This is a genomic window from Bordetella genomosp. 13 (assembly GCF_007679965.1).
Taxonomy (GTDB): Bacteria; Pseudomonadota; Gammaproteobacteria; order Burkholderiales; family Burkholderiaceae_B; genus Bordetella.
Window position 1 is genome coordinate 55,814 of record NZ_VEHL01000010.1, and the last position, 113,815, is coordinate 169,628.

Here is a 113,815-nt window from a genome sequence, read left to right on the forward strand (position 1 = left end):
ACCCCGCGGCTGCCCGCGGTGGCGTAGTTCCAGTTCTCCATGTCGTCCTGCTCGGTCATGCCGGCGGGACCGGAATAGCGCATGTAGTAGGTGCGCAGGAAGTCCTTGACCTCTTGCGGCGCGTTGGCGTCCACCAGGAAGAAGCGCCAGGCCTCGGTGGCCTCGGGACCGTGCGGATGCCACACGCACAGGCTGCGCGGCTGCTTGCCGTGGAACGACAGGTTCGGATAGATGGTGCCCACGAACGGCACCAGCCGGCTGCGCTGCTCGCCCAGACGGCGCTTGCGCTCCTCGTGGCAATGGCGGAAATATTCGGCCACGATGGGATTGTTCTGGAACGTGTCCACGAACGGCGCGTTCTCGGGCACGATGGCGCTGTGCACGCCGTGGCCGGCCGGGAAGTTCACCCACAGGTGCTGGGCGTATTCCAGTTCGTTGTCGCGCCGGCCCTTCACGCCGACCTCGGCGCTGGGGCCGATGCCGATCAGGTCGACCGAGCGGTGGCTGACGTTGTGATAGGTGTCGCCCAGGAAGTTCTCGGCCGCGAATTTCCAGTTGCACGGGATGATCCACTTGTGCACGCCCACCAGCACTTCCGAGCCGCCCTCGCTGCCGTCGCGGTGGTCCAGCGCCAGGTCCAGGTGCGTACTGGCGTCGCCCAGGTAGGTCAGGAAATCGGGCGCGTCCTTGTCCCAGGTGGCCCACACCGTCCCCTTGTAAAGCGCCATCTTCGGCACTTCGATCAGCGACCAATTCTCCTTTTCCAGGCAGCCCTCGTAGATGGCCTTGTACTGCGGCACGCCGAACAGCTTGCCCTCGGTCGTGTAGCTCCAGCTGTGGTACGGGCAGGTGAACAGCTGCGTGTTGCCGTGGTCGTACTGGCACACCTTCATGCCGCGGTGGCGGCACGAGTTCAGGAAGACGTGTACCTGCTTTTTCTTGTCGCGCGTCAGGATCACGGACTCGGCGCCCATGCGCGAGCTGTAGTAGTCGCCCGGGTTCGGGATCTGGCTTTCATGGCCGACGAACAGCCATGCGCGGGTGAACACCTTTTCCAGCTCTTCCTGGAAGATGTCCTTGTCCGAGAAGATCTCGCGGCTGATGACGCCGCTTTTCAGGTCGACCATGCGGTCGTAGGGGGAGCTATTCACGTTTCAGTCCTGCTGGCGGAAAGGGTTCAGTTGAAGCGCTCGCAGAGCATGTCCTGGCGGGACAGTCCAGCGGCGTGGGCGGCCTGGCGGCCCGCCTCGACCATGGCCGGCGGCCCGCACAGGTAGACCCGCGTGCGCGGATCGGCATTCAGCGAGGCGATGAGATCGGTGGCATAGCCCTGGTGGCAGTCGCCCTGGGGCTCGGCCTCGGCGGCCAGGCGCACCTGCAGCTCGGGCCACGCCGCGCGCAACGCGCCCAGCTGTTCCAGCGCGAACAGGTGCGCGCCGCTGCGCACGCCCACCAGCAGCGTCGTGGGGATGGCGCGCGCGCCGGGGTTTTCGGCCAGCGCGGCCAGCATGGACAGGAAAGGCGCCAGGCCCGTGCCGCCCGCCACGAACAGCCGCGGCCGGTCTTCGTCGCGCAGGAAGAAGCTGCCGTGGGGCTCGCTCACCTCGACCGCGCTGCCCACGGCCGCGGCGCCGCCCAGCCACGAGGAAAAGCGCCCGCCCTCGACCAGGCGGATGTAGAACGTCAGCCGCCGCTGGCCGGACAGCCCCGCCATGGAATACGAGCGCCACTGTTCCTCGCCCTCGGGCCGGATGCGCACGTACTGGCCCGGCTGGAACTCGACCGCCTGGTCCAGTTCGACGTCCAGCCTCATGGTCTCGCGCGCCACCTGTTGCAGGGCGATCACGCGGCCGGACACCGGAGGTGAGTCTTCGGCGCAGGCCTCGGACAGGTCGTAGGCCAGCTCGACCACGCAGGGCCCCGCGACGCGGCTGACGCAGGCCAGGATGGCGCCGGCCTCGCGGTCGCCGTCGGGCAGCACGGCGCGGTCGTACTTGCCCAGCTCGACCTCGCCGGACACCAGTTGCGCCACGCAGGTGCCGCATTGCCCATTGCCGCAGTCGGTCAGCAGGCCCAGGCCGGCGTCGGCCGCCGCCTGCACGATGCTCTGGCCGCATTGCGCCGGGACGCGGCGCGAGGCGCCGTCCGAGAACAACAGGGTGATGGGCACGCTGCTCATGTCGGTTCCTTTCATTGATCCACTTTGATGTTTGCCGTGCGGGCCACGTCGGTCCATTTGGCGATGTCGTCGGCGATGCGCCGCCCGAGCGCCGCGCCGTCGACGTCGCCCACCTCCATGCCCAGCGGCCGGTACCTGGCCACGGTGTCGGGGTCCGCCAGGATGTCCTTCAGCGCGGACTGCAGCACGGCCACCACGTCGTCGGGCGTGCCGCGCGGCACCACCAGCCCCGTCCATACCGGCACGTCGTAGCCCGGCACGCCGGACTCGGCGATGGTGGGCACCTGCGGCAGCACGCTGGAGCGCTGCGTGGTGGTGACGGCCAGCGGCTTGAGCTTGCCGGCGTTGATCTGCGCGATGACGCCCGCCACGTCGACGAAGCCCACGTCGACCTCATTGCCCAGCAGCGCCGCCACCAGTGGGCCGGTGCCGCGATAGCTGACCTGGACCAGGCGCGTGTCCGCCTGGCGGGCGTAGTACTCGGCGGCCAGCTGGAACGTGGACGAGCCCACGCCGTGGGTCAGCGCCCCATCGGGATTGCGGCGGGCCAGCGTCTTCAGGTCGGCCAGCGTGTCGCCCTTGAAGGCGGCGTTGCCCACGACCACCAGCGGGAACGACCCCAGCAGCGCGACCGGCTTGAAGTCTTTCGTCGGGTCGTAGCCGAGCTTGCCGTAGATGGCCGGGTTGATGGTCAGCGCGCCGCTGGAGGCCACGAAGATCGTGTAGCCATCGGGCGCGGCGCGGGACACGTAGTCGGCCGCGATGATGGAGTTGGCGCCGGCCCGGTTCTCGACCACGAAGGGCTGCTTCAGCCGGGCCTGCAGCTTGGCCGCGATGAGGCGCGCCAGGATGTCGTTGGTGCCGCCCGGCGCGAACCCCACCACCACGCTGACCGGGCGTTCGGGATAGCCGGCGGCGTGCGCGGCGGGCGCAACGGCGGCGGCGGTGAGCGCGGCAAGCGCCGCACAGGCGATGAAAGCCTTCATGTCTGGTCTCTCTCCACTTTTCGTTGTTGTCCGTCTTGCGGACTGTATTCTCATTATACGTACAACGAAATGGCGCGCAAGATGGCGGGGCCACCGTTACAAAGCGGCCGGGCAGGCGTGCGCCGGCGGACGCCGGGGTAGACTCTGCGGGCAAACCAGGAGATCGAATTTGGACGAGAAGGCGCCCGGGCGGGCGGAGACGGACGAAAAAGCAGACAAGGGATCGGACAGCGTGCGCGCCGTCAGCCGGGCGCTGGACATCATGCTGGCCTTCTCGCGCCTGGACGCGGAGCTGACCGCCAGCGAGTTGCTGCAGCGCGTCGGCCTGAGCCGCCCGACCCTCTATCGCCTGCTGTACACCCTGGAAGCCAAGGGCTTCATCTCGTCGTCCGGCGATCCGCAGCGGTTCCGGCTGGGGCCGGCGGTGGCGCGGCTGTCGCACGTGTGGACCGAGACGCTGGACGTGTCGGCCATCGCCGAACCCATCATGCGCGAGCTGTGGAACGAGACGCAGGAGACCGTCGCCGTGTTCGTCGAGCGGTCCGACATGCGCCTGTGCCTGGCCGAGATGCCCAGTCCGCAGCCGCTGAACTTCAAGCGCGGCGTCGGCTACCAGGAGCGCATCGCGGTGGGCGCCACGGGCCGCGCCATCCTGGCCTTCAAGCCCGATGCAGAGGCCAACCTGGACGCCTACCTGCGCGGCTCGGGCCTGGATCGCGCGCAGTTCCTGCAGGGCCTGGAAGAGACGCGCCGCAACGGTTATGCCGTCAGCCGCAACGAGCTGATCAGCGGCGCCGTGGCCGTGGCCGCGCCGTTCTTCAGCGGCAAGGGCGTGGCCGGCTCGATCGGTGTGTTCGGACCCGCCGCCCGCCTGGACGACGCGGCCGTCAAGCGGCTGGGCCCGCGCGTGATCCTCGGCGCGCAGGCGCTGTCGCGCGCCCTGGGCGTGACGGTGGGCTGATCGGCGTAGCGCTTGCCGGCAGCGCGGCCGGCGCTGCGTCGGGCCGACGCGCCATCATCCGCTGCGCGGCGAACGACATGCGTCGGCAGCGGCGCGCTACCGCCCTCGCCGCGGCAGCGCCGGCAGCAGCTCCGCGAAGGCCTGGGCCGCCGGCGACAGCGGCCGGCTTTCCTTGGACACGACCGCCAGCGCGCGCGGCACGACGGGACGGATCAGGCGCCGCCCCACCACGTCCGGATAATGCGTCCACGCCAGAACCGAATGCGGGATGACGGCCACGCCCAGGCGGCTGGCCGCCATGGCCAGCGCGGTGGTCAGCAGCGAGACCTCATGCGCCACGCGCAGTTCGACGTCGGCCGCGATCCGTGCGCGGTCGATGGCGCGCCGCACGCCGTAGCCGGCCTGCACCAGGATCACCGGCCAGTCGGCCAGCTGCTTCCAGGTCATGGAGCGCGTGTCGGGGAAATCGGCCGAGGTCGCCACGGCGCACAAGGTGTCGTCCAGGAACACCCGCTGCGTCAGGCCCGGCACCGGTCCTTCCAGCGTGCCGATGCCGAAGTCGACCTGCTCGCCCAGCACGCGTTCGGCGAACTCGCCGGGCGCGCAATCGGCCACCGAGACGCTGACTTCGGGATGCCGTTCAAGGAATTGGCGGATCAATGCGGGCAGGAGCGTCTGCGCCACGGTCGACGTGGCTGCGATGCGGATGCGTCCGCGCCGCACCTGGGCGATGTCGGCCATGCGATCGCCCAGGGCAGCCAGGTCGGCCAGCGCGCGCTCCGCATACAGGATGGCCTCGGTGGCGGCGCCGGTACGGCGCAGCGACCGGGTCGTGCGGTCGAACAGCCGCACGCCCAGCTTCTCTTCCAGCTCGCGCAGCAGCACGGTCACGGCCGGCTGCGTCAGCGCCAGCACTTCCGCCGCGGCGGACAGGCTGCCGGTGTGATAGACCGCCACGAACGCGCGCAACTGGCGGATCGACGGCGTGTTCTTCAACGAGGGCGAGGTCGGTTGCGTCATGGTGCGGGCATCGTAGCGCAGGACCCTGCCCCGCGCGCGGACCGCCCGCCGCAGCCGAACCCTCAGTTGTCCATCTGGATGCCTTCGGCCTTGCTCAGGTCGCCCCACTTCTTCATGTCGTCGCGCACGATCTCGGCGAATTTCTCCGCCGAGGTGGGCGACAGCTCCACGCCCGTGGCCTCGGCATAGGCCTTCATCTCGGGCGCGTTCATCATCTCGGCCACGATCTTGTTCAGCTCGGCGATCTTCTCGGGCGGCACGCCCTTGGGCGCGAACAGGCCGTACCAGTTGTTGGCGTACACGTTGGGCACGCCCAACTCGTCGAACGTGGGCACGTCCGGCAGCACGGGGGAGCGCTTGGGCGCGGCGATGGCCAGCGCGCGCGCCTTGCCGGCCTTGATCTGCGGCATCAGGCCCGAGACGTCGCCGATGAAGCCCGCCACCTGTCCGCCGATGGTGTCGGTGATGGCCGGCGCTGCGCCCTTGTACGGCACGTGCAGGATCTGGTTGGCGCCCGCGGATTTCTTCAGCTGCACGATGGCCATGTGCGGCATGCTCCCCACGCCCGACGACGCCATCGACAGGCCGTCGCTCTTGGCCTTGGCCACGAAGTCCTTGGCGCTCTTGAACGGGCTGTTCTCGCCCACGATCAGCACCTCGGGGACCGACACCAGCAGCGAGATCGGCGCGAAGTCCTTGATGGGATCGTAGATCAGCTTGGGATACAGGCCGGGATTGATCGAGATGGCGCCCACCGAGCTCAGGAACAGCGTCTGCCCGTCCGGACGCGCGCGGCCCACGTAGGTGGCCGCGATGGCGCCGTTGCCGCCGGGCTTGTTCTCGACCAGCACGGGGTGCTTCAGCGCCTTCTCCAACTGCTGCGCCACCACGCGGGCCAGCGAATCCGCGGGTCCTCCCGCGGGGAACGCCACCACCAGGCTGGTCGGGGCCTGCGCGTGCGCGCTGGCCAGGCCCGCCACGCTCAAGAGCCCCGCGGCCAGGCATTTCAGGATTCGGTTATGCATGGTTCTTCTCCTCTGTGTACTTATTGATGGGATGCGCATGCGCATCAAAGGGGCGTCGCCCCTTGGGTGTTGACGAAAAGCGAATAGATCGACGTGCAGGACGCCATGAACAGCCGGTTGCGGTGCTTGCCGCCGAAGGCCAGGTTGGCGCAGCGCTCGGGCAGCGCGATGCGGCCCAGCAGCTCGCCCCGAGGCGAGAACACGCGCACGCCGTCCAGCTCGGGCGTGCCCATGCCCCAGCCGCACCACAGGTTGCCCTCGACATCGACGCGAAAGCCGTCCGGCGTGCCCTCGCCCGCATCCAGCAGCACGCGCGGCTGGCCCAGCGTGCGGCCATCGGCGGACACGTCGCACACCACGATGTTGCGCGGGCGCGAACGCGATTCGATGACGTACAGCATGGACTCGTCCGGCGAGAACGCCAGGCCGTTGGGCCCGTTGATGGCGTCGCATACCTTGGTCACTTCGCCGCTGTCGGGGCAGATGCGGTAGACGGCGGCGGGCAGTTCCTGCACCGCCTTTTCGCCCTGGTAGTAGCCGATGATGCCGAACGGCGGATCGGTGAACCAGATCGAGCCGTCGGACTTCACCACCACGTCGTTGGGCGAATTCAGGCGCTTGCCGTCGTAGCGGTCGGCCAAGACGGTGATGCGTCCGTCGTGCTCGGTGCGCGTCACGCGGCGGCCCAGGTGTTCGCAGGTGACCAGCCGGCCCTGGCGGTCGCGCGTGTTGCCGTTGGCGTTGTTCGACGCATGGCGCCACACGTGGCTCTGGCCGCTGACCTCGTCCCAGCGCATGATGCGGTCGTTGGGCACGTCGCTCCACAGCAGATAGCGGCCGTCGCCGAACCACACCGGGCCCTCGGCCCAGCGGCAGCCGCCGGCCAGGCGTTCCACGGCCGCCAGGGGCAGCACCAGTTTCTCGAAGCGCGGATCCAGCGCGATCACCGCGGCATCGGGATAGCGCACGGGCGCGGCGCCCGCGCCGGGATCAGTCGCAGCGTGCACTCATGCCTCCGTCGACGATGATTTCCGTGGCCGTGATGAAGCGCGCTTCGTCCGACGCCAGGAACAGTGCGGCATTGGCCGTGTCCATGCCGTCGCCCATGAAGGGCAGCGGGATGCGCGACTGGCGCTGCGCCAGCAGGGCCTCGACGTCGCCGCCGGCGCGCTGGCCGGCCAGCCGCACCTCGACCATGGGCGTGTGCATCTGGCCAGGGATCACCGTGTTGCAGCGGATGTTCTTCTTCGCGTATTCCAGCGCCACCACGCGCGACAGCTGGATCACGCCGGCCTTGGCGCTCGCATAGCCCACCTGCGCCGAGCCCGTCCAGCGGATGCCCGAGGTGGATGCGATGTTGACGATGGCCCCGCCCCCCTGCGCCTCCATGAAGGGCAGCACGTAGCGGCAGCCCAGGTAGGCGCTCTTCAGGTTGAAGTCGATCTGCTGGTCCCAGGCGCTCTCGTCCAGGCCCACCGGGCCGCCCTTGCGCGAGCCGCCCACGTTGTTGACCAGGATGTCGACCGTGCCCCACGCGTCCGCGCAGGCCTGCACCAATTCGCTGACCGCGTCGGCCGACGTGACGTCGGCCTGCCACGTGCGGATCTCGCCGCCCGCCTCGCGCACGCGCGCCACGGTCTCGTCCATGGCGGCGGGATTCATGTCCACCGCGAAGATTTTCGCCCCCTCCTGCGCGAAGCGGTAGGCGATGGCGCGGCCATTGCCCCAGCCCGGCCCCACGCTGCCCGCGCCGGTGACGATCGCCACCTTGCCCTGCAAACGACCCGTCATGATGTGTTCCTCCTGGTGATGCCTGTGGCCGGCGCCTTCGTGGCGCCGGATGTCTCGCGTCAATGCCCGAGTTCAACGTCCGAACGTCACCGTGCTGCCGTCGTCCGGCTGCACGTCGAACACGTTGATCGTCATCGAGATCAGCGTGTAGTAGCCCGCGATGCCCACCAGGTCGACCACGCGCTCCCGGCCCAGCACCCGCACGGCCTCCTGGTACAGCGCGTCGGGCACCTGGCGGGTCTCCAGCAGCGCGCGCACGAAGCGGTAGACCACCGACTCGTCGTCGCGGGCAAATTCCGGCGCGTCGCCCAGGCGGATCCGCTCGGCCACCTGCGCGTCCAGGCCGGCCTTGATCGCGATGGGATGGTGCGCCCACCACTCGAACGACGAGCGCCACCAGGCCGCCATGGTCAGGATGGCCAGCTCGGACAGGCGCGGCTCCAGGCTGGAGTCGTAGCGGCAGTACTGGCCCAGCGACTGCGCGTGCTCGGCCAGGCCGGGGCGATGCAGCCAGATGGCCAGGGGCCCGCGCACGCGGCCGCGCGGGCCGCTGGCGATGGCGTCGTGCACGCGGCGCTGGTGGTCGGACATCTGCGCCACGTCGGGCGGGTTCAGGCGAGGCATGGATCGGTCTCCTTCATGTTCTTTGTAATGGGCATCCGCGCGGCGCGCGGCGTGCCTTACTGCGCGAATCGGTACAGCGTGTGCGGGTTCTCCACCAGGATGCGCCGGCGCAGCGCGGCGTCGGGACACAGGCGCAGAAAGGTGTTGAGCAGTTCGCCGTCGTCCGGCATCTCGCCCGCCACGTTGGGATGCGGCCAGTCGGTGCCCCACAGCAGTTGCCCGGGCATGGCGTCCCGCAATGCGGACACCAGGGCCTCGCCGTCGCCGAACGGCCGGCGGGCCAGGCTGGACACGCGGTCCAGCCCCGAGATCTTCACCCACGCGCCGGGGTGGTCCCGCAAGCCCAGCAAGGCCTGGAACGCCTCGCTGCCCACGCCCTGCCCGGCCGCCACGCGGCCCATGTGGTCGATCACGAACGGCACGCCCAGGGCCTTCAGCCTGGGCAGCAAACTGGACAGCGAGGCCTGGTCGGAATGCACGCACAGGTGCCAGCCCAGCGGCGCGATGCGCGGCGCCATGGCGGCCAGCTCGTCCCAGCCGCCATTGGCCAGGTGGGCGACGAAGTTGTAGCGCACGCCGCGCACGCCGCGACGGTCCAGTTCGGCCAGGCGTTCGTCGGTGACGTCGGACGGCAGCAGCGCCACGGCGCGGTACTGGCCCCGGCCCTGATCCAGCGCGTCCAGCGTGGGCGCCAGGTCGTAGCCATGGCAGCCTGGATGCACGACCACGCCGCGCGTGAATCCCAGTTGCCGATGCAGGCGAAGCACCTGTTCGAACGGCGCGTCCGGCGGCGTGTAGGGCCGGTCCTCGGCGTACGGAAACCGGTCGGCCGGCCCGAACACGTGGAAATGGGTGTCGCAGGCGCCCGCCGGCAGCGCGTGGCTGGGTGGCGTGATGGTGGCAAGCGGCGGCGCGCAATCGGGCATGGACGTCATCGAAGTGTTTGCGGATCCATGCATCATCCGGGAGGCCGCCTCGTCGCGGCAAGGGTGCAAACGTGACTTCTGATATAGAAAAAACGTATACCATGACGACCATGGATCTCAAGCAAATCCGCTATTTCATTCTGGCCTGCGAAATGCGCAGCCTGTCGCGCGCCGCCGACGTACTGGGCCTGTCGCAGCCGTCGCTCAGCCGGCAGATCCAGCTGCTGGAGACCGAGCTGCGCCACCACCTGCTGGTGCGCACCGGGCGCGGCGTCGAGCCCACGCCGGCCGGTCTGCGCTTCCTCGCCCATGCCAAGGCGCTGGACGCGCTGGCCCTGCACGCCAAGGACGACATGCGCGCCTATGCCTCGACCACCCAGGACAAGGTGCGGCTGGGCATGCCGCACCGCGTGGCGCGCCGGCTGGCGCCGCACATCGTGCAGACTTTCCGCCGACTGCATCCCGAGGCCGCGCTGACGCTGGCCGAGGGCCTGAGTTCCGAGATGAACGAGTGGCTGGTGAAGGACCGCGTCGACGTCGCCCTGCTGTACGATCCGCCTGCGTCGACACTGGTGCGCTTCGAATCGGTCTATCGCGAAGATCTGGTGCTGGCCTACAGCCGCACGTGCCGGCCGCTGCCGCCGCCGCGCGTGCGCGCGCGCGACCTGCACCGCTATCCGCTGGTGCTGCCCAGCGCGCCCAACACGATCCGCGCGCTGGTCGACAGGACCTGCCGCGACCTGGACGTGACGCTGGACGTCGTGGCGGAGGTGGACGTGGTGCACACCATCCTGCAGACCATGGCGCAGGACACCCTCTACACCATCCTGCCGCGCTCGGCGCTGCACGACATGCCGGGGCAGAATCACCTGGCGTACTCGGAAATCGCCGAGCCCGTGATCATGAACAACCTGACGCTGGCGCTGCCGGTGCGCGAGCCCCTGCCGCCGCTGGTGGGCGCCGCCGCGGCCATCATCCGCGGACTGGACATGGCGCGGCTGTTCGCCTGAGCCTCGGGCGAAAGCCGCCGCCAAGCGGGCGCGCAACGACGCGGCCTTCCGCCCGGCGCCAGATACGTGCGGCCCGGCCGGCGCGCCGGCCGGGCGGCGATGACCCTCAGTTCACCGTGATGCCCGCCGCCTCGATCAGCGCCGCGAAGCGCGGCACGTCCCTGGCGATCAGGGCCTGGAAGGCGGCGGCCCCGCGTTCCTTGCCGCGGGGCGCGGCCGCGGCCAGACCCTGCAGCGAGGCGGTCACGTCCGGGTCGCTCAACGCGGCATCGAGCGCCTGTTCCAGCCGAGCCACCACCGGGGCGGGCGTGCCCGCCGGCGCCGCGATGCCGTTCCATACGCTCAGGTCGAACTGCGGCACGCCCGCCTCCGCGAAGGTCGGCACGTCCGGCAGCTGCGGCAGGCGCTCGTCCGTGGCCACCGCCAGCGCCGTCACGCGGCCGGACTTGTGCAGCGGAATCATCGTCACGGTCTGGTCGATCACCGCGTCCACCGTGCCCGCCATCAGGTCCGCGATCGCCGGGCCGGAGCCGCGGTACGGCACCGGCGTGCCCTGCGTCTTCGTCACGAACAGGAAGTTGGCCGCGGCGATGTGGCTGGTCGATCCCGAGCCCGCGTTGCCGAAGTTCAGCGCATTGGGCCTGGCCCGCAGCGTGTCCAGCATGTGCTTCACGCTGTCGATGCCGCTGGCCTTGCTGGCGGCCAGCACCATGGGCACCGTGGCCACCAGGCCCACGCCCACCATGTCCCGGCGCGGATCGAACTTCGACTTGGGATACAGCGACGGCGCGATGGCCAGCGACCCCATGTTGCCGAAGGTGATGGTGTAGCCGTCGGGCGCGGCGCGCACCACGCGCTGGTTGCCGATCATGGTGCCGCCGCCGCCCAGGTTCTCGACCACGATGGTCTGGCCCAGCTGCCTGCCCATGGCGTTGGCCACGATGCGCGCCAGTCCGTCGGTCGAGCCGCCGGGCGCATACGGGACGATCATCGAGATGGGCCGCGACGGATAGTCGCCGGCCCTCGCGGAACCCGCCGCCAGTGTGGCGGCCAGCGCGGCGGCCAGCGCGGCGGCCAGCGCCGCCGAGGATAGTGATGTCATGCCTGTCTCCCGGACGCGGGCAAAGCCGCGCCCCTCGGCCCCGTGAGGCCGATCTCTGTTCTTGTCGATGGAATGGCGCCGGCCCGTGGGCCGGCGTGCGCGTCAGTCCCGCCGCCCGCCGTGGGACCGCAGTTCGATGCCGGCCAAGTGCTCCGACAGCCGCGCCACCGCGGTGTGGTCCTGGCCCTTGCCCAGCGACTTGCCGGCCGAGGCCCACATCTCGCGGCACAGGGCCGCGAACGGCGTCGGCGTGCCGGTGTCCTGCGCCATGCCCAGCGCGATGCTCAGGTCCTTCACCATCAGGTCCAGTCCGAAACCGGAATCGAAGGCGCGCGACAGCACGAACTGCTTGAACTTCTTCTGCGTGGAGTTGTTCGTGCCCGTGGACGCGTTGAGCACGTCGACGATCACCTCGGGATCCAGGCCGAACTGCTGGCCGATCAGCATGGCCTCCACACCGATCAGGAAGCCGCCGGCGGACACCAGGTTGTTCAGCGCCTTCATGGCATGCGCGCTGCCCACCGCCCCGGTGTGCAGCACCGAGCTGCCCATGGCCTGCAGCACCGGCCGCACCCGTTCCAGCGTAGCGGCCTCGCCGCCGAACATGATGGCCAGCTCGCCGGTGCGCGCGCGCGGCACGCCGCCCGACACGGGCGCGTCCACGAGCTCGCCGCCAGCCGCCGCCACGGCACGCGCCAGGCGCTGTGTGTGCGCCGGCACGCCGGAACTCATCTCGATGATGACCGTGCCGGGCCTCATGCCGGCCAGCACGCCCTGCGGCCCCTGCAGCACCTGCTCGACGATGGCGCTGGTGGGCAGCATGGTGATCACCACGTCGCTCTGCGCCGCCAGCGCACGCCCGTCGGCCGAGGCTTGCCCGCCGACATCCTTGGCGAAGCGTTCGGCCTGGCCCGGCGAGGCATCGCTGGCCGTGACCGCATGGCCGGCCTGGTGCAGCCGGCTGGCCATCGGCCAACCCATGCTGCCCACGCCGATGAAGCCGATGCGCGTTGGCGTGCCGCGCGGCTCGTCTTGATGGTTGTCCGCGCCGCTCATGCCTTTTCCTTCTTCGGCGGGTCCTTGAACGCGCCCTCTTCCTCCAGCACCGCGTTGGCCACCTTGAAGGCGTCCAGCCCGGCGGGTATGCCGCAATACACCGTGGCGTGCAGCAGGATCTCCTTGATCTCGTCCGCCGTCACGCCGTTGTTCAACGCGCCCTTCACGTGCAGCTTGATCTCCGCCGGGCGGTTCAGCGCGGTCAGCATCGCCAGGTTCAGCATGCTGCGGGTCTTGTGGTCCAGGCCCGGGCGGCCCCACGCATACCCCCAGCACCACTCGGTGGTAATGCGCTGGAAGGCCATCATGAAATCATTGGCGCGCGCCAGCGAGCCGTCCACATACTCGGCGCCCAGCACTTCGCGGCGCAGCTTCAGGCCCTCGTCGAACAGGTCCTGCACGGAGGGTTGCTTGTCTGCCATGGATATCTCCTTCACATCGGTGGATACGCCGGCGCGTGGCGTACGGGCGCGCGGCGCGACGAAGCCGGACTTCGAATCGTCTCGGTTATTTTTATATTGTCAGACAATCTGATTGATAGTCAACCACCTTTGCAGGATACTGGCCTGAGCCTGCCGGGCCGTTCCAAGGGCGAATACCGGCGTGCGCAGCACGAAGGTACGTCCGTGACCCCGCCGGCCCGGCCCTGCTCGCGGGATATAGTTCGGGGTTTGCACGTGCCGCGCCGTACGCTTTGCGCGCCACGCCGATGCCGTACGCCGAGGATTCCATGGCCCAGCCATCCCATTCCGTGTTCGAAAAGCCCAGCACCCTGCGATCCCGGGTCGAGGACTACCTGCGCAACGCGATCATGGAGGGCCGGCTGAAAGGCGGCGACAAGCTGCGCGAGCTGGAGCTGTGCGAGCAGCTGGGCATCAGCCGCCCCACGCTGCGCGAGGCGCTGCGCACGCTGGAAGCCGAGCGCCTCATCACCATCGAGCCGCACCGCGGCCCGACCGTGGCCACGCTGACGGTCAAGGCCGCGCGCGACCTCTATGCCCTGCGCGCGCTGCTGGAAGGCTATGCGGCGCACGAGTTCGCCCGCCTGGCCGGCGATGCGGACATCGAGCGGCTGCGCCAGTCGGTGCAGGCCCTGCACCGCTGCGCCGCCGACGCCGACCAGGCTGCGTTGCTGGCCGCCAAGCGCGAGTTCTACGACGTGCTGCTTTCGGGTTGCGACAACGCGCTGGTGCAGGACATGCTGCCCGGCCTGCTGTCGCGCATCAACCTGCTGCGCGCCACGTCGTTCTCCAGCCCTCGGCGCCTGCCGCAGAGCCTGGCCGAGATCGACCGCCTGTACGCGTGCATCGAACGGCGCGACGCCGAGGGCGCGCAGCAGGCCGCGCGCGACCACATCGCCAATGCCGAACAGGCGGCACTGGACGTGCTGCGCCAGCAGGACGCGTCCCGAGGCTAGCGCGATGGTGGCCGGGTGCCAGGCCACTGACCATGGCGCCTGTCGCGGCCGGTTGCGCGCGGTCGCGGACCGGCTCCGCGCGCTGCGCACGTAGGCAGCGTGCGCAAGACCGCAGCCATTCGCCCGGCTGGCCTGTAGCCTTGCGGCACGGATCGGCGGACCGCGGATGTGAAAGCGCGGCGCCCGGCCCAGCCGGGACGCCGCGCGGGAACGTCAGGGCATCAACGGAAGATGTCGATCATCATGCCGGTGCCGGCGCCGATCATCGCGCCGGCGGAGCCGTCGCCGCCCGAGGCGCGGTCCACACCGCCGCCGATCAGGCCGCCGGCCGCGGTGGCGCAACCGTTCAGGACGACGACCAGGGCGATCGCCGCGAGTCTGTAGGCAGTCTTCTTCATCGTGTTCTCCTTGGAATTACTTGGAGGATTGTTCAACCAGATCGCGCCAGACCACGCCCATCACCGGCGCGCCCAGCTTGTCGGGGTTCGCGTTGTACCAGGTGGTGATGCGTTCCGAGGCCTGCCACAGGTTCATGGTCTGCAGCGTTTCCGTGATCTTCGTGCCCGCGCCGGGCGCCGCGGCGTTGTTGCGCTTCGCGTAGGCGGCCTCGGCCACGATCATGTTGGCCATGCCGATCAGGAAGGCGCGACGCTCTTCCGCGGTGGCGGCCAGCCAGCCCTTGCCATCCACCACGATGGGGCTGCGTGCAGGCTTGCCGGTGGCCGTGGTGACGGGGGCGGTGGGCTGCGTGGCGCTGCCTCCGGTGTTCTCGCCCCGGGTCTGCATCTGGGCGTGCGCCGTTCCCAGCGCCGCGGCCATCAGCAGCGGGATCATCAGGCCTTGAATACGCTTACGCATGGATAGTTCTCCGTCAGAAAGTCCGGCGTGGGCAAGGGCCCTTACCTATGTTGTTCGATGCGGAATCTGGCGAAACCATCTTACCCACGCAGGCGTAAGCAAGGGATGAACGTTAGTAAGCAGGTGCTGCTTAGATTTCCGGCCGATTGCCGTGATGTTTGCGATATTCGGCGGGGGTGACCCCGACGTGCCGGACGAAGGCGCGGCGCAGCGTATCGGCGTTGGCGAAGCCGCAGCGGTCGGCCACCGCCTTGGGCGCCGCGCCGGTCTCCAGAAGGCCGCGCGCGGCCGCAACGCGGGTCATCTCGACCCAGGCCGCGGGCGTCATGCCGACCTCGGCATGGAACAGCCGCGCGAAATGCCGCGGGCTCATGCCCGCATGGCCCGCCAGGTCTCCCACCGACAGCGGCAGGGCCGGATTGGCCGCGACCCAGCGCTGCACTTCCTGCAGCACGCTGCGGCCGACCGGCCGCGCCTGGCCCGTCCGGCTGAACTGCAACTGCCCGCCGGGCCGTTTGAAATACATCACCAGTTGCGAGGCGACGCGCGCGGCGACGTCGCGCTCCAGGTCCTCCTCGACCAATGCCAGCGCGAGGTCCATGCCCGCGGTGACGCCGGCGGCGGTGCGCAGCTTGCCGTCGCGCACGTACAGGGCATCCTGCTCGACCATGACGCCGGGGTAGGCCTGCGCCAGGGCGTCGGCCGCGGCCCAGTGCGTGGTGACGCGCCGCCGCTGCAGCAGGCCCGCGGCGGCCAGCGTGAACGCGCCGGTGCAGATCGAGCCGTAGCGGCGCGAACGCCTGGCCGCCGCGCGCAGCCAGTCCACCAGGGCACTGCCGGGCAGTGCATGCATGGCATGCGGCGCGCCGGCCACCAGCAACGTGTCCACGGCGGGACAGGACTCGTCCACCACGATGTCCGGCAGCAGCCGCACGCCGGACGAACTGCGCAGCGGCCCCGCCTCGCAGGCCGCCACGCGCAGGGCATACACCTGCCGCCCGGCCTCGACGTTGGCCTGCGCGAACACGTCCAGCGGGCCGGAGACGTCCAGCAGCTGCACGCCGGGCAGCGCGAGGATCACGATGTTCCTGGTCATGGCGCGTATGTCGCTCGATCACGCAAAATGGCAGTATATGACGTATCACGTCTATTTGAGCCATCACCGCGCGCATCCAGAATGGAGCCATCCCTTCCCAAACTGGAGCCTTCCATGAGCCTGAACGTCGATGGCATCACCATTCCCGACAGCCAACTGGCCCGCGAGATCACCGAGCTGGTGCGCGATACGGCATCGCCGCTGCTGTTCCACCACTCGAGCCGCGTCTATTACTTCGGCGCGCTGGCCGGCAAGCGCCGCGGGCTGGCGTTCGATCCCGAGCTGCTGTATTGCGGCTGCATGTTCCACGACATGGGCCTGACCCATAAGCACAGCAGCGCGTGCGAGCGCTTCGAAGTGGACGGCGCCAACTGCGCGCGCGACTTCCTGAGTTCGCGCGGCATAGCGCAGCAGGACGTCGACACCGTCTGGACGGCGATCGCACTGCACACCACGCCGGGCATTCCGCAGCACATGCATCCGGTCGTGGCGCTGGTGACGGCCGGCGTCGAGATGGACGTGCTGGGCCTGACCTACCCGGAGTACCCCGCCGCGCAGCGCGAGGCGATCGTCGCGGCGCATCCGCGCGGCAACCGCTTCAAGGAGGACATCATCCAGGCGTTCCACGACGGCATCCGGCACAAGCCCGCGACCACCTTCGGCAACGTGAAGGCGGACGTTCTCGCGGACAAGGACCCGGCCTTCCGGCCGGGCAACTTCTGCCAGGTGATCCGCGGATCGGGCTGGCAGAGCTGAAGCATTGCCGGGCGGCGACGGCGCGGCGTGACGCGGCCGGCGGCACATGGGCGACGCCGCGGGCCGCCGCAAGGCAGCAGGGCTGCGCATACCGGCCAGGACCGCCGCGGGCTGGTCCGGACCGCCGCACGTGACCGCTCAGGCGTTCGCCGCGCCGTCCACCGTCAGGCCCGTGCCGTTGATGGAACCGGCCTGCGGACCCGCCACGAAGGCCACCAGCGCGGCCACGTCGTCGGCCTTGCCATAGCGCTTGAACGCGGTGCGTTCGGCCTGCCGCGAAGCGCGCGGGCCGTCGGCGGGATTCATGTCGGTGTCGGTGGATCCCGGATGCACGATGTTCACCGTGATGCCGCGCGGTCCCAGGTCGCGCGCCAGCCCCTGCGTCCAGCCGATCAGCGCGGATTTGCTCAGCGCGTAGAGGCTCGCGCCGGGATCCGGCACGCGCGTGGCCAGGTTGCTGCCGATGGACACGATGCGGCCGCCCTCCGGCAGGTAGGCCAGCGCCGCCTGCGACGCCACCACCACGGCGCGCACGTTCACGGCCAGCACTTCGTCCACCTCGGCCAGCGTCAACTCCTCGATGGGGCCGCCGCGATAGATGCCGGCATTGTTCACCAGGATGTCCAGCCCACCCAGTTCGGCCGCGGCCTGGTCGACCGCGCGCTTGACCGACGCGGGGTCGGCGGCGCTCATCTGCACGGCGATGGCGCGGCGGCCGTCGCGGCGCAGTTCCGCGGCGAGGTCTTCGGCGGCCTGGCCGGACCGTTCATAGCCGATGGCGACGTCGGCGCCCTCGGCCGCCAGGCGCCGCGCGATGGCGGCGCCGATGCCCCGGCTGGCGCCGGTGACGTAAGCTTTCTTTCCTGCGAGTGACGACATGGCAAACTCCCTTTCTTGAATGATCGATATGGGTTCGGAACAAGGGCTGGCCAGCCACGGAACGAATTATATAATGATCGATAAATAAATGGAGCAATCCAATGGCTGAACGTGGCCGACCCCGTGCTTTCGATCGGCAGCAGGCCCTTGCCCGCGCCATGGAAGTCTTCTGGCAGCGCGGCTATGAAGGCGCCTCGATGGCCGAACTGACCGCTGCCATGGGTATCGCCTCGCCGAGCCTGTACGCGGCCTTCGGATCCAAGGACGGACTGTTCCGCGAGGCCCTGGCCCTGTACGTGTCGGTCGAGGGCGCGGAAATCCAGCAGGAGGTGCAGCGCGCCGCCACCGCGCACGATGCCGTGCAGGCGATGCTGATGGCGTCCGCCCGCGTGTACACCCGTCAGGGCAAGCCGTTCGGCTGCCTGGTGGTGCTGTCGGCCTTGCAGGCCAATGGCGGAAACGAGGCCGTGCGCGACGAGCTGTCGCAGTTGCGCCTGGGCAATGTCGAGCAATTGGCCGGCGTGCTGGCGCGCGGCGTGGATTCGGGGGAGATTCCCCGCAGCGTCGACCTGCAGGCGGTGGCGCGGTTCTATGTCACCGTGCAGCAGGGCATGTCGATCCAGGCGCGCGACGGCGCGCAGCGACCGGCGCTGGAGGCCGTCGCGGGCGCCGCGCTGGCGGCGTGGCCGGCATTGCTCGCGGGCGGCTGAACGAGGCCCGCAGCGCTTGCCGCCGGGCCAACGCGCCCGCACCCATGCATCCGTCCGCCTACGCCCTGCCGATGCCGTGCAGTTCGCGCTGCATCGACATCGCATCCAGGCTGGCCAGGGGCAGCGACAGGAACAGCTCGATGCGGCGCTTGATGATCACGGCCGCGTCCTGGAAGGCGCGCATGCGCACCTCCTCCGATCCTTCCACGGCCACCGGATCCGGCACGCCCCAGTGCGCCGACATGGGCTTGCCGGGCCACACGGGGCACGCCTCGCCCGCCGCGCTGTCGCACACGGTGATGATGAAGTCGATGCGGGGCGCGTCAGCCCGGGGCGCGTCGGCCCGGGGCGCGTCGGCCTGTCCGTACTCGTCCCAGCTCTTGCTGCGGTATTCGGCGGCAGGCATGCGCAGGCGTTCCAGCGTGGCCAGCGCATAGGGATGCACTTCGCCCCTGGGATGGCTGCCTGCCGAATGGGCCACGAAGCGCCCCTTGCCCATGCCATTGAGCAGGCCCTCGGCCAGGATGGAACGGGCGGAGTTGCCCGTGCAGACGAACAGCACGTTGTAGATCTTTTCCGGCATGCGAAACCTCGGCTTCAGATTGTTCGATGACAAGCCCACCGCCGAGCGCAAGGCGACGTCGCAACCGGGCGGCTTGCGACATTGAAGACCCAAATGTTTGCAAATGTGTGGACGTTTGCGCGCAAACAGGCGAAATCCGACCTATTTTGCGACTTCGTCCGGAACAGACTCCTCAGGCCGCCTGGCCGGCCCGCAAGTGCGACAGCGCCTCGTCCAATCCGATCACGTCGGCGTACTTCTGCTGCATGTCGAACAGGTTGGCCTCGTGCGGGATCTCGGCGCGGTCGCCCACGCAGTCGCGCACCACGATGGGCCGCAGTCCGTACGCGGACGCGTCGCAGACGCTGGCGCGCACGCAGCCGCTGGTGGTGCAGCCGGTGACCAGCAGCGTGTCCACCCGCAGTCCCATCAGCCACGATGCCAGCGTGGTGCCGAAGAATGCCGAGCCATGGCGCTTGATCGACACGTATTCGCCCTCGATGGGCGCCACGCGCGGCACGAACTGCGCGTCGGGCGAATCCTCGGTCACGCTCTGCAGCGTGGGCACCTTCATGCCGAAGGTGCCGATGTCCGTTCCGCCAGGCGCGCTGACGAAGCGCACGTGCGCCACCGGGATGCCGGCCTGGCGCGCCGCGTCCAGCAGCAGGCCGGTGGACGCGATGGCGTCGTTGATGTTGAAGCCGCCCAGCTTGTCTTCCCGGGTGTAGCCCATCTGGAAGTCGATGATCAGCATGGCGGTCGAGACGCCGAAACCCAGGGTCTGGCCGAATGCCTGCCGTTGGTAGATGTCGGACATGCAGGTTCCTGTAGAAGGCTTGAAGGGTTCAGCGGCGGACTTCCATGGCGCCGCGCAAGCCATCGCTCAGCATGTTGAAGCACAGGCTGGTGACGAAGATGCACAGGCCCGGCAGCAGCGTGATCAGCGGCTGGCTGTAGATGGCGGAGCGCAGTGTGTTCAGCATCAGGCCCCATTCGGCCTCCGGCGGCCGCGTGCCCAGTCCCAGGAAGGACAGGCCCGAGGCCAGGATCATGGCCACGCTGACCAGGCTGGTGGTGTAGGTGAAGATGGGGCCCGTCACATTGGGCAGCACGTGCGTGCGCATGATCGACAGCGCCCCGGCGCCGCTGGAACGGGCGGCGTCGATGTAGTCATGGTTGCGCACCGCGGTGGTGGTGGTCTCGGCCACGCGGATGATCTGCGGCACGAACACCAGCGTCAGCGACAGCATGGCGTTGAAGATGCCGGGCCCCAGCGCGCCGCTGATGGCCACCGCCAGCAGTACCGACGGAAAGGCATAGAACACGTCCGTCGTGCGCATGATCACCATGTTGACCCAGCCGCCCGCATAGCCGGCGAGGATGCCCAGCGTGCCGCCGACCAGGCAGGCGATCAGCACCGGCACGATGCCCAGGAACCACGACAGCCGGCCGCCGTACAGCAGGCGCGACAACAGGTCCCGGCCCAGTTCGTCCGTGCCCAGCAGGTGTCCGGGCGTGCCCACGGGTTTCAGGCGCATCGCCATGCTGCCCTGGTACGGATCGTGCGGGGCCAGGAGGGGCGCCAGCAGGATGGCCAGCAGGATCAGCCCCAGCACGGTGGCGCACACCATCGAGGTCTTGTCGCGGCGCAGCCGGCGGGCCACGCCGCGCCAGTAGCCCTGCCCGCGCACCGGGGTCTTGGGCGCGGCGGGCGCGGCGCCCAGCGCGGCAGAAGTCATTTCCAGGGTAGTCATGCGCGGCGGATCCTTGGGTCCAGAGTGGTCTGCAGCAGGTCCACCAGCAGGTTCAGCGCCACGAACACGAGCGCCAGAATCAGGATGGTGCCCTGCAGGACCGGAATGTCGCGCTGGAAGATCGCGCGGTTGAGCAACAGGCCGGTGCCCGGCCAGGAAAACACGGTCTCGACCAGGATCGAACCGCCCATCAGGTATCCCAGCTGCAGCGCCATGATGGCGGCCACGGCCGGCGCCGCGTTCTTGGCGACGTGCACCGCGATGCGGCGGCGGCTCAGGCCCTTGCCGCGCAGCGTGGTGGTGAACTCCTGCGCCAGCACGTCCACCACCACGCCGCGCACCGTGCGGGTGATGATGCCCATCGGAATGATGGCCAGCGTCAGCGCCGGCAATGCCATGAAGCGCAGATGCGCCCAGTCCCAGGCCCAGTTGGCCGAGCCGGCGGCGCCCGCGCCCATCGACGGCAGCCACATCAGCTTGACGCTGAACAGCACCACCAGCAGCATGCCCAGCCAGTAATGCGGCACCGACACGCCGCCCGCGGCGAACGCCGACAGCGCCTTGTCCAGCCAGCCGCCGCGCCATACCGCGCAGGCGGTGCCCAGCAAGGTGCCGGCCAGGAAGCCCAGGAACGCCGCCACGACCGACAGGCGCAGCGTGTTGACGAAGGCCTTGGCCAGGTCTTCCGCGACGGGCCGGCCGGTGGCCAGCGAGGTGCCCAGGTCGCCCTGCGCCACGCGGGACAGCCACAGGCCGAACTGGGTGGTCAGCGGCTGGTCCAGGCCATACTGCTTGCGGATCTCCTGCACGACTTCCTGCGGCGCATCCGGCGAGACGATGGCGTTGACGGGATCGCCGGGCGCGATGTGCGCCAGCATGAAGCACACCAGGCCCACGGCCAGCGCAATGGGCAGCGCGTAGAACACGCGGCGCAACAGATACTTCAGCATGGCAGGGCCTCCAGTTCCTTCAGGCGTATGCAGCGGGCCGCGCGGCCGGTCTGCGGGGTGCGCAGCTCGGGCACGGCCAGCAGGCAGTCGGGGACGGCATGCTCGCAGCGCGGGGCGAAGGCGCAACCCGCCGGCAAGGCATCCAGGCGCGGCGGCGCGCCCGGGATGACGGTCAGGCGCTGCCCGCGCAGCCCGGCATGCACCGTGGCGCCCAGCAGCCCTTGCGTGTAGGGATGCAGCGGCGCGCGCAGGATGTCGCGCACGCCGCCCTGCTCCACGATGCGGCCCGCGTACATCACCGCGATGCGGTCGGAAATCTCGCTGGCCACGCCCAGGTCGTGCGTGACGAAGATGATGGCCATGTCCATCTCGCGCTGCAGCTCGCGCAGCAGCAGCAGAATCTGGATCTGCACCGTCGCGTCCAGCGCGGTGGTCGGCTCGTCGGCCAGCAGCAGCCGCGGCCGGCACGCCAGGGCCATGGCGATCATGGCGCGCTGCCGCAGCCCGCCCGACAGCTCGTGCGGAAACGCCGCCAGGCGCCGCGCGGCCGACGGCACCTGCACCAGCTCCAGCAGTTCCAGCGCCCTGGCACGCCCCTCGCGCCAGCTCTTGCCCTCGTGCCGCACCACGCTCTCGGCGATCTGGTCACCGATGGTGAACACCGGATCCATCGCGCTCATGGGCTCCTGGAAGATCATCGATACCACGCCGCCGCGCAAGGCGTTCATCGTGCGTTCGGGCGCCGTGATCACGTCGTGGCCATCCAGACGCAGGGTGCCGCTCATGCGCGTGCTGCGTGCCGGATTCAGCCGCATCAGCGCGCGCAGCGTCACCGACTTGCCCGAGCCCGACTCGCCCAGCAGGCAGAGCGCGTCGCCGGCCGCCAGCGAGAACGTCACGCCATTGACGGCCTGCACGACGCCCTCGGGGCCATGGAAACCGACGTGCAGGTCGCGTACGTCCAGCAGCGGTTCCGTCATGCCGCCCTCGCCAGGAAAGCGGCCGCCTGGCCATGCCCGCTGCTGGCGTCGGCGCGCAGACAGGCCACTTCGTGCAGGGCCTGGCCCGCCCGCAGCAGCGCGGGCTCGCGCGCGGCGCACACCGCCTCGGCATAGCCGCAGCGCGTATGGAAGCGGCAGCCGGAGGGCGGATCGATAGGGTTGGGAGGATCGCCCGACAGCGGCGCGGTGGTGCGCCGCTGGTCCGGATCCATCGACGGGCGGCTGGACAGCAAGGCGCTCGTGTACGGGTGCGCGGGCCGGTCGTAGATCTCCCGCACGGGGCCGATCTCGGCCACTTTGCCCAGGTACATGACCAGCACGCGGTCGGCCAGGTACTGCACCACGTTCAGGTCGTGGCTGATGAACATGTAGGTCAGGCCGTATTGCGCCTTCAGGTCCACCAGCAGGTTCAGCACCTGCGCCTCGACGGACTTGTCCAGCGCGGACACGGGTTCGTCCAGGATGAGCAGGCGCGGCCGCAGGGCCAGCGCCCGGGCGATGTTCACCCGCTGGCGCTGGCCGCCAGACAGTTCGTGCGGGAAGCGGCGCGCATATTGCACTGGCGACAGGCCGACGGCATCCAGCAGCTCGTGCGAGGTCTGCAGGGCGGCGCGGCGGCGCACGCCGTGGACCTGCGGCGCGTACGCGATGGTGTCCTCGATGGTCAGCCGCGGGTTCAGCGAGGCGTAGCTGTCCTGGAACACCATCTGCACCTGGCGGCGGTAGTCCTTCAGCGACAGCCCGCGTATGCCGCCCACGGGCTGGCCGTCGAACACCAGTTCGCCCGCGGTGGGTTGCGTCAGCGCCATGATCAGCCGCGAGGTCGTGGACTTGCCGCAGCCGGACTCTCCGACGATGCCCAGCGTCTCGCCCTTGACCACGTCGAAGCTGACACCGTCGACGGCACGCACGGCACGGCCCGCGCCGGACGGCAGCGGAAAGTGCTTGGAAAGGCCACGCACCGACAGCAAAGGCTGCGCGGGACCGCCCACGTCGGGCAACGGCGCGAGCCCGTCGCGCGGCGGCGGCGTGACGGCGGCCGGCGTCGCATAAACCATCACAGTTCCCCTTGGTTTTATTGAAAATTAGTACGTACAACATTTTGACCGCAACGCAGCAAACCAGGCAATAGCGAAATCCCTATGTGGTGTGAAATTCTTTATTTTTCCCCATTAAAGTGCGGCCTTGCACCAAAACACGCCCTTCGCACCAAGGCTGTGCGACGCAATAAACTCCCGGGATTTTTCGAAAATTCCTTTGCCAAAGTTGTACGCACATATTTATCATGACCGGGCCGGCAACCACCGGTCATCGAAGCCAAAACACTCCTTGGGGAATCCGCATGCCGATCGACAATCGCCGCAGACAAGTCCTGGGCGGCATGGCCGCCGCCGCCTTCGCGCCCGCCCTGCTGCGCTCGCAACTGGCCCACGCGCAGACGCCGTCCGGCACCCTGCGCGTCGGCATGACGGTGTCCGCCGTGCCCAACTCCAACGGCGCGCCCGACCAGGGCGGCGAAGGCCTGCGCTTCATGGGCATCACGCTGTACGACCAGTTGATCGCATGGGACCTCTCCAGCGCGGACAAGCCGGCCGTGCTGCGCCCCTGCCTGGCGCAGGCCTGGCACAACGATCCCGCCAACCGCAAGCGCTGGATCTTCGAGATCCGCCAGGGCGTCAAATTCCACGACGGCCATGAACTGACCGCACAGGACGTGGTGTTCAGCTTCGACCGCGCCTTCAAGCGCGACGCGCCCTGGTTCGACCAGCGCGCCTACAGCCAGATGCTGCCGCAGGTGCCCAACATCGCCGCCTGGGGAGCGACCGATGCCAAGACTTTCTGGATCGAGACCGGCGTGGTCGATGGCGCGCTGCCCTACTCGCTGACCTGGCTGGGCATCGTCCACCAGGGCGCCTGGGAAGCCGCCGGCAAGGACTGGAACGCCTACATGAAGAAGGCAGTGGGTACCGGGCCGTGGAAGCTGCAGGCCTTCGAGCCCGCCGAACACTGCACGATGACGCGCAACGAGGCCTACTGGGACAAAGCCCGCGTTCCGCGCTGCCAGAAACTGGTGCTGATGCCGATCCCCGACGCCAACACGCGCGCCGCGGCGCTGCAGTCGGGCCAGGTCGATTTCATCGAGGCGCCCGCGCCCGACATGGTCGACATGCTCAAGGCCAACGGCTTCCAGATCGTCACCAACATCTATCCGCACAACTGGATGTGGTTCCTGTCGCAGGCGCCCGAATCGCCCTGGCGCGACGAGCGCGTGCGCAAGGCCGCCAACCTCGGCATCGACCGCGCGGGCCTGAAGGCGCTGCTGGGCGGGCTGATGCTGGAAGGCGCGGGCGTGGTGCCGCCGGGCCATCCCTGGTACGGCAAGCCCACGTTCAAGCTGGAACACAACGTGGAAGCCGCGAAACGCCTGATGGCGGAAGCGGGCTATGGACCCGGCAAGCCGCTGCGCACCAAGGTCGCCATCTCCAGCAGCGGATCCGGCCAGATGCAGCCGCTGCCCATGAACGAATTCATCCAGCAGAACCTGCGCGCCATCGGCATCGAGGTGCAGTTCGAAGTGTTCGAATGGCAGGCGCTGATCGAAGCCTGGAAGGCCGGCGCCGGCGCGCCGGCCAGCCGCGGCTGCACGGCCATGAACATTTCGCAGGGCCCCTTCGATCCGTTCCGCGCCTTCGCCCGCATCCTGCAGACCAACATGGCCGCGCCCGCCGGCGTGAACTGGAGCCGCTTCAGCGACCCCGAACTGGACAAGCAGTTCGCCGCCGCGCAGCAGGAAACCGACACCGCCAAGCAGGACGCGCTGCTGGCCGCCATCCATGGCCAGGTGGTCGACCGCGCCCTCTTCCTGTTTGCCGCGCATGACCTGAACCCGCGCGCCCTGGCGCCCAACGTAAAGGGCTTCGTGCAGGCGCAGTCCTGGTTCCAGGACCTGACGCCGATCTCCATCGCCTGAGCCCGCCGCCATGACAGACACATTGGTACGACGCACCCAGGCCTGCCTGGATGCCATCGAACGCGACAACGCCGCGCTCAAGGCGATGATCAGCGTGAACCCCGCCGCGCAGGACGAGGCGCGCGCCGCCGAAGCCGCCGCCGCCCGCGGCCATGGCCCCGCCACGGGCCTGGTCGTCAGCCTGAAGGACAACATCGACACGGCCGGGCTGCGCACGACCATGGGGTCGGCGTTCTACGCGGATCATGTCCCGCAACACGATGCGCCGGTCACCACCCGGCTGCGCGAGTCGGGCTGCGTCATCGTCGGCAAGGCCAATCTGCACGAGTTCGCTTTCGGCGGCACCACGCAGAATCCGCACCACGGCCTGGGCCGCAACCCCTGGAACCGCGACGCGATTCCCGGCGGCTCCAGCGGCGGTTCGGGCTCCTCGGTGGCGGCCGGCATGTGCGAGGTGTCCCTGGGCACCGACACGGGCGGCTCGATCCGCATTCCCGCCGCGCTGAACGGCGTGGTGGGCTTGCGTCCCACCCACGGCGCCGTACCCAACACGGGCTGCTATCCCGTCAGCGCCGCCTACGACACCATCGGGCCGCTGGCCCGCACGGTGGCCGACGTGGCGCGCGTGCACGAGATCATCGCCGGGCACGACGCGGGCGACGATTGCTGCCCGCCGCGGGACACGCGCAGCTGGGTGCAGGCCTATCTGCGCGGCGTGCGCGGCCTGCGCATCGGCGTGCCCGAGGCCTGGTGCTACGCCGACGTCGATCCCGAGGTGCTGCGCCTGGTGCAGGATGCCGTGCACGTGCTGGCCGACCTCGGCGCGGACGTGCGGCGCATCGAACTGCCGGAGGCCCCCGAAGCCCAGCATGCCCTGATGCCCATGGTGCATGCCGACGCGGCCGCCGTGCACGCGGCGCGCCTGGAAAGCGAGCCCGGCCGCTTCGGCGCCGACGTGCTGGGGCGGCTGCAAGTGGGCGCCGCCGTGACCGGTCCGCAATACGGCGCGCATCTGCGCTTCAAGGAACGCTGGCTGCGCAGGGTGGACGACACGTTCCAGGAGGTCGACGTCATCCTCACGCCCACCTGCCCGGTCACCGCGCCGCTGGCGGGCGACTCGCAGCGCATGCTGGAGACCACCCGCGGCCTGACCCGCTTCACCTATGCCTGGTCGCTGGCGGGCACGCCCGCGCTGTCCGTGCCGGTGGGCTTCGCGTCCAACGGCATGCCGGCCGCCATGCAGCTGGTCGCGCCCCGTTGGCACGACGCGCGGGTACTGGGGCTGGGCGCGCGCTACCAGCAGGCGACCGAGCACCACCTGCGCCGCCCAGGCCAGCCCAGCGGAGCTGCCCGGCCGTGAGTGCAATCCTGCAGTCCGAACCCGCCGATGCCGAACAGTATGGCTGGCGGGTTCTTTCGGTGACCACGCTGGGCGTGATGCTGTGCTTCATCAACGCCAGCACGCTCAACGTGGCGCTGCCCATGGTGGCGGACGACCTGAACGCCTCGCCGGTGCAGGCCAGCTGGATCCTGCTGAGCTACATGCTGCTGACCACGGTGCTGATCCTGGTGTTCGGCCGTCTGGCCGACCTGCTGGGCCGCAAGCGCCTGTACCTGGCGGGGCTGGCCGTGCTGGTGGCAGGCAGCGTGGGCTGCGGCCTGTCGCAGAGCGCCGGCATGCTGCTGGCCTTCCGCTGCGTGCAGGCCATCGGCGCCGCGGCGGTCATCACCAACACCACGGCCTTGCTGGCCGATGCCTTTCCCGTGCACAAGCTGGGACTGGGCCTGGGGCTGAACGCCACCATCTCGGCCGCGGCGCAGAGCATGGGGCCCGTCATCGGCGGCGTGCTGGTGGACAGTTTCGGCTGGCGCTCCATCTTCCTGATCAACCTGCCGCTGGGCGCGCTGGCGCTGGCCTGGGCGGGCTACACGCTGCGCCAGACCGCCTTCACGCACAACGAGCGCTTCGACGTGGCTGGCGCCGGCCTGTCCATGGTCGGGGTGGCGGGCCTGGTGTACGCCCTGTCGATGGGAGGACCGAACGGCTGGCTGGACGCGCACGTGCTGGCCGGCGCGGCCATCGGCATCATCGGCATGATGGCGTTCGTATTCAGCCAGCGCCGCCGCGAGCATCCCCTGGTCGACCTGAGCCTGTTCGACGAGCCCATGCGCAGCGCCTCGTATGCGTGCGTGATGCTGATCTCGATGGCGAACGTCTCCACCATCCTGCTGGTGTCGCTGTACCTGCAGGCGGCGCACGGCTACGACGCGGTGTCCGCCGGCCTGGCCGTGGCGCCCACCCCCGTGGGCATGATGCTGGCCTCGCCGGTATCGGGCCGCCTGATCGGCCGCCACTCGCACCTGACGCTATGCCTGTGGGGCCTGGGGTTCGCGGCCGCGGGCGTGCTGATGCTGGCCTGCGTGACGGGCTTGCCGGACCCCTATGTCTGGATGGCGCCCGCGCTGTTCTGCGTGGGCGTCGGCAACGGCCTGTTCCTCACGCCGAACAACAGCGGAATCATGCAGGGCGTGCGCCCCGGCCGGCGCGGCATCGCCAACGGCATCCGCTCGGCTCTGCAGAACACGGGGCTGGTGATCGGCACGGCGCTGGCCTTGAGCATCGCCACCGCGCCCCTGTCCCACGCCAGCCAGAAGGCCGCCTACGCGGGCCGCCTGTCCATGGTGTCGCAGGGCGAGGTGCATGCCTTCACGGGCGGATGCCGCACGGCGTTCGCCGTGCTGTTCCTGCTCTGTTCCACCGCCATCGCCGTTCTCTTGTGGGCGCGCGGCCGCAGCCGCGCCGCCTGACGCAGCATCCCCTACCCGGAGCCTATCCATCATGACCTCTTACCGCAGCGCGACCGAAGCACAACTGGCGCAAGCCCGACAGCACAATCCCGAGCTCTGCATCATGACGCACATCACCGCGGACGAGGCGCTGGCCGCCGCCGACCGCGCCGACCGCGCCACCCAGGCCGGCGACACGCTGGGGCTGCTGCACGGCATGACGATCTCGGTGAAGGACAACATCGATACCGTCGGCCTGGCCACGACCGCGGGCGCGGGCTTCCTGCGCGACAACATGCCGACGGAAGATGCGCCCGTCGTCGCCCGGCTCAAGCGCGCTGGCGCCGTCATCGTCGGCAAGGCCAACATGGCCGAACTGGCTTTCGGCTCGCGCTCGTTCAGCGCGGTGGGCGGCCAGTGCCGCAACCCCTGGGACCCGGCGCGCATTCCCGGCGGCTCCAGCGGCGGTTCGGCGGCCAGCATCGCGGCCGACTTCTGCACGGGCTCGCTGGGCACGGACACGGGCGGCTCGGTGCGCCTGCCGGGCTGCTTCAACGGCGTGTCGGGCCTGCGGCCCACGCACGGCCGCGTGCCCATCCGGGGCGTGGTGCCGGTCAGCGAACAGCACGACTCGGTCGGGCCGCTGGCGCGCCGCGTGACCGATCTGGCGCGCATCTACGCGGTGATCGCGGGCTACGACGATGCCGATCCCAACTCGATCGACCAGCCCGTGGGCAACGTCCTGGCGCACCTGGGCGATGGCATCGCTGGCCGCCGCATCGGCCTGCCGCGTCAGCACTACTTCGAGAACCTGGAAGCCGGCGTGGGCGAAGCCGTCATGGCCGCCGCCAAGGTGCTGGAAGCCGCCGGCGCGGTTCTGGTGGACGTCGACCTGCCCATGGCCGCGCAGACCCACCTGCACCAGACCAACATGGTGTTCTCGGACGTCTGCAACGTGTTCCACGAGCGGCTGACCAAAGAGCCGCAGACCATCACGCGTTCGGTGGTGGACCGCATGAGCACGGGCCTGAAGGTGACGGGCGTGCAGTATGCCGAAGCCAACCGCTTCCGCCGCGAATGGCAGCGCAAACTGAAGCAGGCGTTCGATGGCGTCGACATGCTGCTGTCGCCCACCTCGCCGTTGACCGCGCCCCTGATCGACGACGGCGCCTCGCTGCTGGAGGCCACCAAGGCCGTGACGCGCAACACCTACGCCGGCGCGCTGGCCGCGATTCCCGGCCTGTCGGTGCCTTGCGGCCTGGGCCCCAACGGCATGCCGATCGGCATGCAGCTGGAAGCGGCATGGTGGAACGAAGCCCTGTTGCTGCAGGCCGGCGTTGCCTATCAGGCACGGACGGATTTCCATCTGCTTCGCGCGCCGATGCTGCGCTGAACCCTGGACGGCGGCCGCGGACCGAGGGCTCAGCTCTCGGCGGCCGCGTCCGCGAATTTCGGCTGGCCCGTGCGCCGCAGCTTGATCTCGAACTGGAAGTGCGCGGCGGGATACAGATTCGTCGAAGCCTCGATGACCTTGCCGTCCGCCAGGCGATAGACGCGTTCGACGGACATGACGGTCGAACGCCTTTTCAGGCCGAGCCGGCGCGCCACCGCGTCGGGCACTTCGACCGCGCGCAGCGTCTGGGTCACTTCGTCGACCTGGGCTCCGTAGAGTTCGAGCACCAGTTCGTGGATGGGCCGGGTGTCCTTGCCGATGAGGCGCGCCACCTGCGCGTAATCGGAATGCAGGTAGAACTCGGTCCACGACACCGGATCGGCGGGGTCGTCGTGATAGCGGTAGGCCCGCATGCGCAGCCAGCGCACGCCGGCTGCGCTGTCCAGCCGCCGCGCCTGGGCCTCGTCCAGCGCGACCATCTCGCTTTCCACGATGTCCCAGCGCACCTGCGCGTACTGCGAAAGATCGGCGATGGAGCCGACCTGGTGCACGTACGTCTGGGGATTCTCGTCGGGATGAATGACGGTGGTGCCCGATCCGCGGCGCGAGGCCACGAGGTTCTGCGCGCGCAATTCGCGCAGCGCCGCGCGTACGGTATGGCGGCTGATGTCGAAGCGCTCGCACAGCGCGTTCTCGGTGGGCAGCTGGCTGCCGATGGGGAACTCGCCGCGCAGGATCGCTTCACGCAACACCGCGACCACCCGCTGGTAGAGCGGCAGTCCGGTATCGCCGGGCAATGATTGGGTCGTGGCCGACTGCGTTTTTTTCATACGGACGAGACCTGCTTCCGACGGCGCCGGCAACCATGGCAGGCAAACCACGATTATACGTATCGCGGCCTGCGCGAACGACCCCGCGCGCAACGCGCCGGCCGCCGCGCTACCCCAGCGACAGCCGCCGCGCCAGGTTCACGATCCCGTCCTGCAGCGCCTGGCGGCGCGCCGCGTCCACCGTCGACTTCACCACGCTGACCGCCACGCCCGCCACCGGCCGGCCCTGCGCGTCGCGCACCGCCGCGCCGAGGCACAACAGGCCCTGCGCGGTCTCTTCATCGTCCGTGGCGTAGCCCTGTTCGCGCACCTGGACCAGCGCCTGGGCCACCGCATCCGGGCCGGCCAGGCTATGCGCCGTCAGCGCCTCGAAGCGCAGTGCCGCGATGCGCGCTTCGCATTCGATGTCGCTCAGCAGCGCCAGCATGGCCTTGCCCGAGGCCGTGCATTGCAGCGGGATGCGCACGCCCGGCTTGAAGTTGACCGACAGCGGCTTGCTGCCGGGCCGCGTGGCCACGTACAGCACGTCCACGCCATCGACCACCGACAGCATGGCGGTCTCGCCTTCCAGCGCGGGCTCGCCTTCCACCAGTTGCAGGAAGCGTCCGACGCGTTCGTTCTGCTGGCCGAAGCCGGTGGCCCAGGGCAGCACGCGCGAATCCAGCCGATAGCCGCCGTTGTCCGGGCGGATGGCGCCTTCGGCCACCAGGGTATGGATGAGGCCGTGCGTAGTGCTCTTGGGCAGGTCGAGCAGGCGCGACAGGTCGGCGATGCCCAGCGCACGGCTGCTGCCGGCCAGGGCGTCGAGGATGGCGAACGCGCGCACGACAGCCGGCGCTTTACTCGCGGTATCGGTCATGGTACTTTTGTTCTTGATTATGAACGTCGTTCATTATATTGAACGACAATGAATCGGTCAAGCGGGCTGGCGCGGAAGTCCATGCCGCCGCTTTCCACTCACGGAACATCGAAGGAGCACACCATGCCGCAGGCATACGCGCACCAGGGCACGCTGGGTCACTACATCAACGGCCGCGACGTCGCCGGCCAGGGCGGCCGCACGGCCGACGTCTTCAACCCCGCGCTGGGCAAGGTGGCCCGCCAGGTGGCGCTGGCCAGCACGGCCGACGTGCAAAGCGCGGTGGCCGCCGCCAGCGCCGCCCTGCCCGGCTGGTCGAATACGCCGCCCATCCGGCGCGCGCGCGTGCTGAACCGCTTCCTGGCCCTGATGAACGAGCGCAGCGACGAACTGGCCGCCATCATCACCGCCGAGCATGGCAAGGTGTTCAGCGACGCGCAGGGCGAAGTCATGCGCGGCATCGACGTCATCGAGTTCGCCTGCGGCATTCCGCAACTGCTCAAGGGCGACTACACCGACCAGGTCTCCACCGGCATCGACAACTGGACGATGCGCCAGCCGCTGGGCGTGGTGGCGGGCATCACGCCCTTCAATTTCCCCTGCATGGTGCCGTGCTGGATGTTCCCGGTGGCGCTGGCCTGCGGCAACACTTTCATCCTGAAGCCCAGCGAGCGCGATCCCTCGGCCGGCCTGTTCATGGCCCGCCTGCTGACCGAGGCCGGCCTGCCCGACGGCGTATTCAACGTGGTCAACGGCGACAAGGAAGCCGTGGACGCGCTGCTGCACCATCCCGACGTGGAGGCGCTGAGCTTCGTGGGCTCCACGCCCATCGCGCAGTACATCTACCAGACCGGCGCCGGCAACGGCAAGCGCGTGCAGGCGCTGGGCGGCGCCAAGAACCACATGGTGGTGATGCCCGATGCCGACCTGGACCAGGCCGTCGACGGCCTGATCGGCGCGGCCTACGGCAGCGCGGGCGAGCGCTGCATGGCCATCTCGGTGGCGGTGCTGGTGGGCGAGTCGGCAGACCGCATCCTGCCCAGGCTGGCCGACCGCGCCCGCTCGCTGGTCATCAAGAACGGCATGGAAGCCGACGCCGAAATGGGCCCCATCGTGACCCGCCAGGCGTTGGAGCGCATCGAGGGCTACATCGCCCAGGGGGTGAAGGAAGGCGCCGAGCTGGTGGTGGACGGCCGCGGCCTGAAGGTCCAGGGCCACGAGGAAGGCTTCTTCACCGGCGGCACGCTGTTCGACCGCGTCACGCCCGACATGGTCGTCTACCGCGAAGAGATCTTCGGCCCGGTGCTGTGCTGCGTGCGCGTGCCCGACTTCGCCGAGGCCGTGCGCCTGATCAACGCCCACGCCTTCGGCAACGGCGTGGCCTGCTACACGCGCGACGGCAACGTGGCGCGCGAGTTCGCGCGGCAGATCAAGGTGGGCATGGTGGGCATCAACGTGCCCATCCCCGTGCCCATGGCCTGGCACGGCTTCGGCGGCTGGAAGAAGAGCCTGTTCGGCGACATGCACGCCTATGGCGAGGAAGGCGTGCGCTTCTACACGCGCCAGAAGTCGGTGATGCAGCGCTGGCCGGAAAGCATCGGCAAGGGCGCGGAATTCGCGATGCCGACGGCGAAGTAGGCCTCGCGCACGTTGCCGCCCCCGTGCGGCCGATGCGGCGCCGCGCCTGGACGGCCCATGAGGAGCAATACCGATCCTGCCTCATGGGCCAGTTCCTTCCGTGCTTTTGCGCTGGATTACGGCCTGAGCGTGCGGATCGGACGCCGGGCAAGTTTCGTCTTGAAATCCTGCCGTGTGTCGCAGATGAGATGAATGTAGACCGTCTCCCCCGCGACTTCGTAGATGACGCGATTCTTGACGGCAATGATTTCGAGGAAATGGGCAGCGGGCAACTCGGACGGAGCATGGCCCGCCAGGGGAAACTGTTCGAGATTCAAGATGGCTTTCTTGATCCTGGCGTAGGAATCCAGCCAGACCGCCTGGGAGAAATGCTTTCTGACGCAGCGTCTAATATCGTGCAGGTCGTCGACGGCGGACTGCAGAAAAACGACCTTGTGGCTCATTCGTTGTCTTCCGCATCCAGTGCCTCGATGCGGGCAAAAACATCAGCGGCGGGTACCAGCCGTCCTTCTTCGATTTCTCGGCGGTTATTGGCCAGCAGCTGAAGCAGCGCGAGGGCCTGCTCTTGTTCCTCGTAACTGCGGACATCCATCACGACCAGCTTGGCTTCGCCGTTCTGGGTGATGAGCATCGGTTCACGGCTCTCGGACAGATCCTTCACGATCTCCGCCGCATGGCTCTTGAGATAGCTGATGGGCTTGACCTGGGTCGAGTATTTCATGGCGGCAACCCTTTGGACGCAACAAGACTGATTTTAGTCCAAATTTGATCCGACCTCTATTCAGCCGTTTTCCGGCGATACCGAGGCGCCAGCCTCTTGGGCGTCGAACTATTTCCGCGCCTTGGCCGTCGACACCGTGCGCAGCGCCTCCAGCAGCATCTGCGAAAAATGCGCGCGCGGGTTGTCGCGCGGCATCAGCAGGCCCAGCGTGCGCATGATGGGCGGGTCGCCGAATGGCACGGTGCGGATGGTGGCCGGGAACGCGTTGGCCACGCCGCGGTTGGGCACCACCGACACGCCCAGTCCATTGGCCACCATGGCGATCACGCCTTCCACCGAGTCGATCTCCATCGACGAGGCCACTGGCAGGCCGCGCCGCTCCATCTCGGCGCTGACCATGCGGCCCACGCGGGCCATGCGGTTGAAGCGCACGTAGGGGTTGTTGCGCAGCAGTTCCTGGTCGGTATCGCCCGTGGCATCCTTGTGGGCGATCACCACCATGGGCTCTTCGAAGAAGGCATGGAACTCCAGGTCGCCGCGGCTGATCTCGGGCTCGGTTACCACGGCCGCGTCCAGCTGGCCATGGAACACGGCCATCTCCAGCTCGTGGGTCAGGCCGGTGGTCAGGCGGATCTCGATGCCCTGCCCCTGCTTCTGCAGGTGGCGCAATGCCACCGGCAGCACGCCCGATACCGAGGTGTGCACCGCGCCCAGCTTCAGCACGCCGCTGGCGGCATCGCGCTTCAGGCTGTCGCTCAGGCTTTCCCAGTGCGCGATCAGGTCGCGCGCGCGGTCGATCAGGTTCACGCCGCTGGCCGTCAGCACCGGCGGACGCCGGGTTCGGTCGAACAGCACGATGCCCAGCTCGTCTTCCAGCGCGCGCATCTGCATGCTGACCGCCGACAGCGACAGCCCGATGGCCTTGCCTGCCTCGGCGAAGCTGCCGCGGTCCGCGATGGCCACGAGGGTGTACAGGGTCTTGACGTCCATGGGGCTCCTGGTTCGGCGGCCTTGAAAAGCGCATCGGGGCCGCCCGCGCGGCCGCCGGCGCGTGCGCGGACGATTGTAGACGACCATGCCGTGGCGGTCGGCACGCAGGCGCGCGCATCGACGGACCATGCCGTGCTCGCTGCCCCGGCCCGTCCGGCGGTCCGCCGCCACCGCGGCCCTCAGAGCCCCAGCAGCCTGCGTGCGTTGCCGCCCATCACCTTCTCGCGGCTCTCGGGACGCAGCGGCAGCGTCTCGAACCACTCGCGGTAGCCCTGCACGGGGCAGAACGGGAACGAGCTGGCGTACAGCATGCGGTCGGCCAGGAAGCCGTCGGCCGCCTTCACGTACTCTTCCCAGCCCGGCATGCGCGAGAAGTACATGTCGGGCGACAGATACAGGTTGGGCCGGCGGAACGCGATGTGCAGGATCTCGTTGACCCACGGCCAGCCGCCATGCGCCACCACGACCTTCAGCGACGGGAAGTCGGCCAGCACGCGGTCGGTGCGGATGGGATCGGAGTAGCTCAGGTCCGGCCCGGCCGTGCCGCCCACCATCATGATCACCGGCACCTGGCGGTCCTCGCAGTGCGCATAGATGGGATACAGCCGGCGATCGTCCGCGTACATCGGCACGGGATAGGCGCCGGGCTCGATGTTGACCAGCCTGAAGCCCTGCGCCATCGCCCAGTCCACGGTGTCGCAGGCGCCGCGGCGCGAGGTCGGATCGATGGATGCCGCGCCGATGAAGCGCGGACCATGCTCGCGCATGATGCCCAGCACGTCCTCGTTGGACACGCTGCCCAGCGCGCCCGCGAGCCTGCCCACCACTACGCCGTGCGCCACCCGCGCCCGGTCCATCTCGGCCAGCAGCAGGTCCATCGACTGCTGCTGCGCGGCGGCGGAGGGCTCGAAGCCCACCGTGCGCGTGAAGCCGTCGCGGCGCTCGCCGGCGTTGTACATCAGGGTGTCCAGGAAGCCGCCCACCGGCGGACGCAGCCTGAAATCGATGATCTCCATGCGGTCTCCTCTGTCATGAATGCCGAGCCGTCCAGACGAGCGAGCCGCGATGCAGCGCGCGCCCAGCCGGATGCGGCCCTCGCGCCTGGTGCTACATCACTTCCTTCTTCCGGTCATCCGTCTCGCCGTAGCGGTGCAGCGCGGGCGCCTTCAGCCCGGCGTACAGCGCGTCGATGCCCGCGTTGACCTTCTCCCCGTGCTGCTGGAACAGCGAATTGCCGGCCACGTCGCTCTCGACGATGAAAGGTCCGAAATCCTGCACCTCGAACATCCACATGGCCTGCGCGATGCCCAGCTCGTCCAGCCAGTGCACCTCGCGCACTCGCCGGATGCCGCGTCCCAGCAGCGCGCCGGTGCCGTAGCCCACCGTGGTCAGGTAGACCGCGCCGTGCGGCACCATCACCTTCGCGTAGTCCTCGTGCGGCATGCCGCCCTTGCCGATGACGATGCGCGTGCCGGTCAGTTCCAGCCAGCGGTCCATCCATTTCGAGAAGCGGAAACTGGCCGTGGCGGTGACGGCGCCCACGTTGTAGCCCCCCTTGCCGTCCGGCGCGGCGGCCGGCGAGCAATGGAAGTTGACGTTGCTGATGGCGCGCAGGTCGGCGGGCAGCGGCACGCCGTCGCCCAGCACCTTCTGGTAGACGCCCTCGCGCGCCGTGTAGACCGTGCCGCTCATGTACACCACCGACCCGACTTCCAGGCGGGCGATGTCCTCGTCCGAGGCCGGCAGGTCCAGCCGGAACACCTTCAGATCGTCGCTGTCGTTGCGGTCGGCCATTCGACTGTCTCCCTGCGCAGGTAAGGGGTGAACCATTGCGGATCGGTGCGGTATTCGATGCGTCCGTCCGCATGGATGCGGGCCGTCGCGCGGCGCGACGACAGGCAGAAGGTGTGCATGCTGACCGGCATTCCGCCGGTGTGCGTGTAGCCCACCTCGATGTGGCAGTCCACCACCATGGACGAGCCCACGAAGCCCATGGCGCCCATGCCGATGGAGTTGCCCAGCTTCTTCAGTTCCAGTTCCAGCTCGGCGATGCGCGCATCGGGATTGCGGTCGCCCACCGTGCGCAGGCAAGCGGCCTGCTTGCCCAGCTGCATGCACGTGTCCTTCGAGCCGCCGATGCCCACGCCCAGGATGGCCGGCTGGCACGCCAGGCCGCGCTTGCCGAAGGCGATCAGGCCGTCCAGCACGAAGCGCTTGATGCCGTCGATGCCGTCGCCCGGGAACAGCATGCGGTAGTCGGTGCCGAACAGGCCGCCCTTGTGCACGGTGGTAATGTCGATCCAGTCGGCGTCCGGCTCGAAGGTCCATTCGATCTCGGGCGCGTTGATGCCGACGTTGTTGTTGTGCTCGGTGCGCCACAAAGGGTGCACGCGGTTGGGCCGCAGCGGCACGTCCACGGTGGCGCGCGCGGTGGCCCAGCGCAGCGCGCGCTCCACGCCCACGAAACCGCTTTCCACGCTCGCTTCGTTGCCCACCTTCACGTAGTAGCGCGGCAGGCCGGTGTCGGCGCACATCGGGCGGCGGTCCTTGCCCGCTGCCTCCCAGTTCTCTTCCATGGCATGCAGGACGAACCGGGCCAGCTTGCCGGTCTCGGCCTGGCGCATCTGCCTGATGCCGTTCTCGTAGTCCTCGGGGATGTCGATGGCCGCGCGCGACATGATCTCGTACGCCGCGGCTTCGACCCTGTCGATGCTGATGCTCATCATGGTCTCCTTGTGATCGTTGCGGGGCGCGAGGCCCCGTGGGAGCTCAGGCCACGGCCGCCGCCGGGCTGGGCACCTGCTGCGTATCCGCCTCGTCGTCCAGCAGCGACTGCCCGGGGCTGACGATGTCGAACGACACGGGCACCAGCGCCAGCGCCAGCGAGCCGTCCTCGCGCTGCGCGACCTGCGTGTAGCGGCTGCCCGCCAGGTCGCCGGTCTCGGGAAAGTCCTCGCGGAAGTGGGCTCCGCGGCTGTCCTCGCGCGCCTGCGCCGCCGTGGCGATGACGCGCGAGATCGTGGTCAGGCTGTCCAGGTTCAGCCAGTCGTGCCAGCTGAGATTGAAGCGGCGCTGGCCGTCCCGCACGCCCGCGTCGGCCAGCGCGCGCGCGTGCTCGTCCAGTTCGGCCATGCCGCGCGCGATGCCGTCGCCGGTGCGCAGCACGCCGACCTGGTCCCACATGGTGCGCGACAGGGCGTCGCGCAGATGCAGCGTGGGGCCGGCCGGGCGCGAGAACGGATACTCGGCGCGCGCGATGCCGGCGTCGATGACGCGCTCGTCGGGATCGCGCCACGGCGCGCCGCCGCGTACGAAGGCCGCCATGGAATCGCCCGCGATGCCGCCGAACACCGTGGAGTTGGCCACGCCGTTGCCGCCCAGCCGGTTGGCGCCGTGCACGCCGCCGCAGTCTTCGCCAGCCGCGTACAGGCCCGGCGACGCGGTGGTGCAGTCGACATTGAACTCCACGCCGCCCATCAGGTAGTGCGCAGTGGGCACCACCTCGACGCGGCCGCCGGCCAGGTCGAAGCCGCAGTCGGCGCAGCGCTGCACCATGCCCGGAAAGGTCTTGGCGACCTTGTCCTTGCCCAGGTGGCTCATCTGGATGTAGACCCCTCCCATGGGACTGGTGCGGCCGGCGCGCATCTCGGCGTAGATGCCGCGGCTGACCACGTCGCGCGTGGCCCGCTCGCCGCGCGCGTCGTAGCCCTGCATGAACCGTTCGCCCGCCCCGTTGATCAGGTAGCCGCCCGCGCCGCGCAGGCCTTCTTCCAGCACCGTGCCCGTCATGCGCGTGTCCGGTCCGCCCAGCAGGCCGGTGGGATGGAACTGCACCATCTCCATGTCGCGCAGCTTCAGGCCGTAGCGCAGCGCCATGGCCAGGCCGTCGCAGGTCTTCTCGCCGGACGGCGTGTGGTACAGGTACATGGTGGGTCCGGCGCCCGTGGCCAGCAGCACCGCGCGCGCCTGCACGAAGCGGTAGCCGCCGTCGCGCATGTCGATGAACAGCACGCCCGCGACGCCCGAGCCGTCCGCGGCCGGCACCAGCTCGATGGCGCGGTGCTCTTCCATGCGGCGCACGCCGGCGCCCAGCACCTGCTCCATCAGCCGGTTGATGATCTCGATGCCCGTCAGGTCCGACTTGTGCACCGTGCGGTCGAAGGTCTGGCCCGCGAAGGCCTTCTGGTGCAGCGTGCCGTCGGGATTGCGGTCGAAGAAGCAGCCGATCTCGTTCTCCAGCTCGCGCACCCGCTCCACCGCGCCCACCACCAGCCGCCAGGCCAGGTCCTGGCGGGGCAGCCACTTGCCGCCCGAGATCGTGTCCATGAAATGGCGCTCGATGGAATCGCCCTTGGCCAGCGCCACGTTGTAGCCGCCCTGCACCATGCGGGTACAGCCGCTCTTGCCCATCAGGCCTTTCACGGCGACGGTCACGTCCAGCGTGGGATCGGCCTGGCGCGCGTGCAGCGCCGCGAACAGGCCTGCGCCCCCCGCCCCCAGCACCAGGATGTCGGTCTTCGTGCGTTCGATATGCATGCTCAGAACACTCCCATCAGAAAGGCCGCGCCGACCACCATCGCCAGCCCCGTTCCCCAGCCCACCCAGCCCAGCCGCGCGTCCCGCGGGTGGCGCCAGGGCAGGAATTCCAGTACCAGCAGCCGCGCGCCGAACGCCATGTGCATGGACAGCAGCAGCACCAGGCCCCATTCCGCCACCTTCACCAGCGGCAGGTCGGCGAAGGCCAGGAAGCCGTCCAGGCGTGCCGCGCCCTCCAGTGCCAGCCCCAGAGCCAGGAAGTGCAGCGGCAGGAACACCGCCAGCAGCAGGCCCGACACGCGATGCCCGATGAAAGCCCAATACCCCTTGTGGTTGCGCGCGGCCCTCATGACAGCCACCCGCCCACGGCGACCACGGCGCGCAGGCCCAGTGCCAGCAGTGCCACGCCGAACACCGTGCAAAGCATGCCCGCCGCCTTGCGGCCCAGGCCGGTCCATTCGACCAGGATGTTGCGCACGCCGATGGGCGCGTGCACGGCGGCCGCCACCACGAACAGCGTGTAGAACCCCAGCCAGTACGGATTGCCCTGGGTGCGCTGCAGGATCTCGTCAGCGGACAGTCCGCCGCGCACGGCATACAGGATCAGGCCCAGGTGCACCAGCACGAACGGCCCCATCACCATGGCCGACAGGCGCTGGGCGACGAACAACAGGTTCTCCATGGCTCAATCCCCCCGGAAGAATTCCAGCAGCGCGCGCTTCTTCAGTCCCGCGATGCTGCCCGTCGGGCTCAGGCCCACCGGGCAGTGCGTCATGCAGCTGCCCTGCGTGTGGCAGGAGTTGCAGCCGCCCTGCCCGGTGGCCTGCTTGATCAGGCCGCGGATGTCGGCGTGGCGCTCGTCGTTGACCAGGCTCCAGGCGCGGTTCAGCGCGGCGGGCCCCAGGTAATCGCGGTCCCACTGCACCACGTCGCAGGCCGCGTAGCACACGCCGCAATTGATGCATTCGATGGCCGCGTCGGCCTGCCTGCGCTTGCGGCTTTTGGGATCGATGGCGGCGGGCGGATCGGCGCGCGTGGCCGTGCCGATGAAGCGGCCGCCGGCCTTCAGCCATTTGTCGAAGAACTCGGTCATGTCCACGACCAGGTCCTTGATGCGCGGCATGTTGCGCAAGGGCTCGATCTGGATCACGCCGTCCTCGTGCACGCGGCTGACGTGGCTGCGGCAGGTCCAGCGCGGCTTGCCGTTGACCGTCATCGCACAGGAGCCGCACACGCCCACCCGGCAGGAAAAGCGGTACGACAGGCTGGGCTCGATGCGCCGCTGGATCTCGGTCACCACGTCCAGCACGGTCTGGTTCTCGCGCCACGGCACGTCGTAGGTCACGAACTCGCCCTGCTCCGCACCGCGCCAGATGCGCACTTTCAGCATTTTCCGGGCGAGTTCGCCCCTGCCGGCCGATGCCGGCACTGTGGTTGTCTCCATCTCTACCCTCGATGTGCTGGTGAGGAAACGCGCGGCCGCGCCGCGCGCGTCATGCCTGGTACTACGCTAGTGCGGACCCTTGGCGGCCACGCCGCGGGTGGCGAACGACGGCGCGGGCTGGCCGTCCATCCGCACGTCGATGCAGGCGGGCTTGCCGCTGGCCACGGCCGCGGCCAGCGCCTGGCGCAGGCCGTCCAGGCTGTCCGCATGGCCGCCATGCGCGCCCAGCGCCTGCGCGGCCTGGTCGTAGCGGGCCTGCTCGCTCAGTTGGCAGCCATACAGCCGGTCTGCGCCGTACTCGCGCATCTGGATGACGTGTTCGGCGTTCCAGCGGGCGTCGTTGCCCACCACCGCCACGAAGCGCGCGCCTTCGCGCGCCGCGGTCTCGAATTCCGACAGGTGAAAGCCCACGGTGCCGTCGCCCATCAGCGTGAAGATGGTGGCGTTGGGCCGCGCCAGGCTGGCCGCGACGGCATAGCACAGCGCGCCGCCGATGGCGCCCGACACGCCGTTGATGACGCGCACAGGCGCCTGGCAGAAGGCCTGCGCCCATTGGCCGAACTCGCCGCCGTCGCAGATCAGGATGGGCTCGTCGGCCTGGTCCAGCGCGTCCTGCACGGCGCCGCAGATGGCCTGCGGCAAGGGCCTGTCCGCGTCGGGCGCCCCGCCCGTGCCGGCCGCCAACTGGCGCGCCGCCATCGCGGCGTCCACGCGCGCCAGCCAGTCGCCGCGCGACGGCGGTTCGGCCTGCGCCTGGCACAGCGCCTGCAATGCCGCGTCGGCGTCGGCCTGCGCGTGCTCATGCAGGCGCGCGCCCAGGCCCTTGCGCGCGCGCTCCAGCAGCGCCGCGTCGGGGTCGACCACGACGATGGCCGCTTGGGGGTGGAATGACGGCGCCTTGCCGTGCGCCACCGTGAAGTCCAGCGGCTTGCCCAACAGCACCACCAGGTCGGCATCGGCCAGGCAGCCGGCGAACGTGCCCAGCGAGGGATCGCGCAACCCGCGCGGGCTTTCCATCGGAACGACGGGCACGTGCAGGGCCTCGCGCGCCGTCTTCAACGCGGCCGCGGCGCGGCTGGCGTTCAGCATGGGACCGACCAGCACCAGCGGCCGCCGCGCGCGCGCCAGGCGCTGCGCGATGGTCTGCGCCTGCGGCGCCGGCAGGTCGGTGCGCTGGCGCCGGGGTGCCTCGGGGCACAGCACGTCGCCGTCATCGACGGCTTGCTGCAGCAGGTCGAACGGCAGCGCCACGTGCACCGGCCCGGGCCGGCCCGACAGTGCCAGCTCGATGGCTTCCGTCACGTCGCGATCCAGCGCAGCGGCCTGCGTGGGCCGCAGTGCACGCTTGACCAGCGGACGGGTGATCTCGGTCTGCGCCAGTTCCTGGAAGGCGCCCATGCCGTCGGCCGACAGGGGCGAATCGCCCGACAGCACCAGCACGGGGCTCTCGGCCATGCGCGCCGAATACAGCGGCGACAGGCCGTTGGTGATGCCGGGCGCGGCCGTCAGCAGGGCCACGCCGATCTCGCCGGTGAGCTGCGCCCAGGCATCGGCCATGTGCACCGCCGCGGCTTCGTGGCGCACGTGCACGATGCGGATGCCCGCATCGATACAGGCGTCGTAGATCGGCATGATCTGGTTGCCGGACAGGCTGAAGACGGTCTTGACCCCGGCGCGCGACAGCGCGCGGGTGACCAGGTGTGCTCCTGACATGCGTATGAGGCTCCGACGACGGCACGCGCTGCAGCCGGACTGCGGCGCGCATGGAAATGGACTGCGATGTCCGCAGTTTATTTATTCCTTTATGTTGAATCAAGTTTTATTTGATTCAATTTTCATGATGATATTGCGGACGGCGGCATGGCCGCCCGGGCCGAGAAATAGGCCTTCACCGCATCGGTGAAGCGGTAGCGCGCGTGCTGCCGCCGCTCCAGCAGGCCGACGTGGCGATGCACGTCCACGCCCGGCAGCGGAATCACGCGCAGCGCGCGGTCGCGGTGCCAGGCCACGTTTGCCAGCCGCGGCACGACCGAGATGCCCAGGCCCTGGCGCACCAGTTCGACGATGGCCTCGACCGAGTTCAGCTCCATGCCGACCTGGATGGCGGCGCCGCATTGCCGCACCGCCTCGTCCACCAGATACCCCGTCCAGGTGCCGTGGTCGAAGCGCAGGAACGGCGCGCTGTGCAGCGCCGCCACCGGATCGGCGGGCAAGGCGAAATGCGGCTGGCGCGGCACGATCAGCACCAGCGGCTCGCTGTACAGTGGGGTCCACACCATCATGCTGGGCAGCGCGCGCGGCGGCTGCGTGACCACCGCGGCATCCAGCTCGCCCGCCTCGACGCGCTGCGCGAAATCGCTGGACATGCCGGCGTACAGCCGCACGTCCAGCCGCGGATTGTCGCGCTTGATGCTCCACAGCGCATCCGAGAACGCGCCCATCAGGGCCGATACCAGCGCGCCCATCACCACCGAGCCCGACAGGCCGTCGGACTGGCCCGCGCCGGCCAGGTCCTCGTAGTCGCGCACCAGTTCCTGGATCTGCGGCAGCAGCCGGCGCGCCGAGGGATTGAGCACGGCGGCACGCGCGCTGCGGTCGAACAACTGGCAGCGCAGCTCGGTTTCCAGCGCGCGGATCTGCAGGCCCACGGCGGCAGGCGTCAGGCCGATGTGCTTGCCGGCCGCGGCGAACGAGCCGTGGCGCGCCACGGCAAGAAAGGTCTTGAGGGTACGGATGGACGACATGGCGCGGCTCCTCTTTGGGATGGCCTTGGACCCGTGTCATGGATTGCGCCGGCGCCGCAAGGCGATGGCGGAATTCGTCTCCTGTGCGGGCGCCGTTCGTAAAGTTTTGCTTTCGCTCACGCCGAAAAATACTCGCTTTGCAAAGCGGGTTCAATCACCAATACTTTTTCACGCACGCCGCACCCCATGCGCGGCGGCCCGGCCCACAGGGGCCAGGCGGGCGCCGCGCACCCCGCGCGGCACGGCGACTCCAGCCCGCCACGCATTCACGCTTTCCGCTTTCCCGCTTTCGCGCAGCACACGCAGCCGCACATAGACGCGGCGCGCCTTCAGAACACCAACGGAGACAAGCATGCACCGCACACCAGGCTGTACCCGACCCCATCCCGATTCCCGCGCCGTTCGCGCCCTGCCCCGGCGCGCGCTGCTGCTGCGCGGCCTGGCCGTAGCCATCGCCCTGTCCGGCGCCTGCCTGGCCGCAGGTCCCGCCGTGGCCGCGGGCTGGCCCGACAAGCCGGTGCGCGTGATCGTGCCCTTCACCGCCGGCGGCGCCACCGACAGCATCGCGCGCGCCGTCAGCCAGCGCCTGGGCGCGATCTGGAAACAGAGCGTGGTGGTCGAGAACAAGCCCGGCGCGGGCGGCCTGGTGGGCGCGGAGAGCGTGGCGCGCGCCGAGCCCGACGGCTATACCCTGCTGCTGGCCTCGGGCTCGATGTTCACCGTGAATCCGTTCATCTATTCCAGCCTGCCGTACAGCCTGAAGGACTTCGCGCTGATCAGCAACGTGGCCACCGGCCCGATGGTGGTCGCGGTCAATCCCAAGCTGCCGGTGCATGACCTGCAGGGCCTGGTGGCCTACGTGAAGCAGCGGCCCGGCAAGGTCAATTTCGGATCGGCCGGCGTAGGCACGCAGACCCACATGGCGGCCGAACAACTGGCCGACGTGGCGGGCCTGAACGCCATCCACGTGCCGTACAAGGGCGAAAGCGCGGCCTACGCCGACCTGATGGCCGGCCACATCGACTTCGTGGTGGGCAACATCGCCGCGCTGGCGCCGCTGGTGTCCAGCGGCCGCGTGCGCGGCGTCGCGGTGACGGGCGCCGCGCGCTCGGCCATGCTGCCCGACGTGCCCACGGCCGCCGAGGCCGGCCTGCCCAAGCTGCAATCGCAAGGCTGGTTCGCGCTGATGGCGCCGGCCAGCACGCCCAAGGACGTGCTGGCCACGATCCAGCGCGGCGTGGGCGAGGCGCTGGCCAATGCCGACACGCGCAAGGCCCTGGAAGCGCAAGGCAGCAGCGCCACGCCCAGTTCGCCGCAACAGCTGGCCCAGACCATCAGCGCCGAATCGGTGATGTGGCAAGCCGTGGTCAGCCGCCGCAACCTGAAGGCCAACTAGGCCGCGCCCGGAGAGACCCATGCACAGCCCCGCCTCGACGGCACGGCTGCGGACGGCGCTGCGTGCGCTGACGCTGGCCCTGCCGCTGTCCTGCCCGGCCGCCGCGCTGGCCGACGCCTACCCTTCCCGCCCCATCACCGTGGTGGTCCCCTTCTCGGCCGGCGGCGATGCCGACATGGCCGCGCGCAACCTGTCGGCGCACCTGCGCGGCGTGTACAAGGCGCCGCTGGTGGTCATGAACAAGGGCGGCGCCAATGGCGCCGTCGGCTCGCAGTTCGTGCGCGAGGCGCCCGCCGACGGCTACACGCTGCTGCTGGCGCGCGTGGGTTCGCAGGCCATCCTGCCCGCGCTGCAGTCCAGCCTGAGCTATCGCTGGGACGACTTCACCATCCTGGGCCTGCTGGAACTGAATCCCATGGCCTGCGTGGTGAACGCCAGTTCGCCGTACCGCACGCTGAAGGAGCTGACGGCCGCGATCAAGGCCCGGCCCGGCAAGCTGAACTACAGCACCTCGGGCCCGGCCACCGCGCTGAACCTGGCGGTGCAGACCCTGCTTTCCTCGGAAGGACTGCCGCGCAACGCGGCGGTCGAGATTCCGTACAAGGGCGGCGGGGATGCGACCACCGCCGTGCTGGCCGGCGAGGTCGACTTCACCTGCAACAACGTGATCTCGCTGGTCGGGCCGGTCAAGGGCGGCACGCTGCGCGCGCTGGTGGCGACCTCGCCCGAGCGCCTGAAGGACCTGCCCGACACGCCCACGGCGCGCGAACTGGGCGTGCCGCGGCTGGAGGCCGTCAATGGCTGGAGCGCGCTGTATGGCCCGAAAGGACTGCCCGAGCCTGTGCGCGCCTCGTGGGCCCAGGCCCTGGGCACGCTGCGGCGGACGGCGCCATGGCGCGCGGCGGTCGAGAACATGGGCTCGATCCCGCGCGTGATGCAGGCGGAAGAGACCGGCACGTTCGTGGGCGAGCAGGTGCGGTTCTACGAGGCGCTGGGCAAGACCATCGGGCTGCAGATGCCATAGCCGCGGGCGGCCTGGCCGGCCGCATCCTCCGCCGTATCCCGCGTTCTTCCACGATTGCGCACGGGCGATCCGATCTACAATCACGCGCAAATCAGAAGACCGTGCCGGACCCACGGGCCCCGCCGCCACCGGAGAGGATTGCTTGGCCATTCGCAAAATCGCCTTCGGGCTGTTCAGTCCCGACAACATCCTGGATGCACTGGCGAAGGCCGGCAACGGCGACGAGCTGCAGATCGACGCCGCGCACAAGACGCCCGGGGCCGAACGGCTGACCCTCGCCCGCAGCGTCACGCTGACGCCGCGCCCCGGCATCGGACATCGGCTGCCGCTGGACAATCCCATGACGATCGGGCCGGGTGCCACAGTGACGCTGCGCGGCCTGGCCTTGTCCGGACAGATCATGGTCGCGCCGGGCGCCTCCCTGACCATCGGCGACTGCGAACTCAGGCGCAAGCTGACTGTGCATGTGGGCGCCAAGCTGATGCTGATGAACAGCGACCTCACCGACACCGACAATCCCGCGACGGTCGTCGTGCATGGCGAAGCCGTGATGAAGGACATCACGCTGCGCGATGCCGGAAACCTGGGCTTCGGAGGCGACCAGAGCAGCCTGCTCGTGCAGGACTCCCGGCTGGCCGGCGGCAGGATCGCGGTGCAGAACTACGGCGGTGGCCAGCTGGAGATGCGCAATTGCCAGGTGCGTGCACTGTGCGGCGTGCTGGTGCCCTTCCGCGAGCGCATGACCGCACGGGTACGCCTGCAGGATTGCCATTTCGAAGCCCCCACCGACGGCCCGAAGCGCTCGTGGGACTACAGCGTGTCGTCGGGCTGGACCGGCGCCGTCGTGGCCGAGTCGAGCACCGAACTCGTCATGGAGGACTGCCACGTGTCGTTGGGCGTGCCCGGCGCGTATCTCGCCGGCGCCAAGGCAACGCTGAATCGTTGCGTGTTCGAGGGCGGCGCCAAGCCTGCGGGCACCGGCGACATCGACGGCGTCCATATCGCCCGCGGCACGCAAGCCCGCCTGCAGGGCTGCGTCTTTCGCCATGTGCCCAACCATTCGGTGGTCGCCCGCCAGGACGCCACGGCCACGCTGGAAGACTGCGAGATCAGCGACTCGCAGTCCAATGGCCTGCGCGTGCTGGAGCGCTCGCAGGTCCAGGCCCGCGCCTTGCGCGTGCTGCGCGTCGCGGAGGGAACGGCCGTGAACGTGCGCGGCCAAGCCACCCTGGAGATCACCGACAGCCTTCTGCAGGGCGGTCCGTCATACGGCCTGTCGGCGCGGGACCAGGCCCGCATCACTGCGCGAGGCTGCCGCATCGAAGGCCATGCGCAAGGCCCCTACGACGCCGACCTCCAGGCCACCGTGCTGGTCGACGGCAACCCCGACGTCGTGCGGGACTACCGGCTCGCGGCCGCGCTGGCCGAACTGGACGCCCTGGTCGGCCTGGCCAGCGTGAAGGCCGAGGTGCGCAAGCTGATCGACCTGGTGGCGGCCGAACGGCTGCGCACCGCCAACGGCGGGCAGGCCAACGCCGTCACGCTCAATCTGGTGTTCACCGGAAATCCGGGCACGGGCAAGACCACGGTGGCGCGGCTGGTGGGCAAGATCTTCGCGTCGCTGGGGCTGCTGCAGGGCGGCCAGCTTTGCGAGCACGACCGCTCCACGCTGGTGGCCGAGTACATCGGACAGACCGCGCCCAAGACGCGCGCGGCCATCGACGCCGCACTGGGCGGCGTGCTGTTCATCGACGAAGCCTACACACTGTACAACCCCGACTCTGGCAAGGACTTCGGCATCGAGGCCATCAACACGCTGATGAAGGCCATGGAAGACCAGCGCGGCCAGCTGGCCGTGATCGTGGCCGGCTACACGCGCGAGATGGAAATCTTCTTCGACGCCAACCCCGGCCTGCGATCGCGCTTCACGCGCTACATCGATTTCCCCGACTACAGCGCGGCCGACCTTACCGAGGTGTTCACGCGGCTGTGCCGCTCCAGGCAACTGCGCCTGGGCGACGCCGCGGCGCAACGCGCCGCCCTGGCCTTCGAACAGATGGTGCGCGTCAAGGGCGCGAACTTCGGCAATGCGCGCGATGTGCGCACCTATCTGGACCGTACGCTGGAGCGCCAGGCGCAGCGCCTGGCCACGGCCCAGGGCGCCGACCCCTTCGAACTGACCGAGGAGGACCTGGCGCCGCAGGGCCGCCGCGACGCGGTGGACCTGGGTGCGCAGTTGCGGCGCCTGGACGCCATGACCGGCCTGCGCGAAGTGAAGGACGAGATCCGCAAGCTGGCGGCGCTGGTCAAAGTGCAGGAGCGGCGCCGCGCGCAAGGCGTGCAGGCCGCCCCGGTCTCGCTGCACCTGGTCTTCACGGGCAATCCGGGCACGGGCAAGACCACCGTGGCGCGCCTGGTGGGCGAACTGTATGCAGGAATGGGCCTGCTGGAAAAAGGCCACGTGGTGGAGGTGGCGCGCGCCGACCTGGTGGCGGGCCACGTCGGCCAGACCGCCATGAAGACGCGCGAGAAGGTCGAGCAGGCCTACGGCGGCGTGCTGTTCATCGACGAGGCGTATGCGCTGGCCGAAGGCGGTCCAAACGATTTCGGCCGCGAGGCCATCGACACGCTGCTCAAGGAGATGGAAGACAACCGCAGCCGCCTGGCGGTGATCGTGGCGGGCTACCACGCGCCCATGCAGCGCTTCATCGAGGCCAACCCCGGCCTGTCCTCGCGCTTCACGCGCTATGTGCACTTCGCCGACTACCGCGCCGAGGAACTGGCGGACATCTTCCGCGGCATGGCGGCATCCATGCACTATGCACTGGACGACGCGGCGGCCGCGGCGGTGACCGAGGCCGCCGCCCGCCTGCTGGCCGCCAAGGGCGGGGACCACTTCGGCAACGCCCGCGAGATGCGCAGCCTGTTCGAAGCCGCCATCGAGGCGCAGGCGGTGCGCCTGATGGACGACGAGAGCGCCGACGTGCACGCGCTGGCGGCGCGGGACATCCGCGACGGCGCCGCGCCGCGCTAGCCTGCGCGGGCCCGTGGCCGCGCCGCCGCGACACATGCCGCACGGCGCGGCGGCATCATGGCCGCCACGCCCGCATGAACGTATCCACGCAGTCCTGCACGTGCCGCGCCATGTCGGCGCGCAGCGCCTGGGCCGCCTCGTGGTCGAACAGCATGGTCATCACCATGTCGCCGCGCATCATGGCCAGCAGCATGCGGGCGGCCGCCTGCGGGTCGGGGCAGGACAGCTCGCCCACGCGCACCCCGTCGGCCACGATGCCCGCCACCATCTCGCGCAGCGGCGCGCGCATGTCGGTCTCGATCGCGCGGCCGATCTCGGGAAAGCGCAAGGTGGCGGCGATCACGGCGCGAAAGAACGCGATGTGCTCCGGCGCGGTGTAGCCGCACACGGCGGTGCTGCCGATCTGCAGCAGTTTCTCGCGGGTCGACTTGGCTCCGTCGCGGCCGATGCTGGCCACCGCCTCATGCAGCCGCTGCTTCTCGTCCAGGATCACGGCCAGGAACACCTGTTCCTTGGCCGGATAGTAGGCGTACAGCGTGGCCTTGGACACGTCCGCCTGGGCGGCGATCATGTTCATGGTGGTCCCTTCGAAGCCGTTGGCCAGGAACAGCTCGCGGGCCGCGGCAATGACCTGGCCCTGCTTGCGGCCCGCGCCGCCCGCGTGGTCCGGCGGTGTCATGGCGGAGTCTCCCGTTGCGGCGTCCCCTGCCCCGCGTTGCCCACGGTGCCTACGGGCGGCGGCGCGGCCTGCGCCGACGCGTCGTCCTGCCAGCCGCCGCCCAGCGCCTTGTACACCGCCACCAGGTCGGTGGTGACCTGCAGGTTGGACCGCACCCACGCCTGCCGCGCCTGCTGCGCACGCGTCTGCGCCGACAGCACGTCCAGGAAGCTGCCCAGTCCGCCGCGATAGGCGTCCAGCGCCAGGCCTTGCGCGCGTTCGGCTTCGTTGACGGCGCGCTGCAGCGCCTCGCGCTGCGACTGGTCGCTGCGGTAGGCCACCAGCGCGTTCTCCACGTCACGCAGCGCGTTCAGCACGGTCTGGCGGTAGTTCAGCGCGGCCTCGGCCTGCTGCGCGCGCGCCAACCGCACATTGGCTACCAGCCGCCCGCCCTGGAACAGCGGCAATGACACGCTGGGCCCGACGGACCAGAAACGGCTGGCCCAGCGGCCCAGGTAGTCGGCGTCCGTCGCGCGGCTGCCGAACTGGCCCGACAGCGAGATGTCCGGGAACATCTCGGCGATGGAGGCGCCGATCTGCGCGGTGGCCGCGTGCAGCGTGGCCTCGGCCTGGCGCACGTCCGGACGGCGCCGCGCCAGCGAGGCCGGCAGGCCCACCGGCACCATGGGCGGCACGGCGGGCACCGCGGCCGGCGCGGCCAGTTCCTGGTCGAGCGCGCCGGGCGGCAGCCCCAGCAGCACCGCCAGCCCATTGCGCGCCTGCTGCGCCTGCACCTCGGTGGCGGGCAGTTGCGACTCCAGCTGCGCCACCTGCGCCCCCTGGTTGGCCACGTCGACTTCGCTGGCCAGTCCGGACTGCTGGCGGCTGCGCGTCAGTTCAAGCGTCTGGCGCGCGCTGTCCAGCTGGGCGTCCAGCACCTGGCGCTGCGCCTGCGCGCCGCGCAACTGGGCATAGATCTGCGCCACTTCGGCCTGCAGGCTGACCAGCGCATCGTTGCGGCTTTCCACGGCCTGCTGGGTCTGCGCCTCGCTGGCCTCGGCGGCGCGGCGCACACGCCCGAACAGGTCCAGCTCCCACGAGGCGTCGAAGCCCACCTGGAACAGGCCCGTGGGCCGGTTCAGCGAATCCAGCGCGCCGTCGACCTGGTCGGCGTTGTCCTCGCCCGCCACGTCCCTGATCCTGTCGCCCGCGTGCTGCGATTGCAGGATGCCCTTCAGGCCCAGCAGTTGCCGGTTGTAGCTGGCCGTGGCGCTGATGCTGGGCAGGCCGGCGGCGGCGGTGGCCTGCGCCTGGGCACGGCCCTGCGCGATGCGCAGCACCGCCATGCGCAGCGTCAGGTTGCCGGCCACCGCCCGCTCGATCAGGCTGTCGAGCACCGGATCGCCGAAGCCGCGCCACCAGCGCGGGTCGGGCTCGGATTGCATGGTGACGCGGGATGCAGGCTCTGCCTGCTTTGCGCCCCCCGGATCGGCAGCGGCCCGCGACGGATCGCCCGCCTGCCGCGCGGCCTCGCCATATTGCGCGGGCGTCTGCGGATCGGGCGGCCGGAAGTCCGGGCCCACCGCGCAGCCGGCCAACGACACGGCCAGGACGGCGGCGGCCAGGCCACGCCCGGCCCGGCCTGAAGCGGCAGCGCCATCTCCAGCACGGCCGGTTTCGGCCCGCCAGAACGAAATCGAGCTTGGAAGAGTCATGGTCATCAATGTCCGGGCGCGCCGCCCGCGCTCTTCACGTTGGAGAACAGCAGCGTCAGCGGCACGAAGCAGAACGCCAGGATGGCGCAGTAGGCGAAGATGTCCTGGTACGCCAGGAACGTCGCCTGGTCGACCAGCGTGCGGTACAGCTGCCCAAACGCCGCCTGCGTAGCGTCGCCGGCCACGTGGGCGTAGTCGTGGATCGATCGCGTCATGTCCTGCAGCGTCTGCTGGAAGGAGGAATCGTACGGCGACAGGTGCTCGGACAGGTACGCCTGGCGCACCTGCGTGCGGTCGCGCAGCAGCGCCGACGACATCGCGATGCCCACCGAGCCCGCGATGTTGCGGAACATCGTGAACAGCGCCGTGCCGTCGCCGTTCAGCCGCTGCGGCAGGGTGATGTACGCCAGCGTCGTCACCGGCACGAACAGCAGCCCGATGCCCAGCGACTGCGTGGCGCGCATGGTGGCCAGCGTCCGGTAGTCGATGTTGGGCGCCAGCCCGTGCGAGTACACCATCGACAGGCCCAGCAGCAGGAACCCGAAGGCCACCAGGAAGCGCGTCTGCACGTGCGGCATGATCTTGCTGATGACGGGAATGACGAAGATGATGATGGCCGCGCCCGGCGTCAGCACCAGCCCGGCCCACATCGCGGTATAGCCCAGCTGCTGCTGCGCCAGCTGCGGGATCAGCACCGCACTGCCGTACAGCACCGTGGCGAAGCCGAAGATGCAGGCGCAGGCCAGCGCGAAGTTCTTGTCCTTCAGCGCGCGCAGGTCCACCACGGGACGCTTCGCGTACAGCAGCCAGTAGACCGCGCCCACCAGGCCCACCGCCGTCAGCACCGCCGACACGCGGATCACGTTGGACGACAGCCAGTCCAGGTTCTCGCCCCGGTCCAGCGTCACCTCGAGGCAGCCCAGGCCCAGCGCGATCAGGCCGATGCCGATGTAGTCGATGCGCAGCGAACCGCGCTCGGCCTGCTTCTCCCAGGGCGGATCCTCCAGGAACTGCATCACCGCCAGGGTCGTCATCACGCCAACCGGCACGTTGATCAGGAACACCCAGCGCCACGAGAACGTATCGGTGATCCAGCCGCCCAGCGTCGGCCCGAAGATGGGCGCCACGATGATGGCGACCGCCGACACCGAGAACGCCTTGCCGCGGTCTTCCGGCGGAAAATAGTCGAGCAGGATGGCCTGCTGGTTGGGCTGCAGCCCGCCGCCGAAGAAGCCCTGCAGCAGGCGGAACAGGATCAGCTGCCACAGCTCGGTGGCGATACCGCACAGCAACGAGCACACCGTGAACATCACGATGCACAGCAGGAAGTAGCGCTTGCGTCCCAACAGCCGGCCCAGGAAGGCCGAGATGGGCAGCACGATGCTGTTGGCGACCAGGTAAGAGGTCAACGCCCAGGTCGATTCGTCGTAGCTGGCCGACATGGTGCCGGCGATGTGCGGCAGCGCCACGTTGACGATGGTGGTGTCCAGCACCTCCATGAACGCCGCCAGCGTGACGATGATCGCCACCGCCCACGGATTGGCGCGCGGCGTCCAGCCCAGTTGGCCATTCACGGCCCCGGCGGCGCGGGTCATGGGGTGTCCTCGAGGGCGGTGGCGCACTGGACGTACGAAGCCGGCTTGCTGGCAGCGGCGGGCATGCTCACTCCACCGTCACCGTCGGCACCACCGACAGCCCGAGCGGCAGCGCCTGGCCAGGATCCAGGCCGTGGTCGATAACGATCTTCACCGGCACGCGCTGCACGATCTTCACGAAATTGCCCGTGGCGTTCTCGGCCGGGAACGCCGAGAAGCGCGAGCCCGACCCCTGCTGGATGCTCTCGACGTGGCCCGTCAGTTCCAGGTCGGGATAGGCGTCGATGGCGATCTCGACCGTGTCGCCGGGATTCATGCGCCCCAGTTGCGATTCCTTGAAGTTGGCCAGGATCCAGCGTCCGGGCGTGACCAGCGTGAACAGCGCCGAGCCGGGCTGCACGAAGCTGCCCAGCTGCACGTTGCGGCGCGTCACCCAGCCGTCACCGGGGGCGCGCAGCTCGGTGCGCGACAGGTCCAGCTCGGCCTGCGCCGTCTGCGCGCGCGCCTGGTCCAGCTGGCGGGCGCGCTGCTCGACCACCGTGCGGGCCTGGTCGATCTGCAGTTGCGACTGCGAGGCGATGCGCACCTGGGCCTGGGCCGACTGCACCGCGGCCCGCGCGTCGCGCAGCTGGGCGTCGGCGGCGTCGATGCTCTCCTGTGTAGTGGCGCGGACATCGACGCGGCGCTGCCGCTGGTAGGACTGCTGCGCGCGCTTCAACGCCGCCTGGGCCTGCGCCTCCTGCGCGCGGGCCTGCTCCAGCTGGGCGGGATACTGCGTCTGGGCCAGCGCCAGCTGCACCTTGGCCTGCTCGTACTGCGCCGCGGCCAGGCCTTCCTGCGCGCGGGCGCTGTCTCGCCGGGTCGTGTAGTCGCGCGGATCGATGCGCAGCAGCAGATCGCCTTTGTGCACGAACGCGTTGTCGCGCACCTGCAGGTCCTGCACGTAGCCGCCCACCTGGGCGGCCATGCTGACGGTGTCGCCCTCGGTGTAGGCGTCGTCCGTGGACTCCTGGTTGCGCGTCAGGAACCACCACACCACGGCCACCAGCACGATGACCAGGACCACGCCGATCAGGATGAACAGGGGCTTCTTGCCGGGCCGCTTGCGGGGGGCGTCCTTGCCGCCGACGGTCCCGTCGTCCCCGGTCTTGGCGTCGCGGGCCTCGTCGTGAGTCTCTTCGCGGTCGGCCTGGCCTGCGGGCCTGCCGTCGCCCCTTTCGTCATGCCGGGCAGAGGAATCGGACGGGTTGCGCGGGGTTTCCGTGGACATTGCGGTTCGCCAAAATGAACTGAGACGTTCAGTCTATTTTTGAGCGGCTTACAGCAACCCTAAGCAGCGCGCGGAACCGGCAACCAGACGTTAACGCGCCGCACGGCATGGCCTGTGCGGCGCAACAAAGGGAAAACTTTCGGAGATCGCGCCGGCGTTTCCTCGGAGCCGGGGCCGTGGTGCCTCGGGCCGGATGTCAGGCGTTGGCGCGCGGCGCCGCGCCGGCTACCTCGACGCAGTTGCGTCCGTTGCGCTTGGCGGCATAGAGCGCCTCGTCGGCCAGGCCGTAGGCCGTGTCGAAATCGGTGCCGCCGGCATTGGCGCTCAGGCCGAAGCTGGCGGTGATCTGGCGGTCGACGGGGTCGCTGAAGCGGTGCCCGGCGATGGCCGCCCGCATGGCCTCGGCCAGTTCGGCGGCCTGCTCCAGCTGGTAGCCCGGCAGCACCACCGTGAACTCTTCGCCGCCCACGCGGCCGATGATGCCCTCGTCGCCCACGATGCGGCGCAGGCACGTGACGATGCCCAGGATGACCGAGTCGCCGGCGGGATGGCCGAATTCGTCGTTGATGCGCTTGAAGTAGTCGATGTCGAGCACGACCATGACCGAGTCGCCCTCGGCCAGCGCCTTGGTCGCCAGCTCGATGACCGCGCTGCGGTTGAACACCCCGGTCAGGGCGTCGTGCGTGGCGCGGTACTCGAGTTGCTGGGCCAGCGCCTGCAGTTGCATGTTCAGCGCATGCATCTCGCGTTCGGCGCGATCGCTGCGGCCGATCAGGCGGCGCGTCTCGCGCATCAGGCGCTCGAAATGGCCGATCAGCTCGCCCAGCGACTGCCGGTACTCTTGCGCGCCGGCGCCTTCGGTATCGAAGGCCGCGCGGGCTTTCTCGAGCGCCTCGTTCTCGCTCTTGAAAAGATCCGGTGCGCCGCTGGTGGCGGCATCCTGGGAGGTACCAGAAGCTGGCATCGATATCCTTATCGTGCGGAAACCGGGCAGTCGGTGAACTCGATGGCCTGGAAGTCGGCTTGCAGTTCTTCGCCGAATTCGAGGATCGTCTCGTCTTCGTCGTCGTGATACCAGTTGAGCATCACGCGGTTGCCGGACTGCGCGGCTTCGTCCAGTGCGTCGAAGATGCTGAACAGCATCTTGGTGCTGGAGCTGTTGAAATAGGCCAGCGCCACGTCGGCGGTGATCGTCGCCCCGTCGCATGCGGCCAGGTAGGCGCGCAGTTGCTCGATGATGGGGGCGTAGAAGGCGGCTGCGTTCTCGGGGTACGACTCGCCCTTCAGCGACAGCTGGTGTTGGTCGAAGCGGAAATCGACTTCGGGAGACGTTGCCGTAGCGGCGATATGCAGATTGTCCATGGCTCGGGTCGTCGACTTGCTAGATGATGGCTTTCAGGCAGAACAGCGTGGTGCCGGGGTCGTCGGCACGGGGATGGAAGGCGAATTCGAGGGGTGCGCTGGCGTCACGCGCCATGGTCAGGAACCCCAGTCCCGCCCCTTTGCTGTCTTCGGGGGTTTCGGCACGCAATGATACCTTGTATGCCTGCTTGATCTGTTCCAGCGACATGGTGCGCAGGGGCTCCAGCTTGTCGCGCAGGCCGTCCACGCCGGCCGTCGACATGGGGTTGACGCACAGCATCAGGTAGCGTTCGCCATCGGCGGCGATGCACACGGCCCCTTCACGCAGCGCGCCGCTGTCGGGGCCGCCGGGCACCAGGGCATCCGACGAATAATGGATGATGTTCTGCGACAGTTCGACGAACGACGAGAACAGCTTGCGGCGGGTCGGGCCGCTGACGCCCGAGACCTCGAGCTGCAGCTTGACGACTTCGGACATGGCCGCAATGATGCTGTGGGAGAAATAGCCCTTGTGATAGAAAATCACATTGCGACGCTGGGCCAGGTCGAAGAAGGCGCTGTCCTGGCCTAGCAGATGCTCGATGCTCATCAATGTTCCTGAATACGGGCACAAAATAAGGTGACGTCGTCGCGACGGGCCTGGGTGCCCTGCCATTGCGCCAATGCCTGCGTCAGCCTCTCGCACAGCGCGACGGCCGACTCGTCGCGGTGCGCCAGGAGCGTGTCGCAGGCGCGGCGCTTGCCGAACGCGATCTTGCGCGGGCCGCCGATCTGGTCGGTCAGGCCGTCGGTGGTAATGAACATGAGGCTGCCCGGGGGCAGCTCGGCGCGGACGCCGGTCCAGGCATAGTCTTCGTGGCTGTCCACGTAGCCCACGCCCATGCGCTGGCCCGCCAGCGACTCGAATTTCTCGGCGCCGGGACGCAGCAGGTGCACCGCGATGCGCGCGCCGGCGAAGTGCAGCTCGTGGCGCGCGGTGTCGAACCAGAAGAAGGCGGCATCCAGGCCGTCGTCGGATTCGGGGGTTTCGTCGACCCCATGCACCTGGCCCAGCAGGCCCTTCACGCTGCGGTTGACCGCCGAGAGCAGCGCCGCCGGATCGCGCGGCCCCAGTTGCTCGAGCGCCTTGGACAGGGCCGACGAGGCGATCAGCGTCATGAACGCGCCGGGCACGCCGTGGCCCGTGCAATCCGCCACCGCGCCGAACCAACCGTCCGGATGCGCCGCGAAATGGTAGAAATCGCCGCCGACCACGTCGCGCGGCTGCCAGACCAGCGCGGCGTTCTGCAGCGTGTCGGACAGCGCCTCGCGCGAGACCCGCAGCATGGCGCGCTGGATCACGCTGGCATATTCGATGCTCTGCATGATCTGGCGGTTCTTCTCGGCCTGCATGGAGGCGACGGCGCTCATCAGCTGCAGGCCGTTGCCCAGGCCGTTGAAGCGCCCGTCACGCGTGACGATGAAACCGTCGGCCAACGCCTTCTCGCCGAACTCGACCGTCTTGAAGGTCAGCTGTTCGATGCTCATGTTGGCGTCGACGATCAGCGGTTCCTTGTCCATGAAGGCGATGCAGCTCTTCTTGTCGTAGAGCTCGCGATGGAACGGCTTGCTCATCTGCGACATGAAGATGCTGCGGTTGATCAGCCCGATGGGGCGTCCGCCTTCGACGACAGCCAGGCTCGTCATGTCGCGGCGCGACGAGAAGATCTCCATCACCATGGAGTTGGTGCCCGACACGTCGATGGTGGGCAGTTCCTGGGACAGATCGCCTGCGCAGCGATGGTCTCCCGGCGTGTCGGGACGACGGAAAGGTGAAAGCGCTGCGTGCATACCCTGGTCATCCGGCTGAATTACGCTGGATGCTAGTTCCTCGATATTTAGGCCGTGTGACAGCCGATGGAATTTGGCTACTGAATGATACATCTATACAGGTGCCTGGGACGGTAATTGGACGCCGCATCCTGAAATCTGGGACCGAATTACCGTGCTTGATCGGAGGGACGCGAAATCGCGCGTGCGCGGACCGTGGGGCGGGTCTTTTATTGTTCTCTTTGCCAGCCCTGGGACGCACCTGGCGCCGCCGTGCCCCGCCGCGGAAAACCCGTACCTGCCGGCCAGGATTATACCGGGCGGCATGCCGCAGACCATGGTCTGGGCGCACTGGCGCGACCGACTTTGCGATTGTTGATTCGGCCGGTGCCGGCGGCCGCGCCCGACGCCGGACGGGTCCGTCCAGACGCCCCCTTTCCGTATCCCGATCCCAGAAAATGAAAGAGGCCGGCGCGATGCCGGCCTTGCCTCGTGCGCCGCGCCGGGCGGCGGCGCGCCGCCCGTCCGGGTCGCTGCCCTCAGCGCGGCGCCGGCGCGGCGGCCGTGCCGGCGGCGGGACGCAGCAGCAGCTTGTCGCCCGTCTCGCTCTCGACCTTGGCACGGCTGAACGCCATCGGGAAGTATTCGCCCGTGGCCCAGCCCTTGAGCAGGTCCTTGTAGTGCGGGCTGCGCGGGTCGGCGGACTGGCCGGGCACGTTCTGCACCACCGAGTTGTCCCAGTTCGCCACGTCGATCACCTGGCGGTACGACGAGCCGCTGATCTGGCGGAAGTCGGAGCGGCGGAAGGTGCCACGGTGCACGGTGTCGTTGTCGCCGCCCACCGGATAGCGCGGCGTGGCGAAGGCCTGGGCCGTCTGCGGATTCAGCAACGGGGTCAGCGCGTGCTCGAACTGGATGTGGTGCAGGTTGCCCCACTGCCACTGCGCCTGGTCGTTGCCCACCTTGGCCCGCAGCTTGGCCATGCCGTCGGCCAGGGCGGCCAGCAGCAGCGCGTCGCGGCCTTCCTGCGGGCGGGCGCCGAACGCCGTGTCCGGGCTGGCCAGCTTTTCCAGCACTTTGCTGGTGGCCAGGCTGCCGATGATCTGGCGGCCGTTGGCCGGCACGTACAGGGCGCTGACGCGCGCGACCACCTCGGGCATCCAGAACTCGTATACCGTGGCCGCCTTCGAGTCGGCATCCACGCGGCCGTCCCAGTCCTTCAGCAGTCCCAGGCCATCCGAGACGCGCGGATCGGCCGCATTCAAGGCGCGGGCGTATTCGGCCATCTTGCGGGCCGGCAGCGACAGGTTGTCGTACTGCAGATCCTGCGAGGTCTTCACGGTGGCGCCCTGCACGCCGCTGAGCACTTCGCGGATGCGCAGCACGCGGTACGGGTCGGCCCACGAACGGCCCGACATCTCCTTGTACGGGAACTCGTTGGGCAGGTTGTACTCGTTGGCGGTGGCGATGTAGCCCTCGGCCGGGTTGTAGATGTTCGGCAAGGCGGTGGGGTTCAGGAAGCCGTTCCACTCGAAGGTGCCGTCGCCCGGCACCGGCAGCATGCCCGACCAGTCCTGGCGCGGGCGGATCGGCGCGATGCTGCCGCCGAACCAGCCGATGTTGCCGTCCACGTCGGCGTACACCATGTTCTCGCTGGGGGTGTAGTGCTTTTGCATGCCCGCCACGAACTCGTTCCAGTTCTGCGCCTGGTTCAGCCGCAGGCTGGCCAGGTAGGCGGCCGTGCCCGGAAACTCCAGGTAGGCGGCGCGCAGCGCGTAGGCCTTGCGGTTCACCGGATCCTCGAAGATGACCGGGCCGTGCCGCGTGAACTTGACCTGCGCCTGCACGCCGGCCTGGCCGCGAACGGCGATGGCCTCGTTCACGCCGCGCATGTTCTCCCAGGCGCCGCGGTAGCGGTACTGGTTGGGATTGGCCGGGTTGGTGTCGTAGACGTACAGGTCTTCCTCGTCGGCGAAGGCGAAGATGGTCAGGCCGAAGGCGATGCGGTCGTTGTGGCCCATCGACACGCCCGGCAGCGAGGGTTCGCCCGCGCCGATGATGTTCCAGCCCGGCGCGTTCAGGTGCACCATGTAGCGCAGCGACGGCATGGTGATCGAGCGGTGCGGGTCGCCCGCCAGGATGGGCTTGCCGGTGGCGGTGCGCTGGCCCGACAGCACCCAGTTGTTGCTTTCGTAGCGCGGCGCGCTCGGGTCGAACTGCGGGTCCAGGGCCGCCAGGCGGGTGGACGACAGCGTCTCGGCCAGCTTGGCGCGTTCATTCATGCCCAACGGGCTATTGGGGAAGTCGGCGGCCGTGAAGGCCTGGCCGTCTCGCGCCAGGTTGTAGCTGGACAGCACGTTCTTGTTGATCTGGCGCACGTCCAGGCCGGCCGGCATCTGCAGTGCGATGGGCGGCTCGAACACGCTCAACGACTGCACGGCATTCAGGCCCACGGCGTTGACCTGCTCTGCCATCTTCACCTCGTCCTTCACGTTGCGCGTCAGGCCATAGATGCGGATCAGCGAGGTGGTCGGGCTCCAGTAGCCCGGCTGCGTGCCGGTCAGGCGGAATTCCTCGGGCATCTGGTCGGGATGCGCGCGCACCCAATCGACGTAGGCGTTGATGCCGTCGGCGAAGGACGTCAGGATGGCCTTGCCGCGGGGGTGGTAGCTGGCGAATTCGGCTTCAAGGTCGCCGCGGTACAGGAACATGCGCGCGGCACGGTCCTGCTCGACGAAGCGCGGGCCGAACTGTTCGGCCATCTTGCCTTCGCCCTGGCGGCGCCACAGGTCCAGCTGCCACAGGCGGTCGCGCGCGGCGGCGAAGCCCTGGGCGTAGAACAGGTCGTGCTCGTTCTGGGCGTAGATGTGCGACACGCCGTGCTTGTCGCGCAGGATCTCCACGGGCTGCGTCAGCCCCGGCATGTCGATGGCGGCCTGTTCGCCGCCGCGCGTGGCGCAACCGCCCAGGAACGCGACAAAACCCGCCGCCAGGCAGACGCCGGCGTACCGCTTCAGTGCATGCATGCTCTTTCTCCCTCCGAGGTGTCCCGGCGGGCCCGTGCCGCCGGTGCGGTTCCGAGCGCGGCGTGAAGCTTGTAAGTTGGGGATGCCGCGCCCCGTGCCAGCACGGAAGACACTACGCGTTTTGTCCCCGCGCGGTTGTTTCTTCTCAGGTTACAGATGTGTTGATGCGCGTCGCTGCGCGGCGCAGGCAGGCCGGGACGCGCCGGGCGGCGCGTTACAAAGCCAACCCCGCGCACACGGATCGAAGCACGTGGGCGGCGCGGCCCGGGTCGATACTGGGCATTTACCCTCTTGCCGGATACCCATGACCCGCGCCTCTTTCGTTGCCCTGCCCTGCGCCGCCGCGCTCGCCGTGCTGGCCGCCGGGTGCTCCTCTCCCAAGGCCGCGTACGAACAGGAAAACTTCGCGCAAAGCACCACCAACACGTTCTCGCGCAAGTACGACGCGCCGCCCGCGCGCGCCTGCGATGCCGGCCGCCGCGCGCTGCTCAGCCAGGGCTACAACATCGACAAGGCGCAGGCCGATACCGTGTCGGGCCACAAGAACTTCCTGGACGAAGAGAAGGCCAACACGCAGATCACCGTCACCATCAACTGCTCCGGCGAAGGCGGCGACGGCAAGTCGCTCGTGTTTGCCAACGCGGTGCAGGACAACTTCTCGGTGAAGAAGAGCAACAGCTCCGCCAGCGTGGGCGTCAGCGTGCTGGGCGCCGTGTCCCTGCCGTTCGGCTCCAGCGACGACTCGCTGGTCAAGACCAGCAGCCTGACCGTGACGCGCGAGGCGTTCTACGGCGGGTTCTTCGACCTGCTGCAGCATTACCTGCCGCAGGCGCAGGACGCGCCGCAGGCGGCGGCCCCGGCCGCGGGTGCGCAACCGCAATCCGGCGAGGGCGCCTCGAACGCCAACGCGTTGTCGCCCGCCCAGACCGGTGTGAACGCCCCGCCCGCCACCGCGCCGGCAGCCAAGCAATGAGGCATCGGAACACCGCTTGCTGAGTCCCTGCTTTCCAACAGGAGACTCGCCATGAACTCGTTTTCACCCGAAATGCAGTCGTGCATCGACGATTGCCTGGCCTGCCACCAGAGCTGCCTGGGCTCGGCCATGGGCCATTGCCTGGTCCAGGGCGGCCGGCACGTGGAGCCCGAGCATTTCCGCCTGATGCTCGCTTGCGCGCAGATGTGCCATGCCGCAGCGCAGATGATGTTGATCGGCGTGCCCCATCACCGCCATGTCTGCGGCGATTGCGCCACGATCTGCCGCCAATGCGCCGACAGCTGCGACGCGCTGGACGGCATGGACGATTGCGCCGCCGCTTGCCGCCGCTGCGCCGACACGTGCGAGCGCATGGCGGCCTGACAGCGGCCCGGCCGCGGCGGGCGGGTCTACAATCGCCGGCTCATTCGCAACTCTGCGCACTCGCCATGTACATGCCCATGCGTGCCCGCGCCCTGCTGGCAACGGCCCTGCTGGCCGCCGCGCCCGCCACCGGCCAATCCCTGATCGAGACCTACTCGCAGAAGACGCTGCTGAAGAACTGGGCCTTGAGCGTATGCCTGGCCACGGTGGCCAGGCATGCCGACGAGATCGACGACGCCAACAAGACCGCCAGCGCATACATGGAGTTCGGCCATCAGTCCGCCGAGGATTACGAACGGCTGAGGCAACTGGCGACGTCGTATGCGCGGCGCCAGTATGGCGGTTCGGTCGACAGCGACTTCAACACCATGAAGTGCATCGACCTGTTCCACAGCAAGGAACTCGATACGCTGGCGGGCTCGCTGGCCAGGCGCAAATAGCGGCCCGTTGCGCGTTGCGTCGGGAGCCCTTGCTCGCAGGGGCGCCGTGCGCCGCGCCGTCGGTACGCGGCTTGCTGAGTGCGGCGCCTTCCGCCACGACATCGGAGATCCGCCATGTACGCCACGCGCCTGCTCGCCCCGCCCCCCTGCCCTCCGTTGGCACAGGCGTGACCATGGCGGCCTCGTCCATCCGCATCGGCATCTCGGGCTGGCGCTATGCGCCGTGGCGCGGCGCGTTCTATCCCGAGGACCTGGCGCAGGCCCACGAGCTTGCCTACGCGTCGCACCAGGTGCCCACCATCGAGATCAACGGCACGTTTTATTCGCTGCAGCGGCCCGAGCGCTTCGCGCGATGGCGCGACAGCACGCCGCGCGGCTTCGTGTTCAGCGTCAAGGGCAGCCGCTACATCACGCACGTGAAGCGGCTGCGCGAGCCGGAGGAGGCGCTGGCCCGCTTCTTCGCCAGCGGCGTGTTCGAACTGGGCGACAAGCTGGGGCCCTTCCTGTGGCAGCTGCCACCCTCGCTGCGCTTCGACGCGGGCATCGTCGAGGGCTTCCTGAAGGCACTGCCGCGCACCACCCAGGCCGCCGAGACTCTCGCGCAGCGCCACGGCGCGCGCGTGGCCGGCCAGCCGATGCCTCCGCCCGGCAAGCGCCGCGCGCTGCGCCACGCCATGGAGGTGCGGCACGAGAGCTTCGCCTGTCCGGAATTCGTGCAGATGCTGCGCCACTACGGCGTGGCGCTGGTGACTGCCGACACGGCCGGCAAGTGGCCGCTGATGGAGGACGTGACGGCGGATTTCGCGTACCTGCGTCTGCACGGCGATGCCGAGCTGTATGCCAGCGGCTATACCCAGGAGGCGCTGCGCGACTGGAAGCGCCGCATCCAGGCCTGGTCGGAAGGCCGGGAGCCGCGCGGCGCCCGCCGGGTCGCGGGGGCCGCGAAGACCGGGGCCGGCACGCCCCGCGACGTGTACTGCTACTTCGACAACGACATCAAGGTCAAGGCGCCGGGCGATGCGCGAGCGCTGGCCCGCCTGCTGGGCCTGCCGCTGGCGCCTGATCCCCCGCCCTGAACCCCAGCGGGTCGAGCATGCGGGCGCCGCCCTGCGGCACGCGGCGCGGAATGGTGAAGTTGAACTCGGTGCCCTGCGGGGGCGCCGACAGCGCGCCGACCTCGCCACCGTGGGCCTCGACGAAACTCTTGACGATGTACAAGCCCAGGCCCAGGCCCTGCCCGCGATCGGGACCGCGGTGTTCCATGGCCCCCGAGCGGAACGGCTCGAACACGCCATGCAACTGGTGAGGCGGGATCACGCCGCGGTTGCCGACCCGCACGGTGATGCGCTCGGCATGGCGGCCGTCGACCTCGAGCCAGACGGGCGAATCGGATTCACCGTGCTGCAAGGCGTTGCCCAGCAGGTTGGACACCACCTGCGCCAGCCGGTCCGCATCGGCGTCGCCGTGGACGTTGCCGCGCACCTCCAGCTTCACGCGCTGCGGCGCGGTGACGGCCAGCTCATCGACGATGTGCGCGCACAGCTCGGCATAGTCCGTGGGCGCGATCCGCAGCACCAGGCCGTTGGAGCGGATGCGGGCCACGTCCAGCAGTTGCTCGACCATCTTCGACATGCGCGTGGTGCTTTGCTGGATGCGCTGCGCGGCGGACAACGCCATGGGGTTCTCGGAGATCTTGACCAGGATGGCCGCCGCCGTGGTCACCGCGGACAGGGGATTGCGCAGGTCGTGTCCCAGCACGGCCGTGAACAGCTCGTTCAGGTGCAGCGCGCGGCGCAGGGCCTGCAGTTGGCTGTCCAGCGTGACCTTCTGCGTGTAGAGCTCGACGAAGACGTTGACCTTGCTGCACAGCACGCGCGGGTCGATCGGCTTGTACAGGAAGTCGACCGCGCCGGCTTCGTAGCCGCGGAAATAATGGTCCCGCTCCAGCGCGGCGGCGGTCAGGAAGATGAGGGGAATGTGCCGGGTGCGCTCGCTGCCGCGGATCAGCTCCGCCAGTTCGAAGCCGTCCATCTGCGGCATCTGCACGTCGACCAGCGCCAGCGCGACCTCTTCGGCCAGCAGTATCTCCAGCGCCTCGACGCCTGACGAGGCCTTGCGCACGACGAGGCCCGGGCGGGCCAGCACCGCTTCGATGGCGACCAGATTCTGTTCCACGTCGTCGACGACGAGGATTTTGATGTCGGGGGACACTGCGGAAGCTCCCGTCATGAGGAAGAGGAATAGGGACGCATGGGACGATACCGCCAACGGGGGGGTCCCGCCAAGCCGCCGTCTTGCGGTGTCGCCACCGGCGGCGCCACGGGCTGATTATTTTTTCTCATGGATTCTTGAAATATCGTCGCTGTCGCGATGCCAACGCCGCTCCTATGATTCGTGCCTCGAATGCCGCACAACCATAAAGAGGAGCACGCGCATGCTATTTCTCGTGATCAGCACCCCCCGCCCCGAACGGCCCACCACCCTGATCGGCGCACGCAGCCGCTATTGGGACTGGATGCGCCCGCTGCTGGAAAGCGGCATGGCCCGTTCGGTGCACGCGCGCGTCGGACGCGGCGCCGTGGCGCTGTTCGACGTCGATTCGAACGCCACGCTGCACCGGCTGATGAACGAATGGGTTGACATCATACCCGCCCATCTCGAAGTCTACCCGCTGCTGGACGAGGACAGCGCCAAGGCCTACCTGGCGACCCAGACGCCGTCGGGAGAGCCGGCATGAAGGCCGCGCGCCGCGGCTGCCTGCGGGCGCTGGGCCGCACGGCCCTGGCGGCCGCGCTGGCGGGCTGTGCCTGGACGGCGCAGGCGCAGGGCTTTCCGGACAAGCCGGTGCGCATGATCGTGGCGTTCCCGGCGGGCGGCGGCACCGACATCGTGGCGCGGCTGGTCGCGGAGAAACTGGGCCGCCTCTGGAACACGCAGGTCATCGTCGACAACCGCGGCGGTGCGGGCGGCGTGATCGGCACCGAGCAGGCGGCGCGCGCGCAGCCCGACGGTTACACGATCTTCATGGCCACGCTGGGCAACCTGTCCATCAACCCGCACCTGTACAAGCTGAACGTGGATCCGCTGAAGGATCTGGCGCCCATCTCGAACGTGGTGGACGTGCAGTTCGCGCTGGTGGCCAATCCGGGCCTGCCGGCCAACGACGTCAAGGGGCTGATCGAGCTGGCGCGCAAGCGGCCCGGCCAGATCAACTTCTCGTCGTCGGGCGTGGGCGGCGCGCCGCACCTGGCGGGCGAACTGTTCAACCAGATGGCCGGCGTGCAGCTGATGCACATCCCGTACAAGGGCAGCGGCCCGAGTTTCGCCGACCTGCTGGGCGGCCAGGTGTCGATGACCTTCGACAGCCTGGTGCAGTCGCTGCCCTACGTACAGAGCGGCAAGCTCAAGCCGCTGGCGGTGCTGGCGGCCAGGCGTTCCGCGCTGCTGCCGGACGTGCCCACCATGTCCGAGGCCGGCGTGCCGGGCTACCAGTTCGCCAACTGGTTCGGCCTGGCGGCGCCGGCGGGCACGCCGGCCGACCGCATCCAGGCGCTGAACCAGTCGGTGCGCAAGGTGCTGGCCGATCCGGCCGTACGCGCCCAGCTGGCGCAGATGGGCGCCGAGCCCGCCGACGGCACGCCGGAGCAGTTCGGAGAACAGATCCGCGCCGACAGCGAGAAGTGGTCCCGCATCATCCGGGAACGGCGGATCCAGGCGCAGTGACATGGGCCAGCAGCCAGTTGCGGAAACAGGCGATCTTGCCGTCCTCGGCACGCTCCTGCGGACAGACCAGGTGGTAGCCGCGCCGGCGCCGCAGCACCAGCGGGTGCGGCGCCACCAGGCGTCCCGCCGCCAGGTCGCGTTCGAGGTAGCGCAACTGGCCCAGCGCCACGCCCAGCCCTTCGGTGGCGCATTGGTAGATGACGCTGAGGTCTTCGTAGTACATGTCGCCCACCGCCATCCGGCGGCTGCCGCCCGCCGCCCGGATCCAGTCGGGCCAGTGCTGCGGCCGGCGGTTGGAATGCAGCAGCGGCAGCGCCAGCAGGGCTTCCGTGGTGCAGGGTCCGGACAGGCGCTGCGCCAGCTCGGGCGCCATCACCGGCGTCAGCGCGTCGCTGAACAGCAGGTCGCTGCGCAGGCCGTCCCAGGGCCCGTCGCCGTAGACGATGCCCACGTCGGCCTCTTCGCGCGCGAAGTCCACGCCCTGCACGCCCGCGGCCAGGCGCACGTTGATGTCGGGATGGTCGGACTGGAAGGCGGGCAGCAAGGGAATCAGCCAGCGCACGAACATCGTGGTGTGGCCGCGCACGGTCAGCACCTGGGTGGCGCCGGTCGATACGACTTCCTGCGTGGCGCGCACGATCTGGGCGAAGGCGACGTTCAGCGAGGCCGCGTAGCGCTCGCCGCCGGGGGTCAGGCCCAGGCGGCGCGCCCGCCGCTCGAACAGCGGAAAGCCCAGCCAGGTCTCCAGCGCCTTGATCTGGTGGCTGACCGCGCCCTGGGTGATGTGCAGCTCTTGCGCGGCGTCGGTGAAGCTGAGGTGGCGCGCGGCGCTCTCGAACACGCGCAAGGGGTTCAGCGGGGGAAGTTGTGGATTCATGGCGCATCCGGGTGTCTCGGCCCGGCTCATTAGGTTTTCTGAGGTTCTGGTGAATTTTTCTAGATGGTCGGCACGTGGCCCGCTACCTATCATCCAAGCAGGCAGGAGCCACGCCGCGCGCGCATTCCGGGCACGCGCGCCCTATCCGCCGCTCATTAGTTTTTATTATGCCCGGGCAGGAGCAGCACAGTGAACACGATGCGATACGGAACCGGTTTTCCGTCGTTGCGGGACGTGGTGGATCCCGCAGAGTGGCAGGCGCGCAAGGACCTGGCCGCCTGCTACCGCCTGATGGACCGCTACGGCATGACCGACATGATCTACAACCACATCACGGCGCAGATCCCCGGCAGGCAGGACCGGCTGCTGATCAACCTGTACGGCCTGCTGTACAAGGAGATCACGGCTTCCAGCCTGGTCGAGATCGACTACGACGGCAACGTCGTGCGCAAGCCGGACACCGACTACGGCATCAACAAGTCGGGCTACGTGATCCACGGCTGCATCCATCGCGCCCGCCCCGACGTGCATTGCGTCATCCACACGCACACGCGCGCCGGCATGGCGGTCGCGGCCATGCGTTGCGGGCTGCTGCCCATCACGCAGACCGCGTCGCGCTTCCATGGCCACATCGCGTACCACGCATTCGAGGGCCCGGCGGTCGACCTGGACGAACAGAAGCGGCTGGTGGCGGACCTGGGGCCGCACAATGCCATGATCCTGCGCAACCACGGCCTGCTGGTGTGCGGCGCGTCGGTCGCGCAGGCCTTCAACTTGATGTACCAGCTGGAGATGGCCTGCCGCACGCAGGTCGACGCGATGTCCGCCGGCATGGACCAGGTGCTGCTGCCCGGCAACGACGTGCTGGAACGCTCGGCGCACCTGTACCAGCCCGGTACGCGGCGGCCCTACGGCGAACTGGAGTGGCACGCCATGCTGCGCCTGCTCGATGCCGAGCCCGGCGGCTATCCGTCCCATGCCAGTTGAAGGGGCAGCACCATGACGATCGATGAAGCCCTGCCCCCGGTGCCCGACGGCGCCTGCGATTGCCACGTGCACGTGTTCGGGCCGGCGGCACGCTATCCATTCGATGCCGCGCGCACCTACACGCCAGGCGACGCGCCGCTGGCGGCGCTGCGGGCGCTGCATCGCGGCCTGGGCGTGGCGCGCACGGTGATCGTGCAGCCCAGCCCCTATGGTACGGACAACCGCTGCCTGCTGGACGCGCTGGCCGAGCTCGACGGCGCCGGCCGCGGCGTCGCGGTGATCGGCGCGGAAACCACGGACGCCGAGTTGCGCGCCATGCACGAGGCGGGCGTGCGCGGCGTACGGATCAACCTGGAGACCGCCGGCGAGCACGATCCCGGCACGGCCTGGAAGCGCATCGACGCGGCCGCCCGGCGCGTGGCCCCGCTGGGCTGGCACGTGCAGACCTATGCCGGCCTGGACACGCTGGCGGCGCTGGCCGGCCGGCTGGCGGACCTGCCCGTGCCGCTGGTGGTGGACCATTTCGGCCGCGCGCAGGCCGCGCAGGGCATCGCGCAACCGGGCTTCGACGCCCTGCGTGCGGCACTGCGCGCCGGCCAGATCTACGTGAAGCTGTCGGCGCCCTACCGCGTCTCGCGCCAAGCGGACTACGCGGACGCGGCCCCCATCGCGCGAGCGCTGATCGACGCCAACCCCGAGCGCGTGCTCTGGGGCACCGACTGGCCGCACCCGGGCTCGGCCGCCGGCGTGGCGCTGTCGCGCGACGGCGTCACGCCCTTCCGTGCCGAGGACAATGCGCGGGCCCTGGCGCGCTGCCTGCAATGGGCCGGCACGGCCGAACGCGCGCGCCTGCTGCTGGCCGACAATCCCGCCCGGCTGTACGGGTTCTGAAGACGTCCGGCGCCGTCATGGCGGCGCCGGACGCATGCAGCCTTACATAAAAACGAGGAGACGACAATGCGACTGTTTTCCTGCGCGCTGGCCGCCCTGGCGGCCGGCGCCCTGTGCGCGTCCGCGCCCGCCCGGGCTCAGGATGCCTATCCGTCCAGGCCGCTGCGCATCGTGGTGCCGCTGGCGCCCGGCGGCACCGTGGACCTGGTGGCGCGGCTGGTCGCCAAGGGACTGTCCGAGCAACTGGGGCAGTCCGTGGTAGTGGAGAACAAGCCCGGCGCCAGCGGCCTGATCGGCACGCGCGAAGTGGCGCGGGCCAAGCCCGACGGCTACACACTGCTGGCGGTGGCCAACACCTTCGTGTCGGCGCCCTACTTCGTTCCCGAGGCGGGCTACGACCCGATCAAGGACTTCGCGCCGGTGACGCAGACCTGCCAGATCCCAATGGTGCTGGTGGCCCATCCCTCGGTGCCCGAGCGCGACGTCCGCGCGCTGATCGCGCGTGCCCGCGCGCATCCCGGCGAGGTGTCATACGCGTCGTCCGGCATCGGCTCGACGGGCTACATCGCCGCCGAACTGTTCAGCCGGCAGGCGCAGGTGAAACTGCTGGGCGTGTCGTACAAGGGCAACGGACAGGCGCTGACCGACGTGGTGGGCGGCCAGGTGATGACGATGTTCGACCAGGTCAGCACGTCCGGGCCGTACATCAAGACCGGCAAGCTGAACGCGCTGGCGGTCAGTACCGCCACGCGCTCGGCACTGCTGCCGGACGTGCCCACGGTGGCCGAGGCCGGCCTGCCGGGCTACGAGGATGCGACCTTCAACGCGATCCTGGCGCCGGCCGGCACGCCGGCGCCGGTGATCGCGAAGCTGTACGAGGCCATCGCCAGGGTGCTGGCCGATCCGGCGCTGAAGGCGCAGCTGGCCTCGCAGGGCATCGATGCAGCACCCAGCGGCTCGCCTGACGCGTTCGGCAAGGCGCTGCTGGCGGCGCAACGGAAATACCGGGCCATCGCCCAGGCGGCGCCGGCCGCGCCCTGAGCCAGGACCGCGCCGCCGCCGGCGTCAGATACGCTGGTAGACCTTTTCCTGCGCGTGGAACTCCACGAACCGGTCCGCGTGCGCGGTGAAGCGGATGGTTTCCTTGCTGCCCAGACCCAGGAAGCCACGGTGCACCAGCGCCTCGACGAACAGGCCGGTGGCGCGGTCCTGCAGCTCGCGGTTGAAGTAGATCAGCACGTTGCGGCAGGACACCAGGTGCACTTCGGAGAACACGCTGTCGGTGGCCAGGCTGTGGTCGGCGAACACGATCTGCTTGCGCAGCGCAGGGTCGAATCGCACGTAGTGGTCGTCGGACGTGTAGTAGTCGGACAGGTCGTGGCAGCCGCCCGCCAGCACGTAGTTGCGGTTGAACTGCCGCGCGCGGTCGACGGGGTAGATGCCCGCCTGCGCGGCCTTAAGCGCGTCGGTGTTGATGTCGGTGGCATAGATGATGCTGCGATCCAGCATGCCCTCTTCGTGCAGCAGGATGGCCAGCGACCAGACCTCTTCTCCGCTGCTGCAGCCCGCCACCCAGATCTTGATGGACGGGTAGGTGCGCAGCACCGGCAGCACCTGCGTGCGCAGCACCAGGAAATACGCCGGATCGCGGAACATCTCGCTGACCTGCACCGTGAGGTACTGCAGCGACTGCGCGAACACGGCGGGCTCGTGCAGGATGCGGTCCTGCAGCTGCGACACCGTGGCGCAGCCGAAGTGCTCCATGGCGCTCTGCACGCGGCGCAGCATCGAGCCCTGCGAATAGTCGCGGAAATCGTGCTGGTAGCGCTGGTAGATGCCTTCGAGCAGCAGCTTGAGCTCGATATCCGGCAGCGATTGCGGCAATCGGCCTTCCTGCGCCGGATCGATGGGGGGCGTTACTTCGGCATCCATACGCGGCACAAAGAGACCAGTTTCTCGACGTCGATGGGTTTGGCGATGTAGTCGTCGGCGCCCGCCTCGAGGCAGCTGCGGCGGTCGTCGGCCATGGCCTTGGCGGTCAGCGCGATGATGGGCAGCCGCGCGTAGGCGGGCTGGCGACGGATCTCGCGCATGGCGGTCAGGCCGTCCATCTCGGGCATCATCAGGTCCATCAGCACCAGGTCGATGTCGTCGTGCGTGGCCAGACGGTCGAGCGCCTGGCGGCCGTCGCGGGCCACGATGAGCTTCGCGCCCAGCGGCTCGAAGATGCTGGACAGCGCATACACGTTGCGCACGTCGTCCTCGGCCAGCAGGATGCGGCGGCCCTCGAAGACCGCGTCGCGCTGGCGCGCCTGGGCCAGCAGACGCTGCTGGTCCTGCGGCAGCGCGGCCTCGATGCGGTGCAGGAACAGCGACACCTCGTCCAGCAGGCGCTCGGGCGACTTGGCGCCCTTGATGATGATGGAACGCGAATAGCGGCGCAGGCGCTGCTCCTCGTCGCGGGTCAGCGCGCGGCCGGTGTAGACGATGACCGGAGGGAAGGCGTACTTCTCGCCGTTGGCCATCTGCTCCAGCAGGTCGTAGCCCGAGGCGTCGGGCAGCATCAGGTCCATGACCATGCAGTCATAGTGGCCGGCGGCCAGGTACTCCAGCGCCTGCGCCACCGTCCCGGTGGTGGTGATCTCCACGTCGCCGGCCTTCAGCATCAGCCCGATGCTCTCGCGCAGCACGGCGTCGTCTTCCACTACCAGGACGCGGCGCACCTGCTGCTGCAGGCGGGCCTCGACCTTCGAGAAGGCTTCCAGCACCGACTCGCGCGCCACGGGCTTGAGCGCGTAGCCCACCGCGCCCAGCTCCAGCGCGGTCTGCAGGTGGTCGTGCACGGACAGCATGTGCACCGGGATGTGGCGCGTGACCGGATCGCGCTTCAGGCGCTCCAGCACGCTCAGGCCCGACTGGTCGGGCAGGTTCACGTCCAGCAGGATGCCGCTGGGCTGCTGGCTGCGGGCCAGCGCCAGCGCCTCTTCGCCGGTGACCGCGTGGATGCAGTCGAAGTCCAGCTCGTGGGCCACTTCGTACAGCACGGCCGCGAAGCGCTCGTCGTCCTCGATGACCAGCACCAGGCGGGGCCGCTGGCGACGGTCGCGGTCGTCCTCGAGGCGGCGCGGCAGCGCGGCAGGCGCAGGCTTGGCCCCGCCGTTCGGGGCGTAGGCAGTCATGGCCGGCTTGCGCGCCGCGGCGCTGGCCGCGGCAATGGCGGCCATCTCGGCTTCGGCGGCCGCCTTGGCGGCGGGGGTGATGGCGGGCGTTTCGTCGGAGGCGCCGTCCTGGCGGGCATAGGTGCCCGCCTCGAGTTCGGTGGCGACTTCCAGCGTGAAGGTGCTGCCCTTGCCCGGCTCGCTGGCGACGCGGATCTCGCCGCCCAGCAGGCGCGCCAGCTCGCGCGAGATCGACAGGCCCAGGCCCGTGCCGCCGTACTTGCGGCTGGTGGTGCCGTCGGCCTGGCGGAAAGCCTCGAAGATGATGTCCTGTTGCTCGGGCGCGATGCCGATGCCGGTGTCGCGCACGTCGAACGCCACGCGGTCCGTGCCGGCGGTGCGCACGCGCAGCGTCACGCTGCCGCGCTCGGTGAACTTGAAGGCGTTGGACAACAGGTTCTTCAGCACCTGCTGCAGGCGATTGGAATCGGTGGTGAACGTGGCCGGCGTGTCGGGATCGATCTCGACGTGCATCGCCACCCCGCGGTCGCGCGAGATGGGCTCGAACACGGACTGCAGGGGGCGCAGCACGCCCGCCACCGACACCGGCTCGGCCACGATGTCGACGTGGCCGGCCTCGATCTTGGAAAGGTCCAGGATGTCGTTGATCAGCGTCAGCAGGTCCTGGTTGGACGCATGGATGGTCTGGGCATAGCGGCGCACCTCGTCGCTGCCGAGCGCCGCCGAATCGGGCCCGGACAGGATCTGCGCGAGGATCAGCGAGCTGTTCAGCGGCGTGCGCAACTCGTGCGACATGTTCGCCAGGAACTCGGACTTGTAGCGGTTGGCGCGCGTCAGCTCGTCCGCGTTGGCCTCCAGCGTGCGCTGGGCGCGCAGCAGGTCCTGCTTCTGGCGCTCCAGGCGGTTGGCCTGCTCTTCCAGCCGCACGTTGGTCTGCTCCAGCTCGGTCTGCTGGTTCTCCAGGCGGCTCTGCGAGTCGCGCAGCGCGCGGCTCTGCTCTTCGAGCTCTTCGTTGGAGACGCGCAGCTCTTCCTGCTGGGATTGCAGCGTCTCGCGCTGGCGTTCCGTCTCTTCCAGGGCGTCCTTCAGGCGCTGGCGGTAGATGGCGGCGCTCAGCGCCTGGCCCATGTCTTCCGCCAGGATGCGCATGAGCTCGGTGACACGCTCCATGTCGAAGCTGGTGTTGACGAAGCCCAGCTCGACCACGCCGACGATGCGGCCCTCGGCCGTGACGGGCGAGATCAGCAGGCGGCGCGGCGCGGTGCCGCCGGTGCCGCTGTGCACGCGCACGTGGTCGGCGGGCACGTCGTCGATCACCAGCGGCTTGCCGCTGCGCGCCACTTCGCGCGCCAGACCAAGAGTGTCGGCGTCGCCGCCGGGCGCGTCGAACGCGTAGCCCGCCGCGAAGCCCAGGCGGCCGTGCTCGTGGGTGTACAGCGCGGCAAGCTGCGCGTTGACGTAGCGCGACAGCACCTGCAGCATGCCGCGGCCCACCGAGGACACCTCGAGCTCGCCCAGCATGCTCGCGGCCATGTCGGCCTGGCCGCGCTGCAGCCACAGCAGGCGGTCGGTGCGCTCGCGCGCGGTGATCACTGCGTAGGCCAGGTAGGCCACGCTGGACACCGACATGATGTTGATGATGCGGTTGGCCACGCGCAGCTCGACCAGGGTCGTGGCCAGCGGAAACAGGCCGACGATGATGAGCACGGACTGCACGCCCGCCAGGATCAGCGGCAGGTGCCGGTTGCGCTGCTTGACGCACAGCAGCAGCGGAATGACGTAGAACACCCAGATGGTCAGGCCCGTGACCGCGACCAGATCGACGGTGAAGATCAGTCCGGTCAACCCCCAGACCAAGGCCACGATGAAGAGGTCGTCTTGCTTCTGCTGTTGTGAATACGGCATGTCGGTATGTGAGGGATGCGGACGCGCGGAAGCGCCTGGGCGCCGGCCAGGCAGATGCGGGATAGTAGCCGAAGGCGGCAGGCGCCGTCCGGCGAACGCGGCGGGCGTGGGGAATCGGCCACGGTCGCCGTCCTTGCGGCACGCCCCCCACATATGGGTAATAACCATATTCGGGAAAACGCTATAATTGTTGACCGGTCAATTATTGATTTGTCACAAATGCCGCCCAGCGCTACCTACGATGCCCCGCATTCCGCGGGCCAGCTCCTGCCCTTCCGACAATCGCTGATGGCCATGCTGGGCATGTGCTTCGTGATGATGCTGGTGGCGGTGGACCAGACGGTGGTGGGCACGGCGCTGCCGACCATCGTGTCCGAGCTGCATGGCTTCAACCTGTACGCCTGGGTGGCCACGTCGTACCTGCTGACCTCGGTGATCACCGTGCCGATCTTCGGCCGCCTGGGCGACTATTTCGGCCGCAAGCCCTTCGTGGTGGCCGCCATCGTGGTGTTCACGGTAGCCTCGGTGCTGTGCGGTGCGGCCCAGAGCATGCTGCAGCTGGTGCTGGCGCGCGCGCTGCAGGGCGTGGGCGGCGGCATGCTGGTGGGCACCGCCTTCGCCTGTATCCCCGACCTGTTCCCCGACACCCGCGTGCGGCTGCGCTGGCAGGTGATGGTGGCCTCGGCCTTCGGCATCGCCAACGCGATCGGACCGTCGCTGGGCGGGGTGCTGACCGAGCACTACGGCTGGCGCTCGGTGTTCTACGTGAACGTGCCGATCGGCCTGCTGGGCGCCTGGTTCGTGATCCGCCACATGCCGCATCTGCGCCAGCACACCGGCGGCAAGATACGCCTGGACTGGCCGGGCGCCTTGCTGATCGCGGCGGCGCTGGGTTCGCTGCAGCTGCTGGTGGAACTGTTGCCGCAGGACGACGCGGGGGGCACCATCACGCTGCTGGCGGTGGTCAGCGCGGCGGCATTCTTCGCGCTGTATGCCTGGGAAAAGCGCTGCGCCCATCCCCTGCTGCCCTTCGACATGCTGCGTGACCGCGGCCTTGCCATGCTGTTCCTGATGGCGCTGCTGGTGGGCACGACGATGTTCACCCTGCTGTTCTACGCGCCGCTGCTGATGCAGGGCGGCTTCGGGCTGTCGCCGCAGCAGGCGGGGCTGCTGGTCACGCCGCTGGCGGCCTTCATCACGGTGGGCAGCATCGCGGGCGGACGCGTGATCGCCCGGATGGCCGAGCCGGGCCGCATCCTCTATGCCGGCTTCGGCCTGCTGGCCGCCTCGTGCGCCGGCGTGCTGGCCAGCGACCGCGCCACCGGGCACTGGCTGCTGGCCGCCTACATGATGCTGGGCGGGCTGGGCATGGGGTTCGTCATGCCCACCCTTACCATCTTCGCGCAGCAGACCGCCGGCCGGGCCCACCTGGGCATCGCCACGGCGCTTTTGCAGTCGCTGCGCATGATCGGCGGCATGGTGGGCACTGCCGTGGTGGGCACCGTGGTCAGCCATACCTATGCCAGCCGCACCGCCGCCACGCTGGGCGGCAAGGTCGACGCGGCCAGCCTCGATCAGTTGTCCGATCCGCGCGTGCTGGTCGACGTTGAAACCCAGGCCCGCCTGCTGGCCCAGTGGGGCGGCCAGGGACTGGACGGCGCGGCCCTGCTGGACACCGCGCGAGAGGCGCTGGTGACGGCGATCCACGGGGGCCAGGCCATTGCCCTGGTGGTGGCGCTCGCGGCCCTGTGGTGCGTGCGCCGCGCGCCCAAGGTACATTTGGCGCTTCCGGGCCGTTCCCAGAGCCCGGCAAGCGGAGAATAAGCATTGCCGACACCACAACAAGGTCTGCTGGTGGTCCAGCACGTGGGCCAGACCTACCGCGTCATGCAGAGCGCATTCAGCAGCCGGGTCGGGCACCCGCTGCCGCGTTGGCGCATCCTGTATAGCCTGCACGAGCTGGGCAGCACGTCGCAGAAGCTGCTGGCCGAGCGCTGCCGGCTCGACCCCGCGTCGCTGACGCGGCAGTTGCAGGCCATGCAGAAGCTGGGCTGGATCGAGCGCGCGGTGGATGCCGGCGACAACCGCCTGACCAATGCCTCGCTCACGCAGGCGGGACGCGAAGTGGTCGAAGAGGCCCTGCCGCGCCGCGCCGCCTTCTTCCGCGACATGCTCGAGGGGCTGTCCGAGGAACAGGTGTCCATGCTGAACGATGCGCTGAGCATGCTCGAGCGCAACGCCGAGGCGGCCTCGGGCCGCGGGCAGCCGGCGCAGTGACGGCCGGCGGCGACCTCCGCGGGCAAAGGTAAGAAATTCGTCTTCCACCTCCGCCGGGCGTGGCGTGACGCCATGGCGCCAGTCGCCGGCCGGCGCTTGCAGGCCGAATCGGCCGTAGCGGACCAGCCCGCGTCGCGGCGCAGCATTTTCAAGGACTTAGCCGTAGCCGGCACCCGCCGGGCCACACCGTGTGCCGGGGGCCACCGGCCGCAGGCACGGCGCTTGCTGAGTGTCTTCTTCGTCAGGTAGCGGAGCGCTCATGCCAGAACAACATACCCCGCCGAAACCCCATGCCGACGCCTCGCAGTTGCGGGTGCTCAGCGTCAACATCCACAAGGGGTTCACCTTTTTCAACCGTCGCTTCATGCTGCCGGAGCTGCGCGACGCCATCCGCCAGGTCGGTGCCGACATCGTGTTCCTGCAGGAGGTCACGGGCGAGCACCAGCAGCACGCGCTGCGGCTGGCGGACTGGCCCAAGACCTCGCACTACGAATTCCTGGCCGATACGATCTGGACCGCGCATGCCTACGGCCGCAACGCGGTGTACCCCGATGGCCACCATGGCAACGCGGTGCTGTCCAAGTTTCCCATCGTGTCCTTCGACAACCACGACATCAGCGTCGGCAAACACGAGGCGCGCGGGCTGCTGCACTGCGTGATCCGTCCGCAGGGCAGCGACGTGCACCTGCTGTGCGTGCATCTCGGGCTGCTGGAGGCGCATCGCCAGGAGCAGTTGCGGCGCCTGCGCGACTTCGTTGCCACCCTGCCCGCGGGCGAGCCCGTGGTGATCGCGGGCGACTTCAACGACTGGCGGCTGCGGGCGGACAGGGTCCTGCACGGCTGCGGCATGCGCGAGATCCACCACGGCGTGCGGCCCCGGCCGGCCCGGACCTTCCCGGCCCGCTGGCCGGTGCTGCGGCTCGACCGCATCTATGTGAAGAACGTCAGGCACTGCAAGCCGGTGCCCCTGTCGGGCCAACCGTGGTCGCGGCTGTCGGACCACGTGCCCATCGCTGCGGAGGTGTCGGCATGAATCCCCAATGGCGCAAGGATACGTCGTTCGACCTGCTGGAGAACGGCGAGGAGTACTTCCCGCGCGTGCTCGAAGAGATCGGCAAGGCGCGGAAAGAAGTGCTGGTGGAGACGTTCATCCTGTTCGACGACGAGGTGGGCCGCGCACTGCGCGAGGCCCTGATCGCCGCGGCCGGACGCGGCGTGTCCGTGGACGTGATGGTGGACGGCTACGGCAGCGACGAGCTGTCCGCGGAATTCCTGCAAGGCCTGGTGGACGCCGGCGTGCGGTTCCACATCTTCGATCCGAAGCCGCGCCTACTGGGCGTGCGCACCAACCTGTTCCGCCGCATGCATCGCAAGATCGTGGCGATAGACGGCACGCTGGCGTTCGTGGGCGGCATCAATTTCGGCGCCGACCACCTGCTGGCCAGCGGTCCGGAGGCCAAGCAGGACTATGCGGTGGCCATCCGCGGTCCGCTGGCGGGCGACGTGGCCCAGTATGCCCGCGAAGCGCTGGCCACGCCGGCGCGCCGCGCGCCGGGCAGGCGCCGCGCCGGGCTGGCGCCGCGCTTCAATGCCGAGAACGGCGCGGCCTGCCTGGTGGTGCGCGACAACGACCGCCACCGCGACGACATCGAACGCCATTATCGAGCCGCCATCCGCCTGGCCAAGCGCGACATCCTGATCGCCAATGCCTATTTCTTCCCGGGCTACCGGCTGCTGCGCGAACTGAAGCACGCGGCGCGCCGCGGGGTGCGGGTGCGCCTGATCCTGCAGGGCGAACCGGACATGCCGGTAGCCAAGATGGCGGCCAGCATGCTTTACGACTACCTGGCCGAGGCGGGCGTAGAGATTCACGAGTACTGCACGCGGCCGCTACATGGCAAGGTGGCCTGCATCGACGACACCTGGGTGACGGTGGGTTCGAGCAACCTGGATCCGTTCAGCCTGGCGCTGAACCTGGAGGCCAACATCGTCGCCTACGACGCCGGCCTGAATCAGGCCCTGCGCGAGCGCCTGGACACCTTGCTGCAGAAGCACTGCCAGCTGGCGCCGCGCGCCTCGCGCTCTGCGCGCAGCCTGCGCAAGCTGTGGGTCGGCGTGGTGGTGTTCCATTTCCTGCGGCGCTTCCCGGCATGGGCGGGCGCCCTGCCCGCCCACAAACCGCGCCTGCAATCGGTGGACGCAAAAGCCCTGGCGGCCCTGCCCCAGGAAAACGGCTCTACGCCCTGAGCGTCGGAGGTCAAACGACATGAGCACACTCAGTTCCGCCAACGCGGCCGGCGCCCAGGCCTCGATGAAAACCGCGAGCGCCCCGCGCGAGAAGAAATCCGGCGACAAGCGCGGCAGCCGCCGCTGGACCAGGCTGTTCAACATCTTCATCTGGTTCGTCGCGGCCTTCGCTTTGGTGGTGGTGTTCAACCTCGCGCGCAACGTCGACTGGCGAGCCGTGTTGAAAGCCATCCATTCGATCCCGACGACCACGCTGCTGCTGGCGGCAGGCCTGGTGGTAGTGGGCTACGCGGCCTACGGCAGCTTCGACCTGCTGGCGCGCCGCTACGTGGACAAGCGGCTGCCCGCCGGCCGCGTGCTGGGCATCGCCGCGATCAGCTATGCGCTGAACCTGAACCTGGGCGTGCTGATCGGCGGCCTGGCGGTGCGGCTGCGGCTGTACGCCAACCTGCTGGGACTGCGGCGCTCCACCATCCTGCGCATCACGGGCTTCAGCGTGACCACCAACTGGATCGGCTATGGGCTGATCGCGGGCGCGGTGTTCGCCAGCGGGGTCACACCCATTCCGGCCTCGTGGCACGTGGGCGGCATGGCGCTGCGGGCGGCGGGCGCAGTGCTGATGCTGGGCGGCCTGGCGTACATCCTGTTCTGCTGGCGCTCCACGCGGCGCCACTGGACCGTGCGCGGCCATCGCATCGTGATTCCCAGCGGCCGCACGGCGGTGACGCAATGCGCGCTGGCGATCCTGTCGTGGTGCACGATGGGCGCGATCATGTACGCGCTGCTGCAGGCCAAGGTGCCCTATTTGATGGTGCTGGGCGTGCTGCTGTGCACCAGCATGGCATCGGTGATCGTGCGCATCCCCGGCGGGCTGGGCACCACGGAAGCCATCTTCGTGGGCGCGCTGGCCGGGCAACTGCCGGCGTCGCAGGTGCTGGGCGCGGCGCTGGTCTATCGCGCGCTGTATGCCCTGCTGCCGCTGTGCATCGGCGGCCTGTCGTACCTGATCCTGGAAGCGCGCCAAGGGGTACGCGCGGTGCAGCGCAATCGCGAGTCTTGAAGGAGGCGCCTCATGAACACGGTTCTTGCATCCGGAATGGACCCGGCCCTGGGCACGGTCATCAACGCGGCGGTCGAGATGGCGCCGCACGTGGCGGTCGCGCATCCGCGCCGCCCCACGGCGTCGGAACACGAGATCGCCAGCCACAGCACGCTGGCGCGGCGCCTGGCCGGCCTGCTGGACGCGGAGTACGCCGAGTACGATGCGCCCACGCTGTCAGGCCGCCGCGTGTACTACGTTCCGGCGCACACGCTGGTGGGCCGCGCCCAGGCCGCAGCGCTGGGGATCAGGGCCGAACATCATCTGTATGGCGGCGTGGTGCCCCATGCGTACGTGGCCACCAAGGCCATTTCGCATCCGCTGCACCGTCCGCACGATGCGCAGCCGCCGGGCTGGGCCGCGGACCTTGGCGCCGAACTGGGCGAGTCTGTGCTGCCGGGCTATACGGCATTCTCATTGGGGGACGCGTCGGCGGCGGCCCTGGCGCTGCTGCGCGACGGCCCCGTCCGCCTGAAGCTGCCCGAAGCCAATGCGGGCCGTGGGCAGACCGTGGTGCGCGATGCGGCGCAGTTGCAGGCCGCGCTGGCCGGCTGCGACTCGGCCGACGTGCGCGCGCATGGCCTGGTGATCGAGGCCAACCTGACGGGCGAGGTGCGCACGTTCAGCGTGGGCAGCGTCGGCATCCCGGGATTGCAGGCGGCTTACGTGGGCACGCAGGAATTGACGCCGGACAACGGCGGCGCCCTGGTGTATGGCGGTTCCACGCTGCACGTGGTGCGGGGCGGCTACGACGAACTGCTGGACGGCGGCCTGTCGGACGACGAGCGCCAGGCGGTACAGCTGGCCCGCCACTACGACGCCACCGTGCAGCGCCACTATCCCGACCTGCTGGCCTCGCGCCGCAATTACGACGTGGCGCTGGGGCTGGATGCCCGCGGCGCGCGGCGCATGGGCGTGCTGGAGCAATCCTGGCGCGCCGGGGGCGCGAGCATGGCGGAAATCGCCGCGCTGGAAGCCTTCCGGGCCGATCCCGCGCTGCGCAAGGTCACGGCGTATACGCGCGAGCGCTACGGCGCGGAGCATCCCCGGCCACAGGAGGACCACCTGGTGTTCCACGGCGAGGACAGCGCGGTGGGCCATATCTCGAAATCCGGAGGCATCACGCATCATGGCGGCGCAGAGTGAGGAAATCCGGATCGCGGTCGACGGCCAGGAACTGGCGGGCACGCTGCTGGCTCCGGCCGCCAAGATGCCCGGCATCCTGTTCGTGCACGGCTGGGGCGGCGACCAGCGCTTCGACCTGAAGCGCGCGCGGGGCATCGCGGGGCTGGGTTGCGTATGCCTGACCTTCGATCTGCGCGGGCACGCGGCCACCGAGGCCCAGCAGCAGCAGGTGACGCCCGAGGACAACCTGCAGGACGTGCTCGAGGCCTATGACACGCTGGTCTCGCACCCGGAGGTCGACACCTCGGCCATCGCGGTCGTCGGCAGCAGCTATGGCGGCTACCTGGCCGCCATCCTGACCGGCATGCGCAACGTGCGCTGGCTGGCACTGCACGTGCCCGCGCTGTACCGCGACGACACCTGGGCGCAGCCCAAGGCGGGGTTCGACCGGAGCCAGTTGCGCAGCCTGCGCCAGGGCCCCGTCCTGCCGGCCGACAACCGCGCGCTGAGCGCCTGCGAGGCCTTCGGCGGCGACGTGTTGCTGGTGGAGGCCGAGCACGACGACTTCATTCCGCATGCCACCATCATGAGCTATCGCAACGCCTTCATGGCGGCGCATTCGCTGACGCACCGGCGGCTGGACGGCGCCGACCACGCGCTGACGGAGAAAGTGGCGCAGCAGGCCTATACCTCGATTCTCAGCGGCTGGATCACCGAGATGGTGGTCGGCGCGCGGGTGGGCGGCCATGACAGCTGAAATGCCACTGACCAGCGCACAGCAGCGGCAACTCCAGGAGTTGGCGGACTACATGCGCGACCACGGCCTGCTGCTGGCCACGGCGGAATCCTGCACGGCAGGCATGATCGCCTCGCTGTTGGCGGACCTGCCCGGCGCGGGCCAGTTGCTGGACTGCGCGTTCGTCACCTATTCGGTGTCGGCCAAGCAGCGCTGCCTGGGCATCGATCCCGACGTATTCAGCCAGAACAACCTGACCAGCGAGCCCGTGGCCCGCGCGATGGCCGAGGGCGCGGCGCACCGCACGCCGGCCAACGTGATCGTTGCAAATACCGGGGTGGCGGACGATGGCGGCAGGGGCGTGCCGCCTGGTACGCAATGCTATGCGTGGCTGTACAGAAGGGATGGGGATACGCCGGCGATCTACACCGAGACCCGCCAGTTTCCCGGCGACCGCTCGGCGGTGCGGCGCGCCAGCGCGCTGTATGCGCTGTCCCGCGTGGTGCACCACCACTCCGGACTGTCGGACGACGTCAGCACGCCGTCCGGTCGTCCCTAGCCGCCGCTTCCACCTGCCGCAACTGCGCCAGCACCGACGCCGACACCACGCGGCGACGCGACAGCGCGCGCGGCAGGCCTGGCAACGCCTGGGCCAGCACGCGCAGGCCATTGCCCGACACCGCCGCGCGCCGCGTCTGGCGCCAGGCGATGCGCGCGGGCAGCCGCATCCATGCCAGCCACAGCGCGTTGCGCGCCAGCAGGCTGCGGCGGCGCGGCGCATCGCGCCGGGCGGACGGCCAGTGCCAGGTGACCAGTTGCGGCGCGTACACGATGCGCCACCCCGCCTGCAGCAGGTCCAGCGCCAGCAGTCCTTCCTCGCCGCCGATGAACAGCGGTGGCCAATATCCGCCTGCCTGCAGGAATGCCGCGCGCCGCACCACGCAGGCGCCGGCCATGAAGCCGACCAGGCCCGGGCCGATCCCCGGCAGGCCCGGCAACGGGCTGCGCGCCATGACGGCACAGGTGGGATCGGGCCGCCCTTGCTGGCCTACCCTCACCTGGCCGCTGGCCAGCGCCAGTTCGGGCCAGCCATCCAGCATGGCCTCGGCGCGCGCCAGCGCCTCGGCCTCCCAGCACGTATCGTCGTCGCAGAACGCCACGTACGGTGTGGTTGCTGCCAGGCAGCCTCGGTTACGGCCCGCCGCGCCCTCGTTGGTCGGCGCCCGCACCAGTTGCACGTCGGGAAAAGCCTGGCCGATCGCACCGGCGCTCCCATCCTCGCTGGCGTTGTCCACCACAATGATGGGATGGTGCGGATAGTGCCGGCGCAAGCCGTGCAGCGTGCGCAGCACTTCGTCGCGGCGGTTGCACGTCAGCACGACGATGGACACGCGAGGGGCAGCGGTCGTCACGCGGCCGCCTCGGACTCCGACTGCCAGTGCAGGCGCCAGTAGCGCTCCGGCCGCGCCGGATCGCCGCCGCCATCGGCCAGCCCCAGCGGCCGCAACTGGCTGGCATAGGCTCGCACTGCCTCCCCCTTGCGCGGGTCGCCGGGCGGCGGGCCGGGTTCGGGCGTGGCCTGGATGCCGCGCGCCAGCAAGTCGGCCAGCCGCTTCTGCGCCAGTCCGGGCTTGCCGCGATACAGCGCCTCTTCGTAGGCGCACCACACGGGCTGCGGCGGCAGCCACGGCCGCAGGGACAACAGGATGTCGGACACCAGCAGGTGATCCTCGTGGAAGAGGCCCAGCGGGAGATACACCGCCCGGGGTCGCAACTGCGCCAGCGCGCCGGCCAGCAGATCCTTCAGCTCGGCGCGGTCGCGCGATGCCGCGTACTGGCTGTCCAGCACGCCCAGCCGCAGGGTCTTCACGCCCAGCGTGGCCAGGGCAAGGCTGTCTTCCTTCTCGCGTGCCAGCATCGCCTGGCCCGGGGTGTCGAACCCGCATTCGCGGTCCCAACCGGGCAACGGCGCATCGCCGGCCGGCACGCCGGTGCAGACGGTGAGCACCGTGGCGTCGGGCGCCGCGGCCAGCAGGTCGCCGCAACCGAGCACGGCGTCGTCGTAATGGGGAGAGATCACAAGCAATGGGACGGAAGGATTCATGATGCGGCCATCCGAAACTGGGGACATCGGAGATTCAGCAAGCCACGTGCCGGGTACGTGGCTTGCTGACACGTACGCATCCCGGCAGTGCCGGGCCCGTGGTCTATCAGGAGCAGCCATGAATCCCTTTATGGAAACCGATCTCTCGTCCCCGCAATACGGCGCCGGCCGGCCCAATGTCGGCCCCAGCGATTCGTCGGATTCGGCGAGCGACCTGCCGCCCGGCATGGACAGCGACAGCGATGCCCAAGGGACGGGCGAGCGCGACAGCGTGAATCAGCGCCATGGCGGCCGGCCGGCCGACGTGGCGCCCGACGAGATCGTCGACGAAGAGGAAGCGGGCATCTCGCATGCCCGTCCCGACCCCGTGCGCAACGGCGGCGATCCCTACTGACCGCCGCCTTGCCGCGAGTCACCGCAGTGTGGCGCCCTGGGGCGCGGTGGGCGCGCGCCTGCCGCGCCCCAGTTCTTCCTGGAAATAGCGCACGGTGCGCGCCAGCCCGTCCGCTGGCGCCACGGCCGGCTGCCAGCCCAACAGCGCGCGCGCCAGCCCGATGTCCGGACGCCGCCGCGCGGGGTCGTCCCCGGGCAAGGGGCGAAACACCAGTTGGGCGGGCGTCCCCACCGCGTCGCTGATGCGCTCGGCGATCTCCAGCATCGTCATCTCGTGCGGATTGCCCAGGTTGACGGGCCCGCCGTCCTCCTGCGGGCTCTCCATAAGCCGCACCAGCCCTTCGATCAGGTCATCCACGTAGCAGAACGAGCGCGTCTGCGTGCCGTCGCCATAGATGGTCAGCGGCTCGCCCTGCAGGGCCTGCACGATGAAATTGGACACGACCCGTCCGTCGTTGGGCGCCATGCGCGGACCATACGTGTTGAAGATGCGCGCGATGCGCACCGACACGCCCGCGCGCTGGTACAGCGTGAACAGGGTCTCGGCGCAGCGCTTGCCCTCGTCGTAGCAGGCGCGCGGGCCGATGGGATTGACGTTGCCGTGATAGGTCTCGCGTTGCGGGTGCTCCAGCGGGTCGCCGTAGATCTCGCTGGTGGACGCCTGCAGCACCCGCGCGCCGCTGCGCTTGGCCAGTTCCAGCACCTGCATGGCGCCCAGCACGCAGGTGCGCGTCGTGCCGATGGCGTCCGCCTGGTAATGCACCGGCGACGCCGGGCACGCCAGGTTGTAGATGCGGTCTACCTGTCCGGACAGCGGTTGCGTGACGTCCTGGCGCAGCCACGTGAAGCGGGGATGGTCCAGCAAGGACCGGATGTTGCGCATCGCGCCCGTCTGCAGGTTGTCCAGGCACAGCACCTGGTGTCCGTCGGCCAGCAGCCGCTCACACAGGTGCGATCCCAGGAAGCCGGCACCGCCGGTGACCAGTACTCGTGCAGTCTTGTCATTCATGCTCGTCTGTCTCCCATCAGGGTGTCGAACAGCGCGCACCAGTCGGCGACGAACCGTTCAATGGAAAAGCGCTCCTGCGCAGTGGCGCGCGCGGCATCGCCCCAGCGACGGGCCACGTCCGGCTGCTCGATCAGCATGCGGCCGACCTCGGCCACCCGGTCCAGCCTGCTGTCCACATAGCCGTTGACGCCGTTGTCGATCACCGACGGCAGTTCGGTCGTGGCGTAGCCGATCACCGGGATGCCGCACAGCATGGCCTCCACCAGCGACAGGCTGAGGCTGCCGTAGCGGATCGGACTGAAATAAAAGCGGTAGCGCGACATGAAGGCGGCGACGTCCCGGTTCGGAACCTCGCCCAGGCCGCCCAGGGCTTGCGATTGCATGCCGATCAGGTCCAGCGGCAGTTCGCGCCGCATGTCCGCGTACAGGTCGGCACCCAGGCGGCGGCCGCGCCGCGCGAGATGGTTGACCACCACGATGCCGCGCGGCAGCTCGCCCACATATCGCACCTCCGGCGGCACGGGCACGCCGTGCTCGATCACGCGCACAGGCACGCCGGACCGGTCCCACATCTGCGCGTTGTGCGGCGTCACGTGCACCAGGATGCCGCGCGGGTGGCCGAACGGGTGCACGGTGTCGGTGGGATGCGGCTCGGGCGGATTGTGCTCGATGTAGGCGCAGGGCAGGCCCCGCTGCGCGGGCGTCAGCAGCGACCAGGCATCGCCCAGGTTCTGGCGCGACTGGTAGACCACGCAATCCACGGCCGTGTCGCGCACCTGCTCGACGGGGACCGCATGGACATTGGCGCCCCACGGCAGACCCGGGCCCAGGGCGCCGTAGCCTGGACGGCCATCTTCGTGCACCGGCACGTAGAAGTCGTGCGGCGCCTGCGTCAGGGCGTGCAGGTAATTGCCATGGGCGTGCCAGATCAGCACGCGCAGGCGCCGCGCCGCGGCGCCGCGCGGCGCTAGTCCCCGCCCGTCGCGAACGCGGTCGTCCGGCGTCATGCCGCCTCCCGCTGCAGATGGCGGCCGGCCTGCGCCAGTACCTGGTCGACCGTCACGCCCAGCGCACACGGATGGCCGATGGGACAGGATTCGTAGCTGCACGGCCGGCACGGCACGTCGGTCCAAAGCACGGGGTGCAATGCCGGGTCCAGCGGCGCCCAGCGCCGGACGTCGCTGCCGGATGCCACTACCACGCTGCGCGTGCCCACCGCCGCGCACACGTGGGACATGCCCGTGTCGTTGCACACCACCATGCGGCAACGCGACACCAGGGCCGCCAGCCCGCCCAGCGACGTGCGGCCGCACAGGTCACGCGCAACGCCGCCCGAAGCGGCCACCGCCGCGGCCACGATGGCGGCTTCTTCAGGCGTGCCTGTGACGGCCACCTGCCACCCTTGCGCGGCCAGCGCGGCCGCGACGGCGCCGAAGCGTTCGACGGGCCAGCGGCGCGACGCGAGCCGCGCCCCGGGATGAACCAGCACGGTGCGCGCTGATTGCAGGCCTGCCTCGCGCAGCAGCGCGGCCGCCTCCGCGTGGTCGACCGGCGTCAGCGGGAACTCCAGCGCCGCGTCGTGCGCGGTCAGGCCCAGTCCCGCGTTCAGCAGAGTCAGGTAACGCAAGGGCTCGGGCTGCTCGTCCGGCCAGGGCACCCTGCACGGAGCCGGGTCCTCGCCCGGCGGCACGAAGCCCGCCCAGCGCCGCGCGCCCAGCTGCGCCACCACGCGATTGGACTGCAGGCCGCTGCCATGCATCTGCAAGGCGATATCGAAGCGGCGCGCGCGGGCGCGCTCGTAGAACGCTGGCAGGGCCGACTCGTCGGCGCACTGCTCCGGAAAAATGCGCAGCCCGGGAAAGCGCATCCAGTCATCGATGTAGTGGCCGAAGCGGCGGCGGAACTCGCCGCCCTCGCCCAGCCCGATCACGGTGACATGCGCCCGCGGCCAGGACTGCCGCAATGCCCGCAGCGCGGGCACCGAGCACAGCATGTCGCCCAGCTGCAGGGCCCGGAAAACCGCGATGCGATCCGGCGTGGGCAGCGGCGGGCGCGGCGGCGCGGGCACCGCGGGGCGGGTGTGCAAGCGCGCCTGCGTCATGGAAACCTCGCGCCGTAGCGGAACATGCCGACCACGCGCCAGCCGATGGACAGCGGCGGAATCGCCGCCGAGGTCAGCGCCAGCTCGGCCAGGTGGGTCGGATCGCGCGACAGCCCGGCGACGCGCCGCGCGAAGAACCATCCCGTCAGCGCCAGCCAGGCCAGTCCCGCCAGCGCAGCCACCGGCCAGGCGCCCGCGGCCAGTGCTGCCACGCACACGACCAGCGCGCCCGTCACGCCCAGGTAGAACCACGGCGGCCCCGGCCGCACCCGCGCCCGATACAGCTGGGGATGCTTGGCGTACAGCAGCGTGTCATACATCACCTTGCGCTGCATGCGCAGGCCCACCGCGAACGGCGCGGGCCGGATGGGATGCAGCACCACCGCGGCGGGCGCGCTCACCACGCGCATGCCGCGCTCCAGCAGCGAGAAATGCAGGTCGGAATCCTCGCGCCACGCCATCTCGAAGCGCGCATCGAAGCCGCCCACCGCCTGCAGCGCGGCGCGCCGCACGAAGCAATTGGCGGTGGCGAACTCCGCGCGCGACAGACCGCTGGCGTCGCGCTCGTAGTCCGTCGGCTGCTCCGGCAGCGGCATCACGATGCGTCCGGCCACCGCATGCACGTCCGGCCGCATGGCCACCAGGCCCTGCGCCAGCCAGTCGGCCGCCGGGATAGTGTCGTCGTCGGTGAAGGCGATGATCTGCCCGCGCGCGGCGCGCCATCCCTTGTTGCGCGCCGCGGCCGGGCCCTGCGTGCCGGTGATCGGCAGATAGCGCAGGAGGGGCCCGCCCGCCTCGATCTCGTCGGCCAGGTCGTACACCAGCCGTTCAGTGTGCTCTCCCGGCTCGTCGTCGCATACGACAACTTCGTACGGCCCCGCCGTGAACGCCTGCGCCAGCAAGGCGCGCAGGCACTTCTCCAGCAGGTCGGGGCGGCGGTAGGTCGGCACCACCACCGACATCAGCACCTCGGCGGACGTGGACGCGGCGAATGGCGGCGTCATCGCGGCTTCTCCACCAGGAACGAACCGATCACCAGCGCATCCAGCGGCGACGTCCAGAACGATTCCAGCGCATCGCGCGGCGTGCACACCACGGGCTCGCCGCGCGTGTTGAACGAGGTATTGACCAGCACCGGCACGCCGGTCAGCCGCTCGAACGCGGCCAGCGTGTCGTAGTAGCGCGCGTTCTGGTCGCGCCGCACCGTCTGCACGCGCGCCGTGCCGTCGGTGTGGCGCACCGCGGGGATGCGGTCCGCGCGGTCGGGCAGCACGTCGAAGACGAACAGCATGAACGGCGCGCAGATGCCGTTCTTGCCCTGCGCGTCGAACCACTGGGGCGCGCGTTCTTCCATGACGGCGGGCGCCACCGGACGGAAATCCTCGCGGTCCTTCAGGGCGTTCAACCGCGCCTGCATGTTCACGTCGATGGGCGAAGCGATGATCGAGCGCGCGCCCAGCGCACGAGGCCCGAACTCCATGCGGCCCTGGAACCAGCCCAGGATCCTGTCCTGCGCCAGCAACTCGGCGGCGGCCTGCGCCACGTCGTCCAGGCGGCGATACGGCACGCGCGACATCAGCAGGAAGGTCTCGATGGCGTCGTCGTCGTATCCGGGTCCCAGGTACGCGTGGTCCATCCGCCAATTGCGCTGGCCGCCGCGCGCCGTGTAGTCCGCGTACAGCGCCGCGCCCAGCGCCGTGCCGGCGTCGCCCGCGGCGGGCTGGACCCAGACCTCGTCGAACGGCCCGTCCCTGGCGATGCGCGCGTTCATCACGCAGTTCAGCGCCACGCCGCCCGCCATGCACAGACGCGGCGAGCCCGTGCGGCGATGCAGCCAGCGCGCCATGTGCAGCGCCGTCTCTTCAAGCACGTACTGCAGCGACCGGGCGATGTCCTGGTGGCGCTTTTCGAACGCCGCGCCGCGCTCGCGCGCCGGCCCGAAACGCTCCACCAGCCGGGAGGGCGCCAGGCTGTATCCGCCCTCCTCGTCCAGCCGCACGATCTCGCGGAATTCGGCGCGATACGCCGGCTCGCCGTACGAGGCCAGCGCCATCACCTTGTACTCGTCGGACGAGCGCAGGAAACCCAGGTAATCGGTCACCTCTTCGTACAGCAAGCCCAGGGAATGGGGCAGACTGATCTGCCGCACGCGTTCGTAGCCCCCGGCCGTGAAGTGCCCGTAGCTGCTGGTGGCCGCCTCGCCGCGCCCGTCCATGGTCAGCACGGCGCACTCTTCGTAGGGGCTGGCCAGGAAGGCGCTCGCCTCGTGCGCCAGGTGATGGTCCACGTACTGCCAGCGCTGCAGGATGTGGTCCAGCGTGAGACCCGTGAAGCGTTTGCGCAGGTGATGCGGCGCGCCGTCCAGCAACTGCCGCGGCGCATTGACGATGTAGGACAGGAACAGCGGGTCCCACGGCGACCCTTCGTGGGGCGCACGGCGCGCGCCCGAGGGCTCGACCGGCAGCGTGATCATGCCGTCCTCGACGCCCGGCACGTCCAGCAGCGTGGGATCGAAGGCGTACACGATGCGGTCCACGTCGCGCAGCGCCAGGCCGGCCTCCTGCAGGCAATAGTCGATGGCGTGGTACGGCAGCTGCCACGTGGTGAACGGCACCGGCCGTTTGCCGTGCTTGATGCGCGTGAAGCGCTCTTCCTCGGCGGCGGCCAGCACGACGCCATCGCGCACCAGCGCGGCGGAACAATCGTGGAAGGCGGCGTTGATGCCTAGTGTATGCATGCGGATCTCCCTTGCGGCGGCGATGCGGGTTCGCGTCCGGCGCCTTGCGCCAGCAGTTCGCGCGCGGCGTCGGCCACCGCCTCGGGCGGCACGCCGGCCAGGCACGCGTGGTGTCCCTCGGGACACGTGCTGCGATAACAGTTCCGGCACGGCACGTCGCGATACAGCACGCGATGCGCCGTGTTCCAGGGGGTGTGCTGGGGATTGGTCAGCGCGTACAGGTCGACCACCGGCACGTGCAGCGCGGCCGCGATGTGCGCCGGTCCGCTGTTGTTGCAGACCAGCACCGCGGCGCGCTCGATGGCGGCGCCCAGTTCGCCCAGGCTCAGCTGGCCCGACAGGTCGACCAGGCCGGGCAGGTGCTCGCGCCGGCGCGCGATCTCGGGCGCCAGGCCGCCGTCCTCGGGGCTGCCAAGAAGCAGCAGGCGCCGGCCTTCCGCGCGCAAGGCGTCGATGGCTTGGGCCAGCAGCCCGCTGGGGTAGCGCCGCGACGAGGCCGACGCCCCGCCGTGGATGGCGATCCAATCCTCTTCATCGGCCACGCCGTGGGCGCGTACCTTGGCGCGCAACGACTGCCTGTCCAGGTCGCGCACGCGAAAGGACAGCGAACGGTCGTCCGCCACGGCGCCGACCGAGGCCACCAGATCGAGCTGGCGCCGCACCTCGTGCCGCATGCCGCCGTCGGCGTCGCTCTCGCGCCGCCAGTCGGTGATGAGCCGATAGGGATTCTCCCGGCAATGCGCCAGCACGCGCGGCACGCCGGCCAAATGGCACAGCATGGCGGCGGGCAGCGGGCTCTGGCTGTACACCGTGAAGATCACGGCCGCGTCCGGGCGCCAGGCGCGGATGCGGGCCACGGCATCCAGGTCGGCCTGGTTGCCTTGCGCGCCGTTGCGCACCCACGCGCAGTCGTAGCGCATCACGGTATCGACGTCGGGCAGGAACGGCTGCAGCGCCGCGCCGGCGGCCGAAGCCATCAGCGCGAGCCTGCGGTCCGGTGCGCCCTGCTTCAGCGCGCGCATGGCGGGCGTGCTCATCAGCACGTCGCCCATGCCGTCCAGGCGGACGCACAGGATGCGGCGGGCTTCGCGCCACACCCGCGAAGCTTCGGCACCGGACGCCTCGTCGACGATCACGGAATCACGGGCGTTCATGCGGCCTCCTGGCAGGTGGCGAACAGGTCGGCCATCACCACGCGCGCCGCCGCATCGAAGTCCGGCGCGCGATGCGCCGGCTCGCGGTGGGGACCCCGCAGCCACTCGGTCTCGTTGCCCACGTCCAGCAGCACGGTGCGGCAGCCCGCGCGGTTGCCGGCCTCCACGTCGTTGAGGATGTCGCCGATCATCCATGAGCGCTGCAGGTCCACGTCATGGTTGCGCGCGGCCCGCAGCAGCAGTCCGGGCGCGGGCTTGCGGCACGCGCAGGCGGGCACGTCCGGCCCTTCGGGCAGGTGCGGGCAATAGTAGAAACCGGTGAGATGCGCGCCGGCGGCGCGGAACATGGCCGACAGCGCCTCGTGAACGCGCTTCAGCGCGGGCTCGTCGAAGTAGCCCAGCCCCACTCCCGGCTGGTTGCTGACCACCACCAACGGCACGCCCATCGCGCCCAGGCGGCACAGGCCCGCGTAGGCGCCGGGCGCGAAGCGCATGCGCGCGGGGTCGACGTTGTACGGCTCGTCCACCAGCACCGTCCCGTCCTTATCAAGGAATACCGCTGGCGTCAGGGCCATGATGTCTCCCGCATCGGCAGCACCATCACCTCGGGCACCACGGTCTCGGCAGGCTGCGTCAACACGAAGCGCACCGCGCGCGCCACGTTCTTGGGGTCCTGCAGCGTGTCGACGTCGATGTCCGGGAAGCGATCCAGCAGGAAGGGCGTGCGCATGCCGCCTGCGATGACGGCACACACTTTGATGCCGCTGGCGCGCAGTTCGGCGTGCAGCGCGTTCGACAACCCCATCAAGCCCCACTTGCTGGCGTGGTAGGCGCTGGCATTGGGCCAGGCGCGCCGCGCCGCGGTGGAAGCGATGTTGACGATGTAGCCGCCCGGGCTCAGCACCTTGCGGGCCAGCTTGGCCATCAGGAAAGGACCGGTCAGGTTGGTGCGCAGCACGCGTTCCCAGGCCTCGACGTCCAGTTCATCGATGGACGCAGTGACGTCCACCCCGGCGTTGTTGATCACGGCATCCACGCGCCCGCACTGCTCCACGGTCTGGGACAGCGCCGCGCGCACGTCCTCGGGGTTGCCCACGTCCATGCCGATCGCGATGGCCTGGCCGCCCTTCTCCCTCAGTTGCCGCGCGACCGCGTCGGCGCGGTCCGCCTTGAGGTCGGCCACCGCCACGCTGGCGCCCTCGTCGGCCAGCATGTCGCAGATGGCGGCGCCCAGCCCGCTTGCGCCTCCCGTCACCAGCACCACGCGGCCGGCCAGCGTTTCCAGATCGTGCATCGTCGTGACTCCTGTCAGTGGGTATGAGCGGTTGCATAGACGGCCGGCGCCGCGGCGGTGCCGCGGCCGACCTGGCGATAGACGCCCAGCAGCGCGTGCGCGACGCGCTGCCAGGTATAGAGACGATGGGCGCGGCGCTGCCCGGCCGCGCCCATGCGCCGGCACAGGTTCCTGTCGCGCGCCAGCGCGGCAAGCCGCACCGCCAGCACCTCGGGATCGCGCGGAGGCACCAGGAAGCCCGTCTGTCCGTGCACGACGGTGCTGCGGATGCCGCCCGTGTCGGAACCCACCACTGGGCGGCCGCAGGCCATGGCCTCCACCGGCGTGATGCCGAAGGGCTCGTACCACGGCGTGGTCACGAACACGTCGCTGGCGCAGTAATACTGGCGCAGCGCCATGCGGTCGCGCCGGCCCGTGAACTCGACCCACGGCAGCACGTCCGCCTCGCGCGCGATGGCGCGCAGGCGGGCCAGCTCCGGCGTGCTCTTCTCGCAGGGTTCGACGCTGTTGCCACCCACCACGCACAGCCGCGCGTCGATGCCGTGATGGCCGCGCAGCATGCCCAGCGCGCGGATCACGTTGTCGACGCCCTTGCGCGGCACCATGCGGCCCAGTTGCAGCACGTGGAAGGTGTCGTCGCGCCAGCCGAGCGCCGCGCGCGCGTGGCGCGGCTCGATCGGCTGCATCTCCTGCGGATCGAAGCCACACGGCACGATCGAGATGCGGCGCGGGTCGGCGCCGTACAACTCCATCAGGTCCTTGCGGTCCTGCGGGCACTCGGCAATGATGCGGTCGGCATGGCGCACCACTTCGTCCTCGATCTCGAAGCGCAGGTCCGAGAAGCCGTCGCTGTCGCCCTGATGCTGGCGACGCACGCGGCCCAACGCATGAAAAGTCACCACCAGCGCAACGCCGTGGCGCCGCGATGCCTGCAGCGAGGCCAGCGCCGACATGAAGAAGTTCGCATGGATGACGTCGTAGGAAACGTCCATGCGCGCGATGCGCTCGGACAGGTAATCGCCGAAGGCGTCCATGTAGGGCAGCATGTCTTCCTTGGCCAGGAAGCGCGGCGGGCCGGCCGGCACGTGGATCACACGAACGCCGGGCTGCCACTGCACGGTCTCGAGCGCGAACGGATCGTCGCGTCTGGTGTAAACGTCCACTTCGCAACCCGCGGCCGCCAGCTCCAGCGCAACGCGCGCCACGTATACGTTCTGCCCGCCGCAGTCGATGCTGCCAGGTTCCGCCAGCGGCGAGGCGTGCTCGCTGACAATCGCGATTCTCTTCATTGGGATCTCCGAGGATATGAAGGCAGACCCCAATGCCGAACGCCGTTTCTATTCGTATTGTTGGCGCGATACGGAAGGATGTCTGTGCTTTGCTTGCCTGGATCGAGAAGCGCAAGCGGTATACCCATGCGGGGAGAATCGAAACATCCATTGCCGCGTGCAACCGTTGCGCGGCGCTTCTTACATGCATCGGTAAAGCGTGCAGGTAGAACGTACGAAATGCGCGGGCACGCGCGGCCCTATGCGGCGGGCGACGCCGGCTCGACTGCTTGCCGCGCCATCGCGTGCACCGTAGCCGCGAGTTCGCGCGGATCCGCAGGCTTGGCCAGATGCGCCTGGAAGCCCGCCAGCAAGGCGCGCAGCCGGTCGTCCGCATGGGCGTAGCCGGACAGGGCAATGGCGGGCAACCGCTGCGACAACGGCACGCCGCGTTCGGCTTCCAGCGCGCGCACGGCGCGCACCAGCGCGTAGCCGTCCATCTCGCCCAGCGAGATGTCGCTGATCAGCACCGCGGGCCATGCGCCGGCGGCGCGCTGGCGCAGCGCATCGAGGGCCGAGGGTCCATCGGCGTGCGTCACGACGTCCGCGCCGTATTCGTGCAGCAGCTCCGCCACGATCTCGCGCGCGTCCTCCTGGTCGTCGACCAGCATCACGTCCACGCCGCGCAGATCCGCGACGTCATCGGCGCTGGCGGCGCGGACGTTGTCCACCGCGCGCAGCGCGAAAGCCATCGTGCTGACGACTTCGCCCGAGGCTTCGTGGCGGCGCTCGTAGCGCGCGTCCAGCCGCTGCGCCTCGGCCGCGACCTGCGCGGGGTCCAGCGCCGCGGCCTCGCGCAGCACCGCAGGCATGTCCGGCTGGTCATCGAGCTGCGCATGCGCCACGGCTGTCTCGATCGCGGGCCGGCCGTCCGTCACCGTCAGGCGCGCATCCGGGCCGTCGCGATGCAGGCGCAACGCGATCCTGCCTCCCGGCGGGGTCACCGCCACGGCCTGCGCGCACAGGTTCCACACCAGTTGCTGCAAGGCGCTGGGGTCGCTGGTGATGCGCGCGGAATCCGGTTCGAGGGCCGTGTATACGTTCACGCCCTTGGCGTCGCTCAGTTCGCGCACCGAGTCCAGCACGCCGGCCACCAGCGCCGCCAGGTTCACCGGCTGGCGGCTGAGCGCCGATCCTGCCTGCTCCAGTTCCTGCTGCTGGCGCTGCAAGGCCCACATCTGCGCATACATGCCCTCGGCCTGCAGCAGTTCGCGATGCGTGCCCTGCTCCACGATGCGGCCGTGGTCCAGCACCAATATGCGGTCGGCATCGACGATGGTGGACAGCCGGTGCGCGATGATCAGCGTGGTGCGGCCTTGCGCGATGCGGTCCAGCTCGGCCTGGATGGCGCGCTCGGTGCGTGTGTCCAGCGCCGAGGTGGCCTCGTCGAACACCATGATGGGCGGGTTCTTCAGCAGCGCGCGGGCGATGGAGATGCGCTGGCGCTCGCCGCCCGACAGCTTCACGCCCCGCTCGCCCACGGGCGTGTCGTAGCCGGCCGGCAGGCTGGCGATGAAGTCGTGCACGCGCGCGCCGCGCGCGGCCTCCTGGACCGCCGGCAGGTCGGCGTCGGGCCGGCTGTAGGCGATGTTGTAGGCGATGCTGTCGTTGAACAGCAGCGTGTCCTGTGGCACGATGCCCAGCGCGCGCCGCAGGCTGGCGCGGTCCAGCCCGCGCAGGTCCTGCCCGTCGATCCGCACGCTGCCCTCGTCGGGGTCGTAGAACCGGAACAGCAGCCGCGCAAGCGTCGACTTGCCCGAGCCGCTGCCGCCCACGATGGCCACGGTGGCGCCGGCCGGCACCGTGAAGCTCACGTCCCACAGGATGTTGCGGCCCGCCTCGTAGCCGAAGCTGACCTGCTCGAAGGCGATCTCGCCGCCGTCCACGCGCAGCGCGGGCAGGCGCTCGCCCTCTCCGGTCTCGGGCGGCTGCAGCAGCAGTTCGCAGACGCGCTCGGCATTGATCAGCGCTTCCTTGGCCTGCCGGAAGATCAGCCCCAGCGTATTGAGCGGCAGGCAAATCTGGATGATGTAGGCATTGACCAGCACCAGGTCGCCGACCGTCATCGCCTTGCCCGCCACCTGCTGTCCGGCCAGCAGCATCACCAGGCCCACCCCGGCCGCGATGATGGCGCTCTGCCCGATGTGCAGGCGCGACAGCGAACGCTGGTTCAGCACGCCCACGCCGATCCAGTCCTGCAGCACGCGGTTCAGGCGGCCGGATTCGATGGACTCGTTGGCGTTGAGCTTGACCGCCTCGTAGTTCAACAGGCTGTCGACGATGCGGCCGCTGGCGCGCGAATCCAGGTCGTTCAGCTCGCGCTGCAGGATCGCGCGCCGCTCGGTCAGCATGTAGGTATAGGTGAAGTACGCCGTGAACGTGACGGCCACGATCAGCGCGAACCACAGGCTGTAGCCCAGCACCAGGATGATCACCACCGACACGATCTCGACCAGCGTGGGCAGCAGCGTGAACAGCGCCGTGCCCAGCAAATAGCCCACGCCGGCGGTGCCGCGTTCCATGTCGCGCGCCAGCACGCCGGTCTGGCGCGAAGCGTGGAAGCGCGCGCCCAGACGCTGCATGTGCTCGAACATGCGCACGGTGAAGTCGGCCACCGTGGCCTGGGCCACGCGCACGAAGACCAGGTCGCGCAATTCGGTGAAGAGGCTGCCGGCGAAGCGCAGCGTGGTGTAGCCCAGCAGCAGGAAGACCGGCACGGCGAGCACGGCGTCCGGCTGGCTGAGCGCGTCGACGATGCCCTTGAGCACCGCCGGCACCGTCACCATCAGCAGCTTGGCGGCCACCAGCAGCGCCATGGCCACCGCCGTGGCGCCGCGGTTGCGCCACAGCGCCAGGCCAATGGTGCGGAATACTTCACGGCGCGCGTGCCGCGCGCTGGACGATGCTGCCATGGTCACCTCCGGAAACGAGCCGCGAAGGCGCGCAAACGACGTGCCTCGGGTCACACGTCGGCAGGAATACGGTTTGCGCGCAGGATTTCCTACTGCCCTCTCAGTCCAGCCTCTCGCGGGAGCATCCATGGAAGACATCGCCGTCGGTATCCTGCTGTACTTCATCGTGCCGCTATGGCTGCTGGCCGGCGTGGCCGACTGGTTCTGCCACCGGGCCACGGACATCGCCCGCACCGCGGGCCCCGCGGAGTCTGTGCTGCACCTGCTGCAGTTCACCGAAATCGGCGTGGCGCTGCTGGCCTGCCTGCTGCTCGAGATCAACGCGCTGGTGTTCGCCGTGATGCTGACGTGCTTCGTGCTGCACGAGGCCACCGCGCTGCTGGACGTCTGGTATGCGGGCAAGCGCCGCTACATCGGCGCATTCGAACAGCACGTCCACAGTTTCCTGGAGCTGCTGCCCTTGACGGCCGGCATCCTGGTGGCGCTGCTGCACTGGGAAGCCTTTCTATCGCTGTTCGGCCTGTCGGACATGCCGGCGGACTGGCGCATCATGGCCAAGCGCGATCCGGTGCCCCTGGCGTACGTGATCGCCCTGCTGGCCGCCGCCACCCTGCTGGAGGGGCTGCCTTATCTGGAAGAGCTGTGGCGCGGGCTCCGCGCGCGTCGGACGGGGGGGCGGCGGACGACCGGACGGGCCGAACTGGCGGGAAAAGTGGATTGAGGCCGGTTCGGCGTCCCCCGTACGGGCCGTGGGGTAAATGATCGCCGCAGGTCCGGCCCGCCGCTGGAAGGAGCGGGCCGGCGCCGATGCGTTCACCCGGCCTGCCGTAGCCGGTAATCCTTCAGCACCGCCTTGAAGGCATGCGCCACCGCGCCGGCGAAGGCTTCGTCATACCAGGGCTGCGCGCCGCTGACGCCGACGATGATGCCCTCGTGCCAGACGCTGCCCCACAGGGCCGTGTCTTCGGGCCGCAGCAGATGCGCCACGGTGGTGCACACCGCGTGGCTGTCCTGCCCGGTACGCCAGCTGAGCGCCGCCTTGCCCCGCGCGAACGCGGCGTAGTCGGCATCCCATTTTGCGCGGTCGCCCACGCTCTCTTCGTACAGCACCGCTTCCTCGAACGTGGCGTTGGACGGCGTCTTCAGCGGATGCATCACCACCACGTGCAGGCAGTGGCTTTCGCCGATCCGGTCGTCCGTAACCGCCGCGCGCAACATGGGCATGACCAGCTCCACCGCCCGCACGGCGGCGGCGCGGTGATATGCGGCGGCACCCTCCTCGACCGCGTCGAGGTGGGTATCGTCGCGGGCGGGGAATTGCAGACGCTCGTGCGGTCTGAACATCGGAGGCTCCTGTGGGGCCGCCGGCAGGCAGCCGGCAGCTTGGGTGGCCCGGTTTCGCAAGCGGCATGCCCGTGGTGCACCGCCACAGCCTACATCTGGTTTCGCCTGTAAGAAACGCACTTGGTCCGAGTGTCAAAAATACAAGCTCGCGCCGGCAGTCCTGCGCCCTCCCTTTCGGCCGCCAGCTCGATGGCGCACGTTTTGTTCTGTTTCGACGGTGCGCATATGAAACGCACGGCCCGGCAGCCCGCCGTCCCGTGGCCGGAAAAAGCGCGCGAATGCGGCAGTGCCGCAATTTCTTCAAGGTGGTCCAACCGGCGGGCAGGAGGACGGACCGGATCGCGAAACACGAGCCTGCCAAATCACTGGATAAAAGAACAGTGTAAATTCCAAATATCCATATTTTCGTCAAAGGCGATTCGTAAACATCAGTTGTTTTGCCGAAATTGATACGTCCATATCGTTGACACCGCAAATCCCCGGCGTGCCATCCATCCGCTTCGCTTTTCCCATTACCCAGGCACACCACTTGCTCTAAGTCGCCACCGGCTCACTTCGCCTCGCCCTTTTTCGAGGCACCCCACTATCCAAGGAAGACACGCATGGTGACGCTTAATACGCTGATGGTGGCCTCGGAGGCCTATCCCCTGGCCAAATCCGGCGGCCTCGGTGATGCGGTCACGGGCATGACTTGCGCGCTGCGCGACGCAGGCTCATCGGTGGAACTGCTGCTGCCCGCCTACCGCGGCGTACTGGACAATCTGCGCGAGACGCATCCGCCCGAGCGCCTGTCCGGCCTGCCCGGCGGAGAAGCGACCCTCTACCGCGGCTATTGCCGCGACACCGGCATGGCGGTGCACGCCCTGCGCAACGACGCGCTGTACGACCGCGCCGGCCTCTACGTCGACGAAAATGGCAAAGACCATCCCGACAACGCGCTGCGCTATGCCGCCCTGGCCCACGCCGCCGTGCGCCTGTGCCTCGGCCTGCCCGGCCGCCGCCGTCCCGACGTGGTGCACGCTCACGACTGGCATGCCGGGCTGGCGCCGCTGCTGATCCGCGCCGTGGGCCTGCGCTACGTGAAGACGGTTTTCACCATCCACAACCTGGCCTTCCAGGGCCTGTTCAACCTTGATCAGGCCCACGACCTGGGCGTGCCGGCAGATTTCTGCGGTCCGGACGGCCTGGAGTTCTGGGGCAAGATGAGCTTCATGAAGGCGGGCATCCGCTACGCCGACCGCGTCACCACGGTCAGCCATACCTATGCCCGCGAGATTCTCACGCCGGAATTCGGCTGCGGCCTGGACGAGCTGCTGCGCGCCCGCAGCGCCGAGCTGCTGCCCGTGCCGAACGGCATCGACGACATGCTGTGGAACCCCGCGGAAGACCCCGCGCTGGGCCGCAGCCGCTACAGCGTGGACAACCTGCGCAACAAGCGCCGCTGCAAGGCCGCATTGCGCCTGGCCTTCGGCCTGAGCGACGAAAGCGACGGCCCGCTGATCGCCATGGGCAGCCGGCTGACGCACCAGAAGATGGCCGACGTGGTCGTACAGATACTGCCGCAGGTACTCAAGGCACATCCCACGCTGCAGGTGATCATCCTGGGCCAGGGCGATCCGGTGCTGGAACGCCAGCTGCTGGAAGTGGAAGCCCAGTTCCCCGAGCGCTGCGCCGTGCGGGTGGGCTACGACGAGCATACCGCGCATCGCCTGCACGCCGGCGCCGACATCCTGCTGCACGGCAGCCGCTTCGAGCCCTTCGGCCTGACGCCGCTGTACGCCATGCGCTACGGCACGATCCCGATCGGTTCGCGCGTGGGCGGCATGGCCGACACGATCCGCGATCCGGCGGACGGCGAGCATCGCGCCAACGGCATCCTGTTCGACGGCGACACGCCGCAAGCCATGAGCGACGCCATCGACCGCGCGGTCAAGCTGTACGGCCAGCCCGCGCTGTGGCGCGGCATGCAGGCCAACGGCATGACGGCCGACTTCAGCTGGCGCAAGCCGGTGCAGCAGTACGCCGACCTGTACGCCCGTTTGGCCGCGTGGCCCGCCGCCCGCGTGCCGGCCTCGCGCCTGCGCCAGCAGGCCCCCGCCATGCCGCAACCGACGCCCGATCTCAGCCCCGCGCCGCTGCAGGCCGCGGCGTGACCAAGGATGCCTAGATGACCGCTGCGCAGCAAGCTCAACCTGCTCGCCCGTCGTACGCCGCGCCTGGAGCGTGGCGTATTTGCTATGTCCACGCCGCCGAGGTGGGCGCCCCGTCCGACGAAGCGGCCTGGGATGCCTTGTGCCGCCGCGCGCGCGAGGCCGGCTTCGACATGCTGATGTGCGCGCCGCTGTGGCGGCTGTCCGATTCGGCGCGGATGAACGCGGCCCGGCCCGGCGGCCCCCGCTCCTTCGTGCCGCAGGATGCCGACCAGTGCGATCCCGCCCTCCAGGCAGGGCTGTCGATGGAAGCCGCCCTGCGCATGCTGGTGGACGTGGCCGCGCGCCACGGCCTGGACCTGGCATTGGACCTGCTGGTCGACCGGGTAGCCGCCGACGGCGCGCCCGGCACGCTGGAGCCGTCCTGGTTCCGCACGCAGGCCAACGACACCGACCGCGACCCGCGCCAGCCGGCCGCCGACTGGGAAACGCTGCAGTTGCGCGAAGGTCCGCCGCCGGCGGCGTTCCTGCAACGCTGGCAGGCCCGCCTGGCGGGCTGGATGCGCTGCGGCGTGAAGGGCTTTCGCTGCCTGGATCCGCACCGACTGGGCGGCGAGGGCTGGCGCCAGTTGCTGGCCCCGCTGCGCGAAGATTTTTCCGACGCGCGCTTCTTCGCCTGGACGCCCGGCCTGAATCCCTGGCAGGTGCAGGATCTGCGCCAGGCCGGATTCGACGCGGTGTACTCGTCGCTGCCCTGGTGGAACCTGCGCGCACCCTGGCTGGCGCAGGAAGACCAGCGGCTGCGCGCGGTGGCGCCCGTCATCGCCATGCCCGAGCCCCCTTTCGAGGCCGCCGACCCGCAGCGCTTCGAGCGCGCCATGTGGACCGCGGCGCTCACCGGCGACGGCGTCATGGTCATGCCGCGCAGCGATGCCCAGTGGGACGCCGCCGGCCAGGCGGTACGCTGGCGAGCGGAAACCCCGCTGCGCGGCACGCCGCGCCTGGCCGTCGGCGACCGCGGTTATTGCACGCTGCTGCTGCGCGACGGCGTGCGGCCCAGCACCGCGACGGAAGGCACCGCGCATGCCCTGCTGCTGAATCCCGACGACGTGCAGCCCGCGCGCGCCGACTGGAGCGGCGTGGCAAGCCTGCTGCCCACGGCGCTGCTGCAGGGCCTGCGGGACCCCGACGCCGCGCTGTTGCCGCCCGGCGGCTTCCGGCTGGACAGCACCGAGGGCCTGTCGCAGCCGCAGGCGGCGCACACCCGCCCCGCCACGGGCCGGCCCGATCCCCGCCAGGCGCCGCGCATCGCCGTGGAGCAGGTCAGCCCGGTGATCGACAACGGCAGCCTGAGCCCCAAGTGCGTGGTCGGCGAGACCGTGCGCGTGCAGGCCGACATCTTCATGGATGGCCACGACGTGCTGGCCGCCGAGGTGCGCTGGCGCGCCACCGACGAGACCCATTGGCACGTCGCGCCCATGCGCCACGTCGACAACGACCGCTGGCAGGCCGAACTGCGCGCCTACCGCAACGGACCGCACGAGTTCCGCATCGCTGCGTGGCTGGACGAATGGGAAACCTATCGTACCGAGCTGCGCAAGAAGCACGCGGCCGGCCTGCGCCTGGAGGTTGAACTGCGCGAAGGCACGATCAAGCTTCGCGAGGCGCTGCTGGGCAGCCGCCAGAACGATGCCGCGGCGCGCGCGCGCGTGGACGTCGCGCTGGCGGCGCTGGCCGAGGCCGCCCGCACGGCGACCGATGCCGCCGCGAAGGGCGGCGCCGTCCGCGACGAGCCCATCGTGGCGCTGTCCGACGAAACTCAGGACACCATGGTCGCCATCCTGCTGGACCGCGACCTGGCGCAAGCGATGGAACTGGTGGCGCCACGCCCCTTCCTGTACGAAAGCCCCGATCCCTATCCGCTGTGGGTGGACCGCCGCACCGCCGCGTTCTCCAGTTGGTACGAGCTGTTCCCGCGTTCTCAAGCCGCCGAGCCGGGCCGCCACGGCACCTTCGACGACGTGCAGCGCCGCCTGCCCGACGTGCGGGCCATGGGCTTCGACGTGCTCTACTTCCCGCCCATCCATCCGATTGGCCGGGCGCATCGCAAGGGCCCCAACAACACATTGAAGGCCGGCGAGAACGACCCGGGCAGCCCCTACGCCATCGGCTCGCCCGACGGCGGGCACGACGCCGTGCACCCCGAGCTGGGCTCGCTCGACGACTTCCTGCGCCTGGTGCAGGCCGCGCGCGAGCACGGCATGGAGCTGGCCCTGGATTTCGCCATCCAGTGCTCGCCCGACCATCCCTGGCTCGCCCAGCGCCCCGAGTGGTTCACGCGCCGCGCCGACGGCACCATCCGCTACGCAGAGAACCCACCCAAGAAGTACGAGGACATCGTCAACGTCAGCTTCTACCGCAACACCGCCAAGCGCGCGCGCGTGCTGCCGCTGTGGCGCGCGCTGCGCGACGTGGTGCTGTTCTGGGTCGAGCACGGCGTGCGCATTTTCCGCGTGGACAATCCGCACACCAAGCCGCTGCCCTTCTGGGAGTGGATGATCTCGGACATCCACATGCGCCATCCCGACGTGATCTTCCTGTCGGAAGCCTTCACGCGGCCCAAGATGATGTACCGGCTGGCCAAGATCGGCTTCACGCAGTCGTACACGTACTTCACGTGGCGCAACGACAAGGACGAGATCGCGGCCTACCTGGAAGAGCTGGCGGGCGAGCCGGTGGCCGACTTCTTCCGCGCCAACTTCTTCGTTAACACGCCCGACATCAATCCGTACTACCTGCAATGCGGCGCGCGCTCGGCCTTCCTGGCGCGCGCGGCGCTGGCGGCGCTGGGCGCGGGATCATGGGGCCTGTACAGCGGCTTCGAACTCTGCGAATGGCAGCCCGTGCCCGGCAAAGAGGAATACCTCGATTCGGAGAAATACGAACTGCGCCAGCGCGACTGGGACGCGCCGGGCAACATCAAGGCCGAGATCGCCCAGCTGAACGCGATCCGCCATGCCAATCCCGCGCTGTGGTCGCAACGCGGCTACCGCACGGTGGCCAACGGCAATCCGCAAGTGCTGAGCTTCATGAAGGCCACGGACGACGGCGGCAGCACGCTGCTGGCCGCCATCAACCTGGATCCGTACAACGCCCAGTACACGTCGCTGGAAGTGCCGTATGACGCGCCCGTGCGCAGCGGCCGCGCCACCTTGCAGGCGGAAGACCTGCTCGATGGCGGCAGCGCCGTCTGGCACGACGGCCGGGTGGACGTCGCGCTGCATCCCGGCCGGCCTTATCGCGTATGGCGCCTGACCGCGCCCGATTGACTTCCAGGGAGACTGCCCGCATGACCACTCGCAAGACCTCCCCCGCCACGCCCGCCGCGCCGGCTGCCGAGCACGTCTCCGACGAGCTCTGGTACAAGGACGCCATCATCTACCAGTTGCACGTGAAGTCGTTCTTCGACGCCGACAACAACGGCGTCGGCGACTTCGCGGGCCTGATCGACAAGCTCGACTACATCGCCGAACTGGGCGTGACCGCCGTCTGGCTGCTGCCGTTCTATCCCTCGCCGCGCCGCGACGACGGCTACGACATCGCCGAGTACCGCGGGGTGCACGACGACTACGGCTCGATGTCCGACGTGCGCCGCTTCATCCGCGCCGCGCACGCGCGCGGCCTGCGCGTGATCACCGAGCTGGTGGTCAACCACACGTCGGACCAGCATCCGTGGTTCCAGCGCGCGCGCACCGCCAAGCCGGGCTCGGCGGCGCGCAAGTTCTACGTGTGGTCGGACGACGACAAGGCCTATGCCGGCACGCGCATCATCTTCCTGGACACCGAGAAGTCGAACTGGACCTGGGACCCGGTGGCGGGCGCCTATTACTGGCACCGCTTCTACTCGCACCAGCCCGACCTGAACTACGACAACCCGCAGGTGCTGAAGGAAGTGCTGTCGGTTATGCGCTTCTGGCTGGACATGGGCGTGGACGGCCTGCGGTTGGACGCGGTGCCCTACCTGGTCGAACGCGAAGGCACCAACAACGAGAACCTGCCCGAGACGCACGCCGTGCTCAAGCAGATCCGTTCCGTCATCCAGGCCGAGTATCCCGGCCGCATGCTGCTGGCCGAGGCCAACCAGTGGCCGGAAGACGCCAAGGAATACTTCGGCGACGGCGACGAGTGCCACATGTCGTTCCACTTCCCGCTGATGCCGCGCATGTACATGGCCATCGCGCAGGAAGACCGCTTTCCCATCACCGACATCATCCGCCAGACGCCGGACATTCCGGCGAACTGCCAGTGGGCCATCTTCCTGCGCAACCACGACGAGCTGACGCTCGAGATGGTGACCAGCGAAGAACGCGACTATCTCTGGAACGTCTACGCCGCCGACAGTCGTGCCCGCATCAACCTGGGCATCCGTCGCCGGCTGGCGCCGCTGCTGGAACGCGACCGGCGCCGCGTCGAGCTGATGAACAGCCTGCTGCTGTCGATGCCCGGCACGCCGGTGCTGTACTACGGCGACGAACTGGGCATGGGCGACAACATCCACCTGGGCGACCGCGACGGCGTGCGCACCCCCATGCAATGGTCGTCCGACCGCAACGGCGGCTTCTCGCGCGCCGACCCGGAACGCCTCGTGCTGCCGCCGCTGATGGGACCGCTGTACGGCTACGAGTCGGTCAACGTCGAGGCCCAGCAGCGCGACCCGCATTCGCTCCTGAACTGGACGCGCCGCATGCTGGCCACGCGGCGCCAGACCCACGCCTTCGGGCGCGGCGCGCTGCGCTTCATCTATCCCGGCAACCGCAAGATCCTCGCGTACCTGCGCACCTGGGAGGACACGTCCATCCTGTGCGTGGCCAACCTGTCGAACGCCGCGCAGCCGCTGGAGCTGAAGCTGGACGACTACGTCGGCCGCACGCCCGTTGAGATGCTGGGCAACACGCCCTTCCCGGAAGTGACCGACCAGCCGTACCGGATGACACTGCCCCCCTACGGCTTCTACTGGATGGACCTGCGCCAGGACGTGTCGCCGCCCTCGTGGCAGACGCTGCCGCCCGGCCAGGCGCCCGTCGAGTACCCCACGCTGGTGCTGCGCGGCAAGGGCCTGGCCTTCACCGAGCCCTCGCGCCGCGTGCTGGAGACCGAGATTCTGCCCGCCTACGTGGCGCGCCAGCGCTGGTCCGGCGTGCAGGCCGCCGATGCGCCCGTGCGCGTGCTGCACGCGCAATCGCTATCGGCCGATACCGACCTGTACCTGGCCGAGATCGAACGCGAAGGCGGCAAGCGCTATCTGCTGCCGCTGGCCGTGTACTGGACGGCCGACCAGACGCCGCAGCAGCCGCTGGCCAAGGTGCGGCGCGTGGCGCAGATGGGCACGCTGTGCGACGCGATGTACGAGCCCGCCTTCGTGCGCCGGCTGGTATCGCTGCTGGCCGCGGGCCAGGTCATGCCGCTGGACGGCACCGAGGGTGCGCTGGAATTCCTGCCCGAGGCCGGCCTGCAGGTGGCCGATGACGCCGAACTGAGCTGGATCACCGCCGAGCAGTCCAACAGCTCGGTGGTCATCGGCGGCGAGGCCGTGCTGAAGCTGCTGCGCACCGTGCAGAACGCCGATTCGCCCGAGGCCGAGATGACGCGTCACCTGACGCGCAGCGGCTACGCCAATACGCCGGCGTTGCTGGGCGAGGTGCGCCGCACGGGCGCCGGCAGCGCGCCGCAGTCCGTCGCGCTGCTGACGCAGTACGTCACCAACCAGGGCGACGCCTGGCGCTGGAGCCTGGACTTCCTGAAGCGCGCGCTGGACACCGCCACGCTGTCGGGCGCGGATGCCGACGAGTTCGAGCAGAGCCTGAGCGGCTACGCGACGATGGCATGCACCATCGGCAAGCGCCTGGGCGAGCTGCATGCCGTGCTGGCGCGGCCCGACGCGCCCGACGCGTTCCGTCCGGCCAAGGCCAGCGCGGCCAACGCCCGACGCGCCGGCGAAGAGGCCATCGCCGAGCTGGACCGCGCGCTCAAGGCGCTGAAGCAGGCGCAGGATGTGCTGGAACCCGCCTCGCGCGCCAGCGTGCAGTGGCTGTTCGAGCATCGCGACCGCATCGCCGCCATGCTGCAGCGGCTGGCCGAGGCCGAGATCGGCCTGCCGCGCCTGCGCATCCATGGCGACTTCCACCTGGGCCAGGTGCTGATCGCGCAGACCGACGCCTACCTGATCGACTTCGAGGGCGAACCGGCCGCGGCCGCCGATGAACGGCACGCCCGCGGCACGCCGTACCGCGACGTGGCCGGCATGCTGCGCTCGTTCGACTACGCGGCGGCCACGCTGTCGCGCGCCGATCCGCTGGGGGGCTCCACCACCGATTTCGCGGCCGGCGCCACCGACCCCGAGGGCCACGCCAAGGCGTCGCACGAGCGCCGCGAGGCCTTGCTGGAACGCTTCCGCCAGACCGCGGGCCACGCCTTCCTGGGCGGCTACCGCGACGCGGCCAGCTTCCTGCAGGCGCCCGAGGGCGTCGAACGCGACCTGCTGCGCCTGACGCAGATCCAGAAGGCTGCGTACGAGGTCCGCTACGAGGTCCTGCACCGGCCGACCTGGATATCCATTCCGCTGTGCGCGCTGGCCGAGCTGTGCCGCTCCGCCTTGCTCGACGCAGCCATCGACGAGGAACGTCAACCATGAGCAGTATCGAGGTATCTCAATCATGATCCGCATGCCTGCCCACGAGTCCGAGGATGCCGGCGCCTCGCCGGCCGGACGTCCTCCGCAAGGCCAGGCGCCCGGACTGCCGCAGTCCGAGGTGCAAGCCCTGCAATCAGGCACCCACGACAACCCCTTTTCCGTCCTGGGCCCGCACCAGGTCGACGGGCAGGGCATCCTGCGCGTGCTGGCGCCCGGCGCCAGCGCCGTGCACGCCGTCCTGGCAGACGGCTCCGAGATCGCCCTGGCCCGCCAGGCCGACTGCCTGTACGCCGCGCGCATCGACGCGGTGCGCCCGGGCGAGCCGCGCGCCTATCAATTGCGCGTGAGCCACGGCGGGCATGACGAGACCCGGCACGACCCGTATGCGTTCGGCCCCTCCATCGCCGATCACGATCTGCAACTGTTGTCCGGCGGCTCGTGGCTGCACCTGGCCGACGCCCTGGGCGCGCATCCCATGCGCCTGGACGACGTGGACGGCGTGCGCTTTTCGGTGTGGGCGCCCAATGCGCGGCGCGTGGCCGTGGTGGGCGACTTCAACGGCTGGGACGGGCGCCGCCACGGCATGCGCCGGCGCCACCAGGCGGGCGTCTGGGAGATCTTCATCCCCGGCGTGGCCGCGGGCGAGCGCTACAAGTTCGCCGTTCTCGGCGCCGACGGCAGCCAGCACATGAAGGCCGACCCGATGGCGCGCGCCGCCGAGGTGTCGCCCGCCACCGCGTCCGTCGTGGCCAGTGACGAGCCCTTCCCCTGGACCGACGACGACTGGATGCGCACCCGCGCGGCGCGCCAGGCGCCCGATGCGCCCATGTCGGTGTACGAACTGCACGTGGGCTCGTGGGTGGACGAGCCCGGCGAGGGCAGCCTGTGGGTGCGGCTGGCCGCCAAGCTGCCCGGCTATGCCCGCGCCATGGGCTTCACGCACATCGAGATGCTGCCGGTCGCCGAGCACCCCTTCGGCGGCTCCTGGGGCTACCAGCCCCTCGGCCTGTTCGCGCCCACTGCCCGCTACGGCACGCCCGCCGAGTTCGCCCAGTTCGTCGACCGCTGCCACGAGGCCGGCCTGGGCGTGATCCTGGACTGGGTGCCCGCCCATTTTCCCAACGACGTGCATGGCCTGGTGCAGTTCGACGGCACGGCGCTGTACGAACACGCCGACCCGCGCGAGGGCTACCACCCCGACTGGCACACCATGGTCTACAACTATGGCCGCAACGAGGTGAAGGCCTTCCTGGTGGCCAGCGCGCTGGAATGGCTGCGCCGCTACCACGTGGACGGCCTGCGCGTGGACGCGGTGGCCTCGATGCTCTATCGCGACTACAGCCGCAAGGCCGGCGAATGGGTGCCCAACCAATACGGCGGCCGCGAGAACCTCGAGGCCGTGGCCTTCCTGCGCGACCTGAACCTGGCGGTGAAGCGCGAATGCCCGGGCGCCGTGACCATCGCCGAGGAGTCCACCGCCTGGCCGGGCGTGACCGCGTCCGTCGCCGACGGCGGCCTGGGTTTCGACTACAAGTGGAACATGGGCTGGATGCACGACACGCTGCGCTTCATGGCGCACGATCCCATCCACCGCAGCCATCACCACAACGACATGACGTTCGGGATGATCTACGCGTTCTCCGAGCGCTTCATCCTGCCGCTGTCGCACGACGAGGTGGTGCACGGCAAAGGCTCGCTGCTGCGCAAGATGCCGGGCGACGAGGCCGGCCGGCTGGCCAACCTTCGCGCCTACTACGGTTTCATGTGGGCGCACCCCGGCAAGAAGCTGCTGTTCATGGGCGGCGAACTGGGCCAGGACACCGAGTGGAACCACGACGCATTCGTCGCCTGGCACCTGCTGGACCGCCCGGGCCATCGCGGCCTGCAGCGCGTGGTGGCCGACCTGAACCACCTCTACCGCGACCTGCCCGAACTGCACAAGCGCGACGCCGACCCCGCGGGCTTTGCCTGGATGGTCGGCGACGACAACGCCAACAGCGTGCTGGCCTTCGTGCGCACCGACGGCGACCGGCACGTGCTGGCCGTCAGCAACTTCACGCCCGTGGCGCGCCACGATTACCGCGTGGGCGTGCCGCGCGCCGGCGCCTGGACCGAACGTTTCAACAGCGACGCCGAACCGTACGGCGGCGGCGGCCAGGGCAACGGCGGCCGCGTGCACACCGACGACGTGCGGGCCCACGGCCAGGCGCAATCGCTTTCCCTCACCCTTCCCCCCATGTCCACCCTGCTGCTGCGCCACGAAGGATAAGAAGCATGCCCTCCCCCGTAAAAATGACGGCCGGCCGGCCGTATCCCCTGGGCGCCAGCAGCGACGGCCTGGGCGTGAACTTCGCCGTGTTCTCGGCCAACGCCACGCGGCTGCAGCTCTGCATCTTCGACGCCTCGGGCCGCAAGGAACTGCAGCGCCTGGATTTCCCGGAATGCACCGACGAGATCTGGCACGGCTACCTGCCCGGCGCGCGGCCCGGCCTGGTGTACGGCCTGCGCGCCTACGGTCCGTATGAACCCGACGCGGGCCATCGCTTCAATCCGCACAAGCTGCTGCTGGACCCCTACGCCCGCCAGCTGAAGGGCGCGCTGCGCTGGAACGACGCGCTGTTCGGCTACCGCATGGGGCATCCGCGCGCCGACCTGGCGATGGACCGCCGCGACAGCGCCGCGGCCATGCCCAAGGCCGTGGTGGTCGACGAGGGCTTCAACTGGGGCCGCTCGTCGCCTCCGGGCACGCCGTGGGAAAACACGGTCATCTACGAGATGCACGTGCGCGGCACCTCGATGCAGCGCGAAGACCTGGAGCAGCCGCTGCGCGGCACGGCCGAAGCGCTGTCCGACCCGTGGTTCATCGAGCACCTGCAGCGCATCGGCGTCACCGCCGTCGAGCTGATGCCCACGCATGCATACCTGCAGGACCGCTTCCTGGTCGAGCGCAATCTCAGCAACTACTGGGGCTACAGCACGCTGTGCTTCTTCGCGCCCGAACCGCGCTACGCGCCGGGCGGCGGCGACGACCTGCGCCGCGCCATCCGCCGCCTGCACGCGGCCGGCCTCGAGGTCATCATGGACGTGGTCTACAACCACACCTGCGAAGGCAACGAACTGGGCCCGACGCTGTCCTGGCGCGGCCTGGACAACGCCAGCTACTACCGGCTGATTCCCGGCGAAGAGCGCTACTTCATCAACGACACCGGCTGCGGCAACACCGTCAACCTGTCGCATCCGCGCGTGCTGCAGATGGTGATGGACTCGCTGCGCTACTGGGCGCAGTCCTATCAGGTCGACGGCTTCCGCTTCGACCTGGGCACCACGCTGGGCCGCGAAGGCACCGGCTTCGATCCCGGCTCGGGCTTTTTCGATGCCATCCTGCAGGACCCCACGCTGGCGCGGCTGAAGCTGATTTCCGAACCGTGGGACATCGGCCCGGACGGCTACCAGCTGGGCTGCCATCCGCCCGGCTTCGCCGAGTGGAACGACCGCTACCGCGACGGCGTGCGGCGCTTCTGGCGCGGGGACGAAGGCATGCGCGGCGAACTGGCCGGGCGGCTGACCGCCTCGGCCGACCTGTTCGACAAGCGCCATCGCCGCCCGTGGGCCAGCATCAACTTCGTGGCCTCGCACGACGGCTATACGCTGCACGACATCACCGCCTACGAGCAGCGCCACAACGAGGCCAACGGCGAAGAGAACCGCGACGGCCATGGCGAGAACTACAGCCGCAACTGGGGCGCCGAGGGCCCGACGGAAGACCAGGGCATCCTGGACCTGCGCGCCCGTGCGCAGCGCTCCATGCTGGCCACCCTGTTCTTCTCCAGCGGCACGCCGATGCTGCTGGCGGGCGACGAGTTCGGCAACAGCCAGGGCGGCAACAACAACGCGTACTGCCAGGACAGCCCCATCGGCTGGCTGGACTGGAAGCAGGCGGAATCCGATGAAGGCCAGGCGCTGACGGCCTTCGTGGCCGCCGCCACCCGGCTGCGCCGCGAGCATCCCAGCCTGCGCGTGTGCCGCTATGGCGCGGGGCCCGCGGGCGGCCTGGCCACCTGGGCCTGGTTCGACGCGGAAGGCCGTCCGATGGAAAGCGAGTCCTGGGCGCAAGGCCACGTGCGCACGCTGGCGCTGCGCCGCGCCGCCCCCGCCGAGCAGCGCGGGGATCGCGTCGACGTGACCCTGCTGCTGATGAACGCGGGCGACGAGGACGCGACCTTCACCCTGCCCGAGCCGGCGCTCCAGTGGACGCTGCAGCTGGACACCCGCGGCAACGCGGAACCGGCGCGCGAATGGAAGGAGCCCACCTACACGCTGGCCGGCCACACCCTGGCGCTGCTGTCGGCCACGACCACCCCGGAACACGAATCGTGAGGACCGGCTTTCGCAGCGGCGTCCTCGAAGGATCAGCCATGACTCAACCCGCTTCGCTGTTGACCACGCCCAGCTGCCTCGGCGCACAGCGCGTGGGCGCCTGGGTTCTGCCCGACGGGCAGACCCGCTTCCGCATCTGGGCGCCCTCCGCCCCGCCCGGCTTCGCGCTGGAGATCGACGGCATGGATCCCGTGCCGATGAAGCCGGGCGCCGACGGCTATGCCCAGGCCACCGTGCGCTGCGCCCCCGGCGCGCGCTACCGCTACCGCCTGGACGACGGCCTGGCCGTGCCCGATCCCGCCTCGCACCTGCAGGACGGCGACGTGCACGACTACAGCATCGTGCTGGCGGGCGGCGGCTATCCCTGGCGCCATCCCGACTGGCTGGGGCGGCCGTGGGAAGAATCGGTGATCTACGAGGCGCACGTTGGCCTGGCGGGCGGCTTTCTCGGACTGGCCGAACGCCTGCCCGAGCTGGCCGAGATGGGGTTCACCACGATCGAGCTGATGCCCATCGCCGACTTTCCCGGCGCGCGCAACTGGGGCTACGACGGCGTGCTGCCCTATGCGCCCGACCGCGCCTACGGCACGCCCGAGGACCTGAAGTACCTGGTGGACACCGCCCACGGCCTGAACCTGAGCGTGCTGCTGGACGTGGTCTACAACCACTTCGGACCGGACGGCAACTACCTGTCGCGCTACGCGCCCGAGTTCTTCCGCGACGACCTGAACACGCCGTGGGGCGCGGCCATCGACTTCCGCCGCCCGCAGGTGCGCCGCTTCTTCCAGGACAATGCGCTGTACTGGCTGACCGAGTTCCGCTTCGACGGGCTGCGGCTGGATGCCGTGCACGCCATCGAGGACGAGGGTTGGCTGCCAGAGCTGGCGCGCAACATCCGGCGCGTGGTGCCGCCCCCGCGGCACGTGCACCTGGTGCTGGAAAACGACGACAACTGCGCCGAGCTGCTGCGCGCGGGTTATGACGCGCAGTGGAACGACGACGCGCATCACGTGCTGCACCACCTGCTGACCGGCGAGCGCCACGGCTACTACGAAGACTACGCCGACGCGCCCGCCTGCAAGCTGGCGCGCAGCCTGGGCAGCGGCTTCGTCTACCAGGGCGAGACACCGCCCACGCGCGGCAAGCCGCGCGGCCAGGACAGCAGCGACCTGCCGCCCACGGCCTTCGTCAACTTCCTGCAGAACCATGATCAGATCGGCAACCGTGGCTGGGGCGAGCGCCTGACGGCGCTGGACAGCGTCGATCCGACCGCGCTGCGCGCCGCCATCGCCGCGCTGCTGCTGGCGCCGCAGATTCCGATGGTGTTCATGGGCGAGGAATGCGGCGCGCGCGCGCCCTTCCTGTACTTCACCAGCCATGGCGACCCGGAGCTGGCGCGCGCGGTGCGCGACGGCCGGCGCGCCGAGTTTCCCGCGTTCGCCGGCAGCGACAGCAATCCCGTGCCCGATCCGAACGAGCCGTCCACCTATGAAGACAGCCGGCCCTGGCCCGAAGCCGGCGACCCGGACGCCGCCGCCTGGCGCGAGTACTACCGCTCGCTGCTGCAGGTGCGCGCGCGGCTGATCGCGCCGCGCCTCTTGGGCGCGCGCACGCAAGGCGCGGCCGAACTGGGCCCGTGCGCCGTGCGCGCCGCCTGGCGCATGAGCGACGCCGCCATGCTGACGCTCTACCTGAACCTGCAGCCGCGCGACGCCCAGCAGTTGCCCGCCGCGCAGCGGCCCTCGTCCGGCGCCACGCTGGTGTTCGAAAGCACCGCCGGCGCCGCGCGGACCCTGGCCGAGGGCGAACTGCCGCCCGCGACCTGCGTGTGGATGATCGAGGAAGGCGATGACTGACGCGCCCCGCGCCGGCCAGGCGCTTTCCCGGCTGGCCGATCTGGCCGGCATCCAGGAACACTGGACCGATGCCAACGGCAACCGCCAGCGCGTGTCGCCGGACACCCTGCGTGTGATGCTGGGCGCGCTGGACCTGCCGGCGGACAGCCCCGGGCAGCTGCGCGACAGCACCGAACGCCTGGAGAAGCAGGCCTCGCGGCCCGGAGCCGCCGACCCGGCCGTTGCCGGCCAGCCGTGGCTGGACTGCCTGCACAGCGGCGCGGCCGAGGGCACGCTGCTGATCTGCGAGGCCGGCGGCACGGTGCGCGTGGCCGCGGGCGGCCCCCTGCCGTACCGCATCGATTGCGAGGACGGCACCGTGCAGCAGGGCCGCCTGGACGGCCCGCCCGACCAGTGGCGCCTCACCGCGCCGGGCAAGCCCGGCTATCACCGCCTGCTGGTGGGCCAGCATTGCGCCACGCTGGCGGTGTGTCCGCCCGCCTGCCCCGGTGTGCGGGACCTCGTGCCGAAGCGCCCCCACCGCGCCTGGGGCATGGCCGTGCAGATCGGCAGCCTGCGCCAGCGCCAGGGCGCCTGCCCTACGGCGGGCCATGGCGACTTCGGCGCGCTGGCGGCGCTGGCGCGCACGGCGGGCAGACTGGGCGCGGACGCGTTGGCCATGAGCCCCGCGCACGCCATGTTCAGCGCCCTGCCCGAGCGCTACAGCCCCTACTCCCCCTCCAGCCGCCTGTTCCTCAACGTGGCGTACGCCGCGCCGGGCGCGGTGCTGGGGCCCGATGCCCTGCGCGCGGCCATGCATGACCTGGCCGCGCAGGCGGCGCGCCTCGAAGAGGCCGACCTGGTCGACTGGCCGAAGGCCGCCGCGCTGCGGCTGCGCGTGCTGCGCCGCCTGCACGAGCAGTTCCGCACGGCGACGCGCACGCTGCAGTCGCGCTATGCCGCATGGCGCCAGGCTGCGGGCCCGGCCTTGCTGGCGCACGCCGTGTTCGAGGCCATGCAGGCCGAGGCCGTCGCGCGCGACCAGCCGACCTGGCCGCTGCCGCCCTACCCCGGCGCC

General features: G+C 69.6%; 101 protein-coding genes (2 of these 101 cut by a window edge). 39 read left to right on the forward strand and 62 right to left on the reverse strand.

Annotation, left to right across the window (positions count from 1 at the left end; genetic code table 11):
* The 3 genes in view from FS845_RS21830 to FS845_RS21840 are tightly spaced (at most 26 nt apart) and all read right to left on the reverse strand, a layout consistent with a single transcriptional unit that may run on beyond the window.
* Positions 1-1,151, reverse strand: the 5' portion of a protein-coding gene (locus FS845_RS21830) for an aromatic ring-hydroxylating dioxygenase subunit alpha (RefSeq protein WP_260986394.1). The gene continues 205 nt to the left of window position 1, outside the view; only the first 1,151 of its 1,356 coding nucleotides appear in the window; it begins with the start codon at positions 1,149-1,151; the stop codon falls past the left edge of the window.
* Positions 1,152-1,177: 26 nt separating this feature from the next.
* Positions 1,178-2,179 (reverse strand): 2Fe-2S iron-sulfur cluster-binding protein, encoded by a 1,002-nt coding sequence (locus tag FS845_RS21835; protein ID WP_144639302.1) that lies wholly within the window; start codon positions 2,177-2,179, stop codon positions 1,178-1,180.
* Between the two features lie 11 nt (positions 2,180-2,190).
* Positions 2,191-3,165, reverse strand: coding sequence for a Bug family tripartite tricarboxylate transporter substrate binding protein (locus FS845_RS21840; protein WP_144639304.1), 975 nt, complete (start codon positions 3,163-3,165; stop codon positions 2,191-2,193).
* Between the two features lie 169 nt (positions 3,166-3,334).
* Here FS845_RS21840 and FS845_RS21845 point away from each other — a divergent pair, with 169 nt between their 5' ends.
* On the forward strand, positions 3,335-4,126 hold the full coding sequence (locus tag FS845_RS21845; protein ID WP_260986395.1) for an IclR family transcriptional regulator: 792 nt from the start codon (positions 3,335-3,337) through the stop codon (positions 4,124-4,126).
* A gap of 96 nt (positions 4,127-4,222) precedes the next feature.
* Here FS845_RS21845 and FS845_RS21850 read toward each other — a convergent pair whose 3' ends face one another.
* The 6 genes from FS845_RS21850 to FS845_RS21875 all read right to left on the reverse strand — a co-directional run bounded on the left by FS845_RS21850 (position 4,223) and on the right by FS845_RS21875 (position 9,521).
* Positions 4,223-5,146: a LysR family transcriptional regulator gene (locus FS845_RS21850; RefSeq protein ID WP_144639308.1), complete on the reverse strand. Its 924-nt coding sequence runs from the start codon at positions 5,144-5,146 to the stop codon at positions 4,223-4,225.
* Between the two features lie 62 nt (positions 5,147-5,208).
* Positions 5,209-6,171, reverse strand: a complete 963-nt coding sequence (locus FS845_RS21855; RefSeq protein ID WP_144639310.1) for a Bug family tripartite tricarboxylate transporter substrate binding protein — start codon at positions 6,169-6,171, stop codon at positions 5,209-5,211.
* A 44-nt stretch (positions 6,172-6,215) separates the two neighbouring features.
* Positions 6,216-7,178, reverse strand: coding sequence for an SMP-30/gluconolactonase/LRE family protein (locus FS845_RS21860; protein ID WP_144639312.1), 963 nt, complete (start codon positions 7,176-7,178; stop codon positions 6,216-6,218).
* A complete protein-coding gene (locus FS845_RS21865) occupies positions 7,162-7,962 on the reverse strand; it encodes an SDR family NAD(P)-dependent oxidoreductase (protein WP_144639314.1) in 801 nt (266 codons plus the stop codon). The genes FS845_RS21860 and FS845_RS21865 overlap by 17 nt, the downstream gene beginning before the upstream one ends.
* A gap of 72 nt (positions 7,963-8,034) precedes the next feature.
* Entirely contained in the window at positions 8,035-8,586 is a 552-nt protein-coding gene (locus tag FS845_RS21870) for a carboxymuconolactone decarboxylase family protein (protein WP_144639316.1), read from the reverse strand.
* A gap of 56 nt (positions 8,587-8,642) precedes the next feature.
* Positions 8,643-9,521 (reverse strand): amidohydrolase family protein, encoded by an 879-nt coding sequence (locus FS845_RS21875; RefSeq protein WP_409929327.1) that lies wholly within the window; start codon positions 9,519-9,521, stop codon positions 8,643-8,645.
* A 92-nt stretch (positions 9,522-9,613) separates the two neighbouring features.
* Between FS845_RS21875 and FS845_RS21880 the strand changes: the two genes are divergently transcribed.
* On the forward strand, positions 9,614-10,522 hold the full coding sequence (locus tag FS845_RS21880) for a LysR family transcriptional regulator (RefSeq protein WP_313960323.1): 909 nt from the start codon (positions 9,614-9,616) through the stop codon (positions 10,520-10,522).
* 106 nt (positions 10,523-10,628) lie between these two features.
* On the opposite strand, the gene FS845_RS21885 is transcribed toward FS845_RS21880, so the two are convergent.
* The 3 genes from FS845_RS21885 to FS845_RS21895 all read right to left on the reverse strand — a co-directional run bounded on the left by FS845_RS21885 (position 10,629) and on the right by FS845_RS21895 (position 13,102).
* Positions 10,629-11,624, reverse strand: a complete 996-nt coding sequence (locus tag FS845_RS21885) for a Bug family tripartite tricarboxylate transporter substrate binding protein (protein ID WP_144639318.1) — start codon at positions 11,622-11,624, stop codon at positions 10,629-10,631.
* A 102-nt stretch (positions 11,625-11,726) separates the two neighbouring features.
* A complete protein-coding gene (locus FS845_RS21890; RefSeq protein WP_144639320.1) occupies positions 11,727-12,680 on the reverse strand; it encodes an NAD(P)-dependent oxidoreductase in 954 nt (317 codons plus the stop codon).
* Positions 12,677-13,102, reverse strand: a complete 426-nt coding sequence (locus FS845_RS21895) for a carboxymuconolactone decarboxylase family protein (protein ID WP_144639322.1) — start codon at positions 13,100-13,102, stop codon at positions 12,677-12,679. The genes FS845_RS21890 and FS845_RS21895 overlap by 4 nt, the downstream gene beginning before the upstream one ends.
* A 308-nt stretch (positions 13,103-13,410) precedes the next feature.
* Here FS845_RS21895 and FS845_RS21900 point away from each other — a divergent pair, with 308 nt between their 5' ends.
* Positions 13,411-14,097 (forward strand): GntR family transcriptional regulator, encoded by a 687-nt coding sequence (locus FS845_RS21900; RefSeq protein WP_260986396.1) that lies wholly within the window; start codon positions 13,411-13,413, stop codon positions 14,095-14,097.
* A 221-nt stretch (positions 14,098-14,318) separates the two neighbouring features.
* Here FS845_RS21900 and FS845_RS26610 read toward each other — a convergent pair whose 3' ends face one another.
* The 3 genes from FS845_RS26610 to FS845_RS21910 all read right to left on the reverse strand — a co-directional run bounded on the left by FS845_RS26610 (position 14,319) and on the right by FS845_RS21910 (position 16,051).
* Complete coding sequence (locus tag FS845_RS26610; RefSeq protein WP_186332376.1) at positions 14,319-14,495, reverse strand: hypothetical protein; 177 nt, start codon at positions 14,493-14,495, stop codon at positions 14,319-14,321.
* Positions 14,496-14,511: 16 nt separating this feature from the next.
* On the reverse strand, positions 14,512-14,955 hold the full coding sequence (locus FS845_RS21905; protein WP_144639326.1) for a hypothetical protein: 444 nt from the start codon (positions 14,953-14,955) through the stop codon (positions 14,512-14,514).
* A gap of 130 nt (positions 14,956-15,085) precedes the next feature.
* The gene (locus FS845_RS21910) at positions 15,086-16,051 is read right to left on the reverse strand and encodes a GlxA family transcriptional regulator (protein WP_144639328.1); all 966 of its coding nucleotides are present in this window, start codon (positions 16,049-16,051) and stop codon (positions 15,086-15,088) included.
* Between the two features lie 114 nt (positions 16,052-16,165).
* Between FS845_RS21910 and FS845_RS21915 the strand changes: the two genes are divergently transcribed.
* Positions 16,166-16,807 carry an HD domain-containing protein gene (locus tag FS845_RS21915; RefSeq protein ID WP_144639330.1) on the forward strand — a complete coding sequence of 214 codons (642 nt, stop codon included), beginning with the start codon at positions 16,166-16,168 and terminating at the stop codon, positions 16,805-16,807.
* A 138-nt stretch (positions 16,808-16,945) separates the two neighbouring features.
* On the opposite strand, the gene FS845_RS21920 is transcribed toward FS845_RS21915, so the two are convergent.
* Positions 16,946-17,686, reverse strand: coding sequence for an SDR family NAD(P)-dependent oxidoreductase (locus tag FS845_RS21920; RefSeq protein WP_144639331.1), 741 nt, complete (start codon positions 17,684-17,686; stop codon positions 16,946-16,948).
* Between the two features lie 101 nt (positions 17,687-17,787).
* Here FS845_RS21920 and FS845_RS21925 point away from each other — a divergent pair, with 101 nt between their 5' ends.
* Positions 17,788-18,396: a TetR/AcrR family transcriptional regulator gene (locus FS845_RS21925; protein ID WP_144639333.1), complete on the forward strand. Its 609-nt coding sequence runs from the start codon at positions 17,788-17,790 to the stop codon at positions 18,394-18,396.
* 58 nt (positions 18,397-18,454) lie between these two features.
* Here FS845_RS21925 and FS845_RS21930 read toward each other — a convergent pair whose 3' ends face one another.
* From FS845_RS21930 to FS845_RS21955, 6 genes are all read right to left on the reverse strand, one after another.
* The gene (locus FS845_RS21930; RefSeq protein ID WP_144639336.1) at positions 18,455-18,979 is read right to left on the reverse strand and encodes an arsenate reductase ArsC; all 525 of its coding nucleotides are present in this window, start codon (positions 18,977-18,979) and stop codon (positions 18,455-18,457) included.
* 172 nt (positions 18,980-19,151) lie between these two features.
* A complete protein-coding gene (locus FS845_RS21935) occupies positions 19,152-19,775 on the reverse strand; it encodes an isochorismatase family protein (protein WP_144639337.1) in 624 nt (207 codons plus the stop codon).
* A 28-nt stretch (positions 19,776-19,803) separates the two neighbouring features.
* Entirely contained in the window at positions 19,804-20,712 is a 909-nt protein-coding gene (locus tag FS845_RS21940; RefSeq protein ID WP_144639339.1) for an ABC transporter permease, read from the reverse strand.
* Positions 20,709-21,662, reverse strand: a complete 954-nt coding sequence (locus FS845_RS21945; protein ID WP_144639341.1) for an ABC transporter permease — start codon at positions 21,660-21,662, stop codon at positions 20,709-20,711. The genes FS845_RS21940 and FS845_RS21945 overlap by 4 nt, the downstream gene beginning before the upstream one ends.
* Entirely contained in the window at positions 21,656-22,642 is a 987-nt protein-coding gene (locus tag FS845_RS21950) for an ABC transporter ATP-binding protein (RefSeq protein ID WP_144639343.1), read from the reverse strand. The genes FS845_RS21945 and FS845_RS21950 overlap by 7 nt, the downstream gene beginning before the upstream one ends.
* Positions 22,639-23,721: an ABC transporter ATP-binding protein gene (locus tag FS845_RS21955; RefSeq protein WP_144639345.1), complete on the reverse strand. Its 1,083-nt coding sequence runs from the start codon at positions 23,719-23,721 to the stop codon at positions 22,639-22,641. The genes FS845_RS21950 and FS845_RS21955 overlap by 4 nt, the downstream gene beginning before the upstream one ends.
* 284 nt (positions 23,722-24,005) lie before the next feature.
* Here FS845_RS21955 and FS845_RS21960 point away from each other — a divergent pair, with 284 nt between their 5' ends.
* The 4 genes from FS845_RS21960 to FS845_RS21975 are packed head-to-tail and all read left to right on the forward strand — an operon-like array spanning position 24,006 to position 29,814.
* Positions 24,006-25,634, forward strand: coding sequence for an ABC transporter substrate-binding protein (locus FS845_RS21960; protein ID WP_222130016.1), 1,629 nt, complete (start codon positions 24,006-24,008; stop codon positions 25,632-25,634).
* 10 nt (positions 25,635-25,644) lie between these two features.
* On the forward strand, positions 25,645-26,994 hold the full coding sequence (locus tag FS845_RS21965; protein ID WP_144639347.1) for an amidase: 1,350 nt from the start codon (positions 25,645-25,647) through the stop codon (positions 26,992-26,994).
* Entirely contained in the window at positions 26,991-28,442 is a 1,452-nt protein-coding gene (locus tag FS845_RS21970) for an MFS transporter (RefSeq protein ID WP_144639349.1), read from the forward strand. Before FS845_RS21965 ends, FS845_RS21970 begins: the two co-directional genes overlap by 4 nt.
* Before the next feature lie 31 nt (positions 28,443-28,473).
* On the forward strand, positions 28,474-29,814 hold the full coding sequence (locus tag FS845_RS21975; protein WP_186332377.1) for an amidase: 1,341 nt from the start codon (positions 28,474-28,476) through the stop codon (positions 29,812-29,814).
* A 29-nt stretch (positions 29,815-29,843) separates the two neighbouring features.
* Here the strand turns inward: FS845_RS21975 and FS845_RS21980 are convergent, their stop codons facing one another.
* Both FS845_RS21980 and FS845_RS21985 read right to left on the reverse strand, forming a co-directional pair.
* The gene (locus FS845_RS21980) at positions 29,844-30,644 is read right to left on the reverse strand and encodes a GntR family transcriptional regulator (protein ID WP_144639353.1); all 801 of its coding nucleotides are present in this window, start codon (positions 30,642-30,644) and stop codon (positions 29,844-29,846) included.
* 109 nt (positions 30,645-30,753) lie between these two features.
* Positions 30,754-31,503 (reverse strand): IclR family transcriptional regulator, encoded by a 750-nt coding sequence (locus tag FS845_RS21985; protein WP_144639355.1) that lies wholly within the window; start codon positions 31,501-31,503, stop codon positions 30,754-30,756.
* 123 nt (positions 31,504-31,626) lie between these two features.
* On the opposite strand from FS845_RS21985, the gene FS845_RS21990 reads away from it, so the two are divergent.
* Positions 31,627-33,141, forward strand: coding sequence for a CoA-acylating methylmalonate-semialdehyde dehydrogenase (locus tag FS845_RS21990; RefSeq protein WP_144639357.1), 1,515 nt, complete (start codon positions 31,627-31,629; stop codon positions 33,139-33,141).
* A 116-nt stretch (positions 33,142-33,257) separates the two neighbouring features.
* Here the strand turns inward: FS845_RS21990 and FS845_RS21995 are convergent, their stop codons facing one another.
* The 12 genes from FS845_RS21995 to FS845_RS22050 form a co-directional block, all read right to left on the reverse strand.
* Positions 33,258-33,584 carry a type II toxin-antitoxin system RelE/ParE family toxin gene (locus FS845_RS21995; protein ID WP_144639359.1) on the reverse strand — a complete coding sequence of 109 codons (327 nt, stop codon included), beginning with the start codon at positions 33,582-33,584 and terminating at the stop codon, positions 33,258-33,260.
* The gene (locus FS845_RS22000) at positions 33,581-33,862 is read right to left on the reverse strand and encodes a type II toxin-antitoxin system Phd/YefM family antitoxin (protein ID WP_144639361.1); all 282 of its coding nucleotides are present in this window, start codon (positions 33,860-33,862) and stop codon (positions 33,581-33,583) included. The genes FS845_RS21995 and FS845_RS22000 overlap by 4 nt, the downstream gene beginning before the upstream one ends.
* A 108-nt stretch (positions 33,863-33,970) precedes the next feature.
* Positions 33,971-34,852, reverse strand: coding sequence for a LysR substrate-binding domain-containing protein (locus FS845_RS22005; protein WP_144639363.1), 882 nt, complete (start codon positions 34,850-34,852; stop codon positions 33,971-33,973).
* A 179-nt stretch (positions 34,853-35,031) separates the two neighbouring features.
* Complete coding sequence (locus tag FS845_RS22010; RefSeq protein ID WP_144639365.1) at positions 35,032-35,868, reverse strand: amidohydrolase family protein; 837 nt, start codon at positions 35,866-35,868, stop codon at positions 35,032-35,034.
* Positions 35,869-35,959: 91 nt separating this feature from the next.
* Entirely contained in the window at positions 35,960-36,646 is a 687-nt protein-coding gene (locus FS845_RS22015) for a fumarate hydratase C-terminal domain-containing protein (RefSeq protein ID WP_144639367.1), read from the reverse strand.
* Positions 36,616-37,575, reverse strand: a complete 960-nt coding sequence (locus FS845_RS22020; RefSeq protein WP_144639369.1) for a fumarate hydratase — start codon at positions 37,573-37,575, stop codon at positions 36,616-36,618. Before FS845_RS22020 ends, FS845_RS22015 begins: the two co-directional genes overlap by 31 nt.
* Positions 37,576-37,621: 46 nt before the next feature.
* Complete coding sequence (locus FS845_RS22025; protein WP_144639371.1) at positions 37,622-39,388, reverse strand: L-aspartate oxidase; 1,767 nt, start codon at positions 39,386-39,388, stop codon at positions 37,622-37,624.
* A gap of 2 nt (positions 39,389-39,390) precedes the next feature.
* Entirely contained in the window at positions 39,391-39,738 is a 348-nt protein-coding gene (locus tag FS845_RS22030; protein WP_144639373.1) for a succinate dehydrogenase, read from the reverse strand.
* Positions 39,735-40,070 carry a succinate dehydrogenase gene (locus tag FS845_RS22035; protein WP_144639375.1) on the reverse strand — a complete coding sequence of 112 codons (336 nt, stop codon included), beginning with the start codon at positions 40,068-40,070 and terminating at the stop codon, positions 39,735-39,737. Before FS845_RS22035 ends, FS845_RS22030 begins: the two co-directional genes overlap by 4 nt.
* 3 nt (positions 40,071-40,073) lie before the next feature.
* Positions 40,074-40,778 carry a succinate dehydrogenase/fumarate reductase iron-sulfur subunit gene (locus tag FS845_RS22040; RefSeq protein WP_260986397.1) on the reverse strand — a complete coding sequence of 235 codons (705 nt, stop codon included), beginning with the start codon at positions 40,776-40,778 and terminating at the stop codon, positions 40,074-40,076.
* 120 nt (positions 40,779-40,898) lie between these two features.
* Entirely contained in the window at positions 40,899-42,545 is a 1,647-nt protein-coding gene (locus FS845_RS22045) for a thiamine pyrophosphate-binding protein (RefSeq protein WP_144639379.1), read from the reverse strand.
* A gap of 122 nt (positions 42,546-42,667) precedes the next feature.
* The gene (locus FS845_RS22050) at positions 42,668-43,576 is read right to left on the reverse strand and encodes a LysR family transcriptional regulator (RefSeq protein WP_144639381.1); all 909 of its coding nucleotides are present in this window, start codon (positions 43,574-43,576) and stop codon (positions 42,668-42,670) included.
* 352 nt (positions 43,577-43,928) lie between these two features.
* Between FS845_RS22050 and FS845_RS22055 the strand changes: the two genes are divergently transcribed.
* The 3 genes from FS845_RS22055 to FS845_RS22065 all read left to right on the forward strand — a co-directional run bounded on the left by FS845_RS22055 (position 43,929) and on the right by FS845_RS22065 (position 49,030).
* Positions 43,929-44,972 carry a Bug family tripartite tricarboxylate transporter substrate binding protein gene (locus tag FS845_RS22055; protein WP_144639383.1) on the forward strand — a complete coding sequence of 348 codons (1,044 nt, stop codon included), beginning with the start codon at positions 43,929-43,931 and terminating at the stop codon, positions 44,970-44,972.
* A gap of 19 nt (positions 44,973-44,991) precedes the next feature.
* Positions 44,992-45,996 (forward strand): Bug family tripartite tricarboxylate transporter substrate binding protein, encoded by a 1,005-nt coding sequence (locus FS845_RS22060; protein WP_144639385.1) that lies wholly within the window; start codon positions 44,992-44,994, stop codon positions 45,994-45,996.
* Positions 45,997-46,138: 142 nt separating this feature from the next.
* Positions 46,139-49,030: an AAA family ATPase gene (locus tag FS845_RS22065; protein WP_144639387.1), complete on the forward strand. Its 2,892-nt coding sequence runs from the start codon at positions 46,139-46,141 to the stop codon at positions 49,028-49,030.
* A gap of 55 nt (positions 49,031-49,085) precedes the next feature.
* Here FS845_RS22065 and FS845_RS22070 read toward each other — a convergent pair whose 3' ends face one another.
* The 9 genes from FS845_RS22070 to FS845_RS22110 all read right to left on the reverse strand — a co-directional run bounded on the left by FS845_RS22070 (position 49,086) and on the right by FS845_RS22110 (position 60,465).
* Positions 49,086-49,709 carry a TetR/AcrR family transcriptional regulator gene (locus FS845_RS22070; RefSeq protein ID WP_144639389.1) on the reverse strand — a complete coding sequence of 208 codons (624 nt, stop codon included), beginning with the start codon at positions 49,707-49,709 and terminating at the stop codon, positions 49,086-49,088.
* Positions 49,706-51,403 carry an efflux transporter outer membrane subunit gene (locus tag FS845_RS22075; protein ID WP_144639391.1) on the reverse strand — a complete coding sequence of 566 codons (1,698 nt, stop codon included), beginning with the start codon at positions 51,401-51,403 and terminating at the stop codon, positions 49,706-49,708. The genes FS845_RS22070 and FS845_RS22075 overlap by 4 nt, the downstream gene beginning before the upstream one ends.
* Positions 51,404-51,408: 5 nt before the next feature.
* Positions 51,409-52,998 carry a DHA2 family efflux MFS transporter permease subunit gene (locus FS845_RS22080; protein WP_144639394.1) on the reverse strand — a complete coding sequence of 530 codons (1,590 nt, stop codon included), beginning with the start codon at positions 52,996-52,998 and terminating at the stop codon, positions 51,409-51,411.
* Between the two features lie 67 nt (positions 52,999-53,065).
* Positions 53,066-54,268 carry an HlyD family secretion protein gene (locus FS845_RS22085; protein WP_144639397.1) on the reverse strand — a complete coding sequence of 401 codons (1,203 nt, stop codon included), beginning with the start codon at positions 54,266-54,268 and terminating at the stop codon, positions 53,066-53,068.
* 196 nt (positions 54,269-54,464) lie between these two features.
* The gene (locus FS845_RS22090; protein ID WP_144639399.1) at positions 54,465-55,232 is read right to left on the reverse strand and encodes a GGDEF domain-containing protein; all 768 of its coding nucleotides are present in this window, start codon (positions 55,230-55,232) and stop codon (positions 54,465-54,467) included.
* Between the two features lie 8 nt (positions 55,233-55,240).
* On the reverse strand, positions 55,241-55,630 hold the full coding sequence (locus tag FS845_RS22095) for a DUF1987 domain-containing protein (RefSeq protein ID WP_144639401.1): 390 nt from the start codon (positions 55,628-55,630) through the stop codon (positions 55,241-55,243).
* A 19-nt stretch (positions 55,631-55,649) separates the two neighbouring features.
* Complete coding sequence (locus FS845_RS22100) at positions 55,650-56,213, reverse strand: SiaB family protein kinase (protein WP_144639702.1); 564 nt, start codon at positions 56,211-56,213, stop codon at positions 55,650-55,652.
* Positions 56,214-56,218: 5 nt separating this feature from the next.
* The gene (locus FS845_RS22105; protein WP_222130020.1) at positions 56,219-57,343 is read right to left on the reverse strand and encodes a SpoIIE family protein phosphatase; all 1,125 of its coding nucleotides are present in this window, start codon (positions 57,341-57,343) and stop codon (positions 56,219-56,221) included.
* 635 nt (positions 57,344-57,978) lie between these two features.
* Positions 57,979-60,465: a penicillin acylase family protein gene (locus tag FS845_RS22110; protein ID WP_144639405.1), complete on the reverse strand. Its 2,487-nt coding sequence runs from the start codon at positions 60,463-60,465 to the stop codon at positions 57,979-57,981.
* A 304-nt stretch (positions 60,466-60,769) separates the two neighbouring features.
* On the opposite strand from FS845_RS22110, the gene FS845_RS22115 reads away from it, so the two are divergent.
* The 4 genes from FS845_RS22115 to FS845_RS22130 all read left to right on the forward strand — a co-directional run bounded on the left by FS845_RS22115 (position 60,770) and on the right by FS845_RS22130 (position 63,338).
* Positions 60,770-61,438, forward strand: a complete 669-nt coding sequence (locus FS845_RS22115; protein WP_144639407.1) for a DUF2242 domain-containing protein — start codon at positions 60,770-60,772, stop codon at positions 61,436-61,438.
* A gap of 51 nt (positions 61,439-61,489) precedes the next feature.
* Positions 61,490-61,822: a four-helix bundle copper-binding protein gene (locus FS845_RS22120; RefSeq protein ID WP_144639408.1), complete on the forward strand. Its 333-nt coding sequence runs from the start codon at positions 61,490-61,492 to the stop codon at positions 61,820-61,822.
* Positions 61,823-61,899: 77 nt separating this feature from the next.
* On the forward strand, positions 61,900-62,262 hold the full coding sequence (locus FS845_RS22125; RefSeq protein WP_144639410.1) for a T6SS amidase immunity protein Tai4 family protein: 363 nt from the start codon (positions 61,900-61,902) through the stop codon (positions 62,260-62,262).
* 173 nt (positions 62,263-62,435) lie between these two features.
* Entirely contained in the window at positions 62,436-63,338 is a 903-nt protein-coding gene (locus tag FS845_RS22130; RefSeq protein WP_144639412.1) for a DUF72 domain-containing protein, read from the forward strand.
* Here FS845_RS22130 and FS845_RS22135 read toward each other — a convergent pair.
* The gene (locus tag FS845_RS22135) at positions 63,265-64,473 is read right to left on the reverse strand and encodes a hybrid sensor histidine kinase/response regulator (RefSeq protein ID WP_260986398.1); all 1,209 of its coding nucleotides are present in this window, start codon (positions 64,471-64,473) and stop codon (positions 63,265-63,267) included. The genes FS845_RS22130 and FS845_RS22135 overlap by 74 nt on opposite strands.
* A 223-nt stretch (positions 64,474-64,696) precedes the next feature.
* Between FS845_RS22135 and FS845_RS22140 the strand changes: the two genes are divergently transcribed.
* Together FS845_RS22140 and FS845_RS22145 are read left to right on the forward strand one after the other, a co-directional pair.
* A complete protein-coding gene (locus FS845_RS22140) occupies positions 64,697-64,999 on the forward strand; it encodes a DUF3303 domain-containing protein (protein ID WP_144639416.1) in 303 nt (100 codons plus the stop codon).
* Positions 64,996-65,985: a Bug family tripartite tricarboxylate transporter substrate binding protein gene (locus tag FS845_RS22145; protein ID WP_144639418.1), complete on the forward strand. Its 990-nt coding sequence runs from the start codon at positions 64,996-64,998 to the stop codon at positions 65,983-65,985. Before FS845_RS22140 ends, FS845_RS22145 begins: the two co-directional genes overlap by 4 nt.
* Here the strand turns inward: FS845_RS22145 and gcvA are convergent.
* Positions 65,954-66,862, reverse strand: coding sequence for a transcriptional regulator GcvA (gene gcvA, locus FS845_RS22150; RefSeq protein ID WP_186332378.1), 909 nt, complete (start codon positions 66,860-66,862; stop codon positions 65,954-65,956). The two genes, FS845_RS22145 and gcvA, sit on opposite strands and share 32 nt — an antisense overlap.
* A 198-nt stretch (positions 66,863-67,060) precedes the next feature.
* Here gcvA and FS845_RS22155 point away from each other — a divergent pair, with 198 nt between their 5' ends.
* The 3 genes from FS845_RS22155 to FS845_RS22165 all read left to right on the forward strand — a co-directional run bounded on the left by FS845_RS22155 (position 67,061) and on the right by FS845_RS22165 (position 69,781).
* Positions 67,061-67,849, forward strand: coding sequence for a class II aldolase/adducin family protein (locus tag FS845_RS22155; protein WP_144639704.1), 789 nt, complete (start codon positions 67,061-67,063; stop codon positions 67,847-67,849).
* 12 nt (positions 67,850-67,861) lie between these two features.
* Positions 67,862-68,740 (forward strand): amidohydrolase family protein, encoded by an 879-nt coding sequence (locus FS845_RS22160; RefSeq protein ID WP_260986399.1) that lies wholly within the window; start codon positions 67,862-67,864, stop codon positions 68,738-68,740.
* 66 nt (positions 68,741-68,806) lie between these two features.
* Positions 68,807-69,781, forward strand: coding sequence for a Bug family tripartite tricarboxylate transporter substrate binding protein (locus FS845_RS22165; RefSeq protein ID WP_144639422.1), 975 nt, complete (start codon positions 68,807-68,809; stop codon positions 69,779-69,781).
* A 24-nt stretch (positions 69,782-69,805) separates the two neighbouring features.
* On the opposite strand, the gene FS845_RS22170 is transcribed toward FS845_RS22165, so the two are convergent.
* Positions 69,806-70,672, reverse strand: a complete 867-nt coding sequence (locus tag FS845_RS22170) for a CheR family methyltransferase (protein ID WP_144639424.1) — start codon at positions 70,670-70,672, stop codon at positions 69,806-69,808.
* Complete coding sequence (locus tag FS845_RS22175) at positions 70,657-73,824, reverse strand: response regulator (protein ID WP_144639426.1); 3,168 nt, start codon at positions 73,822-73,824, stop codon at positions 70,657-70,659. The genes FS845_RS22170 and FS845_RS22175 overlap by 16 nt, the downstream gene beginning before the upstream one ends.
* Positions 73,825-74,043: 219 nt before the next feature.
* On the opposite strand from FS845_RS22175, the gene FS845_RS22180 reads away from it, so the two are divergent.
* The 8 genes from FS845_RS22180 (at position 74,044) to FS845_RS22215 (ending at position 81,867) form a co-directional block, all read left to right on the forward strand.
* Complete coding sequence (locus FS845_RS22180) at positions 74,044-75,648, forward strand: MDR family MFS transporter (protein WP_260986400.1); 1,605 nt, start codon at positions 74,044-74,046, stop codon at positions 75,646-75,648.
* Positions 75,649-75,651: 3 nt separating this feature from the next.
* Positions 75,652-76,101, forward strand: a complete 450-nt coding sequence (locus FS845_RS22185) for a MarR family winged helix-turn-helix transcriptional regulator (RefSeq protein ID WP_144639428.1) — start codon at positions 75,652-75,654, stop codon at positions 76,099-76,101.
* Between the two features lie 259 nt (positions 76,102-76,360).
* Complete coding sequence (locus FS845_RS22190) at positions 76,361-77,134, forward strand: endonuclease/exonuclease/phosphatase family protein (protein ID WP_144639430.1); 774 nt, start codon at positions 76,361-76,363, stop codon at positions 77,132-77,134.
* On the forward strand, positions 77,131-78,348 hold the full coding sequence (gene clsB, locus FS845_RS22195) for a cardiolipin synthase ClsB (protein ID WP_144639432.1): 1,218 nt from the start codon (positions 77,131-77,133) through the stop codon (positions 78,346-78,348). Before FS845_RS22190 ends, clsB begins: the two co-directional genes overlap by 4 nt.
* A gap of 19 nt (positions 78,349-78,367) precedes the next feature.
* Positions 78,368-79,408 carry a lysylphosphatidylglycerol synthase domain-containing protein gene (locus FS845_RS22200; protein ID WP_144639434.1) on the forward strand — a complete coding sequence of 347 codons (1,041 nt, stop codon included), beginning with the start codon at positions 78,368-78,370 and terminating at the stop codon, positions 79,406-79,408.
* A gap of 12 nt (positions 79,409-79,420) precedes the next feature.
* Positions 79,421-80,593 (forward strand): DUF3182 family protein, encoded by a 1,173-nt coding sequence (locus FS845_RS22205; protein ID WP_260986401.1) that lies wholly within the window; start codon positions 79,421-79,423, stop codon positions 80,591-80,593.
* Positions 80,577-81,329 (forward strand): alpha/beta hydrolase family protein, encoded by a 753-nt coding sequence (locus FS845_RS22210; protein ID WP_144639436.1) that lies wholly within the window; start codon positions 80,577-80,579, stop codon positions 81,327-81,329. The genes FS845_RS22205 and FS845_RS22210 overlap by 17 nt, the downstream gene beginning before the upstream one ends.
* A 1-nt stretch (position 81,330) precedes the next feature.
* Positions 81,331-81,867: a CinA family protein gene (locus tag FS845_RS22215; protein ID WP_144639438.1), complete on the forward strand. Its 537-nt coding sequence runs from the start codon at positions 81,331-81,333 to the stop codon at positions 81,865-81,867.
* Here FS845_RS22215 and FS845_RS22220 read toward each other — a convergent pair.
* A complete protein-coding gene (locus tag FS845_RS22220) occupies positions 81,842-82,720 on the reverse strand; it encodes a glycosyltransferase family 2 protein (RefSeq protein ID WP_144639440.1) in 879 nt (292 codons plus the stop codon). The two genes, FS845_RS22215 and FS845_RS22220, sit on opposite strands and share 26 nt — an antisense overlap.
* Entirely contained in the window at positions 82,717-83,412 is a 696-nt protein-coding gene (locus tag FS845_RS22225) for a PIG-L deacetylase family protein (RefSeq protein WP_144639441.1), read from the reverse strand. The genes FS845_RS22220 and FS845_RS22225 overlap by 4 nt, the downstream gene beginning before the upstream one ends.
* Positions 83,413-83,530: 118 nt before the next feature.
* Between FS845_RS22225 and FS845_RS22230 the strand changes: the two genes are divergently transcribed.
* On the forward strand, positions 83,531-83,806 hold the full coding sequence (locus FS845_RS22230; protein WP_260986402.1) for a hypothetical protein: 276 nt from the start codon (positions 83,531-83,533) through the stop codon (positions 83,804-83,806).
* 18 nt (positions 83,807-83,824) lie between these two features.
* On the opposite strand, the gene FS845_RS22235 is transcribed toward FS845_RS22230, so the two are convergent.
* From FS845_RS22235 to FS845_RS22280, 10 genes are all read right to left on the reverse strand, one after another.
* Positions 83,825-84,814: a UDP-glucuronic acid decarboxylase family protein gene (locus tag FS845_RS22235; protein WP_144639443.1), complete on the reverse strand. Its 990-nt coding sequence runs from the start codon at positions 84,812-84,814 to the stop codon at positions 83,825-83,827.
* A complete protein-coding gene (locus FS845_RS22240) occupies positions 84,811-85,821 on the reverse strand; it encodes a glycosyltransferase family 4 protein (protein WP_144639445.1) in 1,011 nt (336 codons plus the stop codon). Before FS845_RS22240 ends, FS845_RS22235 begins: the two co-directional genes overlap by 4 nt.
* The gene (locus FS845_RS22245; protein WP_144639447.1) at positions 85,818-86,915 is read right to left on the reverse strand and encodes a glycosyltransferase family 9 protein; all 1,098 of its coding nucleotides are present in this window, start codon (positions 86,913-86,915) and stop codon (positions 85,818-85,820) included. The genes FS845_RS22240 and FS845_RS22245 overlap by 4 nt, the downstream gene beginning before the upstream one ends.
* The gene (locus FS845_RS22250; RefSeq protein WP_144639449.1) at positions 86,912-87,919 is read right to left on the reverse strand and encodes a glycosyltransferase family 2 protein; all 1,008 of its coding nucleotides are present in this window, start codon (positions 87,917-87,919) and stop codon (positions 86,912-86,914) included. The genes FS845_RS22245 and FS845_RS22250 overlap by 4 nt, the downstream gene beginning before the upstream one ends.
* Positions 87,916-89,652, reverse strand: coding sequence for a carbamoyltransferase (locus tag FS845_RS22255; RefSeq protein WP_144639451.1), 1,737 nt, complete (start codon positions 89,650-89,652; stop codon positions 87,916-87,918). The genes FS845_RS22250 and FS845_RS22255 overlap by 4 nt, the downstream gene beginning before the upstream one ends.
* Positions 89,640-90,806 carry a glycosyltransferase family 9 protein gene (locus FS845_RS22260; protein ID WP_144639453.1) on the reverse strand — a complete coding sequence of 389 codons (1,167 nt, stop codon included), beginning with the start codon at positions 90,804-90,806 and terminating at the stop codon, positions 89,640-89,642. Before FS845_RS22260 ends, FS845_RS22255 begins: the two co-directional genes overlap by 13 nt.
* Complete coding sequence (locus tag FS845_RS22265; protein ID WP_144639455.1) at positions 90,803-91,381, reverse strand: D-glycero-alpha-D-manno-heptose-1,7-bisphosphate 7-phosphatase; 579 nt, start codon at positions 91,379-91,381, stop codon at positions 90,803-90,805. The genes FS845_RS22260 and FS845_RS22265 overlap by 4 nt, the downstream gene beginning before the upstream one ends.
* A complete protein-coding gene (locus tag FS845_RS22270; protein ID WP_144639457.1) occupies positions 91,372-92,100 on the reverse strand; it encodes an SDR family oxidoreductase in 729 nt (242 codons plus the stop codon). Before FS845_RS22270 ends, FS845_RS22265 begins: the two co-directional genes overlap by 10 nt.
* 14 nt (positions 92,101-92,114) lie before the next feature.
* Positions 92,115-93,389, reverse strand: coding sequence for a glycosyltransferase family 4 protein (locus FS845_RS22275; protein ID WP_144639459.1), 1,275 nt, complete (start codon positions 93,387-93,389; stop codon positions 92,115-92,117).
* A gap of 239 nt (positions 93,390-93,628) precedes the next feature.
* Positions 93,629-96,340 (reverse strand): ATP-binding cassette domain-containing protein, encoded by a 2,712-nt coding sequence (locus FS845_RS22280; RefSeq protein ID WP_144639461.1) that lies wholly within the window; start codon positions 96,338-96,340, stop codon positions 93,629-93,631.
* A 127-nt stretch (positions 96,341-96,467) separates the two neighbouring features.
* Here FS845_RS22280 and FS845_RS22285 point away from each other — a divergent pair, with 127 nt between their 5' ends.
* Positions 96,468-97,061, forward strand: coding sequence for a diguanylate cyclase (locus FS845_RS22285; protein WP_144639463.1), 594 nt, complete (start codon positions 96,468-96,470; stop codon positions 97,059-97,061).
* A 92-nt stretch (positions 97,062-97,153) separates the two neighbouring features.
* On the opposite strand, the gene FS845_RS22290 is transcribed toward FS845_RS22285, so the two are convergent.
* A complete protein-coding gene (locus tag FS845_RS22290; RefSeq protein WP_144639465.1) occupies positions 97,154-97,684 on the reverse strand; it encodes a hypothetical protein in 531 nt (176 codons plus the stop codon).
* 602 nt (positions 97,685-98,286) lie between these two features.
* Here FS845_RS22290 and glgA point away from each other — a divergent pair.
* The 7 genes in view from glgA to malQ are tightly spaced (at most 38 nt apart) and all read left to right on the forward strand, a layout consistent with a single transcriptional unit that may run on beyond the window.
* Positions 98,287-99,837, forward strand: a complete 1,551-nt coding sequence (gene glgA / locus FS845_RS22295; protein WP_144639467.1) for a glycogen synthase GlgA — start codon at positions 98,287-98,289, stop codon at positions 99,835-99,837.
* 14 nt (positions 99,838-99,851) lie between these two features.
* Complete coding sequence (locus FS845_RS22300) at positions 99,852-103,163, forward strand: alpha-1,4-glucan--maltose-1-phosphate maltosyltransferase (protein ID WP_144639469.1); 3,312 nt, start codon at positions 99,852-99,854, stop codon at positions 103,161-103,163.
* Between the two features lie 20 nt (positions 103,164-103,183).
* Positions 103,184-106,525 carry a maltose alpha-D-glucosyltransferase gene (gene treS / locus FS845_RS22305; protein WP_144639471.1) on the forward strand — a complete coding sequence of 1,114 codons (3,342 nt, stop codon included), beginning with the start codon at positions 103,184-103,186 and terminating at the stop codon, positions 106,523-106,525.
* 22 nt (positions 106,526-106,547) lie between these two features.
* Positions 106,548-108,794, forward strand: a complete 2,247-nt coding sequence (glgB, locus tag FS845_RS22310) for a 1,4-alpha-glucan branching protein GlgB (protein ID WP_260986403.1) — start codon at positions 106,548-106,550, stop codon at positions 108,792-108,794.
* Positions 108,795-108,799: 5 nt separating this feature from the next.
* Positions 108,800-110,902, forward strand: coding sequence for a glycogen debranching protein GlgX (gene glgX / locus FS845_RS22315; protein ID WP_144639473.1), 2,103 nt, complete (start codon positions 108,800-108,802; stop codon positions 110,900-110,902).
* A 38-nt stretch (positions 110,903-110,940) separates the two neighbouring features.
* Positions 110,941-112,758 (forward strand): malto-oligosyltrehalose trehalohydrolase, encoded by a 1,818-nt coding sequence (treZ, locus tag FS845_RS22320; RefSeq protein WP_144639475.1) that lies wholly within the window; start codon positions 110,941-110,943, stop codon positions 112,756-112,758.
* On the forward strand, positions 112,751-113,815 hold the 5' portion of the coding sequence (malQ, locus tag FS845_RS22325) for a 4-alpha-glucanotransferase (protein ID WP_144639477.1). The gene runs 1,092 nt beyond the window's last position; 1,065 of the gene's 2,157 nt are visible here — the first part of the coding sequence; it begins with the start codon at positions 112,751-112,753; the stop codon falls past the right edge of the window. Before treZ ends, malQ begins: the two co-directional genes overlap by 8 nt.

Coding starts and splice junctions, on each gene's coding strand:
- FS845_RS22140 (WP_144639416.1), top strand. CDS start 64,697: ATGCTATTTCTCGTGATCAGCACCCCCCGCCCCGAACGGCCCACCACC.
- FS845_RS21920 (WP_144639331.1), bottom strand. CDS start 17,686: ATGTCGTCACTCGCAGGAAAGAAAGCTTACGTCACCGGCGCCAGCCGG.
- FS845_RS21935 (WP_144639337.1), bottom strand. CDS start 19,775: ATGTCCGACATCTACCAACGGCAGGCATTCGGCCAGACCCTGGGTTTC.
- FS845_RS22130 (WP_144639412.1), top strand. CDS start 62,436: ATGGCGGCCTCGTCCATCCGCATCGGCATCTCGGGCTGGCGCTATGCG.
- FS845_RS22055 (WP_144639383.1), top strand. CDS start 43,929: ATGCACCGCACACCAGGCTGTACCCGACCCCATCCCGATTCCCGCGCC.
- FS845_RS21925 (WP_144639333.1), top strand. CDS start 17,788: ATGGCTGAACGTGGCCGACCCCGTGCTTTCGATCGGCAGCAGGCCCTT.
- FS845_RS21835 (WP_144639302.1), bottom strand. CDS start 2,179: ATGAGCAGCGTGCCCATCACCCTGTTGTTCTCGGACGGCGCCTCGCGC.
- FS845_RS21870 (WP_144639316.1), bottom strand. CDS start 8,586: ATGCCTCGCCTGAACCCGCCCGACGTGGCGCAGATGTCCGACCACCAG.
- glgB (WP_260986403.1), top strand. CDS start 106,548: ATGATCCGCATGCCTGCCCACGAGTCCGAGGATGCCGGCGCCTCGCCG.
- FS845_RS22010 (WP_144639365.1), bottom strand. CDS start 35,868: ATGGAGATCATCGATTTCAGGCTGCGTCCGCCGGTGGGCGGCTTCCTG.
- FS845_RS21855 (WP_144639310.1), bottom strand. CDS start 6,171: ATGCATAACCGAATCCTGAAATGCCTGGCCGCGGGGCTCTTGAGCGTG.
- FS845_RS21905 (WP_144639326.1), bottom strand. CDS start 14,955: ATGCGTAAGCGTATTCAAGGCCTGATGATCCCGCTGCTGATGGCCGCG.
- FS845_RS22155 (WP_144639704.1), top strand. CDS start 67,061: ATGCGATACGGAACCGGTTTTCCGTCGTTGCGGGACGTGGTGGATCCC.
- FS845_RS21980 (WP_144639353.1), bottom strand. CDS start 30,644: ATGAAAAAAACGCAGTCGGCCACGACCCAATCATTGCCCGGCGATACC.
- FS845_RS22225 (WP_144639441.1), bottom strand. CDS start 83,412: ATGAATCCTTCCGTCCCATTGCTTGTGATCTCTCCCCATTACGACGAC.
- FS845_RS22165 (WP_144639422.1), top strand. CDS start 68,807: ATGCGACTGTTTTCCTGCGCGCTGGCCGCCCTGGCGGCCGGCGCCCTG.
- FS845_RS22145 (WP_144639418.1), top strand. CDS start 64,996: ATGAAGGCCGCGCGCCGCGGCTGCCTGCGGGCGCTGGGCCGCACGGCC.
- FS845_RS22110 (WP_144639405.1), bottom strand. CDS start 60,465: ATGCATGCACTGAAGCGGTACGCCGGCGTCTGCCTGGCGGCGGGTTTT.
- FS845_RS22240 (WP_144639445.1), bottom strand. CDS start 85,821: ATGACGCCGGACGACCGCGTTCGCGACGGGCGGGGACTAGCGCCGCGC.
- FS845_RS22290 (WP_144639465.1), bottom strand. CDS start 97,684: ATGTTCAGACCGCACGAGCGTCTGCAATTCCCCGCCCGCGACGATACC.
- FS845_RS22255 (WP_144639451.1), bottom strand. CDS start 89,652: ATGCATACACTAGGCATCAACGCCGCCTTCCACGATTGTTCCGCCGCG.
- FS845_RS22070 (WP_144639389.1), bottom strand. CDS start 49,709: ATGACACCGCCGGACCACGCGGGCGGCGCGGGCCGCAAGCAGGGCCAG.
- FS845_RS22075 (WP_144639391.1), bottom strand. CDS start 51,403: ATGACTCTTCCAAGCTCGATTTCGTTCTGGCGGGCCGAAACCGGCCGT.
- FS845_RS22200 (WP_144639434.1), top strand. CDS start 78,368: ATGAGCACACTCAGTTCCGCCAACGCGGCCGGCGCCCAGGCCTCGATG.
- FS845_RS22285 (WP_144639463.1), top strand. CDS start 96,468: ATGGAAGACATCGCCGTCGGTATCCTGCTGTACTTCATCGTGCCGCTA.
- FS845_RS22090 (WP_144639399.1), bottom strand. CDS start 55,232: ATGCCAGCTTCTGGTACCTCCCAGGATGCCGCCACCAGCGGCGCACCG.
- FS845_RS22210 (WP_144639436.1), top strand. CDS start 80,577: ATGGCGGCGCAGAGTGAGGAAATCCGGATCGCGGTCGACGGCCAGGAA.
- FS845_RS22035 (WP_144639375.1), bottom strand. CDS start 40,070: ATGGAGAACCTGTTGTTCGTCGCCCAGCGCCTGTCGGCCATGGTGATG.
- treS (WP_144639471.1), top strand. CDS start 103,184: ATGACCACTCGCAAGACCTCCCCCGCCACGCCCGCCGCGCCGGCTGCC.
- FS845_RS21930 (WP_144639336.1), bottom strand. CDS start 18,979: ATGCCGGAAAAGATCTACAACGTGCTGTTCGTCTGCACGGGCAACTCC.
- FS845_RS21850 (WP_144639308.1), bottom strand. CDS start 5,146: ATGACGCAACCGACCTCGCCCTCGTTGAAGAACACGCCGTCGATCCGC.
- FS845_RS22245 (WP_144639447.1), bottom strand. CDS start 86,915: ATGACGCAGGCGCGCTTGCACACCCGCCCCGCGGTGCCCGCGCCGCCG.
- FS845_RS21840 (WP_144639304.1), bottom strand. CDS start 3,165: ATGAAGGCTTTCATCGCCTGTGCGGCGCTTGCCGCGCTCACCGCCGCC.
- clsB (WP_144639432.1), top strand. CDS start 77,131: ATGAATCCCCAATGGCGCAAGGATACGTCGTTCGACCTGCTGGAGAAC.
- FS845_RS21940 (WP_144639339.1), bottom strand. CDS start 20,712: ATGACTACCCTGGAAATGACTTCTGCCGCGCTGGGCGCCGCGCCCGCC.
- FS845_RS22005 (WP_144639363.1), bottom strand. CDS start 34,852: ATGGACGTCAAGACCCTGTACACCCTCGTGGCCATCGCGGACCGCGGC.
- FS845_RS22170 (WP_144639424.1), bottom strand. CDS start 70,672: ATGGATGCCGAAGTAACGCCCCCCATCGATCCGGCGCAGGAAGGCCGA.
- FS845_RS22280 (WP_144639461.1), bottom strand. CDS start 96,340: ATGGCAGCATCGTCCAGCGCGCGGCACGCGCGCCGTGAAGTATTCCGC.
- FS845_RS21960 (WP_222130016.1), top strand. CDS start 24,006: ATGCCGATCGACAATCGCCGCAGACAAGTCCTGGGCGGCATGGCCGCC.
- FS845_RS26610 (WP_186332376.1), bottom strand. CDS start 14,495: ATGAAGAAGACTGCCTACAGACTCGCGGCGATCGCCCTGGTCGTCGTC.
- FS845_RS21875 (WP_409929327.1), bottom strand. CDS start 9,521: ATGACGTCCATGCCCGATTGCGCGCCGCCGCTTGCCACCATCACGCCA.
- FS845_RS22190 (WP_144639430.1), top strand. CDS start 76,361: ATGCCAGAACAACATACCCCGCCGAAACCCCATGCCGACGCCTCGCAG.
- FS845_RS22175 (WP_144639426.1), bottom strand. CDS start 73,824: ATGCCGTATTCACAACAGCAGAAGCAAGACGACCTCTTCATCGTGGCC.
- FS845_RS22025 (WP_144639371.1), bottom strand. CDS start 39,388: ATGCATATCGAACGCACGAAGACCGACATCCTGGTGCTGGGGGCGGGG.
- FS845_RS22045 (WP_144639379.1), bottom strand. CDS start 42,545: ATGTCAGGAGCACACCTGGTCACCCGCGCGCTGTCGCGCGCCGGGGTC.
- FS845_RS22095 (WP_144639401.1), bottom strand. CDS start 55,630: ATGGACAATCTGCATATCGCCGCTACGGCAACGTCTCCCGAAGTCGAT.
- FS845_RS22050 (WP_144639381.1), bottom strand. CDS start 43,576: ATGTCGTCCATCCGTACCCTCAAGACCTTTCTTGCCGTGGCGCGCCAC.
- FS845_RS22160 (WP_260986399.1), top strand. CDS start 67,862: ATGACGATCGATGAAGCCCTGCCCCCGGTGCCCGACGGCGCCTGCGAT.
- FS845_RS21915 (WP_144639330.1), top strand. CDS start 16,166: ATGAGCCTGAACGTCGATGGCATCACCATTCCCGACAGCCAACTGGCC.
- FS845_RS21890 (WP_144639320.1), bottom strand. CDS start 12,680: ATGAGCGGCGCGGACAACCATCAAGACGAGCCGCGCGGCACGCCAACG.
- FS845_RS22180 (WP_260986400.1), top strand. CDS start 74,044: ATGCCGCCCAGCGCTACCTACGATGCCCCGCATTCCGCGGGCCAGCTC.
- glgA (WP_144639467.1), top strand. CDS start 98,287: ATGGTGACGCTTAATACGCTGATGGTGGCCTCGGAGGCCTATCCCCTG.
- FS845_RS21885 (WP_144639318.1), bottom strand. CDS start 11,624: ATGACATCACTATCCTCGGCGGCGCTGGCCGCCGCGCTGGCCGCCGCG.
- FS845_RS22000 (WP_144639361.1), bottom strand. CDS start 33,862: ATGAAATACTCGACCCAGGTCAAGCCCATCAGCTATCTCAAGAGCCAT.
- FS845_RS22250 (WP_144639449.1), bottom strand. CDS start 87,919: ATGACGCCGCCATTCGCCGCGTCCACGTCCGCCGAGGTGCTGATGTCG.
- FS845_RS22270 (WP_144639457.1), bottom strand. CDS start 92,100: ATGCACGATCTGGAAACGCTGGCCGGCCGCGTGGTGCTGGTGACGGGA.
- FS845_RS22235 (WP_144639443.1), bottom strand. CDS start 84,814: ATGAATGACAAGACTGCACGAGTACTGGTCACCGGCGGTGCCGGCTTC.
- FS845_RS21910 (WP_144639328.1), bottom strand. CDS start 16,051: ATGACCAGGAACATCGTGATCCTCGCGCTGCCCGGCGTGCAGCTGCTG.
- glgX (WP_144639473.1), top strand. CDS start 108,800: ATGCCCTCCCCCGTAAAAATGACGGCCGGCCGGCCGTATCCCCTGGGC.
- FS845_RS21985 (WP_144639355.1), bottom strand. CDS start 31,503: ATGACCGATACCGCGAGTAAAGCGCCGGCTGTCGTGCGCGCGTTCGCC.
- FS845_RS22020 (WP_144639369.1), bottom strand. CDS start 37,575: ATGAGCATCAGCATCGACAGGGTCGAAGCCGCGGCGTACGAGATCATG.
- FS845_RS22265 (WP_144639455.1), bottom strand. CDS start 91,381: ATGGCCCTGACGCCAGCGGTATTCCTTGATAAGGACGGGACGGTGCTG.
- FS845_RS22260 (WP_144639453.1), bottom strand. CDS start 90,806: ATGAACGCCCGTGATTCCGTGATCGTCGACGAGGCGTCCGGTGCCGAA.
- FS845_RS21965 (WP_144639347.1), top strand. CDS start 25,645: ATGACAGACACATTGGTACGACGCACCCAGGCCTGCCTGGATGCCATC.
- FS845_RS21895 (WP_144639322.1), bottom strand. CDS start 13,102: ATGGCAGACAAGCAACCCTCCGTGCAGGACCTGTTCGACGAGGGCCTG.
- treZ (WP_144639475.1), top strand. CDS start 110,941: ATGACTCAACCCGCTTCGCTGTTGACCACGCCCAGCTGCCTCGGCGCA.
- FS845_RS22300 (WP_144639469.1), top strand. CDS start 99,852: ATGACCGCTGCGCAGCAAGCTCAACCTGCTCGCCCGTCGTACGCCGCG.
- FS845_RS22060 (WP_144639385.1), top strand. CDS start 44,992: ATGCACAGCCCCGCCTCGACGGCACGGCTGCGGACGGCGCTGCGTGCG.
- gcvA (WP_186332378.1), bottom strand. CDS start 66,862: ATGAATCCACAACTTCCCCCGCTGAACCCCTTGCGCGTGTTCGAGAGC.
- FS845_RS21995 (WP_144639359.1), bottom strand. CDS start 33,584: ATGAGCCACAAGGTCGTTTTTCTGCAGTCCGCCGTCGACGACCTGCAC.
- FS845_RS21900 (WP_260986396.1), top strand. CDS start 13,411: ATGGCCCAGCCATCCCATTCCGTGTTCGAAAAGCCCAGCACCCTGCGA.
- FS845_RS22105 (WP_222130020.1), bottom strand. CDS start 57,343: ATGGAGATCTTCTCGTCGCGCCGCGACATGACGAGCCTGGCTGTCGTC.
- FS845_RS22080 (WP_144639394.1), bottom strand. CDS start 52,998: ATGACCCGCGCCGCCGGGGCCGTGAATGGCCAACTGGGCTGGACGCCG.
- FS845_RS22030 (WP_144639373.1), bottom strand. CDS start 39,738: ATGAGGGCCGCGCGCAACCACAAGGGGTATTGGGCTTTCATCGGGCAT.
- FS845_RS21865 (WP_144639314.1), bottom strand. CDS start 7,962: ATGACGGGTCGTTTGCAGGGCAAGGTGGCGATCGTCACCGGCGCGGGC.
- FS845_RS22115 (WP_144639407.1), top strand. CDS start 60,770: ATGACCCGCGCCTCTTTCGTTGCCCTGCCCTGCGCCGCCGCGCTCGCC.
- FS845_RS21880 (WP_313960323.1), top strand. CDS start 9,614: ATGACGACCATGGATCTCAAGCAAATCCGCTATTTCATTCTGGCCTGC.
- FS845_RS22015 (WP_144639367.1), bottom strand. CDS start 36,646: ATGGCCGACCGCAACGACAGCGACGATCTGAAGGTGTTCCGGCTGGAC.
- FS845_RS22040 (WP_260986397.1), bottom strand. CDS start 40,778: ATGCTGAAAGTGCGCATCTGGCGCGGTGCGGAGCAGGGCGAGTTCGTG.
- FS845_RS22205 (WP_260986401.1), top strand. CDS start 79,421: ATGAACACGGTTCTTGCATCCGGAATGGACCCGGCCCTGGGCACGGTC.
- FS845_RS21945 (WP_144639341.1), bottom strand. CDS start 21,662: ATGCTGAAGTATCTGTTGCGCCGCGTGTTCTACGCGCTGCCCATTGCG.
- FS845_RS22085 (WP_144639397.1), bottom strand. CDS start 54,268: ATGTCCACGGAAACCCCGCGCAACCCGTCCGATTCCTCTGCCCGGCAT.
- FS845_RS22120 (WP_144639408.1), top strand. CDS start 61,490: ATGAACTCGTTTTCACCCGAAATGCAGTCGTGCATCGACGATTGCCTG.
- FS845_RS22275 (WP_144639459.1), bottom strand. CDS start 93,389: ATGAAGAGAATCGCGATTGTCAGCGAGCACGCCTCGCCGCTGGCGGAA.
- FS845_RS22230 (WP_260986402.1), top strand. CDS start 83,531: ATGAATCCCTTTATGGAAACCGATCTCTCGTCCCCGCAATACGGCGCC.
- FS845_RS21955 (WP_144639345.1), bottom strand. CDS start 23,721: ATGGTTTATGCGACGCCGGCCGCCGTCACGCCGCCGCCGCGCGACGGG.
- FS845_RS21950 (WP_144639343.1), bottom strand. CDS start 22,642: ATGACGGAACCGCTGCTGGACGTACGCGACCTGCACGTCGGTTTCCAT.
- FS845_RS22215 (WP_144639438.1), top strand. CDS start 81,331: ATGCCACTGACCAGCGCACAGCAGCGGCAACTCCAGGAGTTGGCGGAC.
- FS845_RS21975 (WP_186332377.1), top strand. CDS start 28,474: ATGACCTCTTACCGCAGCGCGACCGAAGCACAACTGGCGCAAGCCCGA.
- FS845_RS21990 (WP_144639357.1), top strand. CDS start 31,627: ATGCCGCAGGCATACGCGCACCAGGGCACGCTGGGTCACTACATCAAC.
- FS845_RS22125 (WP_144639410.1), top strand. CDS start 61,900: ATGCGTGCCCGCGCCCTGCTGGCAACGGCCCTGCTGGCCGCCGCGCCC.